General features: G+C 73.1%; 105 protein-coding genes and 2 pseudogenes (2 of these 107 only partly in view). 66 read left to right on the top strand and 41 right to left on the bottom strand.

Annotated elements, in window-relative coordinates; translation table 11 throughout:
* The 3 genes in view from AB0H83_RS16175 to AB0H83_RS16185 are tightly spaced (at most 2 nt apart) and all read right to left on the bottom strand, a layout consistent with a single transcriptional unit that may run on beyond the window.
* Positions 1-2,375, bottom strand: partial view of a DUF3488 and transglutaminase-like domain-containing protein gene (locus AB0H83_RS16175; protein WP_360093444.1) — the 5' portion only. Its footprint begins 124 nt before the window's first position; the window shows 2,375 of its 2,499 coding nt (coding positions 1-2,375); its start codon is at positions 2,373-2,375; its stop codon lies off the left edge, out of view.
* Positions 2,372-3,670 carry a DUF58 domain-containing protein gene (locus AB0H83_RS16180; RefSeq protein WP_360093447.1) on the bottom strand — a complete coding sequence of 433 codons (1,299 nt, stop codon included), beginning with the start codon at positions 3,668-3,670 and terminating at the stop codon, positions 2,372-2,374. Before AB0H83_RS16180 ends, AB0H83_RS16175 begins: the two co-directional genes overlap by 4 nt.
* A gap of 2 nt (positions 3,671-3,672) precedes the next feature.
* Positions 3,673-4,722 (bottom strand): MoxR family ATPase, encoded by a 1,050-nt coding sequence (locus AB0H83_RS16185; protein WP_360093450.1) that lies wholly within the window; start codon positions 4,720-4,722, stop codon positions 3,673-3,675.
* A 282-nt stretch (positions 4,723-5,004) separates the two neighbouring features.
* Between AB0H83_RS16185 and AB0H83_RS16190 the strand changes: the two genes are divergently transcribed.
* Together AB0H83_RS16190 and leuS are read left to right on the top strand one after the other, a co-directional pair.
* On the top strand, positions 5,005-6,735 hold the full coding sequence (locus AB0H83_RS16190; RefSeq protein ID WP_360093453.1) for a serine/threonine-protein kinase: 1,731 nt from the start codon (positions 5,005-5,007) through the stop codon (positions 6,733-6,735).
* Positions 6,736-6,942: 207 nt separating this feature from the next.
* Entirely contained in the window at positions 6,943-9,780 is a 2,838-nt protein-coding gene (gene leuS, locus AB0H83_RS16195) for a leucine--tRNA ligase (protein WP_360093456.1), read from the top strand.
* 282 nt (positions 9,781-10,062) lie between these two features.
* Here leuS and AB0H83_RS16200 read toward each other — a convergent pair whose 3' ends face one another.
* Both AB0H83_RS16200 and AB0H83_RS16205 read right to left on the bottom strand, forming a co-directional pair.
* On the bottom strand, positions 10,063-10,773 hold the full coding sequence (locus AB0H83_RS16200; protein ID WP_360093459.1) for a glutamine amidotransferase: 711 nt from the start codon (positions 10,771-10,773) through the stop codon (positions 10,063-10,065).
* On the bottom strand, positions 10,763-12,007 hold the full coding sequence (locus tag AB0H83_RS16205) for a MurT ligase domain-containing protein (RefSeq protein WP_360093462.1): 1,245 nt from the start codon (positions 12,005-12,007) through the stop codon (positions 10,763-10,765). Before AB0H83_RS16205 ends, AB0H83_RS16200 begins: the two co-directional genes overlap by 11 nt.
* A 417-nt stretch (positions 12,008-12,424) precedes the next feature.
* On the opposite strand from AB0H83_RS16205, the gene mraZ reads away from it, so the two are divergent.
* From mraZ to AB0H83_RS16330, 25 genes and pseudogenes are all read left to right on the top strand, one after another.
* Entirely contained in the window at positions 12,425-12,856 is a 432-nt protein-coding gene (gene mraZ / locus AB0H83_RS16210) for a division/cell wall cluster transcriptional repressor MraZ (RefSeq protein ID WP_360093769.1), read from the top strand.
* A 264-nt stretch (positions 12,857-13,120) separates the two neighbouring features.
* On the top strand, positions 13,121-14,113 hold the full coding sequence (gene rsmH / locus AB0H83_RS16215) for a 16S rRNA (cytosine(1402)-N(4))-methyltransferase RsmH (protein ID WP_360093465.1): 993 nt from the start codon (positions 13,121-13,123) through the stop codon (positions 14,111-14,113).
* Complete coding sequence (locus tag AB0H83_RS16220) at positions 14,110-14,676, top strand: hypothetical protein (protein WP_360093468.1); 567 nt, start codon at positions 14,110-14,112, stop codon at positions 14,674-14,676. Before rsmH ends, AB0H83_RS16220 begins: the two co-directional genes overlap by 4 nt.
* A gap of 219 nt (positions 14,677-14,895) precedes the next feature.
* A complete protein-coding gene (locus tag AB0H83_RS16225) occupies positions 14,896-17,241 on the top strand; it encodes a penicillin-binding transpeptidase domain-containing protein (RefSeq protein ID WP_360093471.1) in 2,346 nt (781 codons plus the stop codon).
* Positions 17,242-17,286: 45 nt separating this feature from the next.
* Positions 17,287-18,786 (top strand): UDP-N-acetylmuramoyl-L-alanyl-D-glutamate--2,6-diaminopimelate ligase, encoded by a 1,500-nt coding sequence (locus AB0H83_RS16230; protein WP_360093474.1) that lies wholly within the window; start codon positions 17,287-17,289, stop codon positions 18,784-18,786.
* Positions 18,783-20,183 (top strand): UDP-N-acetylmuramoyl-tripeptide--D-alanyl-D-alanine ligase, encoded by a 1,401-nt coding sequence (murF, locus tag AB0H83_RS16235; protein WP_360093477.1) that lies wholly within the window; start codon positions 18,783-18,785, stop codon positions 20,181-20,183. Before AB0H83_RS16230 ends, murF begins: the two co-directional genes overlap by 4 nt.
* A complete protein-coding gene (gene mraY / locus AB0H83_RS16240; protein ID WP_360093480.1) occupies positions 20,180-21,301 on the top strand; it encodes a phospho-N-acetylmuramoyl-pentapeptide-transferase in 1,122 nt (373 codons plus the stop codon). The genes murF and mraY overlap by 4 nt, the downstream gene beginning before the upstream one ends.
* A 73-nt stretch (positions 21,302-21,374) precedes the next feature.
* Positions 21,375-22,817, top strand: coding sequence for a putative peptidoglycan glycosyltransferase FtsW (locus tag AB0H83_RS16245; RefSeq protein WP_360093483.1), 1,443 nt, complete (start codon positions 21,375-21,377; stop codon positions 22,815-22,817).
* Positions 22,817-23,923, top strand: coding sequence for an undecaprenyldiphospho-muramoylpentapeptide beta-N-acetylglucosaminyltransferase (murG, locus tag AB0H83_RS16250; protein ID WP_360093486.1), 1,107 nt, complete (start codon positions 22,817-22,819; stop codon positions 23,921-23,923). The genes AB0H83_RS16245 and murG overlap by 1 nt, the downstream gene beginning before the upstream one ends.
* A 207-nt stretch (positions 23,924-24,130) precedes the next feature.
* Positions 24,131-25,570 (top strand): UDP-N-acetylmuramate--L-alanine ligase, encoded by a 1,440-nt coding sequence (murC, locus tag AB0H83_RS16255; RefSeq protein WP_360093489.1) that lies wholly within the window; start codon positions 24,131-24,133, stop codon positions 25,568-25,570.
* A gap of 6 nt (positions 25,571-25,576) precedes the next feature.
* Positions 25,577-26,341, top strand: a complete 765-nt coding sequence (locus AB0H83_RS16260) for an FtsQ-type POTRA domain-containing protein (RefSeq protein WP_360093492.1) — start codon at positions 25,577-25,579, stop codon at positions 26,339-26,341.
* Positions 26,338-26,838: a DinB family protein gene (locus tag AB0H83_RS16265; protein WP_360093495.1), complete on the top strand. Its 501-nt coding sequence runs from the start codon at positions 26,338-26,340 to the stop codon at positions 26,836-26,838. The genes AB0H83_RS16260 and AB0H83_RS16265 overlap by 4 nt, the downstream gene beginning before the upstream one ends.
* Positions 26,839-27,062: 224 nt before the next feature.
* Positions 27,063-28,160: a cell division protein FtsZ gene (gene ftsZ / locus AB0H83_RS16270; RefSeq protein ID WP_033356593.1), complete on the top strand. Its 1,098-nt coding sequence runs from the start codon at positions 27,063-27,065 to the stop codon at positions 28,158-28,160.
* Positions 28,161-28,344: 184 nt separating this feature from the next.
* A complete protein-coding gene (locus AB0H83_RS16275) occupies positions 28,345-29,046 on the top strand; it encodes a YggS family pyridoxal phosphate-dependent enzyme (RefSeq protein ID WP_360093499.1) in 702 nt (233 codons plus the stop codon).
* 126 nt (positions 29,047-29,172) lie between these two features.
* Positions 29,173-29,937 (top strand): cell division protein SepF, encoded by a 765-nt coding sequence (sepF, locus tag AB0H83_RS16280; protein WP_360093502.1) that lies wholly within the window; start codon positions 29,173-29,175, stop codon positions 29,935-29,937.
* 19 nt (positions 29,938-29,956) lie between these two features.
* Entirely contained in the window at positions 29,957-30,262 is a 306-nt protein-coding gene (locus AB0H83_RS16285) for a YggT family protein (RefSeq protein ID WP_033356596.1), read from the top strand.
* Positions 30,263-30,311: 49 nt separating this feature from the next.
* The gene (locus tag AB0H83_RS16290; RefSeq protein ID WP_360093506.1) at positions 30,312-31,103 is read left to right on the top strand and encodes a DivIVA domain-containing protein; all 792 of its coding nucleotides are present in this window, start codon (positions 30,312-30,314) and stop codon (positions 31,101-31,103) included.
* A 420-nt stretch (positions 31,104-31,523) separates the two neighbouring features.
* Entirely contained in the window at positions 31,524-32,069 is a 546-nt protein-coding gene (locus AB0H83_RS16295; protein ID WP_360093772.1) for a hypothetical protein, read from the top strand.
* A 53-nt stretch (positions 32,070-32,122) separates the two neighbouring features.
* Positions 32,123-32,419 (top strand): DUF167 domain-containing protein, encoded by a 297-nt coding sequence (locus AB0H83_RS16300; RefSeq protein WP_360093509.1) that lies wholly within the window; start codon positions 32,123-32,125, stop codon positions 32,417-32,419.
* Positions 32,416-33,918 (top strand): potassium/proton antiporter, encoded by a 1,503-nt coding sequence (locus AB0H83_RS16305; protein WP_360093512.1) that lies wholly within the window; start codon positions 32,416-32,418, stop codon positions 33,916-33,918. Before AB0H83_RS16300 ends, AB0H83_RS16305 begins: the two co-directional genes overlap by 4 nt.
* Before the next feature lie 385 nt (positions 33,919-34,303).
* Positions 34,304-34,720: a TraR/DksA family transcriptional regulator gene (locus tag AB0H83_RS16310; protein WP_360093515.1), complete on the top strand. Its 417-nt coding sequence runs from the start codon at positions 34,304-34,306 to the stop codon at positions 34,718-34,720.
* Positions 34,630-35,343, top strand: a complete 714-nt coding sequence (gene lspA / locus AB0H83_RS16315; protein ID WP_360093518.1) for a signal peptidase II — start codon at positions 34,630-34,632, stop codon at positions 35,341-35,343. Before AB0H83_RS16310 ends, lspA begins: the two co-directional genes overlap by 91 nt.
* A complete protein-coding gene (locus AB0H83_RS16320; protein WP_360093521.1) occupies positions 35,336-36,259 on the top strand; it encodes an RluA family pseudouridine synthase in 924 nt (307 codons plus the stop codon). The genes lspA and AB0H83_RS16320 overlap by 8 nt, the downstream gene beginning before the upstream one ends.
* Before the next feature lie 91 nt (positions 36,260-36,350).
* Entirely contained in the window at positions 36,351-37,139 is a 789-nt protein-coding gene (locus AB0H83_RS16325) for a hypothetical protein (RefSeq protein ID WP_360093524.1), read from the top strand.
* Positions 37,140-37,572: 433 nt separating this feature from the next.
* Positions 37,573-38,358, top strand: a pseudogene (locus AB0H83_RS16330) (AAA family ATPase); the annotation flags it as partial.
* On the opposite strand, the gene AB0H83_RS16335 reads toward AB0H83_RS16330, so the two are convergent.
* The gene (locus AB0H83_RS16335; protein WP_360093527.1) at positions 38,346-39,692 is read right to left on the bottom strand and encodes a transaminase; all 1,347 of its coding nucleotides are present in this window, start codon (positions 39,690-39,692) and stop codon (positions 38,346-38,348) included. The pseudogene AB0H83_RS16330 and the gene AB0H83_RS16335 overlap by 13 nt on opposite strands.
* A gap of 48 nt (positions 39,693-39,740) precedes the next feature.
* Between AB0H83_RS16335 and dnaE the strand changes: the two genes are divergently transcribed.
* Together dnaE and AB0H83_RS16345 are read left to right on the top strand one after the other, a co-directional pair.
* Complete coding sequence (gene dnaE / locus AB0H83_RS16340) at positions 39,741-43,607, top strand: DNA polymerase III subunit alpha (protein WP_360093530.1); 3,867 nt, start codon at positions 39,741-39,743, stop codon at positions 43,605-43,607.
* On the top strand, positions 43,604-44,575 hold the full coding sequence (locus tag AB0H83_RS16345) for a DUF2567 domain-containing protein (protein ID WP_360093533.1): 972 nt from the start codon (positions 43,604-43,606) through the stop codon (positions 44,573-44,575). The genes dnaE and AB0H83_RS16345 overlap by 4 nt, the downstream gene beginning before the upstream one ends.
* Positions 44,576-44,729: 154 nt before the next feature.
* Here AB0H83_RS16345 and AB0H83_RS16350 read toward each other — a convergent pair whose 3' ends face one another.
* Positions 44,730-45,470 carry an LON peptidase substrate-binding domain-containing protein gene (locus AB0H83_RS16350; RefSeq protein ID WP_360093536.1) on the bottom strand — a complete coding sequence of 247 codons (741 nt, stop codon included), beginning with the start codon at positions 45,468-45,470 and terminating at the stop codon, positions 44,730-44,732.
* A 109-nt stretch (positions 45,471-45,579) separates the two neighbouring features.
* On the opposite strand from AB0H83_RS16350, the gene AB0H83_RS16355 reads away from it, so the two are divergent.
* The 9 genes from AB0H83_RS16355 (at position 45,580) to hisF (ending at position 51,941) form a co-directional block, all read left to right on the top strand.
* The gene (locus AB0H83_RS16355) at positions 45,580-46,233 is read left to right on the top strand and encodes a helix-turn-helix domain-containing protein (RefSeq protein ID WP_360093539.1); all 654 of its coding nucleotides are present in this window, start codon (positions 45,580-45,582) and stop codon (positions 46,231-46,233) included.
* A 30-nt stretch (positions 46,234-46,263) separates the two neighbouring features.
* Entirely contained in the window at positions 46,264-47,556 is a 1,293-nt protein-coding gene (gene hisD / locus AB0H83_RS16360) for a histidinol dehydrogenase (protein WP_360093542.1), read from the top strand.
* A complete protein-coding gene (locus AB0H83_RS16365; RefSeq protein WP_360093545.1) occupies positions 47,553-48,629 on the top strand; it encodes a histidinol-phosphate transaminase in 1,077 nt (358 codons plus the stop codon). The genes hisD and AB0H83_RS16365 overlap by 4 nt, the downstream gene beginning before the upstream one ends.
* Positions 48,626-49,240, top strand: a complete 615-nt coding sequence (hisB, locus tag AB0H83_RS16370; protein ID WP_033356607.1) for an imidazoleglycerol-phosphate dehydratase HisB — start codon at positions 48,626-48,628, stop codon at positions 49,238-49,240. Before AB0H83_RS16365 ends, hisB begins: the two co-directional genes overlap by 4 nt.
* Positions 49,237-49,380, top strand: coding sequence for a hypothetical protein (locus AB0H83_RS16375; protein WP_360093549.1), 144 nt, complete (start codon positions 49,237-49,239; stop codon positions 49,378-49,380). Before hisB ends, AB0H83_RS16375 begins: the two co-directional genes overlap by 4 nt.
* A 10-nt stretch (positions 49,381-49,390) precedes the next feature.
* Entirely contained in the window at positions 49,391-50,014 is a 624-nt protein-coding gene (gene hisH / locus AB0H83_RS16380; protein ID WP_360093552.1) for an imidazole glycerol phosphate synthase subunit HisH, read from the top strand.
* Positions 50,007-50,321 (top strand): hypothetical protein, encoded by a 315-nt coding sequence (locus AB0H83_RS16385; RefSeq protein WP_360093555.1) that lies wholly within the window; start codon positions 50,007-50,009, stop codon positions 50,319-50,321. Before hisH ends, AB0H83_RS16385 begins: the two co-directional genes overlap by 8 nt.
* Positions 50,322-50,451: 130 nt before the next feature.
* Positions 50,452-51,183, top strand: a complete 732-nt coding sequence (priA, locus tag AB0H83_RS16390) for a bifunctional 1-(5-phosphoribosyl)-5-((5-phosphoribosylamino)methylideneamino)imidazole-4-carboxamide isomerase/phosphoribosylanthranilate isomerase PriA (RefSeq protein WP_360093558.1) — start codon at positions 50,452-50,454, stop codon at positions 51,181-51,183.
* A complete protein-coding gene (gene hisF / locus AB0H83_RS16395; protein ID WP_360093561.1) occupies positions 51,180-51,941 on the top strand; it encodes an imidazole glycerol phosphate synthase subunit HisF in 762 nt (253 codons plus the stop codon). The genes priA and hisF overlap by 4 nt, the downstream gene beginning before the upstream one ends.
* Before the next feature lie 204 nt (positions 51,942-52,145).
* Here hisF and AB0H83_RS16400 read toward each other — a convergent pair whose 3' ends face one another.
* Complete coding sequence (locus AB0H83_RS16400; RefSeq protein WP_360093564.1) at positions 52,146-52,634, bottom strand: hypothetical protein; 489 nt, start codon at positions 52,632-52,634, stop codon at positions 52,146-52,148.
* Positions 52,635-52,721: 87 nt separating this feature from the next.
* Positions 52,722-53,648, bottom strand: a complete 927-nt coding sequence (locus AB0H83_RS16405) for a LysR family transcriptional regulator (protein ID WP_360093567.1) — start codon at positions 53,646-53,648, stop codon at positions 52,722-52,724.
* Positions 53,649-53,720: 72 nt separating this feature from the next.
* Between AB0H83_RS16405 and AB0H83_RS16410 the strand changes: the two genes are divergently transcribed.
* The gene (locus tag AB0H83_RS16410) at positions 53,721-54,650 is read left to right on the top strand and encodes an EamA family transporter (RefSeq protein WP_360093570.1); all 930 of its coding nucleotides are present in this window, start codon (positions 53,721-53,723) and stop codon (positions 54,648-54,650) included.
* On the opposite strand, the gene AB0H83_RS16415 is transcribed toward AB0H83_RS16410, so the two are convergent.
* A complete protein-coding gene (locus AB0H83_RS16415) occupies positions 54,568-55,206 on the bottom strand; it encodes a hypothetical protein (protein ID WP_360093775.1) in 639 nt (212 codons plus the stop codon). The two genes, AB0H83_RS16410 and AB0H83_RS16415, sit on opposite strands and share 83 nt — an antisense overlap.
* An 85-nt stretch (positions 55,207-55,291) precedes the next feature.
* Between AB0H83_RS16415 and AB0H83_RS16420 the strand changes: the two genes are divergently transcribed.
* A complete protein-coding gene (locus tag AB0H83_RS16420; protein WP_360093573.1) occupies positions 55,292-56,755 on the top strand; it encodes a PLP-dependent aminotransferase family protein in 1,464 nt (487 codons plus the stop codon).
* A gap of 296 nt (positions 56,756-57,051) precedes the next feature.
* Here the strand turns inward: AB0H83_RS16420 and AB0H83_RS16425 are convergent, their stop codons facing one another.
* Both AB0H83_RS16425 and AB0H83_RS16430 read right to left on the bottom strand, forming a co-directional pair.
* On the bottom strand, positions 57,052-58,887 hold the full coding sequence (locus AB0H83_RS16425; protein ID WP_360093576.1) for a long-chain fatty acid--CoA ligase: 1,836 nt from the start codon (positions 58,885-58,887) through the stop codon (positions 57,052-57,054).
* Between the two features lie 162 nt (positions 58,888-59,049).
* Positions 59,050-59,673 carry a TIGR03085 family metal-binding protein gene (locus AB0H83_RS16430; protein WP_360093579.1) on the bottom strand — a complete coding sequence of 208 codons (624 nt, stop codon included), beginning with the start codon at positions 59,671-59,673 and terminating at the stop codon, positions 59,050-59,052.
* Between the two features lie 123 nt (positions 59,674-59,796).
* Here AB0H83_RS16430 and AB0H83_RS16435 point away from each other — a divergent pair, with 123 nt between their 5' ends.
* From AB0H83_RS16435 to AB0H83_RS16445, 3 genes are all read left to right on the top strand, one after another.
* Positions 59,797-61,632, top strand: a complete 1,836-nt coding sequence (locus tag AB0H83_RS16435) for an ABC transporter ATP-binding protein (protein WP_360093778.1) — start codon at positions 59,797-59,799, stop codon at positions 61,630-61,632.
* Positions 61,633-61,806: 174 nt separating this feature from the next.
* Positions 61,807-63,585, top strand: coding sequence for an ABC transporter ATP-binding protein (locus tag AB0H83_RS16440; RefSeq protein WP_360093582.1), 1,779 nt, complete (start codon positions 61,807-61,809; stop codon positions 63,583-63,585).
* 290 nt (positions 63,586-63,875) lie between these two features.
* A complete protein-coding gene (locus tag AB0H83_RS16445; protein WP_360093585.1) occupies positions 63,876-64,313 on the top strand; it encodes a hypothetical protein in 438 nt (145 codons plus the stop codon).
* 38 nt (positions 64,314-64,351) lie between these two features.
* On the opposite strand, the gene AB0H83_RS16450 is transcribed toward AB0H83_RS16445, so the two are convergent.
* From AB0H83_RS16450 to AB0H83_RS16465, 4 genes are all read right to left on the bottom strand, one after another.
* Complete coding sequence (locus AB0H83_RS16450; protein ID WP_360093588.1) at positions 64,352-64,957, bottom strand: TetR family transcriptional regulator; 606 nt, start codon at positions 64,955-64,957, stop codon at positions 64,352-64,354.
* 41 nt (positions 64,958-64,998) lie between these two features.
* Positions 64,999-65,736, bottom strand: a complete 738-nt coding sequence (locus AB0H83_RS16455; protein WP_360093591.1) for an ABC transporter permease — start codon at positions 65,734-65,736, stop codon at positions 64,999-65,001.
* Positions 65,737-65,739: 3 nt separating this feature from the next.
* Entirely contained in the window at positions 65,740-66,471 is a 732-nt protein-coding gene (locus tag AB0H83_RS16460; RefSeq protein WP_360093594.1) for an ABC transporter ATP-binding protein, read from the bottom strand.
* A 190-nt stretch (positions 66,472-66,661) separates the two neighbouring features.
* On the bottom strand, positions 66,662-69,538 hold the full coding sequence (locus AB0H83_RS16465; RefSeq protein ID WP_360093597.1) for a hypothetical protein: 2,877 nt from the start codon (positions 69,536-69,538) through the stop codon (positions 66,662-66,664).
* Positions 69,539-69,828: 290 nt separating this feature from the next.
* On the opposite strand from AB0H83_RS16465, the gene hisI reads away from it, so the two are divergent.
* The 9 genes from hisI to metG all read left to right on the top strand — a co-directional run bounded on the left by hisI (position 69,829) and on the right by metG (position 79,484).
* Positions 69,829-70,176, top strand: a complete 348-nt coding sequence (gene hisI / locus AB0H83_RS16470; RefSeq protein ID WP_360093600.1) for a phosphoribosyl-AMP cyclohydrolase — start codon at positions 69,829-69,831, stop codon at positions 70,174-70,176.
* Positions 70,173-71,708, top strand: coding sequence for an anthranilate synthase component I (locus AB0H83_RS16475; protein ID WP_360093603.1), 1,536 nt, complete (start codon positions 70,173-70,175; stop codon positions 71,706-71,708). The genes hisI and AB0H83_RS16475 overlap by 4 nt, the downstream gene beginning before the upstream one ends.
* Positions 71,705-72,232 (top strand): Trp biosynthesis-associated membrane protein, encoded by a 528-nt coding sequence (locus AB0H83_RS16480; RefSeq protein ID WP_360093606.1) that lies wholly within the window; start codon positions 71,705-71,707, stop codon positions 72,230-72,232. Before AB0H83_RS16475 ends, AB0H83_RS16480 begins: the two co-directional genes overlap by 4 nt.
* Before the next feature lie 9 nt (positions 72,233-72,241).
* A complete protein-coding gene (gene ligD, locus AB0H83_RS16485; protein WP_360093609.1) occupies positions 72,242-73,498 on the top strand; it encodes a non-homologous end-joining DNA ligase in 1,257 nt (418 codons plus the stop codon).
* A gap of 211 nt (positions 73,499-73,709) precedes the next feature.
* Positions 73,710-74,513: an indole-3-glycerol phosphate synthase TrpC gene (gene trpC, locus AB0H83_RS16490; protein ID WP_360093781.1), complete on the top strand. Its 804-nt coding sequence runs from the start codon at positions 73,710-73,712 to the stop codon at positions 74,511-74,513.
* Positions 74,510-75,727 carry a tryptophan synthase subunit beta gene (trpB, locus tag AB0H83_RS16495; protein ID WP_360093612.1) on the top strand — a complete coding sequence of 406 codons (1,218 nt, stop codon included), beginning with the start codon at positions 74,510-74,512 and terminating at the stop codon, positions 75,725-75,727. The genes trpC and trpB overlap by 4 nt, the downstream gene beginning before the upstream one ends.
* Before the next feature lie 5 nt (positions 75,728-75,732).
* Positions 75,733-76,530, top strand: a complete 798-nt coding sequence (gene trpA, locus AB0H83_RS16500; RefSeq protein ID WP_360093615.1) for a tryptophan synthase subunit alpha — start codon at positions 75,733-75,735, stop codon at positions 76,528-76,530.
* 155 nt (positions 76,531-76,685) lie between these two features.
* The gene (locus tag AB0H83_RS16505) at positions 76,686-77,876 is read left to right on the top strand and encodes a PQQ-binding-like beta-propeller repeat protein (RefSeq protein ID WP_360093618.1); all 1,191 of its coding nucleotides are present in this window, start codon (positions 76,686-76,688) and stop codon (positions 77,874-77,876) included.
* Positions 77,877-78,026: 150 nt separating this feature from the next.
* Positions 78,027-79,484 (top strand): methionine--tRNA ligase, encoded by a 1,458-nt coding sequence (gene metG, locus AB0H83_RS16510; RefSeq protein WP_360093621.1) that lies wholly within the window; start codon positions 78,027-78,029, stop codon positions 79,482-79,484.
* A gap of 25 nt (positions 79,485-79,509) precedes the next feature.
* On the opposite strand, the gene AB0H83_RS16515 is transcribed toward metG, so the two are convergent.
* Both AB0H83_RS16515 and AB0H83_RS16520 read right to left on the bottom strand, forming a co-directional pair.
* On the bottom strand, positions 79,510-80,169 hold the full coding sequence (locus tag AB0H83_RS16515) for a GDSL-type esterase/lipase family protein (RefSeq protein ID WP_360093624.1): 660 nt from the start codon (positions 80,167-80,169) through the stop codon (positions 79,510-79,512).
* 90 nt (positions 80,170-80,259) lie between these two features.
* Positions 80,260-80,748, bottom strand: coding sequence for an NUDIX hydrolase (locus AB0H83_RS16520; protein ID WP_360093627.1), 489 nt, complete (start codon positions 80,746-80,748; stop codon positions 80,260-80,262).
* Positions 80,749-80,900: 152 nt separating this feature from the next.
* On the opposite strand from AB0H83_RS16520, the gene lgt reads away from it, so the two are divergent.
* Both lgt and AB0H83_RS16530 read left to right on the top strand, forming a co-directional pair.
* Positions 80,901-81,989 (top strand): prolipoprotein diacylglyceryl transferase, encoded by a 1,089-nt coding sequence (lgt, locus tag AB0H83_RS16525; protein ID WP_360093630.1) that lies wholly within the window; start codon positions 80,901-80,903, stop codon positions 81,987-81,989.
* 12 nt (positions 81,990-82,001) lie between these two features.
* Positions 82,002-83,204, top strand: coding sequence for an NAD(P)/FAD-dependent oxidoreductase (locus AB0H83_RS16530; RefSeq protein WP_360093633.1), 1,203 nt, complete (start codon positions 82,002-82,004; stop codon positions 83,202-83,204).
* Positions 83,205-83,285: 81 nt separating this feature from the next.
* Here AB0H83_RS16530 and AB0H83_RS16535 read toward each other — a convergent pair whose 3' ends face one another.
* Both AB0H83_RS16535 and bioB read right to left on the bottom strand, forming a co-directional pair.
* Positions 83,286-83,465 (bottom strand): hypothetical protein, encoded by a 180-nt coding sequence (locus tag AB0H83_RS16535; protein WP_360093784.1) that lies wholly within the window; start codon positions 83,463-83,465, stop codon positions 83,286-83,288.
* Between the two features lie 77 nt (positions 83,466-83,542).
* Positions 83,543-84,526 (bottom strand): biotin synthase BioB, encoded by a 984-nt coding sequence (bioB, locus tag AB0H83_RS16540; RefSeq protein WP_360093636.1) that lies wholly within the window; start codon positions 84,524-84,526, stop codon positions 83,543-83,545.
* A gap of 117 nt (positions 84,527-84,643) precedes the next feature.
* On the opposite strand from bioB, the gene AB0H83_RS16545 reads away from it, so the two are divergent.
* From AB0H83_RS16545 to AB0H83_RS16560, 4 genes are all read left to right on the top strand, one after another.
* Positions 84,644-85,816 (top strand): 8-amino-7-oxononanoate synthase, encoded by a 1,173-nt coding sequence (locus AB0H83_RS16545; RefSeq protein WP_360093639.1) that lies wholly within the window; start codon positions 84,644-84,646, stop codon positions 85,814-85,816.
* 187 nt (positions 85,817-86,003) lie between these two features.
* A complete protein-coding gene (gene bioD, locus AB0H83_RS16550; RefSeq protein WP_360093642.1) occupies positions 86,004-86,789 on the top strand; it encodes a dethiobiotin synthase in 786 nt (261 codons plus the stop codon).
* A gap of 52 nt (positions 86,790-86,841) precedes the next feature.
* A complete protein-coding gene (locus AB0H83_RS16555; RefSeq protein ID WP_360093645.1) occupies positions 86,842-87,006 on the top strand; it encodes a hypothetical protein in 165 nt (54 codons plus the stop codon).
* Positions 87,003-87,401 carry a PIN domain-containing protein gene (locus AB0H83_RS16560; RefSeq protein WP_360093648.1) on the top strand — a complete coding sequence of 133 codons (399 nt, stop codon included), beginning with the start codon at positions 87,003-87,005 and terminating at the stop codon, positions 87,399-87,401. The genes AB0H83_RS16555 and AB0H83_RS16560 overlap by 4 nt, the downstream gene beginning before the upstream one ends.
* A 43-nt stretch (positions 87,402-87,444) precedes the next feature.
* Here AB0H83_RS16560 and AB0H83_RS16565 read toward each other — a convergent pair whose 3' ends face one another.
* From AB0H83_RS16565 to AB0H83_RS16580, 4 genes are all read right to left on the bottom strand, one after another.
* On the bottom strand, positions 87,445-88,128 hold the full coding sequence (locus AB0H83_RS16565) for a histidine kinase dimerization/phospho-acceptor domain-containing protein (RefSeq protein ID WP_360093650.1): 684 nt from the start codon (positions 88,126-88,128) through the stop codon (positions 87,445-87,447).
* Positions 88,129-88,214: 86 nt separating this feature from the next.
* Entirely contained in the window at positions 88,215-88,850 is a 636-nt protein-coding gene (locus AB0H83_RS16570) for a thymidylate kinase (protein ID WP_360093653.1), read from the bottom strand.
* A 107-nt stretch (positions 88,851-88,957) separates the two neighbouring features.
* On the bottom strand, positions 88,958-89,809 hold the full coding sequence (locus AB0H83_RS16575) for a L,D-transpeptidase (RefSeq protein WP_360093656.1): 852 nt from the start codon (positions 89,807-89,809) through the stop codon (positions 88,958-88,960).
* A gap of 34 nt (positions 89,810-89,843) precedes the next feature.
* On the bottom strand, positions 89,844-91,265 hold the full coding sequence (locus AB0H83_RS16580) for a PLP-dependent aminotransferase family protein (RefSeq protein ID WP_360093659.1): 1,422 nt from the start codon (positions 91,263-91,265) through the stop codon (positions 89,844-89,846).
* Positions 91,266-91,335: 70 nt separating this feature from the next.
* On the opposite strand from AB0H83_RS16580, the pseudogene AB0H83_RS16585 reads away from it, so the two are divergent.
* Positions 91,336-92,544, top strand: a pseudogene (locus AB0H83_RS16585) (amino acid permease); the annotation flags it as partial.
* A 29-nt stretch (positions 92,545-92,573) separates the two neighbouring features.
* On the opposite strand, the gene AB0H83_RS16590 reads toward AB0H83_RS16585, so the two are convergent.
* The 5 genes from AB0H83_RS16590 to AB0H83_RS16610 all read right to left on the bottom strand — a co-directional run bounded on the left by AB0H83_RS16590 (position 92,574) and on the right by AB0H83_RS16610 (position 97,694).
* The gene (locus AB0H83_RS16590; RefSeq protein WP_360093662.1) at positions 92,574-93,017 is read right to left on the bottom strand and encodes a DUF5709 domain-containing protein; all 444 of its coding nucleotides are present in this window, start codon (positions 93,015-93,017) and stop codon (positions 92,574-92,576) included.
* Positions 93,018-93,088: 71 nt separating this feature from the next.
* The gene (locus tag AB0H83_RS16595; protein WP_360093665.1) at positions 93,089-94,459 is read right to left on the bottom strand and encodes a GH1 family beta-glucosidase; all 1,371 of its coding nucleotides are present in this window, start codon (positions 94,457-94,459) and stop codon (positions 93,089-93,091) included.
* Positions 94,460-94,511: 52 nt separating this feature from the next.
* The gene (locus AB0H83_RS16600) at positions 94,512-95,351 is read right to left on the bottom strand and encodes a carbohydrate ABC transporter permease (protein WP_360093668.1); all 840 of its coding nucleotides are present in this window, start codon (positions 95,349-95,351) and stop codon (positions 94,512-94,514) included.
* Positions 95,344-96,435: a sugar ABC transporter permease gene (locus AB0H83_RS16605; RefSeq protein WP_360093671.1), complete on the bottom strand. Its 1,092-nt coding sequence runs from the start codon at positions 96,433-96,435 to the stop codon at positions 95,344-95,346. The genes AB0H83_RS16600 and AB0H83_RS16605 overlap by 8 nt, the downstream gene beginning before the upstream one ends.
* Positions 96,432-97,694: a sugar ABC transporter substrate-binding protein gene (locus tag AB0H83_RS16610; RefSeq protein WP_360093674.1), complete on the bottom strand. Its 1,263-nt coding sequence runs from the start codon at positions 97,692-97,694 to the stop codon at positions 96,432-96,434. Before AB0H83_RS16610 ends, AB0H83_RS16605 begins: the two co-directional genes overlap by 4 nt.
* A 505-nt stretch (positions 97,695-98,199) precedes the next feature.
* Between AB0H83_RS16610 and AB0H83_RS16615 the strand changes: the two genes are divergently transcribed.
* From AB0H83_RS16615 to AB0H83_RS16625, 3 genes are all read left to right on the top strand, one after another.
* Positions 98,200-98,871 carry a helix-turn-helix domain-containing protein gene (locus AB0H83_RS16615; RefSeq protein WP_360093677.1) on the top strand — a complete coding sequence of 224 codons (672 nt, stop codon included), beginning with the start codon at positions 98,200-98,202 and terminating at the stop codon, positions 98,869-98,871.
* A gap of 1 nt (position 98,872) precedes the next feature.
* Complete coding sequence (locus AB0H83_RS16620; RefSeq protein WP_360093680.1) at positions 98,873-99,610, top strand: SRPBCC domain-containing protein; 738 nt, start codon at positions 98,873-98,875, stop codon at positions 99,608-99,610.
* 325 nt (positions 99,611-99,935) lie between these two features.
* On the top strand, positions 99,936-100,379 hold the full coding sequence (locus AB0H83_RS16625; protein WP_360093683.1) for a hypothetical protein: 444 nt from the start codon (positions 99,936-99,938) through the stop codon (positions 100,377-100,379).
* 88 nt (positions 100,380-100,467) lie between these two features.
* Here the strand turns inward: AB0H83_RS16625 and AB0H83_RS16630 are convergent, their stop codons facing one another.
* The 3 genes from AB0H83_RS16630 to AB0H83_RS16640 form a co-directional block, all read right to left on the bottom strand.
* Complete coding sequence (locus AB0H83_RS16630; RefSeq protein ID WP_360093686.1) at positions 100,468-101,055, bottom strand: hypothetical protein; 588 nt, start codon at positions 101,053-101,055, stop codon at positions 100,468-100,470.
* Positions 101,056-101,223: 168 nt separating this feature from the next.
* The gene (locus AB0H83_RS16635) at positions 101,224-101,991 is read right to left on the bottom strand and encodes an SDR family oxidoreductase (RefSeq protein WP_360093689.1); all 768 of its coding nucleotides are present in this window, start codon (positions 101,989-101,991) and stop codon (positions 101,224-101,226) included.
* 5 nt (positions 101,992-101,996) lie between these two features.
* Complete coding sequence (locus AB0H83_RS16640; RefSeq protein WP_360093692.1) at positions 101,997-102,485, bottom strand: carbonic anhydrase; 489 nt, start codon at positions 102,483-102,485, stop codon at positions 101,997-101,999.
* Positions 102,486-102,579: 94 nt separating this feature from the next.
* Between AB0H83_RS16640 and AB0H83_RS16645 the strand changes: the two genes are divergently transcribed.
* Entirely contained in the window at positions 102,580-103,725 is a 1,146-nt protein-coding gene (locus AB0H83_RS16645) for a geranylgeranyl reductase family protein (RefSeq protein ID WP_360093696.1), read from the top strand.
* A 62-nt stretch (positions 103,726-103,787) separates the two neighbouring features.
* On the opposite strand, the gene AB0H83_RS16650 is transcribed toward AB0H83_RS16645, so the two are convergent.
* Together AB0H83_RS16650 and AB0H83_RS16655 are read right to left on the bottom strand one after the other, a co-directional pair.
* Positions 103,788-104,582 (bottom strand): isocitrate lyase/phosphoenolpyruvate mutase family protein, encoded by a 795-nt coding sequence (locus AB0H83_RS16650; protein WP_360093787.1) that lies wholly within the window; start codon positions 104,580-104,582, stop codon positions 103,788-103,790.
* A 254-nt stretch (positions 104,583-104,836) separates the two neighbouring features.
* Entirely contained in the window at positions 104,837-105,238 is a 402-nt protein-coding gene (locus tag AB0H83_RS16655; RefSeq protein ID WP_360093699.1) for a hypothetical protein, read from the bottom strand.
* A gap of 267 nt (positions 105,239-105,505) precedes the next feature.
* Here AB0H83_RS16655 and AB0H83_RS16660 point away from each other — a divergent pair, with 267 nt between their 5' ends.
* Positions 105,506-105,844, top strand: coding sequence for a hypothetical protein (locus AB0H83_RS16660; protein ID WP_360093702.1), 339 nt, complete (start codon positions 105,506-105,508; stop codon positions 105,842-105,844).
* Here AB0H83_RS16660 and AB0H83_RS16665 read toward each other — a convergent pair.
* Positions 105,841-106,251 carry a nitroreductase/quinone reductase family protein gene (locus AB0H83_RS16665; protein WP_360093705.1) on the bottom strand — a complete coding sequence of 137 codons (411 nt, stop codon included), beginning with the start codon at positions 106,249-106,251 and terminating at the stop codon, positions 105,841-105,843. The genes AB0H83_RS16660 and AB0H83_RS16665 overlap by 4 nt on opposite strands.
* A 38-nt stretch (positions 106,252-106,289) precedes the next feature.
* Positions 106,290-108,020: a RecQ family ATP-dependent DNA helicase gene (locus AB0H83_RS16670; RefSeq protein WP_360093708.1), complete on the bottom strand. Its 1,731-nt coding sequence runs from the start codon at positions 108,018-108,020 to the stop codon at positions 106,290-106,292.
* A gap of 201 nt (positions 108,021-108,221) precedes the next feature.
* Here AB0H83_RS16670 and AB0H83_RS16675 point away from each other — a divergent pair, with 201 nt between their 5' ends.
* Positions 108,222-109,109 (top strand): sigma-70 family RNA polymerase sigma factor, encoded by an 888-nt coding sequence (locus tag AB0H83_RS16675; RefSeq protein WP_360093711.1) that lies wholly within the window; start codon positions 108,222-108,224, stop codon positions 109,107-109,109.
* 21 nt (positions 109,110-109,130) lie between these two features.
* The gene (locus AB0H83_RS16680; protein ID WP_360093714.1) at positions 109,131-109,871 is read left to right on the top strand and encodes a peroxide stress protein YaaA; all 741 of its coding nucleotides are present in this window, start codon (positions 109,131-109,133) and stop codon (positions 109,869-109,871) included.
* A 20-nt stretch (positions 109,872-109,891) separates the two neighbouring features.
* On the opposite strand, the gene AB0H83_RS16685 is transcribed toward AB0H83_RS16680, so the two are convergent.
* The 5 genes from AB0H83_RS16685 to AB0H83_RS16705 form a co-directional block, all read right to left on the bottom strand.
* Positions 109,892-110,488, bottom strand: a complete 597-nt coding sequence (locus AB0H83_RS16685) for an HD domain-containing protein (protein ID WP_360093790.1) — start codon at positions 110,486-110,488, stop codon at positions 109,892-109,894.
* Between the two features lie 37 nt (positions 110,489-110,525).
* Complete coding sequence (locus tag AB0H83_RS16690) at positions 110,526-111,239, bottom strand: response regulator transcription factor (RefSeq protein ID WP_360093717.1); 714 nt, start codon at positions 111,237-111,239, stop codon at positions 110,526-110,528.
* The gene (locus AB0H83_RS16695) at positions 111,236-112,450 is read right to left on the bottom strand and encodes an ATP-binding protein (protein ID WP_360093720.1); all 1,215 of its coding nucleotides are present in this window, start codon (positions 112,448-112,450) and stop codon (positions 111,236-111,238) included. The genes AB0H83_RS16690 and AB0H83_RS16695 overlap by 4 nt, the downstream gene beginning before the upstream one ends.
* A gap of 110 nt (positions 112,451-112,560) precedes the next feature.
* Positions 112,561-113,160, bottom strand: a complete 600-nt coding sequence (locus AB0H83_RS16700) for a hypothetical protein (protein WP_360093724.1) — start codon at positions 113,158-113,160, stop codon at positions 112,561-112,563.
* Between the two features lie 200 nt (positions 113,161-113,360).
* A protein-coding gene (locus tag AB0H83_RS16705; RefSeq protein WP_360093727.1) for a DUF1996 domain-containing protein crosses the window boundary here: on the bottom strand, positions 113,361-114,706 show its 3' portion. The gene runs 193 nt beyond the window's last position; only the last 1,346 of its 1,539 coding nucleotides appear in the window; its start codon lies beyond the right edge, outside the window; the stop codon is at positions 113,361-113,363.

The following is a 114,706-nucleotide window of genomic DNA, read 5'->3' on the forward strand; positions in this document are numbered from 1 at the left end:
CGCAGGACCGACGGGGGCAGCAGGACCGCGAGGATGCGGGTCTTGCGGCTGGAGCGGGCGGCGAACGCCGACCTGACCTCGTCGACCGCGTTGAGCAGCTCGCCGCCGGTGAGGGGGTGGCGGGCGTACCTGGCGTGCTCCTCGACCGTGCTGAGCAGGCGGACGCCCTGCTCGGCGCGGTCGCGGAGGCGTTCCTTGGTGACCAGGCGGGTGACGGTGGCCCTGGGGGTCTCGGCGTCGTCGGTCGGCACGTGGTAGTCGACCATCGTGTCGATGAGCTCGTCCCAGGCATGGTGGGCGTGGGAGCGGGCGGTGCCGTCGTCGGCGAGGAGGACCATGACGCCCGGTGGGGCGCCGTCCGGGGCCGGGCCGGCGCCGAAGTCCGGGGCGGCGTTCGTGGCCAGGCCGGCGGCGGCCTGCAGGCGGTTACGGCGGGTCCGGCCGCGGGTGAGGGCCGGGGACAGCACCAGGCCGAGGACCAGCAGGACCGCGAGCGACCAGGCGGCGACCGAGGCGAGCAGGATGAGCGTCGTGCCGTCCTCGGTGGTGCCGCCGGTGCCGGCGGTGTCGCCGGGGTTGTTGCCGGGGTCGGTGACGGCGCCGGCCTGGGCGTTGTCGCTCGCGTTGGGGTCGGGGCGGTTGCGCAGGTTCTCGTCCACCGGGTCGGCCGTGTCGGTGGTCGCCGTCGGCAGGTACGACGTGGACACCGACCCGCCGATCGCCTGCGACGGGGTGGCGTCGAACGGCAGCCAGCCGTAGCCCGGGAAGTACACCTCGGTCCAGGCGTGCAGGTTGAAGTTCGTCAGCGTCATCGTCTGGTCCTTGCGGGTGCCGCCGCGGGCGAACCCGAACGCGACCCGCGACGGGATCTTGGCCTCGCGCAGCAGCCAGCCGAAGGCGGCCGCGTACTGGGCGCAGTACCCGCGCTTGTTGCGCAGGAAGTCGGCGATGCCGGTGCCGCTGGTGTCGGCGCCGGTGCTGGTGTCGTAGACGAAGCCGTTGGCCTGCGAGAAGTACTCGAAGATGGCCTTGACCTTGTCGTACTGGGTGGTCTTGCCCTTCGTCAGCTCGGCGACCTTGTCCTTGACGACGGTGTTCTGCGGCGCCGTCATCGTGCCGCGCAGCGCCGGGTCGCTCTCCTTCACCGGGGCGGCCTTGCGCAGTTCGTCGGGGGAGATCTCGGGCCGGGTGTACTCGACCGTGTACTTCTTCTTCGCCGTGGTCTGCTTGCTGGAGTACACGACGGCGGTGTTGCGGTCGAACGCCCAGCTGTTGTCGACCTTCTCCAGCTTCGTCGGCCAGGTGTAGATCGGCAGGAAGTAGATCGCCAGCTCGTTGGTGATCTCGATGCTGGCCTTGTGGGTGACGGTCTTGACCGACGGCTCCCAGACGGGGCCGGGCAGGCCGGAGCCGACAGACTGGCCGCCGCTGATCGGCTTGGCGTTGAAGCCGCGGCTGGTGAGCTCCTCCAGCACGTTGAAGCGCAGGTAGTACGGGTTCGGGTCGTTGCTGACGTTGGTCACCTTGACCATGTCGACCGCCTTGTCCCGGTTGAGCTGCCCGGACAGCAGGGCGAACATGCTGACCTGCTTGCCGTTGCGGCCGCCGGGGCCGATCCCGCCGCCACCGCCAGCCCCCGCGCCGATGGAGTCGATCACGCCGGCGGGCATCGCGAACGGGACGAGCGGCAGCAGTACCGCCGCGATCACCCCCACCGCACCCAGCCGCTGACCGGCCGCGGCCAGGGGCGACGGCTCCCACAGGTCGACGTCGCGGCCGTCGCCGGTGAACCGGCGGCCGAACCGGCGGACCCGGTCGACGTTGTCGGTGACGAGCAGCCACAGGAAGCCCACCGCGCCGAGTGCGAACGGGAACCAGTTGGTGCTCTCCGTGGTGACGGTGACCGGCACCGAGTAGATCGCGAGCATCGGCAGGCCCGCGAGGGCCGGCCGGCGCAGCACGACCGCGAACAGGTCGACGACGAGCGCGACGACCGCGACGCCGAGGGTCGCCAGGAACAAGAACCCGGGCCGGTCACTGACCGGCGTCGCGAACTCGCTCATCTCGGTCGACGCGGTGCTCAGCAGCGAGCCGAAGTGCTTGATCGTGCCGGGCGACGGGATGATCCCGATGAACTCCTTGGAGCTCGGGTACAGCCAGGTCAGCCCGAACAGGGCGGCCACGGCCATCGCGGCGCTCGGCGCCCACGTCGGCGCGCGCAGGCTGCGCACCACCAGCGCCGCCCCGCACATGGCAGCCACCACGAGAAACGCCCGGATCGCCCAGGTGATCTCCTCGAAGACGTTGATGAGCGGCAGCGCCGACAGGAACGCGGCGCCGGCGGCGATCAGGGTCAGGTGCTTGCGCTGGTTCACCGCACTCCTCCGGCGACGCTCTCCGCCGACGCGGCCCGCCAGGCGAAGCCCTGCGACCCCCGGCCGGCCTGTGGCCACAGTGCGGGCAGCTTCGCACCGTGCGGCACCTCCACCACCCGCCACCCGCTGCGCAGTAGCGCGAGCGAGGCGACGCCGTGGGCCTTGTCGGCCTCCTCGCGGGCCGCGGTCGGCAGGTTGAGCCACGTGGAGGAGTCGATGAACAGCGCGACGCAGGTCGCGTTGTTGGACCGGAACCCGGCCAGCAGCTCCGCCTCCGCCGAGGACAGCAGCCCGAAGATGCCGATGATCAGCCCGCCGTCGCTGCGGCGGCGGACCCGGTCGATGAGGGTGCCGATGTCGCCGCGCTGGGCCAGCCGCACGTCGGCGAGCTGGTCGAGCAGCGGGCCGTCACCGTCGATCTCGGTCGCGTCGACGTCGACGCCGCCGTCGGTGACCAGGCGCATCTTGTACCCGGCGTGCCGCAGGTGCACCGCGACGCTCGCGGCCGCCGACACCGCCCACTCGAAGCTGGCGGTCGGGCCCTCCCCGCGGTGCGCGGTCGAGCGGGTGTCCAGCACGACCGTGGCCCGGCTCTCCCACGGCTGCTCCTCGCGGCGCACCATGAGCTCGCCGGTGCGGGCGGTGGAGCGCCAGTGGACCCGGCGCAGGTCGTCGCCGTAGCGGTACTCGCGGGTCGCGGCGTCGTCCTCGCCGTGCACGGCCACCGACCGGGCCCGGCTCTCCCCGGATCCGGCGAACTCGCCGGCGAGCCGCACCGGCGGCAGCGGCACCACCTGCGGGATGACGGTGAGCCGGTCCACGGACGGGAACGCCCTGGTCAGCTCGCACAGCCCGAACGGGTCGGTGAGGCGCACGACGAGCGGGCCCACCTCGTACCGGCCGCGGACGTCGGCGCGGACCGTGTACGCCACGGAGCTCGCCTGGTGCGCGCCGAGCTTCTCCAGCACCAGCCGGGGGCGGCTGCCCAGCGCGTACGGCAGCCGGTCCTCCAGCAGCATCGTGCCGGTGGGCAGGCGGGACAGGTTCTGCAGGCGCAGGATCACCCTGGCGCTGGCGCCGACCTGGACCCGGTGCGGGTCGAGGGTGCGGCTGCACGACAGCCGGTAGCGGGTGCGCCCCACGTAGGCGGCCGACAGCAGCGGCAGCGCCGCGAGCAGCACCGCGACGCGCAGCAGGTCCCGCTCGCCGAGGATGAACGACGCGATGAGGGCCGCTGCGGCGGCGGCCAGGAAGCTACGGCCCCGGGTGGTGAGCCCCCGCAGCGCCTCGCGCATGCTCAGCGACCCCCGAACTGTTGCCCGCGGGGCGGCGCGGTGCGGGTGTCGTACGGCGAGCGCGGCTGGCGGTCCGACGGCAGCGGCAGCCGGTGGACCAGCTCGGCGATGATCGCGTCGGTGGTGCGCCGGGACAGCTGCGCCTCGGCGGTCGGGATGACCCGGTGCGCGAGCACCGGCACGGCCAGGGCCTGCAGGTCGTCCGGGAGCACGAACTCGCGGCCCTCGAGGGCGGCCACGGCCCGGGCGGTGCGCAGCAGCTGCAGCGTCGCGCGGGGCGAGGAGCCCAGGCGCAGCTCGCCGGACTCGCGGGTGGCGGTGACGATGTTGACCGCATACTGCTTCACCGCGTCGGCGACGTGCACGTCGCGCACGGTGGCGATCATGCGGCGGACCTGGGTGGCGTCGGAGACGGGCAGGATGTCGTCGAGCGCGTCGTGGCGGCCGTGCACGTCGAGCATCGCGAGCTCGGCACCCATGTCGGGGTAGCCCATCGCGATCCGGGCGGTGAACCGGTCGCGCTGCGCCTCCGGCAGCGGGTAGGTGCCTTCCATCTCGATCGGGTTCTGCGTGGCGATGACCATGAAGGGCACCTGCAGCGGGTAGGTCGCGCCGTCGACCGTGACCTGCCGCTCCTCCATGCTCTCCAGCAGCGCCGACTGCGTCTTGGGCGACGCCCGGTTGATCTCGTCGCCGACGACGATGTTGGCGAACACCGCGCCCGGCTTGAACTCGAAGTCGCGGGTCTCCTGGTTGTACACGCTGACGCCGGTGACATCGCTGGGCAGCAGGTCCGGGGTGAACTGGATGCGCCGCACCGAACAGTCGATCGACTTCGCGAGGGCCTTGGCGAGTTTGGTCTTGCCTACGCCGGGAACGTCTTCGATGAGGAGGTGGCCCTCAGCGAGCAGCACGGCGAGCGCGAGCCGCACGGTGGCGGTCTTGCCCTCGATGACCTGCTCGATGTTGGCGACGATCGCATCGGTCGCGGCTCGGAACTCCGGGCTGGGTAGTGGGGCCCCGAGCTCCTCGAACGTGCGGTGCCTGGTCAACTGGCCTCCTCGTGTCCTGCTGGCCACCGTTAGGTGTTAGACCCATAGGTGAACCGCCCGGTTGCACGGAAAGGTTGGCAAGCCGAGCCGTCGTGTATCCCCTCAGGCTAGCCGGGGAATTGACGCCGCGCCGCACCTGAAAGCGTCATTACGGACATCACGGTCGTGACTGTCCGCGACGTTTTTCCGGCGGGCCAGCGGCGAGCCGCACGTACCCCCGCAAATGTTCAACAAACGGATCTGTCGAGATGCGGGCCGCCCCGATTCCGGCAGACTGGGACCGTGGACGAGGGGCAGCTCATCAACGGCCGTTACCGCCTGGGCGCCCGCCTCGGCGAGGGCGGCATGTCGGTGGTGTGGCAGGCCCGCGACGAGGTCCTCGACCGGCCTGTCGCCCTCAAGGTCCTCGCCGGACCGTTCGCCGGCGACGCCGACTGGCACCGCAGGATCCGGGTCGAGGCCCGGGCCGCGGCAAGCCTTTCGCACCCGAACGTCACCAATGTCTACGACTACGGCGAAACCGCCGAGGGCGACCCATTCGTGGTCATGGAGCTGCTGCGCGGCCCGACCCTCGCCGAGCGGCTCACCGCCGGCGCGCTGCACCCCGCCGCCGCGATCCGGGTCTGCGCCGAGGTCGCCGCGGGCCTCGCCGCCGCGCACGCCGAGCGGCTCGTGCACCGCGACGTCAAACCGGCCAACGTCGTGCTCACCCCCGCCGCGGCGAAGCTCGTCGACTTCGGCATCGTCGGCATCCCCGGTGACCCCGGCAGCGGCCTCGACGCCGACGGCCTGGTCCTGGGCACCCCCGCCTATCTCGCCCCGGAGCGCCTCGTCGGCGACGACGCCGTGCCCGCCAGCGACGTCTACGCGTTCGGGCTGCTGCTGTACCGCTGCCTCACCGGCCGGCTGCCGTGGGACAGCGAGACCACCACCCAGATGCTGCGCTCCCACGTGACCGTCGCCCCGGAGCCGCTGCCGGAGCTGCCCGGGGTGCCGCCGCAGGTCCGGCAGCTGTGCATGCGCTGCCTGGTCAAGGCTCCCGCGGCCCGGCCGTCCGCGGAGGAGGCAGCGGCGGTGCTCGCCGAGGCCGCGGGCATCACGCCCCGTCCGGAACTGGCGCTGGAACGGCCATCGCCCAGCCCGGCCGCCGCGACCGGAGCCACCGGCGGGGCGGACGACGCGACCGCACCAGCGGACGCCACCGCCCTGGTCGTCGCCCTGTCGGGGCCGGCGGGCGCGACGACGGCGACCGGCGTGGTCGGTTCGATGGGCGCGGCCGGTTCGCTCGGCGCGGCCGGTTCGCTCGGCGCCGGTGGCGTGGGTGGTGCCCGGGATGACGCCGCCGCGGACTCGGCGACCGGCGCGGTGGGTGTGCCGCGCGGCGAGGGCGCGACGGACGCGATCGGTGACGACGCCGGGGACCGCCGGCGGGTGCTCGCCGGGCTCGCCGTGGTGGTCGCGGTCGCGGCGCTGCTGGTGACGTTCGTGCTCACCCGGCCGGCCGGCGGGCCGCAGGTCGTGGCCGGGGCCGCCCGGGGTGGCCCGGGCGCGGGTACGGGCGCCGCCACCGGTCAGACCGGTCAGACCGACCAGACCGGCACCCAGCCGGGCACGCCGACCCCGTCCGCCGACGGAGGCACCGCCGGCACCGCCGGTGGACCCGGCCCAGGAGGTCCCAGGGGAGCGGGCGGGCCGGGCGGCAACTCCGGCAACGGCCCTGGTGGCGGCACCGGCGGCCAGGGCGGCGGAGGTCCCGGCGGCGGGCCGGGCGGCGCGGCACCCCCGCCCGCGGCGAGCCCCGTCCGGATCGGCACACCCGGCGGGGTGATCGTCGCGGTGTGCAGCGGCGGCAAGGTCAACGTCATCGGTGCCGAGCCCGCCGCCGGCGCCACCCTGGTGTCCCTGCAGGCCGGGGCCCGCGACAAGTCGCGGGTGGAGTTCAACCTCGCCGGGGTACGGCTGCGCTACGAGGTCAGGTGCACCGGCGGCGTGCCCGTCGCCACCCCGGACTGAAACGCGCTGCGAGCGGCGCCGGGCACTGCGGTACACTGCGAGGCATGACACGGGCTGTCCGGCTTCTTAGCGAGCCGTGCTGACGCACTGACTGCGTCCGCACGGCGACCCCTCCTGCGTGAGGGGTTTTTTCATGCCCGGACAATGGCGCCGGGCGAGGCTGGGAATCTTTGTGACATTCCCCGAGACGAAGGCGGCGAGGAACCCATGAGCGAGGCAGTCACCGACGGAGCGGTCGACATCCCGCCCTACCGGTACACGGCGGCGATGGCGGCGGACATCGAGGCGTGCTGGCAGGACTACTGGTCCGAACACAGCACCTTCTACGCGCCGAACCCGGCGGGCCCGCTCAGCGACCCGAGCCACCCGCGCGCCGGCGCGCCGAAGCTGTACGTGATGGACATGTTCCCGTACCCGTCGGGCTCGGGGCTGCACGTCGGGCACCCGCTGGGCTACATCGGCACCGACTGCTACACCCGGTACTTCCGCATGGCCGGCTACAACGTGCTGCACCCGATGGGCTTCGACGCGTTCGGCCTGCCCGCCGAGCAGTACGCGGTGCAGACGGGCACCCACCCGCGGATCACGACCGAGGCCAACGTCGAGCGGTACCGTGGCCAGCTGCGCAGGCTGGGCCTGGCCTACGACGACCGGCGCAGCGTCGCGACCACCGACACCGAGTTCTACCGCTGGACCCAGTGGATCTTCCTGAAGATCTTCAACGCGTGGTTCGACGCGGACGCGCAGAAGGCCCGCCCGATCGAGGAGCTGATCGAGCAGTTCTCCTCCGGCGCGCGCCCGACCCCCGACGGCCGGCCCTGGGCCGAGCTGACGCCGGTCGAGCGCCGCGAGGTGATCGACGGGTACCGGCTGGCCTACATCTCCGAGGCGCCGGTCAACTGGTGCCCCGGCCTGGGCACGGTCCTGGCCAACGAGGAGGTCACCCCCGACGGGCGCAGCGAGCGGGGCAACTTCCCCGTGTTCAAGCGCAGCCTGCGGCAGTGGATGATGCGGATCACCACGTACGGTGACCGGCTGCTGGACGACCTGGACCGGCTGGACTGGCCGGAGAAGGTCAAGACCATGCAGCGCAACTGGATCGGCCGGTCCCGCGGCGCCCACGTCGACTTCGCCACCGACGCCGGCGAGCCGATCCGCGTCTTCACGACCCGCCCCGACACGCTGTTCGGCGCGACGTACATGGTGCTGGCCCCGGAGCACGAGCTGGTCTCCTCACTGGTCCCCGCCGCCTGGCCGGCCGGTATCCCCGAGGTCTGGACCGGCGGGCACGCCACCCCGGGTGAGGCGGTCGACGCCTACCGTGCGTTCGCGGCGGGGAAGTCCGACGTGGAGCGGCAGGCCGACGCGAAGGAGAAGACCGGCGTCTTCACCGGCGCGTACGCCACCAACCCGGTCAACGGCGTGCGCATCCCCGTCTTCATCGCCGACTACGTGCTGGCCGGCTACGGCACCGGCGCGATCATGGCGGTGCCCGGCCAGGACGAGCGGGACTGGGCGTTCGCCGAGGTCTTCGACCTGCCGATCATCCGCACCGTGCAGCCGTCCGAGGGTTTTGAGGGTGGCGCTTTCACCGGGGACGGCCCGGCGATCAACTCGTCCTTCCTGGACGGTCTGGGCGTCACCGAGGCCAAGGCGAAGATCATCGACTGGCTGGAGGCCGAGGGCCACGGCGTCGGCGCCATCACCTACCGGCTGCGGGACTGGCTGTTCAGCCGGCAGCGGTACTGGGGCGAGCCGTTCCCGATCGTCTACGACGAGACCGGACTGCCGGTCGCGCTGCCGGAGTCGATGCTGCCGGTCGAGCTGCCCGAGGTCGAGGACTTCTCGCCGCGCACGTTCGACGTCGACGACGCCGACAGCATGCCCGAGACGCCGCTGTCGCGCGCCAAGGAATGGGTCGAGGTCACGCTGGACCTGGGTGACGGCCCCAAGTCGTACACCCGCGAGACCAACGTCATGCCGCAGTGGGCCGGTTCATCCTGGTACGAGCTGCGCTACCTGGACCCGTCCAATAAGGACGAACTGGTCGCGGCCGACAACGAGCGCTACTGGATGGGCCCGCAGCGGCCCGGCGACGTCGGCGGCGTCGACCTGTACGTCGGCGGCGTCGAGCACGCGGTGCTGCACCTGCTGTACGCCCGGTTCTGGCACAAGGTCCTGTTCGACCTGGGCCACGTCAGCAGCGAGGAGCCGTTCCGGAAGCTGTTCAACCAGGGCTACATCCAGGCGTACGCGTACACCGACGACCGCGGCGTCTACGTGCCCGCCGAGGAGGTCGAGGAGCGCGCACCCGGACAGTTCTTCTACAACGACGCCGCCGTCAAGCGCGAGTACGGCAAGATGGGCAAGTCGCTGAAGAACGTCGTCACGCCCGACGAGATGTGCGAGCGGTACGGCGCCGACACCTTCCGTGTCTACGAGATGTCGATGGGCCCGCTGGACGTGTCCCGCCCGTGGGAGACCCGCGCGGTCGTCGGCGCGCAGCGCTTCCTGCAGCGCGTCTGGCGCCTGGTCGTCGACGAGCAGACCGACGCCACCCGCGTCGTGGACACTCCCGTCGACGACGAGACCCGCCGCCTGCTGCACCGCGTCGTCGCCGGCGTCCGCGTCGACATCGAGGAGATGCGGTTCAACACGGCGATCGCGAAGCTGATCGAGCTGACGAACCGGGTCACCCAGGTCTCCTCGGCCGGCGCACCCCGCGAGGTCGTCGACCCACTGGTGCGCATGGTGTCGCCGTTCGCGCCGCACCTGGCCGAGGAGCTGTGGCAGCGGCTGGGCAACGACACGTCGATCGCCTATGCCGACTTCCCCGTCGCCGACCCCGCGTTCCTGGTCGCCGAATCGGTGAAGTACCCGGTGCAGGTCAACGGCAAGGTCCGCGGCGCGTTCGAGATCGCCGCCGACGCCGCCGAGGACGCGGTCCGCGAGGCCGCCCTGGCCGAGGTCGCCACCCACCTGGCCGGCAAGACCCCGAAGAAGGTCATCGTCGTGCCGGGCCGCATGGTCTCGGTCGTCGTCTGACCCCGTTGCCCGCCGCTCACGCTGCCATGTTCGGAGCGTGAGCGGCAGGTAACGCGACCTGAGATCAATTAGGTGGCCGGGGGTAAGGTGCTGGAAGAGGCCAGCGGGCGCCGATCTGGCCCGCCTGTCGCTGGAGCGGTCTGCCGCTTCCGGTCTACCGCTTGACTGGTCTCTGCTCGCGTGACGGGTCTAGGCCACCGCCGTGGAGCAGGAAGCGAGGAACGGCGACGAGGCGCCTTGCCGCGAAGGAACAGCGGCGAGGCGCCTCGTTGTGCGGCGTGGTTACTTGAGGACCGCGGACAGGCGTTCGTCGCGCAGGCGGGTCGGCCAGCGGTCGTCGATCGGCTCCATGGTCATGCCGGTCGCCCAGCGCAGCAGCAGGTCCGCGATGCCGGGGTTGCGGGCGAGGGCCGGGCCGTGGGAGTACGTGCCGAGCAGGCGCCCGTGCCACGCGCCCTCGGAGCGGCCGTCGTTGCCGATGCCGGCGGTGACCCGGGCGAGAGGGCGCACGCCTGGGCCGAGGTGGGTGCGGCCGCCGTGGTTCTCGAAGCCGGTGAGGGCCGGCAGGCCCAGCGCGGGGTCGACCTCCCCGGCCAGCTCGCCGACGGCGCGGGTCTCGCCGCGGTCGGAGTCCAGGTCGAGCAGGCCCAGGCCGGCGCACTTGGCGCCCTTGGCGTAGAAGGAGTTGCCCAGCAGCTGGTATCCGGCGCAGACGGAGAAGACGGTGGCGCCGCGCTCCACGGCGCGGTGCAGGCCGCCGTCGGCGATGAGCCGCTGCGCGGCCAGGGCCTGGGGGCCGTCCTCGCCGCCGCCGATGAGGTAGATGTCGCCGTCGGAGGGCACGGCCTGGTCGGCGCGGACCTCGGCGCACTCGACCGGCAGGCCGCGCAGGTCGGCCCGGCGGGCGAGGATGAGCAGGTTGCCCCGGTCGCCGTAGGTGGACAGCAGGTCCGGGTACAGCCAGATCAGGCGCAGGCGCGACTCAGTTGACACGGTCCAGCTCCGCTCTGATGTCCTGGAATGCGGTGTAGTTGGCGATGACCTCGAGCCGGCCCGGCGGCACCAGGGTCAGCGCCTGCGCGAAGGATTTCACGTGCTCGAACGGCACCTCGTTGACCTCGAGGCGGACCGCGAGGTCCATGGCCCGGTCGCCGGTGACGAGGACCCGCCGCCCGCGCAGCGAGGAGAAGTCCACGTCGTAGAGCCACGAGGTGTCCAGCCCGTCGGGGTCGCGGGCGTTGATGGACAGCAGGGTCGGCACGTCGTCGGCCATGTCGAAGGCCTCCAGCCAGCCGGCCGGGTTCTTCGACAGCAGCAGCCGCACGACCCGGCCGTCGCGCTCCACGACCGCGTACCGGCCGGCGATCGACGCGACCTTCGCCAGCTCCGGCACCGCCTTGGCCGGCGGCACGCCGAAGTGGGCGGCCACGGCGAGCGCGGTCGCGGCGTTGGCGCGGTTGACCCGGCCGGGCAGCTGCAGCTCGATGTGGTGGTAGGTGCCGGTGTTGTCCACGACCCCGTCGCCGGAGACGGCCCAGTGCGGCACGGGCCGGCTGAGGTTGCCGGCCACGCAGGCCCACTGGTCGCCGTTGCGCTCGATCGAGGCGCCGCACTCGGGGCACACCCACGAGTCGTCGTGGAAGCGCTGGCCGGCGGCGACCCAGGTGACGCCGGTGCCGGTGGCGACGGCCTTGCTCGCCGCCCACACCACCATCGGGTCGTCGGCGTTGGCGACGAGGTGCAGGTCGCGGCCGGGCAGCGCGTCGCGCCACAGGGCCGCCATCATCGCGACCTCCTTGGCCCGGTCGAGCTGGTCGCGGCTGAGGTTGAGCAGCGCGACGACCTTCGGGTGGGTCGCGTCGAGGACCTGCTTGAGGTAGTGCTCGTCGACCTCCAGCACCGCGTACGGCGTGGCGCCGGCCTTGGCCAGGGCGGACGTGTGCCCGGTGGGCATGTTCGCACCGAGGCTGTTGGTGGCGACGTCGCCGAGGACGCCCATGGCGGCGGCGGTGAGCCGGGTCGTGGTCGTCTTGCCGTTGGTGCCGGAGATCAGCGCGATCGCCCGGCCGGCGGCGAGCTCGGCGAGGAGGTTGGGGTCGACCATCAGGGCGATGCGGCCGCCGATGACGGAGCCGTCACCCCGGCCGGTGGCACGGGACAGTGCGGCAGCGCCGCGCGACAACGATGTGGCGAGCTTCGCCCGCATCGGGAGCTTGTGGTCCGTCATCTCACTTCCACGGTCGTCCGGCGATGCGCCAGAGGTTACCTGCCGCCGTGGATCGCACCCAACGCCTCCATCCGGAACGCGTCACCCCGCTGGTCGTCCCAGAACGCTCCACTTCTCTCCACCATCGTCCGGCCGGACCTTAACGCAGCCATAAAGGGCCAGCGAAGACCGCCCTTATAGGCGATTTGTCCGCATTGTTCGCCCGGCCAAACGACCGTCCGGGTGGCCGGGGTGCCGAACGTCCTCCACCGCACCCCACCCCGTTTGACGTGGGATTTCTTCATGCTCGCCGATGTCACTTCCGGTGTTTTCTCGTTGACGGTGGAGGGAAGTGGAGTACAGTGGAGCGCGATGGCGGAGCCGGGGGGCTCGGCCGACCCCGGGGGGACCGTTCGCGGTGGGAAGGGGTGGATGTCGATGTTTCTCGGCACCCACACTCCTCGCCTGGACGACAAGGGTCGGTTGATCCTGCCGGCCAAGTTTCGGGACGAGCTGGCGGGAGGTGTCGTGATCACCAAGGGGCAGGAGCGCTGCCTGTACGTGTTTCCCGGCGCCGAGTTCGCCCGGATCGCCGAGCAGCTGCGCGCGACACCGATGACCCACAAGGCCGCCCGGGCCTACAGCCGGGTGTTCTTCGCCAGTGCGCACGACGAGGTTCCCGATCGTCAGGGTCGGGTCACCATCCCGCAGCATCTCCGCGAGTATGCCGGGTTGGACCGCGAGCTCGTCGTGATCGGCGCGAGCACCAGGGTCGAGATCTGGGACCGCCAGGCATGGGACACCTACCTCGCCGAAAGCGAAGACGACTTCGCCGGCATCGAGGAGGGGGTGCTGCCGGGCGGGCTGTGAGGTCCATCTGCAGACACCAGTCGACCGCCGTGCCGCGAGCTCTCCAGCCGCTCCAAGGTCCTGACGCCACTTCCCCGGCGCCAGGGCGGAGTGGGCGGATGGGGAGCTGGCGGTACGGCGCTCGTGCACTACCGCCCCGCCGGAAACACGCCCGACGACCCGTGCAGCAGGACGTGAATCACGTTTCAGCTCAGCGGCGCACAGGGAACAGCAACGTTCAGCACGACGGCGGGGCCGCGAACCCGCCGCGGTAGGGGGTCGACGATGGGGGAGCGGGACATTCACGTTCCCGTGCTGCTCGAGCGCTGCCTCGAGCTGCTCGCCCCGGCGTTGGACCGCCCCGGCGCGCTGCACGTGGACGCCACGCTCGGCCTCGGTGGTCACGCCGAAGCCGTGCTCCTGGCGCATCCGCGGGTGCGGCTGCTCGGACTGGACCGCGACACCCAGGCGCTGCGGCTGGCCGGAGATCGGCTGGCACCGTTCGCCGACCGGACCCGTCTCGTGCACGCCGTCTACGACGAGCTCGGCGACGTGCTGGACGGCGAGGGCATCGACGGCGCGCTGTTCGACCTGGGGGTGTCGTCGATGCAGCTCGACGACGCCGAGCGTGGGTTCGCCTACGCCCAGGACGCACCGCTGGACATGCGCATGGACCAGACCCGCGGCGCCACCGCGGCCGAGGTGGTCAACACCTACAGCCACGGTGACCTCGCCAGGGTCCTGCGCGTGTACGGGGAGGAGAAGTTCGCCTCCCGGATCGCGCAGGCGATCCTGCGGGAACGCGCCAAGGGTGAGCTCAACTCGTCGGCCAGGCTGGCCGAGCTGGTCCGGGACTCGATCCCGGCACCGGCCCGGCGTACCGGCGGTCACCCGGCCAAACGCACGTTCCAGGCGCTGCGGATCGAGGTCAACGGCGAGCTCGCCGTGCTCGAGCGGGCGCTGCCGGCGGCGCTGGACGCGCTCAAGCCGGGCGGGCGGATGGTCGTGCTGTCCTACCACTCGCTCGAGGACCGCCTGGTCAAACAGGCGATCGCCGGGCGGGCCCGCTCCAGCGTGCCGGTCGAGCTGCCGTTCGAACCGCCCGGCAGCGAGCCGGAGCTGAAGGTACTCACCAGGGGAGCCGAGCTCCCCGACGCGGCCGAGGTAGCGGCCAACCCGCGGGCGGCGTCCGTGCGGCTCAGAGCCGTGGAGCGCAGACCGTCCGCGGACCGCAAGCAGCAGCAACAAGGCACAACCTCTGGGGGAGGTGTGAGATGAACGTGACGACACTGCCGGCCGACCGGCCGCGCAGGGCTCAGCAGGGGGCATCGCGGTCGGGGGGCCGGACCACGGCGCACCTGGCTGAGCAGCAGCACGACGACGCCCCGACCATCGGCGCGACGGCGCTCCAGCCGGAGCGGGGGACCACCGAGCCGGCACCGCAGCGCAAGCCCGACGGCAGGCCGGACAGCAGACCGGACAGCAAGCCGGGGCGCGACGGGCAGCGGCCACGGCTGCGGGTGGCACCACCGGCGCCCGTCAGCGCACCCCGCGCGCCATTCGTGGCGCTGGTACTGGTGCTCGTGCTCCTCGGCGTGATCGGCATCCTCGTGCTCAACACGCGGATCGCCGAGAACGCGTTCAAGCTCGACGCGCTCAGGACGAAGCAGAGCACCCTCGACCGGGACGAGGAGCGGCTGCGCAGCGACCTGGCCAACAAGGAGTCCCCGGTGACGCTCGCGTCGCGGGCCAAGCAGCTGGGCCTCGTGCCGTCGCGCACGCCGGCCTTCCTGCTGCTGCCGGACGGGACCAAGCTCGAGATGCCGGGCCCGGGCAAGTAAGCACCGGCAGGCGCCAACTCAACAACGGGAAGTTGCAGGACGATGGCTGGCGACACTCCTGATCGGCGGGGCGGCACCGAACGGCGCGGGGGCGCCGGGCGGGAGGCTGGCTCCGGAGGTGACGCCGGCCGGCAGCGGACGGGGGGTCGCGCCGGCGCGGGGGGTGCCGGTGCGGCCGCCCGTTCCCGGGCCGGCGCCGACCCCGCCGCCGAGCCGCCGGTGCGCGGCACGATGTCCGAGGCGCGCCGGTACACGCCGCGGGGGCGCAGCGTCCGCGACGCGTCCGTCGAGCACGCCGGCACGGGACGGGGCGACCCGTTCCGGCCGGCCCTCGAAGTGCTGCAGGGCGGCCGCTCCGACACCGGCCGCCGCGCCGCGGGCCGCGCCGCCGACACCCCCCGCACGCCGAAGACCGATTCCCGCGACCCGCGCGGCAAGACAAGCAGCGACCCGCGCGCCGCGAGGACCGGCGCCGAGCCACGCCCCGCGAGAGCAGGCAGCGACCCGCGCGCCGCGAGGACCGGCGCCGAGCCACGCCCCGTAAAAGCAGGCAGCGACCCGCGCGCCCCGAAGACGGACCCCGCGGACCGGCCGCGTCTGCGCACCCAGGCCCGCACCCCGCAGCGCCCGCGCCGCGCCCTGTTCGACCTCGACGCCGAGCCGCGCACCGGCAGGACCCGCGCACCGTTGCAGCGGACCGCCGCCGTGCGCGGCTCAGGCCGTACACCGGCGAAACGGACGACACCGGTCCGCAAACCGCGCAAGCAGAGCCGGGTCCGGGTGCCCCGGCTGCCGCGCACCACCCGCGCGCCGAAGCTCGCCGAGCCGCGCCGCCGGCTGCGCCTGGCCACGGTGGTGGCGCTGCTGATGTTCGCCGCCATCGGCATCCGCCTGGTGCAGCTGCAGCTCACCGACGCCAGCGCCTACGCCGCCGAGGGGCTCGAGGACCGGCTCGTGCACGAGGTGCTGCCCGCGTCGCGGGGCGCGATCCTCGACCGCACCGGCAAGATCCTCGTCCACTCGGTGGAGACCCGGTACGTCGCCGCCGACCCGATGGTGATCAAGGACCCGGAGAAGACGGCCGACCAGCTGTTCGCGATCCTCGACCGCTACGGGGTGCTGCGCTCCGACCTGGTCCGGCTGCTGACCCCGCACAAGCGGGCCGACGGCAAGACCGACGCGCGGTTCGAGTACCTCGCGCACCAGATCGACGTCGAGGACGGCGACCGGATCACCGCGCTCGGCTACGGCGGCGCGATCAGGGTCGCCCGCGACGAGCGCCGCCACGTGCCCGGCTACGACCTCGCCTCCAACGTGATCGGCTACACCCGCAAGAGCGACCTGTCCGGCCAGCTCGGCATCGAGCGGGCCTACGACGCGCAGCTGCGCGGCGTGGACGGCGAGCACATCTATGTGCACGGCGAGGGCGACCTGGACAAGCCGCTGCCGCTGGGCGTGCAGGAGCTCACCCCGGCCCGCCCGGGCAGCTCCGTCGAGCTGACCATCGACGCCGACCTGCAGTATTCGGTGCAGAGCACCCTCGGCGCGAGGATGACGGCGCTCGGCGCCAGCTTCGGCACCGCGATCGTGCTCGACAGAAGGACCATGGAGGTCATGGCGATGGCGAGCTACCCGTCCTTCGCCGCCGCCGACCCCGGCAAGTCGCCGCCGGAGCAGCTCAAGGACCAGTGCACCGCCACCGTGTTCGACCCGGGCTCGATCCACAAGGCGATCGTCATGGCCGCCGCGCTGCAGGAGGGCCTCATCACGCCGTCCTCCACGATCACCGTCAACGCCAGGGTCAAGAAGGGCGACACGACCTACACCGACCACCCGCCGCAGAAGGACGGCACGGCGATGACCATTCCGGGCATCCTCGCGCTGTCGTCCAACGTCGGCACCATCGCCGTGGCGGACCTGCTCGGCAAGGACAAGCTGTACGAGTACCAGCGTAAGTTCGGCCTCGGCGAGCGCACCGGCGTCGGCCTGCCCAACGAGTCGCCCGGCCAGCTGCTGCCGCCGGGCAAGTGGAGCGGGTCCAGCCCCGGCTCGATCCCGATCGGCAACGGCGTGGCCACGACCGCGATCCAGATGGCCGCCGTCTATGGCGCCATCGCCAACGACGGCCTGTGGGTCCAGCCGACCCTGGTTCGCAAGATCATCGCGCCGGACGGTACGCAGACGAAGCCGGCCCCGCGGGTGACCCGGCGGGTGATGGACCCGGTGCACGCCCAGCAGCTGCGCACGATGCTGGAGGGCGTCACGACCCTCGACGCCGCGACCGGTCACCAGGCGGCGATCCCCGGCTACCGGATCGCGGGCAAGACCGGCACGTCGAAGCTGCCCCAGGACGGCGGGTACGCGCCCGGCGACGTGGTGTCGTTCATCGGCATGGCGCCGGCGGAGGCGCCGCGGTACGTGGTGGCGGTGACCGCCCACGTGCCCGGCGGTGGCGGCGGGTCCATCGCCGCGCCGTTGTTCAAGGAGATGATGGCGGTCACCCTGAGCAACTTCGGGGTGGTGCCGACGGGCACCGAGGCGCCGAAGCTGACGATCTACCCGTGACACCGACTCTGCTACTTCGCGGTGGGACGGGTAGGGTCTGACCCCGTGCCCGGCTATCCCCGCCCGAGGAGTGTCCGCCCCGTGCTCGCCGTCGAGCTGGCGGCCGTCGCAGGCGCGCCCATGACGGCCCAGGACGGCGAGGTCGCCGTCACCGGCGTGACGCACAGTAGTGCTTCGGTTCGTCCGGGTGACCTGTACGCGGCACTGCCCGGCTCGCGGGTGCACGGCGCGCAGTTCGCCGAGCAGGCCCGGGCCGCCGGCGCGGTCGCGGTGCTGACCGACCCGGCCGGCGCCGCGCGGATCACGGATCTGCCGGCGATCGTGGTCGACGACCCGCGCGCGGCCCTCGGCGACGTCGCCTCGCACGTGTACGGCGAGCCGAGCCGGCAGCTGACCACGATCGGCATCACCGGCACCGCCGGCAAGACCTCCACCGCGTACCTCATCGAGGCCGGCCTGCGGGCCGCCGGGCAGGTGACCGGGCTCATCGGCACCGTCGAGACCCGCCTCGGCGACCTCACGATCGACAGCGCCCGCACCACGCCCGAGGCGACCGACCTGCACGCGCTGTTCGCCGCCGGGCTCGAACGCGGCGTCGAGGCGGTCGTCATGGAGGTGTCCAGCCACGCCCTGGAGCTCGGCCGGGTCAACGGGGTCCGGTTCGCGGCCGCCGGATACACCAACTTCGGCATGGACCACCTCGACTTCCATCCCGACGTCGAGGCGTACTACGCGGCGAAGGCGCGCCTGTTCGACGGCCGCGCCGCGACCGAGATCCTGAACCTCGACGACGAGCGGGTGATGCGCCTGCGCAAGCCCGCCACGTGGACGTACTCCGCGGCCGGGGCGCCGGACGCGGACCTGCGCGCCACGGACATCACCCCCGACGGCTACGGGCAGCACTTCACCGTGACCCGGCGCGGTGTGTCCGTCGCCTCCGGCGTCGGCCTGCCCGGCCGGCACAACGTCGCCAACGCGCTGCTGGCGGTCGCCGCGCTCGTCGCCGTCGGCGTCGACCTCGCCGTCGCCGCGAAGGCGGTGGCCGCCGCGCCCGGCTCGCCCGGGCGGATGGAGCGCGTCGACGCGCCCGGCGAGGTGCTCGGCGTCGTGGACTACGCGCACAAGCCCGACGCGATGGTCGAGGTCCTCGCCGCGCTGCGGACCCTCGCCGCGTCCCGCGGCGGCCGGGTCATCTGCGTCGTCGGCGCCGGCGGCGACCGTGACCGCGGCAAGCGGCCGCTGATGGGGCGGGCCGCCGCGGCCGGCGCCGACCTTGTCGTCGTCACCGACGACAACCCGCGCACCGAGGACCCCGCCGCCATCCGGGCGGAGGTGCTCGCCGGTACCAGGGACGGCGCCGCCACCGTCGTGGAGGTCGACGGCCGCCGCGCCGCCATCGCCCACGCGGTCGCGCAGGCGCGCCCCGGCGACGTCGTCGCGCTGCTCGGCAAGGGCCACGAGCGCGGCCAGGAGGTCGACGGCGAGGTCCTGCCGTTCGACGACCGGGTCGAGCTGGCCGCGGCGCTGCGGGCGGCCGCCGCATGATCCCCTTCACCGTCGCCGAGATCACCGCCGCCGTCGGCGGCACCCTGCACGCCGCCGACGGCACGGTCGCAGCCGCGGTCGTGGACGGCCCGGTCGAGTACGACTCCCGCAAGGTCGCCCCGGGCGGGCTGTTCGTCGCGTTCGCCGGCGCGAAGGTCGACGCCCACGAGTTCGCCGCCAAGGCCGTCGCCGACGGCGCCGTCGCCGTCCTCGGCAGCCGCCCCGTCGACGGCGTGCCCATGATCGTCGTCGAGGACCCCAGGGCCGCCCTCGGGCTGCTCGCCCGGGCCGTGCTGGAGCGCCTCGACGGGCTGACGGTCGTCGCGGTCACCGGCTCGTCGGGCAAGACGAGCACCAAGGACCTCATCGCGGCGCTGCTGCGCACCACCGGGCCGACCGTGGCGACCACCGCCTCGGAGAACAACGAGCTCGGCACGCCGTACACCGTGCTCAAGGCCACCGCCGGCACCCGCTACCTGGTGCTGGAGATGGGCGCCCGCGGCGTCGGGCACCTGCGGTACCTGTGCGACATCGCGCCGCCGGACGTGTCCGTCGTGACCAACGTCGGCACGTCGCACATCGCCGAGTTCGGCTCCCTGGAGGGCACCACCCAGGCCAAGGGTGAGCTCGTCGAGGCGCTGCGGCCCTCCGGGCTCGCCGTGCTCAACGCCGACGACCCACGCGTCGCCGGCATGGCCGGGCGCACCGCGGCGAGGGTCGTGCTCGCCGGCGAGTCCGGCGCCGCCGCGGTCCGGGCGACCGGCGTGCGCGACCTCGGCCGCGGCCGGTTCGGCTTCACCCTGCACGTCCCCGGCGCCGACCCGGTCGAGGTGCGCCTCGACGTCGCCGGGCGGCACCAGGTCGGCAACGCGTTACTCGCCGCTGCCGTAGCGTCGCACGCCGGAGTGGAACCGGCCGCGATCGCCGCCGGACTCGGCGATCTAGAGGGCTTGTCGACCCGAAGGATGGATGTCTTCGACCGTGCCGACGATGTCACGGTCATCGACGACTCGTACAACGCCAATCCGGCGTCCATGGCGGCGGCACTGCGGGCGCTCGTCGCGGTGGCCGGCGGACGGCGGATGATCGCGGTGCTCGGCTACATGGCGGAGCTCGGCGAGTACGAGCGAACCGGACACGAGGAGGTCGGTCGCCTCGCCGCGGAACTCGGCGTCGACCGTCTCGTGGCCGTGGGCGAGCAGGCCGCGCCGATCCTGCACGGTGCGTCCGTCGTGGCGAGTTGGGGAGGAGACCCGGTGCTCGTGACCGATCAGGAGGCCGCCGTCGCGCTGCTGCGCGACGAGCTGCGCCCCCGCGACGTGGTCCTGGTCAAGGGATCCAGGTACCGGACGTGGGACATCGCCGACGCCCTGCGCGCTGAGGCGGCGGCCAAGTGAGGGCGGTCTTCGTCGCCGCGTTCGTGGCGTTTCTCATCTCGCTGTTCGGCACCCCGATCGCGATCAGGTACTTCACCCGGCTCAAGGCCGACCAGCCGATCCGCACCGACGGGCCGCAGGGGCACCTGGGCAAGAAGGGCACGCCCACGATGGGCGGCGTGGTCTTCATCTTCGCCACGCTCATCGCCTACACCGGCGGGCACATCGCGCTGACCACGCTGCCGGAGAAGCAGCTGCGCCCCAGCGGCCCGACCGCGACCGCGGTGGTCCTGCTGGGCCTGTTCGTCTTCACCGGCCTGCTCGGCTTCCTCGACGACTACCTCAAGGTCGCCAAGCGCAACAGCGACGGGCTCAACAAGCGCGGCAAGCTCATCGGCCAGGCGCTGATCGGTGCGATCTTCGGCGCGATCGCCCTGTACGTGCCGGCGGAGAAGACCGGCGACGCGGTCGTCACCACGGTGGCCAGCCCGAAGCTGTCGTGGGTCCACGACATCGACTGGCTCAACATCACCAAGGTCGGCGCGGTCGTCTTCTTCGTGTTCGTGGTCATGTCGATGTCCAACGCGGTCAACCTGACCGACGGCCTCGACGGCCTGGCCACCGGCACCTCGATCCTGGTGATCGGCAGCTACATGGCGATCGCGTTCTGGCAGTACCGGCACTGGTGCGCCGACCCGGAGTACACCGCCAACTACTGCTACGACGTGCGCGACCCCCTGGAGATGGCCCTGATCGCGGGCGCCGCCGTCGGCGCGCTGGTCGGCTTCCTGTGGTGGAACACGTCGCCGGCGCGGATCTTCATGGGCGACACCGGCTCCATGGCGCTGGGCTCGCTCATCGCCGGGCTCGCCGTGGCGACCAAGACCGTGCTGCTGCTGCCGCTGATGGGCCTGCTGTTCTTCATCATCGTCGTGACGTGGATCATGCAGATCGGCTCGTACCGCACGACCGGCAAGCGCATCTTCCGGATGGTGCCCCTGCAGCACCACTTCGAGCTGGCCGGCTGGAGCGAGGTCAACATCGTCGTCCGCTTCTGGATCATCGCCGGGCTGGGCATGGCCGCGTCGCTGGGCCTGTTCGCCGCCGACTTCCTGCGGGTGATGAGCGGCTCCGGCTGACCCGCGCCGGCGCCGACACGCCGGGATCCCGTGGTCGTCCGGCCGCGCGGGTCCCGGCTGCATGATGGTCCCCATGCGGGGCGACGGTGAGCAGGACACGGTTGCGGCGGCTGCGTCGGTACCGGCGGCGCCGCCCGGCAACGGCATCCTCGGCTGGTTCGACGCGCTGCGGGGACTGCTCGACCGACCACTCGCGTCCTACTATTTGCTGCTGTCCAGCGTCGGGCTGCTGGTCTTCATCGGCCTGACCATGGTGTTCTCCGTCACCGGCATCGAGAGCGTGGCGGACAACGGCAGCCCGTTCGGGCCCGTATTCAAGCAGACGATCTTCGCGGTGGTCGGCCTGGTCGCCTTCTGGGTCTGCCAGCGGCTGCCGGTGCGCACGTTCCGGGCGATCGCCGTGCCGCTGCTCATCGCCGCGTTCGTGCTCATGGGATTCGTCGACCTGATGGGCTGGCTCGCCGCGAGCCGCACCCCTCCCGGCGCGGAGGTGAACCCGATTCACCTGGGGCCGATCTGGGCCGAGGACCTGTGGCTGCACCTCGGCGGCGTCCAGGTGCAGCCGGCGGAGCTGGCCAAGGTCGCCCTCGTCGTCTGGGGCGCCGACCTGCTGGTGCGCAAGGGGCGCATGATCCTGTCATGGCGCGAGCTGTTCCTGCCGCTGCTGCCGGTCACCGTCGTGCTGCTGCTGCTCGTCGGGTACAACGACCTCGGCTCCATGATCTGCCTGGTGGTGCTGTTCACCGGGCTGCTGTGGGCGGCCGGGGCCAGGCTGCCGGTCTTCGGCTGGCTCGGCGGCCTCGTGGTGGCCGGCGTGCTGGCACTGATCCTCCTGCCGGCAGAGAAGGACTACCGGCTGGCCCGCATCAAGGTCTTCTTCGACCCGTCCATCGACGCCGACGCGACCGCCGGGCGGTACCAGTACCTGCGCGGTCTCTGGGCGATCGGCAACGGCGGCTGGTTCGGCGTCGGGCTTGGCGAGAGCCAGCTGAAATGGGGGCGGCTGCCCAACGCGCACAACGACTTCATCTTCGCCATCGTCGCCGAGGAGCTCGGCGTCGTCGGCTGCCTGGTCGTGCTGGTGCTCTTCGGCATGCTCACCTACACCGGCCTGCGCATCGCCCGCCGGGTCGAGGACCCCTTCCGCCGGCTCGTCGCCGCCGCGATCACCATCTGGTTCGTCGGGCAGGCGATCATCAACATCGGCGGTGTCGTCGGGCTCATGCCGATCACCGGCCTGCCGCTGCCGTTCATCTCCGACGGCGGCAGCGCCCTGGTCGTGGCACTCGGCGCGGCCGGGATGCTCAGCTCCGCGGCCCGCGCCGAGCCCGACTGTGCCAGAGCCATGCATGCCCGTCCGCCGCGAAAGTGGGTGCGACTACTCTGGGCGCCGTTGCCGCCGCTGCCGCGCGCACGCTCGGAGAGCGACGGTGACGTCCCCTCGACACGCGCGACGGGTCGTCCCCTGGTGCCCAACGGCAGCAGCCCCGGGCGGACCCGCGGAAGGAGCTCCTGATGGCAGCGCTGCGTTCCGTGGTGCTGGCCGGCGGAGGCACCGGCGGGCACATCTACCCGCTGCTCGCCTTCGCCGACTGCCTCCGCCGGCACGATCCCGGCCTGCGGATCACCTGTATCGGTTCGGAGCGCGGGATGGAGGGTGAGATCATCCCGCAGCGCGGCTACGACCTGCGCCACGTCCCCGCCTTCCAGCTGCCGCGCTCGGTGAACATGAACCTGGTCCGCACCCCGGACCGGATGTACAAGGCGGCGAAGGCGACCCGCGAGATCCTCGACGAGGTCGAGGCGGACGCGGTCGTCGGGTTCGGCGGGTACGTCTCGGTCCCGGCCTACATCGCCGCCTGGCGGCGCAAGACGCCGACGGTCATCCACGAGGTCAACGTGCCGGTCGGCGTGGCCAACAAGATGGGCATGCGCTTCACCAAGCACATCGTGCTCGGCTTCCCGCACCAGGCGCAGCAGATCCCGGCCGTGGCGCACGCCGAGGTGGTCGGGGTGCCGCTGCGGCAGAGCATCGCCACCCTGGACCGGGCGGCGCTGCGGGAGCGGGCCAGGGCCCACTTCGGCCTCGACCCGCACCTGCCGACGCTGTTCGTGTTCGGCGCGTCCGCCGGGGCCCGCTCGATCAACCTGGCGGTGTCCGGCGCGGCGAAGCAGATCACCGCCGCCGGGGTGCAGGTGCTGCACATCATCGGCGCGCGCAACGACGACGTCGAGGTGCCCAGCGGGCTGCCCGCGCCGTACGTGAAGGTCAAGTTCCTGTCGGAGATGGAGCTCGGCTACGCCGCCGGCGACCTGGCACTGTGCCGGGGCGGCGCGATGACCTGCGCCGAGACGGCCGCGGTCGGCATGCCGGCGATCTACGTGCCGCTGCCGTGGGGCAACGGCGAGCAGCGCCGCAACGCGCTGCCGGTCGTCGAGGCCGGCGGCGGGCTGATCGTGGAGGATGGCGACCTGTCGCCGCAGTGGGTCACCGACACGGTGGTGCCCTTGGTCCGCGACGGGGCGCGGCTCGCGGCCATGAGCCACGCCGCCGCCGGCTACGGCCGCCGCGACGGCGACGAGGCCCTGCGCCGGTACCTGCTGAAGGTGGTCGGGGCATGACCGGGCCGGAGCGTAGCGGAGGGCTGGTCATCATGGGCGCAGTCGTCGGGTCAGGACGGCGCTGGAGCGCAGCGGAGGTGACGGCATGACCGGGCCGGAGCGTAGCGGAGGGCTGGTCATCATGGGCGCAGTCGTCGGGTCAGGGCGGCGCCGGAGCGCAGCGGAGGTGACGACATGACCGGGCCGGGGCACAGCGGAGGTGACGGCATGACCGGGGCGCTGACGGCCGAGGATCTCGGGACCGTGCACCTGGTCGGGGTGGGCGGGGTCGGCATGAGCGGCCTGGCGAGGCTGCTGCTCACCCGCGGCATCCCCACCTCCGGCAGCGAGCTGCGGGAGTGGCCGCAGCTGGCGGCGCTCAAGGCGCTCGGCGGCACGATCTTCCGCACCCACCAGCCGTCCAACCTCGACGGGGTCGACACGGTCGTCTACTCGACCGCGATCCCGCAGGACCACGTCGAGCTGGTCACCGCCCGCGAGCGGGGGCTGCGCCTGATGCACCGCTCCGAGGCTCTCGCCGCGACCATGGTCGGCCGGCGCAGCGTTGCGGTCGCCGGTACCCACGGCAAGACCACCACCACGTCGATGATCACGCTGATGCTGCAGCACGCCGGGCTCGACCCGTCGTTCGTCATCGGCGGCGAGATCTCCGAGGTCGGCTCCAACGCCCATCACGGCAGCGGCGAGCTGTTCGTGGCCGAGGCCGACGAGAGCGACCGGTCGTTCCTGCTCTACAACCCGCACGTCGCGGTCGTCACCAACATCGACGCCGACCACCTCAACACCTACGGCGACCTGCAGGGCCTCGAGGACGCGTTCGTCGAGTTCTGCGCCCGGGTCGAGCCCGGCGGGTTCGTGGTGACCTGCGCCGACGACCCCGGCGCGCAGCGCATGACGGTGCGGGTCCGCGCCGCCGGCGGTGACGTCGTCACCTACGGCACCGCCCCCGACGCCGACCTGCGCCTGAGCGAGGTGCGCTCCTCGGCGCAGGGCGTGCGCTACGTGGCGCACCACGACGAGGTGCCGCTCGGTGAGGTGTACCTGCCGGTGCCCGGCGCCCACCTGGGCCTGAACTCGGCCGGGGCGCTGCTCACCGCGCTGCGGCTGGGCATCCCCGCGGAGTCGGCGATCGAGGCGCTGTCGACGTTCCCCGGGGTGCGGCGCCGGTTCGAGTTCAAGGGCGCCGAGGGCGGCGTGCGGATCTACGACGAGTACGCCTACCACCCGGTGCCGATCGCCGCGGCCATGCACACGCTGCGCGAGGTCGCCGCGGGCGGGCGGCTGGTGGTGGTGTTCCAGCCGTACCGGATGTACCGCACCCGCGACTTCCAGGCCGAGATCGCCGCCGCGCTGTCCCTGGCCGACGAGGCGATCGTCATGGAGGTCTTCGGCCCGGGCGAGGTCCGCGAGCCGGGGGAGGGCGGGGTCGCGCTGACCGCCGCCGTCGACCTTCCCGAGGAGCGCAAGGTGTTCGTGCCGTCGTGGGAGGACGTGCCCGGCGAGGTCATCGCCCGCGTCCGCGAGGGCGACGTCGTCGTCACCATGGGCGCGCCGCCGATCTCGCTGATGGGCGACGAGCTGCTCGCCGCGCTGAAGGACGCCGCCGGCGGCTACGTCGGCAGGCACAACCGGCCCGACGGGGGCTGAGCGCCCTTGACGTCCACGCGCGGCTGGCGGCTGGTCCTCGCACCTCGCAGCGCGCCCGCCGGCTCCTCCCAGCGGCGGTTCGCGAAGCGGGCCCGGCAGCACCGCCTGCGCGTGCTGCTGTCGTGGCTGGTGGGGCTCGGCGTCGTCGCGCTGCTCGGCGGGGTCGTCGCGGTCGTGTACGCCACACCGGCGCTCGGGGTGCACGGCATCCGGGTGACCGGCGTGGCGGCGCTCACCGCCCAGGAGGTCCGCGACGCGGCGGGGGTCGCCCCCGGCACGCCGCTGGCCCGGCTCGACCTCGGCGTCGTGGAGCGCCGGGTCCGGGAGCTCAAGCCGGTCCGGACCGTCAAGGCGTCGAAGGAGTACCCGCGCACGCTGGTGCTCGTGGTGCGGGAGCGGACCGCGATCGCGGTGGTGCCCCGGGCGCTCGGCTTCGTCCTGCTCGACGCCGACGGCGTGGCGTACCTGCCGGTCGGCTCGGCGCCGCCGGGCCTGCCGGTGCTGCGCCTGGCCGCGCCCGGCCCCGGCGACCCGGCGACGACGGCGGCGCTGACCGTGCTGGCGGCGCTGCCGCCGTGGCTGCGCGACCCGCTCGTGGCGCTGGCCGCCGACGCGCCCACCCGCATCCGGCTGGAGCTGACCGACCGCCGGACCGTCGTGTGGGGCGACGCGACCGAGAACGAGGCGAAGATCAGGGTGCTGCAGTTCACGAAGATCCCGCCGGACAGGACGCTCGATGTGAGCGCGCCCGGGGTGGTGCTGGAGCGGTGAGCCGGACCGACGTGGCCTTCACCGGTGACGAGCGGGCGCTGCTCACCGGCTGGCTGGATTGGCACCGGGAGACGGTGCACGTCAAATGCGAGGGCCTGGCCGAGGAGGACGCCTGGCGCACCCCGCTGCCGACGCCGTCGCTGACCAGTGCGGCGGGCCTGGTGTCGCATCTCACCGCGGTCGAGTCGTACTGGTTCGAGCGGGTCCTCGCCGGGCTGGACGTGCCGGTGCCCTGGACCGCGGAGGATCCGGACGCGGACTGGCGCCGGGTGCCGGGGGCGACCCTGGCCGGGAACCTGCGGCGGTACCGCAGCCAGTGCGAGGTGTCCCGGTCGCTGCTGGCCGGCGTGGACCTCGGCGGGACGTGCGCAGGCAGGCGGCACGGCGAGACCGTGTCGGTCCGCTGGGTGCTGCTGCACATGATCGAGGAGACCGCCCGTCACAACGGGCACCTCGACGCCGTTAGGGAATTGGTCGACGGCTTCGTCGGGGAATAGCCGACACGCCGGGCGGCGGTCCTTGGATCACGACAGTCGGGCCCTTACCTTGCGATAAGGCATTAGTTGACATAACTATAAGCCTCTAGTAAAGGGTGAGGGTTTGCGGGACCCGCATCCAGTGCGTCTGCATGGCGGACGCCGCCCGTCGCGGGGTCGGGTTTCCAGAACGACGGCTCCGGGAAGGATCGGCGCTCGCCAACCTCGAAAGGAAAGGCAGTCCGATGACACATCCGCACAACTATCTCGCGGTCATCAAGGTCGTCGGCATCGGCGGCGGCGGGGTCAACGCCGTCAATCGCATGATCGAGGTTGGCCTCAAGGGCGTCGAGTTCATCGCGATCAACACCGACGCCCAGGCCCTGCTGATGAGCGACGCCGACGTCAAGCTCGACGTCGGCCGGGAACTGACCCGGGGGCTCGGCGCCGGCGCCAACCCCGACGTGGGCAAGAACGCCGCCGAGGACCACCGCGACGAGATCGAGGAGGTGCTCAAGGGCGCCGACATGGTCTTCGTCACCTGCGGCGAGGGCGGCGGCACGGGCACCGGCGGCGCGCCGGTGGTGGCGAACATCGCGCGGAAGCTCGGCGCGCTGACGATCGGCGTGGTCACCCGGCCGTTCTCCTTCGAGGGCAAGCGCCGGCAGGTCCAGGCCGAGGCCGGGATCGAGGAGCTGCGCAACCAGTGCGACACGCTCATCGTCATCCCCAACGACCGGCTCCTGGCGCTCGGCGACCGGGGCATCTCGATGATGGACGCCTTCCGGCAGGCCGACCAGGTGCTGCTGTCCGGTGTCCAGGGCATCACCGACCTGATCACCACGCCGGGCCTGATCAACCTCGACTTCGCCGACGTGAAGAGCGTCATGAGCGGCGCCGGGAGCGCCCTCATGGGCATCGGCAGCGCGCGCGGCGACAACCGCGCCGTGGAGGCGGCCGAGTCGGCGATCTCCAGCCCGCTGCTGGAGCAGAGCATGGACGGCGCGCGTGGCGTGCTGCTGTCCATCGCCGGCGGCTCCGACCTCGGCCTGTTCGAGATCAACGACGCGGCGCAGCTGGTCACCGACGCCGCGCACCCCGACGCCAACATCATCTTCGGCGCGGTCATCGACGACGCGCTCGGCGACGAGGTCCGCGTCACGGTGATCGCGGCCGGCTTCGACGGCGGCGCGCCGGCGTACCGGCCGGTGGAGGCCCGCCCGCCGCGCTCGCACCACCAGCCGAAGGAGCCGGCGCCGGTGGAGCGCCAGGCCCCGCCGCCGCCCCGGCGGGTGCTCTTCGACGACGTCGACGTGCCGGACTTCCTCAAGAACGGCGCCTGAAAGACTTGGGTGGGTCCTGCGGGACCCACCCAGGTTTCTTTTCCGGCCCCGCGGGAGATCAAGAGGGCGGGCCGGAGCGCGGCAGAGGGGACGGCATGAGCGGTCCGCAGCGCAGCGGAGGAGCCGCGAATCATGGGCGCAGGTGTGGCTCAGGCCGGCGCCGGAGCGCAGCGGAGGGGACGGCATGAGCGACACGCGGACCGGGCAGATCGGGCGAAACCTGGCGGCGGTCCGGCAGCGGATCGCCGCCGCCTGCGCGGCCGCCGGGCGTGACCCCGCCGAGGTGACACTCGTCGCGGTCACCAAGACGCACCCGGCCGAGGACGTGACCCGGCTGGCGTCGCTGGGCGTGCTGGACGTGGGGGAGAACCGCGACCAGGAGGCCGCCCCCAAGGCCGCCGCGTGCCCGCCGCAGCTGCGCTGGCACTTCGTCGGTCAGCTGCAGCGCAACAAGGCCCGCTCGGTGGTCTCCTACGCCTCCGTGGTGCACTCCGTGGACAGCCTGCGCCTGGTGGACGCCCTCACGGACGCCGCGGTGCGGGCGGCGCGCGACACGCCGCTGGACGTGCTCGTCCAGGTGAGCCTCGACGACGACGCGCACCGTGGCGGTGCCGTCACCGGCGCGGTCGAACAGGTGGCCGAATCGGTCGCGGCGAGCCCGGCGCTGCGACTCAAAGGGGTGATGGCGGTCGCGCCACTGGACTGGGAACCGGACGCCGCATTCGGCCGGCTCGCCGACGTATCCGCGCGGTTGCGGGTCGCCTTTCCCGGCGCGGACTGGATTTCCGCGGGCATGAGCGAGGACCTCGAATCAGCGATTTCGCACGGCTCGACACATGTCCGTGTCGGTAGCGCATTGCTCGGAAATCGACCCCCGCTGGGGTAGCCTGGCCGCGGGAACGGAAAAATTACACGGGTGTGGTTCTGCGCCGGCGGGGCGGTGTCGCACCAGGTGATCGGTGGCACCGACAACGGGGGGAAGTGCCGCATGGCGGTGGACGGAGGAGCGCGTATGGGTGCTCTGCGCAGGGCGGGTGTCTGGCTCGGGCTCGTCGAGGACGAGGACGATCGGGGCTACGACGACCGTCACTACCGGGGTTACGGTGACGACTTCGCCGACGACGAGGACGACGTCGACGAGGTGCCGGCGCCGCGCGCCCGCACGACGTCCGACCGCCTCTCCGCCTCGGACCGGCTCTCCGAGCGGCTCTCGACCTCCGACCGGCTGTCGGACCGGCTGGCGGGCTCGGACCGGCTGGCGGACCGGCTGACCACCTCCGAGCGGCTGACCGCCTCGGAGCGCCTCGCGGCCTCGGAGCGGCTGACCACCTCCGAGCGGCTCTCGGCCGCCGAGCGGGACGCGGCCGCGAGCCGCAGCACCGTGCGCTCGATCACCCGGCCCACGACCGTCAGCTACCCGACACGGGACAACCTGGCACTCACGCCGCAGACGTCGACGAGGGAGCGGCCGGTGGTCGAGGAAGACGCAGACGACCGCCGCTACGCGATCACGACGCTGCACCCGACGACGTACAACGAGGCCCGCACCATTGGCGAGCACTTCCGCGACGGCCACCCGGTGATCATGAACCTCACCGAAATGGACGAGGCGGATGCGAAGCGTTTGGTCGACTTTGCGGCAGGGCTCGTTTTCGGCCTGCGTGGTAACTTCGAGCGGGTGACCAACCGAGTCTTCCTGCTCTCTCCGGCAAATGTCCAGGTCACCGCAGAGGACAAAGCTAAGATCGCCGAGGGCGGGTTCTTCAACCAGAGCTGATGCGAGGGACTCAACGGCCGTGGTGTCCATCACCCTGCAGATCGTGTATCTGCTGCTCTACCTCTTCCTGGTGGTGCTCCTCGCGCGCTTTGTCATGGGCTACGTGATGCAGTTCAGCCGCCGCTGGCAACCGGGCCGGGGTGCCGCGGCCGCCCTCGAAGTGGTGTGGAGCGTCACCGATCCGCCGCTCAAAGCGTTGAGGCGGGTGATCCGTCCGCTGCGTATTGGTACCGTGGCCGTGGACCTGTCTTCGCTTGTGCTGCTGGTTATCCTGTTCGTGCTGATGAACGTCGTGGTAAGGCAACTGATCGGGGTGTTCTCGTGACCCGCCCCGCTCGGCGGCCACGCGGCCGCAACTGACCCGAGGAGTTTCGATGCCGCTGACCCCGGCCGACGTCCACAACGTCGCCTTCAAGAAGCCCCCCATCGGTAAACGGGGGTATGACGAGGAGGAGGTCGACGCCTTCCTCGACGAGGTCGAGCGCGAGCTCGCCCGGCTGATTGAGGAGAACAACGAGCTGCGCGCGCAGCTCGAACGCGGTGGTGGCGGCCGTGCCCCTGCCGGCCCCGGCGGCGGTGACCCGCGCCTGGCGGCGGAGCTCGCCGACCTGAAGACGCAGTTCGAGCGCGTCCAGCGGGAGAAGCAGTCCGCCGAGCAGGCCGCCCGCGGCATGCAGCAGGAGCTCGACCAGATCCGCTCGCAGGGCGGCCCGGTCGGTGGCGACGGCGAGCAGCAGGCGCTGCGCGTGCTGATGATGGCCCAGCGCACCGCCGACGACCACGTGTCCGACGCCCGCCGCGAGGCCGACAAGCTGCTGTCCGACGCGCGCACCAAGGCCGAGGAGGTCACCCGCGACGCGCGGGCGAAGGCCGACGCGCTCGAGCGCGACGCCCGCCAGCGCCACCAGGAGGCCATGGGCGGCCTGGACGCCAAGCGGACCGCGCTGCAGAAGCACATCGAGGAGCTCAAGCAGTTTGAGCGGGAGTACCGGACCCGCCTGAAGGCCTACCTGGAGAGCCAGCTGCGCGACCTCACCGGCCGCGAGCAGAGCCTCGAGGCCGAGATGACCGCCCGCAACGAGGGCGCGACCCGTGCCGCCGCCGGCGGCGGCGCCGGCCTGGCCACGGCGGGCCTCGCCGGTGGCTACGAGGGCGCCGGGCGCTGACCTCGCCCAGCAGGTGACCAGCACAGAGCACTGATCCGACACGCCGGTCAATGCGACACGCGGCGCCCCAGCCGAAAATCGGCTGGGGCGCCGGTCGCTATCCGGGGTCTCGTTCGTTGTACGGGCGAGAGACACTCGCCCGGGTATGTGTGCAGCATGTGCCGGGTTCAGCTTGCGGAGGGGTAGGCCGTGATCGTCGGAAGTCTGCTGCTGATCGTCGTGGCCGTGGGCCTGCTCGTGGTGGGCCTGCTGCAAGGCGCTGACGCCCTGCTGGTGGCGTCGATCGGAGCGAGCCTCCTCGCGGCGGTGGCGCTCATCGTCGGTGGCCGCCAGGCCGCCGCGGCCCGCTCGGCGCGCACCGGCCGGCAGGTGCCCTCCGACGAGCGTTACGACCCGTTCGAGTCGCGCCTGGACGCCGACGTGGCGCGGGAGGCGCGCCAGCCCGTCGGCGCCGGCGCCCGCATCGGCGGCACCACCTACGGCCGCGGCGCCGGCGGCGCGACCGGCACGACCGGCGGAGCGACCCGCCTGGGCGGCGGCGGCCGTCCCGACACCAACCTTCCCCCGGCCGGCGAGACCGCGGTCACCGCGCCGGTGCGCGACGAGCCCCACGACGAGCGGGCGGTGCCGCAGCAGCAGGACGCGCCGCCGTTCGAGGAGTACCCGGCCGCCGCCTCCGGTGACTGGTCCGTCGACGGCGACGAGTACGACGACGAGTACGACGACGAGGACCCGCAGGACGAGCCGCCGATCCAGCCGTCGTCGGCCGCCGAGGTGGCCCGCGTCTCCACGATGACCGAGGAGGTGCTCGTCATCGACGGCCGTCCCCGCTACCACGTGCGCGGCTGCGTGCACCTGCTCGGCCGGGAGAGCGAGCCGCTGCCGGTCTGCGAGGCGGTCGAGCTCGGCTTCACGCCGTGCAGCATCTGTGCGCCCAACGACGCGATCCTGTCCGGTCGCGTCTGATGCTCACCGGACCCGGCTTTCGTCCACGATCGGGTGAACCTTCACAATGAGGCATGCCCACCATCGCGATCCGTGTGAAGCCGGGTGCCTCGCGCACCGCGGTCGGCGGTAGCCACGCCGGCCCCTACGGCCCCGCGCTGGTCGTAGCGGTCGGTGCCCGGCCGGTCGACGGCCAGGCCACCGACGCCGCGCTGAAGGCGCTCGCCGCGGCGCTGCGGGTGCGCCCGTCCGCGCTGCGGCTCAAGGCCGGCGCGGCCAGCCGGGACAAGCTCGTCGAGCTGCCCGACGGGTGCACCGACCGCGTGGCCGCGCTGATGGACCCGGATCCCGCGAAGCGGGGAGCGCATTGAGCCACGAGCTCAACCTGGCGCTGTTGGTCGGTGCGGCGGTGCTGCTGGTCTGCGTGGGCGCGGTGCGCCTGTCCGTGCGCCTCGGCCTGCCCAGCCTCCTGGTCTACCTGCTGCTCGGCGTGATCATCGGTGAGGCCGGTTTCGGCATCGACTTCAAGAACGCGGAGCTGACCCGTACCCTCGGCATCTGCGCTCTTGTGGTGATCATCGCCGAGGGCGGGCTGACGGCCCGCTGGTCGACGCTGCGCCCGGTGCTGGGCCCGGCCGTGGTGCTGTCGACGGTCGGCGTCGCGGTCAGCGTCGCCGTCGTCGGCGTGATCACGCACTACGCGCTCCACGTCGGCTGGCAGCAGGCGCTGCTGTACGGCGCGGTGCTGTCCTCGACCGACGCCGCCGCCGTGTTCTCCACGCTGCGCCGGATACCGGTGCGGCCGAGACTCGCCGCGATCCTGGAGGCGGAGTCCGGCATCAACGACGCGCCCGTGGTGATCCTGGTGGTGCTGCTGTCGCTGCCGGAGGGGGTCACCGCCCCGTGGTGGCACGAGCTGGCCCTGGTCGGTTACGAGCTGCTCGCCGGCGGTGTGATCGGCCTCGTCGTCGGGCTCGTCGGGACGTGGGCGCTGCGCCGGGCCGCGCTGCCGTCCGCCGGCCTGTATCCCCTCGCGGCCGTCGGGCTCACCGTGCTGGCGTACTCGGTGGGTTCGGTCGCGCACGCCTCGGGCTTCCTCGCCGTGTACGTCACCGGCGTCGTGCTCGGCAACGCGCACCTGCCGCACCGCCGGGCCATGCTGGGCTTCGCCGACGGGCTCGCGTGGCTCGCGCAGATCGGGCTGTTCGTGCTGCTCGGCCTGCTCGCCTCGCCCCGCCAGCTCGGCGCGGCGGTGCTGCCGGCCCTCGTCGTCGGGCTGGTCCTGATCCTGCTCGCCCGGCCGCTGTCGGTGGTGGTCAGCGTCACCCCGTTCCGGTACGGCTGGCGCGACCAGGCGTTCCTGTCCTGGGCAGGGCTGCGTGGCGCGGTGCCGGTCGTGCTGGCCACCATCCCGCTGTCGGCCGGCCTGCCCGGCGCCCAGACACTGTTCAACGTCGTGTTCGTGCTGGTCGTGGTGTACACCGCGGTGCAAGGGATGACGCTGCCACCGGTCGCGAAGCGCCTCGGCGTGGCGGCACCCGGCGAGACCACCGACCTGCAGGTCGAGTCGGCGCCGCTGGAGCGGATGGGCGCCGACCTGCTGCAGCTGGGCATCCCGGCCGGCTCGAAGCTCAACGGCGTGCACGTGGACGAGCTACGATTGCCAGTCGGCGCGGTCGTGACGCTGGTCCTGCGCGACGGCGGCGCGTTCGTGCCGGAGCCGCAGACCCGCCTCAAGACCCACGACAGCCTGCTGATCGTGGCCACGGAACAGGTGCGTGACTCGGCCGAGCGCAGGCTGCGCGCGGTCAGCAGGCGCGGAAGACTTGCCCGCTGGTTTGCCGAACATGGCGAGGATCGGCACCAATAACTGATCCAATTGGTCGGAATGCGTGTGGCATGTTTGTCGGACGCGTGTACATTCCGTATTCTTGCCAGCCACTGGAGTGCGCGACGGCGCGTCGCGCGCCCATTTTGCATCTGGGGGAGCCATGGCCGAGCGAGCGGGTGGCGTGCCGAAGGGCAGGTCCGCGAGCACCGCCGGGCAGCACGACGCCGCTGATGTGACGCGAGTGACCACTGTGACAACAGCACAGAAACGCGGCACACGGCAAGCGGCGGCTCGGGGGAGCAGCAGCACCACGTCGGCGCGAAGCAAGCGCGGCAACACTGGGGGGCTTGCGGACGACGCGAGCGGCTCAGGCATCACATCCAACACGTCGCCGATCGCCGCCCGTGCGGCCAAGGGAGCCACGATGGCCAAGACCGCCGAAACGAAGACCGCCGCGGCCAAGGCCGCCCGGGGCACGCGCACCGCGGCCGAGACGGAGAAGATCAGGGTCGCGCTGATCGAGCGGCGCGACGAGCTCAAGGCCGAGCACGACCAGACCCTGGCCGAGATCGCCGAGCTGCAGCAGCACCGCCTCACCGACTCCGCCGGCGACGACCAGGCCGACACCGGCACCAAGACGTTCGAGCGCGAGCAGGAGATCACGCTCGCCAACAACATCCTGGAGCGGGTCAACCAGGTCGAGCGCGCACTCGAGCGGCTCGACGAGGGCGGCTACGGCTGGTGTGAGAAGTGCGGCAACGCGATTCCGGTCGAGCGGCTGGCCGCGTTCCCATCCGCTACGCTCTGCGTCACCTGCAAGCAGTTGGAGGAGCGGCGCTGACCACCCAGGACGACATCACCACGACCACCCCTCGCGGCAGCCTGCGCAGAGCCTGGGGGCTCTTCGGCATCATCGCGGTCGTGGTGATCGGCATCGACCTCGCGGTGAAGGAGTGGACCACCTCCGTCATCGCGCACCGCGAGCCGTTGAAGGTGCTCGGCGGCCTGATCTACGTGGTCCACACGAGGAACAGCGGCGCCGCGTTCAGCATGTTCAGCGACCTGACGTGGGTCTTCCCGATCATCGCCACGGCGGTGATCGGGTGCCTGCTCTTCATCCTCCGCTCGACGTCGTCGGTGCCGTGGGCGGTCGCCCTCGGCTTCGTCTTCGGCGGCGCCGCGGGCAACCTCGGCGACCGGATCTTCCGGGCGCCGAAGCCGTTCCACGGCCACGTGGTGGACATGTTCAGCTTCCTCGACGACCACGCCGGGCACTTCCCGGTGTTCAACATCGCCGACTCGGCGCTCACCGTCGGCGTGGCGCTGATGATCCTGCTGGAGTTCACCGGCCGCCGCCGCGACGGCACGCGCGCCCCGAAGGGCCAGCCGGCCGGCGCCGACCCGCTCAAGGAGTGGGCCAAGGGTCCGAGTCCCAGCGGCGACCAGGAAGGACGCAATGCGTGAGGTCCGGTCGCTGCCGGTGCCCGACGGACTGGACGGCACCCGCCTCGACCAGGCCCTGACGCGGCTGTTCGGCTTCAGCCGGACCGTCGCCGCGGCCCTCGTCGAGGCCGGTGACGTCGCCGTCGACGGGCAGGTGCGCCCCAAGTCGGACAAGGTCGCCGCCGGTGCCTGGCTGGAGGTCACGCTGCCCGCACCGCCGTCCGCGGTCGCCGTCGAGGCGATCCCGGTCGACGGGCTGCGCGTCGTGCACAGCGACGACGACATCGTCGTGGTCGACAAGCCGGTCGGCGTGGCCGCCCACCCCAGCCCCGGCTGGACCGGCCCGACCGTCATCGGCGGGCTCGCCGCGATGGGGCTCACGATCGCCACCAGCGGCGCGGCCGAGCGCCAGGGGGTCGTGCACCGGCTCGACGTGGGCACCACCGGGCTCATGGTGGTCGCGAAGAGCGAGGCGGCGTACAGCATCCTCAAGCGGGCCTTCAAGGAGCGCGAGGTCGAGAAGCGGTACCACACGGTCGTCCAGGGGCACCCGGACCCGCTGCGCGGCACGATCGACGCGCCGATCGACCGGCACCCCGGCCACGACTACAAGTTCGCCGTCGTCTCCGGCGGCCGGCCGAGCATCACCCATTACGACACGATCGAGGCGTTCCCGTCGGCGAGCCTGCTCGACGTCAAGCTGGAGACCGGCCGCACCCACCAGATCCGGGTGCACTTCTCCGCGCTGCGGCACCCGTGCGTCGGCGACGTCACGTACGGCGCCGACCCGACGCTGTCGGCCCGGCTGAAGCTGAGCCGGCAGTGGCTGCACGCCCGTGAGCTGGGCTTCATCCATCCCCGCAGCGGCGAGTACGTGTCGTTCCTCAGCGACTACCCGCCGGACCTCGCAAAGGCGCTGGAGATCCTCGCCGCCTGATTCCGTGCCGGTCGCGGGCCGGTCGCGGGCCGGTCGCGCCTGCCGGGGTGGTCGCACCGGTGCAAGTTGCCTGTGCGACGCTCGGAGCGCGATGAACTTCCTTCAACGGCTCGACCAGCGGCTGCTGTCCGCCGCCGGTGACGTCCTCGCCCGGCTCTTCCGCGGCGCCGTGCGGCTGCGCGCCTTCACCGTCGCGGTCGCGGTGGTCGCGGTCACGGCGACCCTGCTGGTCGTGCACGGCGCGCAGGAGCACCAGCGCAGCGACCCGTCGCTGGGTGACGTGCTGCGCGTCGGCATCGACGAGGGCGGCTCCATTCCCGGGTACGTGCAGCGCGCCGCCGACGAGCTCGCCGCCCTGCAGGGCGAGCAGCCGGTGTACGCGCTGGTGTCGTTCACCGCGTACCTGGGCCCGGACCGGCTGCCCCCGGTCCTCGCCGGGGTGGCGCTGTCCAGCGTGTTCGCCCGGGTGCCGCTGCCGGGCACCCAGACCGAGCTGGTCCGCCTCGGCGCCTACGAGGTGCCCGCCGACGTGGTCGCCGGGATGGAAGCGACCGCCGCCCGCAAGGCCGAGGAGGCGGCGCACTACCGCCAGCTGCTCGACAAGGCCGCCGACCAGCCCGGCGACGTGCGCGCGGTGTACCTCGACGGGGCGATCATCGCGGACAAGGAGGCCACCGCGTACCGCGCGCACTGCTCGTGCGTCTACGCCGCCGTGATCTACGCCGCGCCGGCCGGGCTGCGGGCCGTCGCCGCCCGTCCGGAGACCCGCGCCGTGGACCCGATCACCGACCTGCGCCGCCTCGACCGGACGGTGTTCCTGCCACCGCTGCCGGAGCAGGCACAGGTCGCGGGCCCGATCGCGTCGTCCGCACCGTCCTGAGGCGATATCCCTTCGGCCTGTCGGGGAGTTGATGCAGGGGATGGGCGCGCAGGTGTGGTCCGAATAGTGTTCGGTCCGTAGCCTGGGGTACGGGTGGAACGCGGCGGTGTGAGGGAGGGCCAGCGTGGCTGAGCGGGCCGATGCCAGGTGGGACAGGTCCTCGGAGCCGCCCGCCCGTTGGCGCTCGCTGCTGGATCGGGCTCTGCTCGGCCGGTCAAGCCCAAGTGATCTGGATTACGACGGAAGGTTCCAGCGCCCCAGCGCCCCATATCCGCCCGCGCGGCCCTACGATGACGAGCCAATGCATCCAAACGGCGCCCGTCCACTCACCGACGCCCCACCACAGCGTCGGCCGGACCCCTATGACAGTCGTCGAGGCCCCCAGGTGGAATACCAGACCCGCCCGATGGACCCGACCGAGCAGATGGTGCAAATTTTGCGCCAGGAGATCCCTTCGCCGAAGGTCCTCGCCTTCGCCAATCCGAAGGGCGGGGTGCACAAGACCACCGCGACCGTGCTGACCGCCGCCACCATCGGCAGCGTCCGCGGCAAGGGCGTCATCGCCTGGGACGACAACGAGCTGCGCGGCACCCTCGGGCTGCGCGCCGGCAGCGCCCGGCACGCCCGCACCATCCGGCACCTCATCGCCGACCTCGTCCGGGTCGAGAACGCCTCCGGCTACGACCTGTACGACCAGCTCGACGACTACCTGCGGCACGCCTCCGACGGCTCGTACGACGTGCTCGCCGGCGAGGAGAACCCGCGTTTCGCGCAACGGCTCGACCCGCACACCGTGCGCCGCGTCCTGGAGCTGCTGCGCCGCACCCACGACGTGATCTGCGTCGACACCGGCAACAACGTGGAGAGCCCCAACTGGCAGACCGTCCTGCAGACCGCGGACCAGCTGGTCGTCACCAGCGTCCCGCGGGAGGACGCGGCGTTCACCGCCGACTGGATGCTCGACCTGCTCGACGAGGCCGGCATGGACGAGCTGGTCGCCAACGCGGTGACGCTGCTGTCCTGCCCGACGCCCAACCCGACGCCGCTCATCGACGACCTGGCCGGGCACTTCCGCACCCGGACCAGGGCCGTCGTCGTCGTGCCCTACGACCCGGCCCTCGAGAGCGGCTCCAACATCGAGTACACGATGCTGGCGCCGGCGACGAAGCGCGCCTGGCTGCGGGCGGCGGCCGTGATGATGGACCCCTACGCGCGCTGAAGTTCGCTGATCGCTGCTTCGAACACTGTCTCGTGCCGGTCCACCTGCTGCGCCGTGGTGTCCGGTGACATCAGGGCCATGTTGTGGAACGGTGTGAGCAGGATGCCCCGGTTCGCCAGGTAGACGTGCAGGTAGTCCTCCAGTTCCGGGTCGGCTTTCGCGGCGGACTCGGTGCCGTTGCGGGGAGCCGGGTCCGCGAAGCGGTACTCGACCCGGGCGCCGAGCCGGCTCACCGACCACGGCAGGGCGTAGGCGTCGACGACCCGCCGCACGCCGTCGGCGAAGCGGACCGCGAGGGCCTCCATCCGGGCGAACGCCTCGTCGGTCAGCACGTGCTCCAGGGTCGCTCGGGCCGCGGCGATCGACAGCGCGTTGCCGGCCAGGGTGCCGCCGACCCCGCCCATGTCGACCAGGTCCAGGTGCCGCATCCCGGCGATCTTCCCGGCGATCTCCTGGGAGATGCCGTACGCGGCGGCCGGGATGCCGCCGCCGATCGCCTTGCCGATCGTGACCACGTCCGGCCGCAGGCCCCACCGTTTCGTGGCGCCGCCCGGCCCTGCGGAGAACGTGTGTGTCTCATCGTTGACCAGGTACGTGCCGTGCCGCCGGGTCAGCTCCCGGACGCCCTCCAGGTAGCCGGGCTCGGGCAGCACGATGCCGATGTTGGTCAGCGCCGGCTCCATCACCACCGCGGCGACGTCACCGTGTGCGAGCTCCCGCGCCAGCCCTTCCAGGTCGTTGAACTCCGCGACCCGGCTGGTCAGCGTCACGTCGCAGGGGGCGCCGACGTTGCCCTCCCGGCTGCGCGGCCCGTCCTCGCCGGTCACGATCAGTGACTCGTCGACCGAGCCGTGGTAGCAGTAGCTGTTGAACAGGATCTTCGGCCGGCCCGTGACCGCCCGCAGCAGGCGGATCGCCCAGCGGTTGGCGTCGGTCGCGCTCAGCGCGAAGCTCCACTCGGTGACCCCGAACCGCCTGGTCAGCTCCTCGCCCACCCACGCCGCGTCGGGGGTCGGCAGCATCGCGCAGGCGCCGGCGCTGAAGCGCTCCTGCACCGCGGCGGCCACCGGCGCCGGCGCGTGCCCGGCCATCGCCGCGGTGTCGCCCAGGCAGAAGTCGGTGTACTCGTGGCCGTCGACGTCGGTCAGCGTCGCGCCCCGGGCGGTGGCCAGGTAGAGCGGGAAGCCGGCGGCGTTCTTGTTCATCCACGTCATCGGTACCCGGCCGAACAGGTGCCCGGCGCGGGCGTACTCGGCGGCGGAGCGGGGGTTGCGGTCGGCGAAGGTGGCACGCTCGCGGCGCAGCAGCGCGCCCAGACGGTCACGGTCGATCATGCCGTGGAGTCTCGCAAAGTGTCGTACCCCGGGGATAGGTTCTGCGACGTGGGGGAGTCGTTCGTACATCTGCACGTGCACACCGAGTATTCGATGCTCGACGGGGCCGCCAGGCTGGGCTCGCTGTTCGGTTCGGCGGCCGCGCTCGGCCAGCCCGCGCTCGCCATGACCGACCACGGCAACATGTTCGGCGCCTACGACTTCCACCGGCAGGCCGTCGCGGCGGGGGTCAAGCCGATCCTCGGCATCGAGGCCTACCTGACCCCGGGCACCCACCGCAGCGACCGCACCCGGGTCCGCTGGGCCGCCGGCGGTGAGGACGACGTCTCCGGCGGCGGCGCCTACACGCACCTGACCATGCTCGCGACCGACGCCGAAGGGCTGCGCAACCTGTTCCGCCTGTCGTCGCTGTCCAGCGTCGAGGGGTATTTCTACAAGCCGCGCGCCGACCGTGAGCTGCTGCAGCGCTACAGCCGGGGCGTCATCGCGACCACCGGCTGCCCCTCGGGCGAGGTGCAGACGTGGCTGCGCATCGGCGACTTCGAGCGGGCCTGCGCCGCCGCGGGCGAGCTGCGCGACATCTTCGGCCCCGGCAACCTGTATCTGGAGCTGATGGACCACGGCCTCGGCATCGAGACCCGGGTCCGCGGTGACCTGCTGCGGCTCGGCAAGCGGCTCGGGCTGACCCCCGTGGCCACCAACGACCTGCACTACACGCACCCCGGCGACGCCGACGCCCACGAGGTGCTGCTGTGCGTGCAGTCCGCGACGACCCTCGCCGACCCGAAGCGGTTCAAGTTCGACGCCCGCGACTTCTACCTCAAGTCCGCCGAGGAGATGCGCGCGCTGTGGGACGCCGAGGTGCCCGGCGCGTGCGACGCCACGCTCGCCGTCGCCGAGCGGGTCGGGTCCTACGACGCCGTCTTCGCGCACCGGGACCTGATGCCCCGGTTCCCGGTGCCCGACGGCGAGACCGAGGACTCGTGGCTGCGCACCGAGGTCATGCGGGGCCTGGCCCGCCGGTTCCCGGCCGGGGTGCCGGCGCAGCACGCCCGGCAGGCCGACTACGAGCTGTCCGTGATCAGCAGCATGGGCTATCCGGGCTACTTCCTCGTCGTCGCCGACCTGGTCGCCTATGCCCGCCGGTCCGGGATCCGGGTCGGCCCCGGCCGCGGCTCCGCCGCCGGCGCCCTCATCGCCTATGCCCTCGACATCACCCAGCTCGACCCGCTGCGGCACGGGCTGCTCTTCGAGCGGTTCCTCAACCCCGAGCGGGTCAGCATGCCCGACATCGACATGGACTTCGACGAGCGCCGCCGCGGCGAGGTCATCCGCTACGCCACCGAGCGCTACGGCGACGACCGCGTCTCGCAGATCATCACGTTCGGCACGATCAAGGCCAAGGCCGCGATCAAGGACTCGGCCCGGGTGCTCGGCCTGCCGTTCTCCGTCGGCGAGCGGATCACGAAGGTGGTGCCGCCGCCGGTGCTGGGCCGCGACATGCCGCTCAGCGGCGCCTTCGACCCCGCCCATCCGCGCTACCCGGAGGCCGCCGAGCTGCGCCGGCTGTATGAGGCCGAGCCCGAGGTGCGCACCGTCGTGGACACCGCCCGCGGCCTGGAAGGCCTCAAACGGCAGTGGGGCGTGCACGCCGCCGGGGTCATCCTGTCCCGCGAGCCGCTGCTGGACGTGCTGCCGATCCAGCGCCGCGAGCAGGACGGCGCGATCATCACCCAGTGGGACATGGGCGCCTGCGAGGACATCGGGCTGCTCAAGATGGACCTGCTCGGCCTGCGCAACCTGACCATTCTCGACGACGCGCTCGAGGCGATCCGGCAGAACCGGGGCGTCGACCTCGCCGTCGAGGACGTGCCGCTGGACGACCCGGCCACCTATGCGCTGCTGTCGCGCGGCGACACGATCGGCGTCTTCCAGTTCGACGGCGGACCGGTCCGCGCGCTGCTGCGCTCGATGGCCCCCGACACGTTCGCCGACATCTCCGCCGTCGGCGCGCTCTACCGGCCCGGCCCGATGGGCGCCAACGCGCACAACGAATACGCCGACCGCAAGAACGGCCGGCGCCCGGTCACCCCGATCCACCCCGAGCTGGCCGAGCCCCTGGCCGACATCCTCGGCGACACCTACGGGCTGATCGTCTACCAGGAGCAGGTCATGGCGATCGCGCAGCGCGTCGCCGGCTACTCCCTCGGCGCCGCCGACCTGCTGCGCCGCGCCATGGGCAAGAAGAAGAAGGAGATCCTCGACCGGGAGTTCGCGCCGTTCTCCGCGGGGATGCGCGAGCGCGGCTACTCCGCCGACGCGATCCGCACCCTGTGGGACCTGCTCGTGCCCTTCTCCGACTACGCGTTCAACAAGGCGCACAGCGCGGCCTACGGGCTCGTCGCCTACTGGACGGCCTACCTGAAGGCCAACTACCCGGCCGAGTACATGAGCGGCCTGCTCACCTCGACCGGCGGCGACAAGGACCGCTCCGCGTTCTACCTCGCCGAGTGCCGGCGGATGGGCATCCGGGTCCTGCCGCCCGACGTCAACGCCTCCCAGGGCCGCTTCTCCGCGGTCGGCGCCGACATCCGCTTCGGGCTCAACGCCGTGCGCAACGTCGGGCCGGCCGTCGTCGCGGCGATCGTGCGGGCCCGGCCGTATCGCGACTTCTACGACTTCCTCGCCAAGGTCGACCAGGTCGTGTGCAACAAGAAGACGATCGAGTCGCTGATCAAGGCCGGCGCGTTCGACTCGCTCGGCCACACCCGCCGCGGCCTGCTCGCCGTGCACGCCGACGCGGTCGAGGCGGTCATGACCACCAAGCGCAACGAGGCGATCGGCCAGTTCGACCTCTTCGGCGGGCACGCCGCGATCGACGCGTCCCCGCCGATCCCCGCGATCGAGTGGGGCAAGGCGGAGCGGCTCGCCTTCGAGCGCGAGATGCTCGGCCTCTACGTCTCCGACCACCCGCTGCGCGGCCTGGAGCCGGTGCTGCGCCGGGCGGCCGACCGGTCCGTGGCCACCCTCGCCGACGAGGACGCCGTCCCCGACGGCGCGACCGTGACGCTCGCCGGCATCCTGTCCGGCGTGCAGCGGCGCGTCACCCGGCAGGGCCGGCCGTGGGCGTCGGCGATCCTGGAGGACCTGGACGGCTCGATCGAGGTCATGTTCTTCCCCAACACGTATGAGCTGGTCGGGGAGCACGTCACCGAGGACGCGGTGGTGGCGGTGCGGGGGCGGGTCGACCGCCGCGAGGAGGCACCCCGCCTGATGGCGAGCGACCTGGGGTTGCCCGACCTGACGGCGGTGCCGCCGTCGCCGGATGCGTCGTCTTCGCCTTCATCGGACGCGCCGGGTGCGTCGTCTTCGCCTTCATCGGACGCGCCGGGGCCGGCGGATGTGTCGTCGCCGGGTTCTTCGCCGGGTTCTGCGCCGCCGGGTTGGTCGCCGGGTGTGGGGACGGGCGGGCCGCTGGTGCTCTCGCTGGAGCCGGAGCGGTGCACCACGCCGCTGGTGCGGCGGCTGCGCGAGGTCGTCGCCCGGCACCCCGGCGACACGGAGGTGCAGGTCCAGCTGGTCAACGGTCAGCGGCGGACCCTCCTGCAGATCGGCCCCGAGTGCGTGACGGTGTCGGCCGGGCTCCTCGCGGAGCTCGCGGCGCTGCTCGGCCCGGCGGCCGTGCCCCTGCCGGCCGGCGGGGTCGCGGCGCTGCCCGGACGGCCGCCGGTGCCACCGTTGCCGACTCCATCAGGCGTTCTGCGCGCCCAGCCGGCGACACCGTTGGCCCCATCGATCCCACCGGCACCCCTGACGGCACCACCGGGTGCGGGAGACGGCGGGCGGCCGCTGCCCGCGGTGGGCGGTGGCACGGGGCGGGGCACGGGCGCGGCGCCTGGCAGGATGGGATGGTGAGCATCGCCCCGATCGAGCCGATCGACCAGCCGGAGCTGCCCGAGCCGTCCCCGCCACGGCGGCGGTCACCGGGCCTGGAGGTGCTCTTCGGCCTGGTCGTCGCGGTGGTCGTGGCCGCGCTCGGGGCGCCCATCGGGCTGCTCTGGTCGTGGGTCGCGCCGGAGGTCGAGCTGGTGCAGACGCAGTACGGCCCCTACCCGGTCGAGGGTGAGCCCGAGGGCTACTTCGCCGACGACGGCTGGTTCATGATCATCGGTGCGCTGGCCGGTGTCGTCCTGGCGGTCGCCGCCTGGATCGTGCTGCGCCGCTACCGGGGCCCGATCGTCCTGGCCGGCCTGGTCATCGGCTCGGCGGCCGGCGCGGCCCTAGCTGCCTGGCTCGGCAACAAGATCGGCTACGCGCACTACCTCGACCTGGTCGAGCACGCCCCGGCCGGCACCCACATCTTCCGCCCGGCGAAGGTCCGCGCCGGTGAGGCGGGCCTCCTGTACGGCGTCATCCCCTGGGTGCAGGGCTCCCTGCTCATCCAGGCGATCGCCGCCGCGGTCGTCTACACGGGCCTGGCCGGCTTCCACGCCTCGCCCACGCTGACCTACGACCCAGACCCGATGCTGCCGTTCGACCCCGCGTACCAGCCTGTGTACGCCGGCTACCCGTACGGCGACCCGTCCCAGCAGCCGGCCTACGGCCCCGCTGCGGGCCCGTGGCCGGCGGAGGGCCAGCCCGGCGCCGGTCCGTGGCCGGGGTCCGGGTCGTGGCCCGAGGCCGGGCCGGCGGGAGGCGGGCCGGTGAACGGTCAGCGGTTCGAGCAGCCGGGGCCCGGGCTCGTCGACCTCAGCAAGCCGGGATCGAGTCCGTCCGCGGAGGCCGGGCCCGTCACGCACGAGGCCGGCGCCGCTCCGGAGGGTTCCGGCCCGGCCCGGCCCGCGCCGCCGCCGCCCGCGCCCGAGGAGTGGCGGGCACCCTGACGACCAGGCGTCCCGCTCGGGCGCCCTGACGACCCGGCGCGGCGACCGCTCGGATCGCCGTGACGACCCGGGCACGGCGTCTGCCCGGATCGCCGTGACGACCACGGCGCGGTGGCCCGTTCGGGTGCCGTGACGGCCTGGCAGGCGTCCGGAGTCAGTTGGGGCTGGACGGCACGGCGAGGTCGGACAGGGTGACCGGCACCGCCCGCACCTGGCCGAGCAGGGCGGCCTCGCGGCGCAGCAGGGCGCGCTCGGCCTTGAGGCGGCTGACCGTGTCGGGCTCGGCGAGCAGCGACTGCCGGTCCTCCAGGGTCAGCGACGCGGTCGCCGCGACCAGGTGCGACAGCACCGTCGGGTCGTCAGGCAGCTGCTCGCCGTCGCCGTCGTCGTCGCTGCGGACCGCCTTCAGGTAGTGCTGGAACGCCGCGAGCACGCCCGCCGCCAGCTCCTCCTCACGATCGGGTTCGCCCTTCGGCTCGGGGAGCCACTCGATCTCGCCGGTCAGGTACGGGGCGTCGTTGCGGGCGAGGCCCAGCAGCCGGAAGCGGCGGCGGCCGACGGTCATCAGGTCGAACCGGCCGTCGGGCAGCTCCGTGAGCTGGCGGATCTCGGCGGCGCAGCCGATCTCGTACAGCGACAGGGACTCGCCGGCGGTAATCGACGCGTCGGTGGTCTCGCCCTGCTCGCCGTCGACACGGCCGACCTCCCAGCCGCGGCGGATCGCGATCACGCCGAACTCGCGCGGGAGGCTGGCGGGCAGCTCGGCGAGGTGCTGCACGAGCGTGCGGTAGCGGGGCTCGAACACGTGCAGGGGCAGCACCAGCCCCGGGAACAGCACGGTGCCGAGGGGGAACAGCGGTAGGAGGGTCCGCTCGGGTCCGTTCGCTTCCTCCACGGGGCGAAGCCTACCGAGCCAGCCGCAATTCCGGCACGTCGCCGTTCGCAGTACACCCGGTGCAAGGCAGAGCGGAACGGTCCGTTCCGGATGCCGGTACAGTGGCCGCATGACGAACCTGTCCGGCCGGCGGGTGCAGGCGGCCCGCAACGACGGCACCATCCTGGCCGCCGCGCGCGACGTGTTCCTGGAGGACCCGAAGGCGCCGATCGCCGCCGTCGCGGAGCGGGCCGGGGTCGGGATCAGCGCGCTGTACCGGCGGTACAAGGGCAAGGACGACCTGCTGCGCACGCTGTGCCACGACGGGCTGCGCACGTACATCGCCGAGGCCGAAGGCGCCGCCGCGGAGGCCGACGGGTGGTCCGCCCTCGTCAGGTTCCTGCGCGGGGTGGTCGACGCGGACGTGCACTCGCTCACCGTGCACCTGGCGGGCACGTTCACCCCGACCCCGCAGATGCGCGCCGACGCCGTGCGCGCCGGTGACCTCGCCGGCGACCTCGTCGCCAGGGCGCACGAGGACGGGACGCTGCGCCCGGACGTCGTGGTGGCGGACGTCACGCTGATCCTCGAGGCGTGCGCCGCGATCCGCGTGCCGGGCCGTGAGCGCACCGCCGAGCTGCGCCGCCGCCACCTGGCCCTGATGCTGGACGGGATGCGGCGTGCAGACGGGGCCGCGCTGCCCGGACCGCCGCCCGGCGCGGCCGAGCTGAACTGGCGCTGGGCACAATCCCGACAGCCCGCACAGCGGGACGCGACGGAATAATTGTCAGTGCTTCCGCCTAGACTCCCAAGGGTGCTGAACCGGATCGACCTGCGCGGCTCCACCACGGATCCGCGCCGTCTGCTGCCCCGTGCCGCCCTTGATGTCTCCGTCGCCACCGAGCAGGTGCGCCCGATCGTCGAGGCGGTCCGCGAGCATGGGGCGAGCGCGGTCCGTGACGCCACCCGCCGGCTCGACGGGGTGGAGCTGACCGGCCTGCGGGTGCCCGCCGAGGCGATCGCCGCGGCCGAGGCCGGCCTGGACCCCGCGGTCCGCGCCGCGCTGCTCGAGTCGATCAAGCGGGCCCGCAAGGTCCACGGCGACCAGCGCCGCACCGAGGTCACGACGCTGCTGAGCACCAGCGGCACCGTCACCCAGCGGTGGATCCCGGTCCGCCGGGTGGGGCTCTACGTGCCCGGCGGTCTCGCCGTGTACCCGTCCAGTGTGATCATGAATGTGGTGCCGGCCCAGGTCGCGGGCGTGCCGTCGATCGCGGTCACCAGCCCGCCGCAGAAGGACACCGGCCTGCCCAACGTCAACATCCTGGCCGCGTGCGCGCTGCTGGGCGTCGACGAGGTCTATGCGGTCGGCGGCGCCCAGGCGGTCGCCATGTTCGGCTACGGCGACCAGGAGGCCTGCGAGCCGGTCGACATGATCACCGGCCCGGGCAACATCTGGGTGACCGCCGCGAAGCGCCTGCTGCGCGGCGTGGTCGGCATCGACGCCGAGGCCGGGCCGACCGAGATCGCGATCCTCGCCGACGACACCGCCGACCCGCGGCACGTCGCCGCCGACCTGATCAGCCAGGCCGAGCACGACCCCCTCGCGGCGAGCGTGCTCGTCACGCCGTCGCTGGAGCTCGTCGAGGCGGTCGAGCAGGAGGTCGCCCGGCAGGTCGCGGCCACCAAGCACCTGCAGCGGGTCACCGAGGCGCTCACCGGCACCCAGTCCGCGACGGTCATCGTCGACGACCTGGAGCAGGGCCTGCGGGTCGTCGACGCGTACGGTGCCGAGCACCTGGAGATCCAGACCCGCGACGCGCGGGCCGTCGCCGAACGCGTGTGGCATGCGGGCGCCATCTTCGTCGGTGCCTGGTCGCCGGTGTCGCTCGGCGACTACTGCGCCGGCTCCAACCACGTGCTGCCCACCGGCGGCTGCGCCCGGCACTCCTCGGGGCTGTCGACGCAGACGTTCCTGCGCGGCGTGCAGCTCATCGAATACGGTCGCGACGCCCTCGCCGAGGTCGCCGACCACGTGGTCGCCCTGTCCGAGGCCGAGGACCTGCCGGCGCACGGCGCCGCCGTGAAGGTGAGGTTCGCCCAGTGACGTCCCTGTCCGATCTCCCGCTGCGCGACGAGCTGCGCGGCCTCACGCCGTATGGTGCGCCGCAGCTCGACGTGGCCGTGCGGCTCAACACCAACGAAAACTCCTACCCGCTGCCCGACGAGGCCGTCGCGGAGATGGAGAAGGCGCTCGGTGCGGTCCTGCGCGACCTCAACCGCTACCCGGACCGCGACGCCGTCGCGCTGCGCACCGACCTCGCCGCCTACCTGGGGCACGGGCTGACCTGGCGCAACGTGTGGGCGGCCAACGGCTCCAACGAGATCCAGCAGCAGCTGCTGCAGACGTTCGGCGGGCCCGGCCGCACCGCGCTCGGGTTCACCCCGTCGTATTCGATGCACCCGCTGCTCGCCGCCGGCACCGGCACCGCCTGGATCGACGGGCGGCGCGGCGACGACTTCACGCTGAGCGCCGAGCACGCCGTGGCGAAGGTCCGCGAGCACCGGCCCGACGTGGTCATCCTCTGCTCGCCCAACAACCCGACCGGCACGGCCCTGCCGCTCGACGTGGTGCGGGCCGTCGCGGCCGCCGCCGACGGGATGGTGCTCGTCGACGAGGCGTATGCGGAGTTCGCCCGGCCGGGCACGCCGTTCGCGCTGTCGCTGATCGAGCAGTTCCCGCGGCTCGTGGTCACCCGCACGATGAGCAAGGCGTTCGCGCTCGCCGGCGGGCGGGTCGGCTACCTCGCCGCCGATCCCGCGGTCGTCGACGCGGTGCAGCTGGTGCGGCTGCCGTACCACCTCTCGGCGCTGACCCAGGCCGCCGCGCGGGCCGCGCTCGCACACACCGCCGCGCTGCTGTCGACCGTCGACGCGGTGAAGGCCCAGCGCGACCGGATCGTCGCCACGCTGCGCGGCTGGGGCCTGCGGGTCGCCGACAGCGACGCCAACTTCGTGCTGTTCGCCGCGCCCCGCGACGACAGCAAGGGGGTCTGGCAGGCGCTGCTCGACCGCGGTGTGCTGATCCGCGACGTCGGCGTCCCCGGCTGGCTGCGGGTCACCGCCGGCACGCCCGAGGAGACCGACGCGTTCCTGAATGCACTGGAGGAGTTGCTGTGAGTCGCACCGCCAAGATCGAGCGGGTCACCAAGGAGACCAAGGTCTCCGTGGAGCTCGACCTCGACGGCACCGGGGTCGGTGAGATCTCCACCGGCGTGGGCTTCTACGACCACATGCTCAACCAGATCGCCAAGCACGGCGGGTTCGACCTGCGCGTGCACACCGTCGGCGACCTCGAGATCGACGCGCACCACACGGTCGAGGACACCGCGCTCGCGCTCGGCGCCGCGTTCGCCGAGGCGCTGGGCGACAAGGCCGGCGTCACCCGGTACGGCAACGCCCAGGTCCCGCTCGACGAGGTGCTCGCCTCGGCCGTCGTCGACCTGTCCGGCCGGCCGTACATGGTCCACGACGAGCCGGCCAACATCGCCCCGCACATCGGCGGCAACTACCCGACCAGCCTGACCCGGCACATCTGGGAGTCCTTCGCGCACTCCGCCAAGGTGACGCTGCACGTCAGCATCCTGCGCGCGGGCCGCCACGGCGCCCAGCCCGACGCGCACCACATCGTCGAGGCACAGTTCAAGGCGGTCGCCCGGGCCCTGCGCCAGGCGTGCGCGCTCGACCCCCGCAACGCGGGTGTCGTGCCGAGCACCAAGGGTGCCCTGTGAGCATCCTCCTGCTCGGCCTCGCCGGGCTGCTGCTCGGCGGCGCGCTGTCGCTGCGGCAGCAGAGCACGTCCAAGACGCCGTTCGTGATCACGCTGCTGCTCGCCGCGGTCGCCGCGGCCGGCGGCCTGCTCTGGCTGTGAGGGGGACGACATGAAGAAGGTGGTCATCCTCGACTACGGCTCCGGCAACCTGCGCTCCGCCGAGCGGGCCCTCGCCAGGGTCGGCGCCGACGTCGAGGTCACGTCCGACCTGGACAAGGCGGCCCGCGCCGATGGCCTCGTCGTGCCGGGCGTCGGCGCGTATGCGGCCTGCATGGCCGGCATCGACGAGCTCGGCGCCGGCCCGACGATCGTCGAGCGGGTCCGCACCGGCGCGCCGGTCCTCGGCATCTGCGTCGGCATGCAGGTCCTCTTCGACGAGGGCGAGGAGCACGGCGTCGTCACCAAGGGCCTCGGCCTGGCACCGGGCGCGGTCACCATCCTGCACGCCCCGGTCGTGCCGCACATGGGCTGGAACACGGTGGACTGGCCCGTGGACACCGTCCTCGGCGCCGGGCTGCCCGCCGACACCCGGTTCTACTTCGTGCACTCCTACGCGCCGACCCCCGTCGACGCCCAGCGGGCCGCGGGCATCAGCGTCGCGACCACGGTGCACGGCGAGCCGTTCGTCGCGGCGTTCGAGTCCGAGGTGCTGCGCGCCACCCAGTTCCACCCGGAGAAGTCCGGCGACGCGGGCGCGACGCTGCTGGCCAACTGGCTCGGCAGCCTTGTCTAAGGAGCGTGCCCGGCGGCGGGCGGTGCTGGAGGCCGAGCGGGCGCAACGCCTGCGCAAGGCCGAGCAGCGCCGCCAGCGCCGGGCCGCGCTGCGCCGGCTGGTGCCGAAGGTCAAGGTCGGCCGCACCGGTAAGCTCTTCGCACGCCGCTCCCGGGGCCAGCGCTCCGTCATCGTCCTGCTCGTCCTGCTGGCACTCATGCTCATCTGGCTGCTCGTCGAATCCGTCGCGGCACGGATCGGGCTGAGCGCCCTCGTCATCGTCGCCACTCCGGCGCTCACCGTGCTCGTCCTGGACCGGCGCATCTGACCAGGCGATCTTTGCTCCTGCCCCCGACGCGTTGCCCTCGACTTCGACTTTGACCTCCGATCTCCGACCCTTGACCTTTGACCTTTGACCTTTGACTCGACCGCCGCACCTGACCGAAGGAACTGGAACCATGGCCCTGCAGCTTCTGCCCGCCGTCGACGTCGCCGACGGCCAGGCGGTCCGTCTCGTCCAGGGCGCCGCCGGCAGCGAGACCACGTACGGTGACCCGCTGGAGGCCGCCCTGGCCTGGCAGCGGCAGGGCGCCGAGTGGATCCACCTCGTCGACCTCGACGCCGCGTTCGGGCGGGGCTCCAACGCGGAGCTGCTCGCCGACGTGGTGCGCCGGCTCGACGTGCAGGTGGAGCTGTCCGGTGGCATCCGCGACGAGGCGTCGCTGCTGGCGGCCCTGTCCACCGGCGCGACCCGGGTCAACCTCGGCACCGCCGCCCTGGAGAACCCCGAATGGTGCGACCACGTCTGCGCCACCTACGGCGACCAGGTCGCGGTCGGGCTCGACGTGCGCGGCCACCAGCTCGCCGCGCGCGGCTGGACCAAGGAGGGCGGCGACCTGTTCGAGGTGCTCGACCGGCTGGAGAAGGCCGGTTGCGCCCGGTACGTGGTCACCGACGTCATGCGCGACGGCACCCTCACCGGCCCGAACCTGACCCTGCTGCTGGAGGTCACCGGCCGCACCAAGAAGCCGGTCATCGCCAGCGGCGGCGTGTCGAAGCTCGACGACCTGCGCCAGCTCGCCGCCCTGGAGCCGGCCGGCGTCGAGGGCGTCATCGTCGGCAAGGCGCTGTACGCGGGCGCGTTCGACGTGACCGAGGCCCTGCAGGTCCTGGAGGAGTCGGCGTCATGAGCGTGGCGGTGCGGGTGATCCCGTGTCTGGACGTCGACGCGGGCCGGGTCGTCAAGGGGGTCAACTTCGTCAACCTCCGCGACGCCGGTGACCCCGTCGAGCTCGGCGCCGCGTACGACGCCGCCGGCGCCGACGAGCTGGTCTTCCTCGACGTGACCGCCTCGTCCGACGGCCGGGCCACCATGCTCGACGTGGTGCGCCGCACCGCGGAGACGGTGTTCATCCCGCTGACCGTCGGCGGTGGCGTGCGCGCCGTGTCCGATGTGGACACGCTGCTGCGCGCCGGTGCGGACAAGGTCGGCGTCAACACGGCGGCGATCGCCCGGCCGGAGCTGATCGCCGAGATCGCCGAGCGGTTCGGCAACCAGGTGCTGACCCTGTCCCTCGACGTGCGCCGGGCGGCCGGCCAGCCGAGCGGCTTCGAGGTCACCACCCACGGCGGCCGCCGCGGCGCGGGCCTCGACGCGGTCGAGTGGGCGGCCCGGGTCGCCGAGCTCGGCGCCGGCGAGATCCTGCTCAACTCGATGGACGCCGACGGCACCAAGGACGGGTTCGACCTGGAGCTCATCAAGGCCGTCCGCGCGGTCGTGACGATCCCGGTCATCGCCAGCGGCGGCGCCGGGGCGGTCGAGCACTTCGCTCCTGCGATCGCGTCGGGCGCAGACGCGGTCCTCGCCGCCAGCGTGTTCCACTTCGGCGACCTGTCGATCGGTGACGTGAAGACCTCACTGCGCGAGGCCGGCCACCCGGTCCGCTGACCTGCCCGCCGTGCAGCGACGCCGGCAACGCGCCGGCGGCCGACGCGGCCGTCGGTTGTTTCGGCCGATGGCTGACGCGCCGATGGCTGACGCGGCCGGCGGCGCTGATACGCGCCCGGGCGCCCGAAACGGCGAGCGGGGCGCCGATTCAGGCTGGTCTGCACCGGTGTGTGGAAAGCGTGCGCCGGCAGCGAAAGGGGCGGATCAGTCGCCGCGCTTGCCGGTGGTGACGGCGATCCCGACCAGCCAGCCGACGAACAGGCCGTAGCCGGCGGCGGCCGCGGCTGCGGCGAACGCGCTGAGCAGGGTGGGGTCGGCGATGAGGAAGTCGGTGGCGAAGGCGGCGAGCGCGGCGCCGAAGATGAGCGACGCCCAGCCCACGATGAACGCGCCGCCGCCGGTGACGATGGAGCGGCCGGCGATCGCGAGGATCAGGGCGGTGAAGAGGACCAGCAGGAGGGCCTTGAGGTCGTTGGCGAGCAGCTCCCGGGCGGCCTTGCCCGAGTCGTCGTGGGGGACGAGCCACCAGCGTGGCCAGGTGAGCAGGTTGAGGAACCAGCCCCACACGGTCTTCGTGTCGGCGTGGCGGTCGGCCCATTCCGAGAAGATCTGGTTGCCGAAGATCAGTACGAGGAGCAGCGTCGCCAGGACGCCTGCGCCGGTGGCTGTGCGGGTGCGTCCGAAGATGGCCATGACATCAATGTAAGGGGCGCCGGTGAAACTCGCAGAAATGAATGAGTGAGTGAGCGTTTAACTCGCAAAACATGCTCTGAGCTGCAGTTATACGACATGAACGGACATGTCGCCGGCCCAGTGGTCGCGGTGGGACCAGGCTTCGCGCAGGGCGGTGACGGTGGCGGCGACGGCTGGGCGGCCGCTGGCGGCGGCGCGCCAGACGACGCTGACCCGGCGGGCCGCCTCCGGGGTGATCGGGCGGGCCACGACGCCAGGCGGGAGGGTGCTGCGGGCCAGCCGCGGGATGAACGCGACGCCGAGCCGTTCGGCGACGAACGTCAGCTGGGTCTCGAACTCGTTGACGAGGATTGTCGGGCGGGCGCCGGGCAGCATCCGCTGCAGCCAGTCGTGGCAGACGGTGCCGGGCTTCGAGGCGATCCACCGTTCGCCGCGCAGGTCGTCGATGTGGACCGGCCCGGAGCGGCCGGCGAGGGGGTGGTCGACGGGCAGGATCAGGTCGCCGACGTCGAGGCCCAGCTCGAGGCTGGCCAGCCCGGCCGGGTAGTCGGCCGGCAGGTCGAGCCACTCGTCGATGACGGCGACGTCGACGGTGCCGCGCAGGACGCCGCCGAACGAGTCCTGCCGGTCGCCCTCCTGCAGGGTCGGCTCCAGCCGCGGGTGGTCGACGGCGAGGCTGCGCAGGGCGTGCGGCAGCAGGCCGCGGCACGCGGTCGGGAACGAGGCGATGCTCAGGTGCCCCGACACCGTCTCCTGGTGCGCGGCGAGCGCGGCCTCGGCCTCCTCGACGCCGGCGAGGATCCGTCCGGCGTGTTCGGCGAGGATCCGGCCGGCCCCGGTGAGCCGCAGCCGGCGGCCGTCCTTCTCCACGAGCGTGCTCCTGGTCTCACGTTCGAGCTTCGCGAGGTGCTGGGAGATCGCCGAGGGGGTGCAGTGCAGAGCTCCCGCGGCGGCCGTGACCGTGCCGAACACGGCGACGGCCCGCAGCGCCTGCAGGCGGGGGAGGTCGAGCATGAAGCGATGCTACAACGATGATGTAGAACCTTTCGATGGTGCTTCACGGTCGTACCGGCACAAGATCGGGGCATGAAGCATCGTGACGTCGCCCTGGCGATCCTGGTCTCGGCCGTCTGGGGCGTGAACTTCGTGGTCATCCACGTCGGCCTGGACAGCATGTCCCCGCTGCTGTTCTGCGCGCTGCGCTTCGGGGTGGCCGCGTTGCCGGCGGTGCTGCTGGTCGGGCGGCCGAAGGTGCCGTGGCGGTGGGTGATCGCGACCGGGGTCGCGCTCGGCGTGGTGAAGTTCTCGCTGCTCTTCGCCGGGATGGCGGCCGGGCTGCCGTCCGGGCTGTCGGCGCTGGTCCTGCAGAGCCAGGTGGTCTTCACGCTCGTGTTCGCGGTGGTACTGCTGCGCGACCGGCCGGGGCCGCGCCGCCTCGCCGGGGTGGCCCTGTCCGGCGCCGGGATCGTGCTGATCGCCTCGCAGCTCGGCCTGGACCGGCCGGTCGGCGCGTTCCTGCTGGTCATCGCGGCCGGCGCGGCCTGGGGCCTGGCGAACATCGCGATGCGCAAGGCCCAGGCCACCGACATGCTCAACTTCATGGTGTGGGTGAGTGCCGTGGCGACCCCGCCGCTGCTCGTGCTGAGCCTCGCCGTCGACGGGCCGGCCGAGGTGTGGCACACCCTGCGCGGCCTGGACCTGACCGCGGTCGGCGCGATCGCGTACATCGCCTATCTCAGCACCCTGTTCGGCTTCGGCGTGTGGGGGCGGCTGATCGCCCGCTACGACGCGGCGACGGTGGCCCCGTTCGCGGCCCTGGCGCCGGTGTTCGCCATCGTGTCCTCGGCGCTCCTGCTCGGTGAGCGGATCCACTGGTACGACGCCGCCGGCGGGGCCGCGATCCTCGGCGGGGTGCTGCTCGGTGCGGCGCGGGTCAGGCCAGCGCAGGTGCCGCCGGAGCCGGCGGTGCCGGTCGAGGGGCCCGCACCTCGAACCACGGCAGGAACAGCTGCGTGAGGGGGCCGATGCCGAACGCGTACAGCACCGTCGCGACGCCGACCGAGCCGCCGAGCAGGAATCCGGCGGCGAGCACGGTCACCTCGATCGAGGTCCGGGCGGCCCGGATGGACAGCCAGGCGAAGCGCTCCGACAGGCCGGTCATCAGCCCGTCACGCGGGCCGGGCCCCAGCCGCGCGCCGATGTACATGCCGGTCGCGACGGCGTTGAGCATCACGCCGGCGACCATGAACGCGCCGCGGAGCCACCACGCCTGCGCGTCCGGCACGACGTGCAGCGCGAGGTCGGCGACGGCGCCGACGACCAGGACGTTGCTGACCGTGCCCAGCCCCGGCCGCTGGCGCAGCGGGATCCACAGGAGCAGTACGAGCGCGCCGACCGCGGCGACCACGGTGCCGAAGCTCAGCCCGGTCCGCAGGGAGATGCCCTGCTGGAACACGTCCCACGGGTCGAGGCCCAGGCGCGCCCGGACGAGCAGGGCGAGGCTCGCGCCGTACAGGATCAGACCCGCCTGCAGCTGGACGAAGCGGCGCCCGAAACGGTGGCGCAGTGGCATGGTATTGGTCTTGCCTGCGGGGGTCACGCATGCCACCCTAAGGCCAATCAATCCCGCAGAAAGAGCCAATTTAAGGGGACTGGCCTTGTCCGCGATCGTCCGCGGGGCACAACTGGCCCGCATGCTCAACGCCTGGCAGGTCGCCGTCGGCGTGCGCGGCCCCGCCGGGCGCCGCCCGGAGTACGTGGTGCTCGCCAGCGCCGTGCGTGGCCTGCTCATCGACGGCCGGCTGGCCCTCGGGGTGCGGCTGCCCGCGGAGCGGGAGCTCGCCGCCGCGCTCGGCATCAGCCGCACGACCGTCACCGCCGCCTACCGTGAGCTGCGCGACAGCGGCCACCTCAGCAGCCGCCGCGGCGCCGGCAGCTGGACCGCGCTGCCCGCGGGCCACCGCGTCGGTACGTCGGGGTTGTGGACACCGAGCGACGACGCCGATCTCATCGACCTCGGCTGCGCCGCGATGCCCGCCCCGGCGGAGCTCGCCGAGGCCGCCACCGACGCCGTCGCCGATCTCGCCCCGTACACGCTCGGCGCCGGCTACCAGCCGATGGGCCTGCCGGTGCTGCGCGAGGCGATCGCCGACCTGTACACCGAGCGGGGGCTGCCGACCGACCCGGACCAGGTCATGGTCACCGGCGGCGTCCAGCAGGCCCTGGATCTGTTGCTGCGGCTGCTCGTCGCGCCCGGGCAGCGGGCCCTCGTCGAGACGCCGACGTACCCGAACGCGCTGAGCGCCTTCACCGCCAGCCGGGCCCGCGTCAGTGCGTACGCGATCGGCCCCGACGGCTGGGATGAGGACCTGCTGCTGTCCACGGTCCGGGCCGCGCAGGCGCGGGTCGCCTACCTCATCCCGGATTTCCACAACCCGACCGGCCACCTCATGCAGACGGCGCTGCGGGAGCGGCTGCCCTCCGCCGCGCACGCCGCCGGCACCGACCTGATCATCGACGAGTCGTTCGTCGACCTCGCCCTCGACGACGTCGCGATGCCGCCGTCGGTGGCCACCTTCGACCGCAGCGCCCGCGTGCTCACGATCGGCGGCATGAGCAAGCCGTACTGGGGCGGCCTGCGCATCGGCTGGGTGCGCGGCGCGGCACCGCTGATCGCGCGGCTCGCCGCGGCCCGGGTCGGCGTCGACATGGCGTCGCCGGTGCTCGACCAGCTCGTCGCCGTGCAGCTGCTACGCCGCCGCGACGCGATCGTCACCGCCCGCCGCCGCCAGCTGCTCGCCCGCCGCGACACCCTCGCCGCCGCGCTGCGCGCCGAGGTGCCGGACTGGCGCTTCGTCCTGCCGGGCGGCGGCATGGTGCTGTGGGTCGAGCTCGACGCGCCCGTGTCCAGCGCCCTGGCCAGGTCGGCGGAGGAGCTCGGCGTGCGGGTCGCGCCGGGGCCCCGCTTCGGCGCGGACGGGACCATGGAGCGGTTCATGCGGCTGCCGTACACGCTGCCGGAGGCCGACCTGGTCGAGGCGGTCCGCCGGCTCGCGGCGGCGCGCGCCGACCTGGACCGCCCGCGCCGGCACGCCTGGTCCTCCCCGGTCGTGGTGGCCTGAGCCGGACGCGTTGACCTTGTCCAGCCCGCGACAAGCCTAGCCGCGGGGCTTGTTCGCGGCCGGCAGGCCGCGTCGCGGCCGTCCATGGCCGCGTTTGTCGCGGCCGGCAGGTCGCGTCCGGGGTGACTGCACGCGGGCCTGGCAGGGAGGGCCGCCAGGGCCCGACCGGTGGCTGACGGGAGCGACGGCCGTGCCCACGACGGACCTGAGCAGGAAACATGACGGGTCTGAGCCCGGAAAAGCGTCATGGCCCCCGGGGTGGCGGTTCCCGGGGGCCATGACACTGTGGGGTGTGATCAGAGTTCGGCGAGCGACCCTGCGTACATGCGGTCGATGTCCGAGGCGAAGGACTTCTCGACCACGCGGCGCTTGACCTTGAGCGACGGCGTGAGCTCGCCGTCCTCGATGGAGAGGTCGCGGCTGAGGATGGTGAACTTCTTCACCGTCTCCCAGCGGTTGAGCTTGGTGTTGAGCTCCTTGACGTAACCCTCGACGAGGGCGTTCGCCTCGGGCGACGAGGCGATCTCGTCGTAGGACTTCCCGGCGAGCGGGGTGCCTTCGGCCCAGCCCTTGATGGCGTCCGGGTCGAGGGTGACGAGCATCGTGACGTAGTTGCGGGCCTGGCCCACGACGACGCACTGCGAGGTGTACGGGCACACCGACTTGAACAGGCCCTCGATGTGGCTCGGCGCGACGTACTTGCCGCCGGACGTCTTGATCAGGTCCTTCTTGCGGTCGGTGATGCGCAGGTAGCCGTCGGCGTCGAGCTCGCCGATGTCGCCGGTGCGGAACCAGCCGTCCTCGGTGAACGCGGCGGCGGTCTCGTCGGGCAGGTTGTGGTAGCCGCGCATGATCGGCGTGCCCTTGAGCAGGACCTCGCCGTCGGTGTCGAGCTTGGCCTCCAGGTCGCCGAGGGCCTGGCCGACGGTGCCGATGCGGGGGGCGGCCTCGCGGTTGACGAACGAGCCGGCGGACGTCTCGGTCAGGCCGTAGCCCTCCAGGATCGGCAGGCCGGCGGCGAAGAAGAACTCGCCGATCTCCTTCGACAGCGGTGCGGAGCCGGACACCATGGCGCGCATCCGGCCGCCGAGGCGGGCGCGCAGCTTGCTGAAGACCAGCTTGTCGGCGATGCCGGCCTGGAACTTGAGCAGGCCGCCGGGCTGCCGGCCGGCGAGACGCTCGGCCGATGCCTGCTTGCCGACCTTGAGCGCCCAGGTGAAGATCTTCAGCTTGGCGCCGCCGTCGGCCTGGGCGCCGGTGACGACCCGGTTGTAGACCTTCTCGAAGACGCGGGGCGCGGCGCACATGAGCGTCGGCTGGATCTTGCCGAGGTTGTCGATGAGCTTGTCGACGCGGCCGTCGACGTACGTGGGGAGCCCGACGTACAGGATGCCGCACAGCAGGGTCTTGCCGAACGAGTGCGACAGCGGCAGCCACAGGTACTGCAGGTCGTCGGCGTTGAGCAGGCCCGTTTCGAGCTGGGTGTGGCCCTGCCAGACCCAGCCGAGGTGCATCAGCTCGACGCCCTTCGGGCGGCCGGTCGTGCCGGACGTGTAGATCAGGGTGGCGAGCTGGTCGCCGGTGATGCCGGCGACGATCCGCTCGATGAGCTCGGGATCGGCGGCGAGCGCCTCGCGCCCGGCCGCCTCCAGCTGGGCGAGCGACAGGGTCTTCGTGTGCTCGGCGCCAGTGGGCTCGCCGTCGATGAGCACGATCGCGACGAGGTCGGGCAGGGCGGCGCCGTCGAGCTTGGCGGCCTGGGCCGCGTTCTCGGCGAAGAGCACCTTCGAGCCGGAGTCCGCGACGATGTAGACGGCGTCCTCGGGCTCGGTCGTCGGGTAGACCGTGGTGGTGGCTGCCCCGGCGAGCATGATGCCGAGGTCGGCGAGGATCCAGTCGAGCCGCGTGTTGGCCAGGATGCCGACGCGGTCCTCGGGGCGCACGCCGAGGCTGGTGAGTCCGGCGCCGATCGCGCGGGCGTGCTCGTCGACCTCGCGCCAGGTCAGCCAGACCGGGTCGCCGGCGTCGTCGGCGGCGGGCTTGCCGAACGCCCGCTTGTCCGGGGTCTCGGCCACGCGGTGCAGGAACATGTCCGGGATCGAGCGGTAAGGCAGTTCGAGCCGCTTGGTCATGGGGGAGGCCCTCCGAGGCTGGCGTGGACGTCACGGTGACTGGCATCACGTCCCGTCGGTTACTGGAGGGTAGAGGGTCGGTCGTGTTACCGGCTAGACCCGAAATCGAAACGTAGTTCTCCTTGACTGGAACCAGATTCGAGACTCAGCGCGTCGATGCCGTCACAGACCGAGCCGCGCCGTGCGGAGCCGGTCGGCGAGCGCTTCCGGACCGGTCACGGTGACGTCCGCGACGGCCTGCCGGCCCGTGAAGAACAGCAGGAGTTCCGAGGGTTTCCCGTGTACGGCCAGTGCCTCGCCGCCCGCGCCGACCGTGAACGGGGTGCCCTGCTCCGGCTCGACCGTGATCGCGGCCGGGAAGCGGCGGACCGCCAGCCGGGCCGACTGCTTGATCCGGCCGGCGACGGCCCGCTCGTAGGCCGGGTCGAGGGTCCGCGGTGTCCAGCCGGGCGCGGCGCGGCGCACGTCCTCGTGATGGACGAGGAACTCGGTGAGGTTGACCGCCTCCTCGGCGAAGCCGGGGCCGAACCAGAACGGCGGCCTGCGGACCTTGCCGACGAGGGCCGCGTAGTCGCCGGCGGCCAGGCCCGCCTGGACCTTCGCGGTGTGCCCGGCGGCCGCCTTGAGCAGGATGCCGGCCGCCGCGTCGGGCCGGCGCTCCCGCAGCACCAGGTGCGCGGCGAGGTCGCGGGTCGCCCACCCGGCGCAGAGCGTCGGCGCGTCCGGACCGGCCGCCAGGAGGGTGTCGGCGAGCGCCAGGCGCTCGGCCCGCGCGAAGGAAGTCATGCACGTAACGCTAGCGGGGTCCCGTCAGGACCGCTTTCTGTCGTACCGCGTCGGTAAGGTTGCACACGGCTGGGGCGACTTACCGGCCAGACGCGACGGAGGGCGGATGTGACCAGCGGCAAGGTGCTCCTCAAGGGGCTGTGGGTGCTCGGCCGGGCCGTCCGTGACGAGCCTCACATGTTCGCCATTTCGGTCGTCGGCAGCGTGGTCTTCAGCCTGCTCACGATCGCCACCGCGTTCGTCTCCGGTTGGGTCGTCGGCGAGATCGCCCTGCCCGCCATCGACGACCGCCACGTCACCACCGGCACGCTACTGCTCGGCGGCGCCGCGATCCTGGCGGTCAGCCTCGGCAAGATCCTCGGCATCTTCGGCCGGCGGCTCGGCGCCGGCGCCATGCAGTTCCGCCTGCAGGCGCGCTACCGGCAGGCCGTGACCCGCCGCTACCTGCGGCTGCCCCTGGAATGGCACCAGCGCCACGCGACCGGCACGCTGCTGTCCAACGCCAACGCCGACGTGGAGTCGGCGTGGTATCCGATCGCGCCGTTCCCGATGGCCGTCGGCACCGTCGTCATGCTGGTCGCCGCGATCGCCTCGCTCTTCGCCACCGACTGGGCGCTCGCGCTGGTCGGTGTCGCCGTCTTCCCCACCCTGCTCACGGTCAACGTCGCCTATTCGCGCCGGATGGCGCCCCGGGTGGCGAAGTCCCAGCAGCTGCGGGCCGAGGTGAGCGCGGTCGCGCACGAGAGCTTCGACGGCGCGCTCGTGGTCAAGACGATGGGCCGGGAGGCCGCCGAGACCGAGCGGTTCTCCGCCAAGACCGTCGAGCTGCGCGACGCCACGATCCAGGTCGGGCGGGTCCGGGCCATGTTCGACCCGGTGCTCGACGCGCTGCCCAGCATCGGCACCCTCGCCGTGCTCGTCGTCGGCGGCCTGCGCTTCGGGCAGGGCGCGGTCGAGGTGTCCGAGGTGGTCAGCGCCGCGTTCCTGTTCACGGTCCTCGCGTTCCCCGTCCGGGCGATCGGCTGGGTCCTCGCCGAGCTGCCGCGCAGCGTCGTGGGCTGGGAGCGGATCCGGCACGTGCTGGACGCCGAGGGCGACATGGCCTACGGCTCGACCACGCTGCCCGAGGTGCACAAGCCGGCGGCGCTGCGCTTCGACGACGTCCACTTCGCATACACCGACACCGACACCGACGGCCGGCGCGGCGGCGACGTGCTCAGCGGGGTCACGTTCGACGTGCCGGCCGGGCGCACCGTCGCGCTCGTCGGCTCCACCGGCTCCGGCAAGTCGACGGTCGCCGCCCTCGCCGCCCGGCTGGTCGACCCGCACGCCGGCGCCGTGCGCCTCGACGGCGTCGACGCCCGCGAGCTCACCCAGGAGGCGCTCGCCGGCACGGTCGCCCTGGTCGCGCAGGTGCCGTTCGTCTTCGACGACACCGTGCGGGGCAACGTGACCCTCGACCGGCGCACCGCCGCCGGCCACCCCGTCGACGACGAGGCCGCCTGGTCCGCGCTGCGGCTCGCGCAGGCCGACGGGTTCGTCAAGCAGCTCGCCGACGGGCTCGACACGACGGTGGGGGAGCGCGGCACGTCGCTGTCCGGCGGGCAGCGGCAGCGGCTCACCATCGCGCGGGCCCTCGCCGGCGCGCCGCGGCTGCTGGTGCTCGACGACGCCACCAGCGCCGTCGACCCGCGCGTGGAGGCGGCGATCCTCGCCGCGCTGCGCCGCGACGACGACCGGCAGGCCTCGATCCTCGTCGTGGCCTACCGGCGGGCCACGATCGCCCTCGCCGACGAGGTCGTCTACCTGGAGCGGGGCAGGGTCGCCGCCCGCGGCACCCACGCCGACCTGCTCGCCACCGTCCCCGGCTACGCCGACCTCGTCACCGCCTACGAGAAGGCCGAGGCGGAGAAGGAGCGCGAGCACGTGTTCGACGACGAGGAGAGCGTGACCGCATGAGCGGCTCGGAGCGTAGCGGAGGGGTGCGAATCAGCAGCTCAGGGTGGGGCTCAGGCCGGCGCCGGAGCGTAGCGGAGGTGGCGGCATGAGCGGCTCGGAGCGTAGCGGAGGGCTGCGAATCATTGGCTCAGGGTGGGGCTCAGGCCGGCGCCGGAGCGTAGCGGAGGTGGCGGCGTGAGCGCGGTCGATGTCGCCGCTGAGCCCGCGAAGGCGGGGGTGCTGCGGCGCGGGCTGCGCCTGTCGCCGGAGCTGTTCACCGGGCTCGCCGGCACCCTCGGGCTCGCCGTGCTCGCCACCGCCGGCCGGGTCGCCGTGCCGGTCGCCATCCAGCAGGGCATCGACAAGGGGCTGCGCGCGCCCGGCGGCCCCGACGTCGGCGTGCTCACCACCATCGTGGCGATCACCGCCGGCGTGCTGTTCCTGACGATGTTCAGCGCCGCCCTGATGAACGTGCGGCTGTTCACGGTCAGCGAGACCGCCCTGGCCGGCGTGCGCACCCGCACGTTCCGGCACATCCACGATCTGTCGATGCTGCACCAGCAGGCCGAGCGGCGCGGTGCGCTTGTCTCCCGGGTCACCGGCGACGTCGACCAGATCAGCCAGTTCCTGCAGTTCGGCGGCCTCATCTTCCTGGTCAGCCTCGGGCAGCTGGTGGTCACCACCGCCGTCATGTGCTTCTACTCGTGGCAGCTGACGCTGGTCGTGATCGCCGCGTTCGCGCCGCTGGTCTTCGTCGTGCGGCACTTCCAGCGCCGGCTCAGCGTGCTGTATCTCGACGTGCGCGAGAGCATCGGCGTGATGCTCGGCGCGATCGCCGAGAGCGTCGTCGGCGCCCCCGTCGTGCGGGCCTACGGCGTGCAGCGGCGCACCGCTGAGCGGCTCGACACCGCCATCGAGCGCAGCCGCCGCGCCCAGTTCCGCGCCCAGACCAACAACGTCGTGAGCATGAGCTTCGGCGAGCTCGCGGCCGGCCTCGCGCTCGGCAGCGTGATCGTCGTCGGCACCCTGCTCGGCGTCGGTGGCCACCTGAGCATCGGCCAGCTCATCGCGTTCCTGTTCCTCGCCACGCTGTTCGTCCAGCCGGTGCAGGTCGCCACCGAGGTGCTCAACGAGGCGCAGAACGCGATCGCCGGCTGGCGCCGCGTGCTGGACGTCATCGAGACCGAGCCCGACGTCGCCGACCCCGGCGCCGCCGGCCGTGACCTGCCCGAGGGCGCTGTCGACGTCCGGTTCGACCACGTGCACTTCGCCTATCCGGGCGGCCCCGAGGTCCTCACCGATGTCGACCTGACCGTGACCGCCCGCACGCGCGTCGCCGTCGTCGGCGAGACCGGCAGCGGCAAGACCACGTTCGCCAAGCTGCTGACCCGCCTCATGGACCCGACCACCGGCAGCGTGCTGCTGTCCGGGGTGCCGCTCACCGAGGTCCGCTTCGACTCGCTGCGCAGCCGGGTCGTCATGGTCCCGCAGGACGGGTTCCTCTTCGACGCGACCGTCGCCGACAACGTCCGCTTCGCCCGGCCCGACCTCAGCGACGTCGACCTGGAGCTGGCGTTCACCGAGCTCGGCCTGATCGACTGGGTCGACGGCCTCAGCGACGGCCTGCAGACCGAGGTCGGCGAGCGCGGCGAGGCCCTGTCGGTGGGCGAGCGGCAGCTGGTCGCCCTGGCCCGCGCGTATGTCGCCGACCCCGACCTGCTGGTCCTCGACGAGGCCACCAGCGCCGTCGACCCCGCCACCGAGGTCCGGCTCCAGCGCACCCTGGACGCGGTCACCCGCGGTCGCACGACCATCGCGATCGCGCACCGGCTGTCGACCGCCCAGAGCGCCGACGAGGTCATCGTCGTCGACAAGGGGCATGTGGTGCAGCGCGGCCCGCATGCCGCCCTGGTCGCCGACCCGGACTCCGTCTACGGCCGGCTGTACGCATCCTGGCTCGAACAGACCCGCTGAGCGTCGGCGCCAGCCGGCCGTTCGTTCTCGGCCGGCCGTTGCTGGCGGCTCTTGCTGGCGGCCGGTGGTCGTGGTGGTGGCGGTGGCGGTCAGGCAGTGCTGCCCGGGGGTGCTGCTGGTGGGGCGGCGCTGCGAGGTGTCGTCTGTTGGGTGCTGCGGGCGGCTCATGGTGGCCCGGCGGCGCCTGAGAGAAGCTGTTCGCCGGGGCACTCGTTGATGTCGGTCAGCGACGGTCACGGCGCCGCGCGTCGGGTGTGTTGATGTGGGGTGCGGGGCCTACAGTGGCTGATGTGCCAGCCGGGGGGCGTCGATACGTGCCGATGCAGGTCCGGGTCGCGGTGACGGGGTTCAACGCGATCGGCGGGGTCATGTTGACTCTTGTGCTCACCGCGTTCGGGGTGTTGCTGTCCGGGATGCAGGTCGACCCGGCGAACCAGGGTGGCACCGGCTATCTGGACTTCGTGCTGTTCTTCAATGCCGTGCTGTTCCTGTTTCCGCTCGCGGTGGTGCTGGTCTTCCTCGGCACGCGCATCAAGCGCGGCGAGCACTGGGCGTGGCTGGCCAGCCTGGTGTTCTGGGGGTTCGTGGGCACGATGGCGCCGCTGCTGACGTGGCTGTTGCCGGCGCCGTTGCCGTTCGCGGTGGTGCCGGTGTGCTGCGCCGCGGGGCTGGTCGGGCTGCTGCTGACGCCGCAGGCCAGGACGCACTGCGCCGATGTCGACGACTGAGGCCGCCGGGCTCGCCGCGGTCGGTCGGCGTGCCGCGGTCAGTCGGCGGGCGGCGGCAGCAGCGGCTCGGTCAGGTACCGCTGGATCGTCGGCGCCACGCTGTGCACGATCTCGTCCTGGGACATCGACGCCATCGGTTCGATCTTCAGGATGTACCGGACCATGACGATGCCGGCCATCTGCGAGGCGACCAGCGCGGCGCGGCGCGGGGCCTCGGCGGGGTCGAGCTTCAGGTGGCCGGTCGCGCGGCGCAGGATCTGCGTGACCAGGAACTCGCGCAGCATCCGCGCGGACCATTCGTGCTGCATCGCGCTGCGGAACAGGGCGGCGGCCGGGGAGCCGGCTGGGGAGTCCCACACGCCGAGGAAGGTGCGCACGAGCCGCTCGCCGACGCCGTCGACGCCGGCCTCGAAGATCTTCGGCAGCAGCTCGCCGGGGTCGACCGGGGCGTCCATCGTGGCGAGGAACAGCTTGTCCTTCGCCCCGAAGTAGTGATGGACCAGCGCCGGGTCGACTCCGGCGCTGGTGGCGATCTGGCGGATGGACGTGCCGTCGAATCCGCGTTCGGCGAACGCCTCGCGGGCGGCGGTCAGGATCGCCTGGCGGGTGTCCTGATTGCCGGGGCGCCGTCCCGTGCGTGCCATGAGCCTCTTCCCGATGTTCCGGCGTGCCGCCGTCGCGACGTTCAGGCGGTACGGCGGCGCAGTGTGGCCGCTCCGAGCAAGAGTGCCACGATCACGCACCCGACGATGATGCCGAGGTCCCGCCACATGACGCCGGTCGGTTCGGGGTGGGAGCCGAGCTCGGTGAGGGCCTCCACCGCGTACGACATCGGCAGCACGTCACTGATCGCCTGCAGCCAGCCCGCCATCTGGTCGCGTGGCTGCAGCAGGCCGCAGAGCAGGAACTGCGGCAGGACCACCGCCGGCATGAACTGCACCGCCTGGAACTCACTGTTGGCGAACGCGCTGACCAGCAACCCGAGCGCCATGCCGAGCACCGAGTTGCCGACCGCGATCACCCCGACGAGCCACGCCGGCCCGAGGGTGTCGAGGCCGAGGAGGACGAACGCGAGCGTCGAGGCGATCAGCGCCTGCACCGCGGCGGCGACGGTGAACGCGATGCCGTAGCCGAGCAGGATGTCGACCTTGCCGATCGGGGCGGTGAGCAGCCGCTCCAGCGTGCCGCTGGTCCGCTCCCGGAGCATGGCGACGCTGGTCAGCAGGAACATGATGACCAGCGGGAACACGCCCAGCATGATCAAGCCGATGCGGTCGAAGAGCTGGGGGCTCGCGTCGTACAGGTAGCGCAGGAGGGTCAGCAGCACGGTCGGCACCACGAGGATCAGGGCGATCGTGCGCCGGTCGTGCCGCAGCTGGCGCAGGATGCGGCCGGCGGTCGCGAACGTCAAACGGGCGGACATGGCTCAGGCCACCTTCTCCTTGTCGGACTCCTGTGCCTGTACGAGTCGCAGGAACGCCTCTTCCAGGTTGTCGGTGCCGGCACGTTCCCGTACGGCGGCGGGTGACTCGTCGGCGATGAGCAGCCCTTCGCGGATGAGCAGGAGCCGGTCGCAGCGCCCGGCCTCGTCCATCACGTGGCTGGACACGAGCAGCGTCGAGCCGGCCCGGGCCAGGTCGTGGAAGCGTTGCCAGAGTTCGTTGCGCAGCACCGGGTCCTGCCCGACGGTGGGTTCGTCCAGTACGAGCAGCTGCGGCTTGCTCACAATCGCGCAGGCGAGCGAGGCGCGGGCCCGCTGACCGCCGGACAGGGTGCCGACGAGCTGGTCCTTCGCCTGGCTGAGCCCCACGTCGGACACGGCCGCGTCGGCGTCGGCGGCACCCAGCCCGTACAGGGAGGCGAAGTACCGTGCGTTCTCCTTGACCGTGAGATCCGCGTAGACGCTCGGCGCCTGGGTCAGGTAGCCCACCTTGTCCCGCAGCGGCTTCGACCCCGCGGGGTGCCCGAGCACGGTGACCGTGCCGCTGACGATCTTCTGCACGCCGACCACGGCGCGCATGAACGTGGTCTTGCCGCTGCCGCTCGGACCGAGCAGCCCTGTCACGCTCCCGCGGGGCACCGTACAGGTGAGGTCGTGCAGCACCGGCCGCCTGCCGCGCGCGATGACGAGGTGCTCCACCTCGATCGCGTTGGTCATCTTCGGTTCCTCCGGTCCTCCGGTCCCACCGGCCCAGGAAACTCAACGGTTGATGAACTCAACGGTAGATGAAATCTTGGACATGCGTCAATCGCGAAAGCGGGGCGGGCCGATGACTCCGGCCCGCCCCGCTCTTGCTGTTCCGCTGGTCGCTTGCTGTTCCGTTGGTCGCTTGCTGTTTCGTGGTCGCTCAGAGTGCGAGCACGCGCTCCAGGAACTCCTTGTACTGCCGCAGCGCCACCCGCATCGCCTCGGTGTCGGGGTGCTTCGCCGTGCGGTGCGGGTCGATCGCCAGCTGCTGCTCCTGCAGCTTCTCGGCCAGCGTCTCGATGGCGTCACTCACCACCGCCGACGCCTTCGTCAACGCCTTCACCGGGTCGTCGACGAACTTGGACTCCGCCTTCACCAGCCGCGACCGGAACTTCTCCGCCCGCTTCGGCTTCCACAGCACGATCCGCTCCTCGGCCACGTCACCGGGGCGCAGGGGGAGGGCCGCCGCGGCGGCGTACTCGAGCTCCTCGTCGACCTCGTCCACCTCGTCCACCTCGTCGCCGTCGTCGGTGTCGGCCGCCGCGACGGGCTCGTCGTCCTCGTCGTCCTCGTCTTCGTCGTCGGTGTCGGCTTCCGCGACGGGCTCGTCCTCGTCGTCGTCCTCGTCGTCGGTGTCGGCCGCCGCGGTGGGCTCGTCGTCCTCGTCCTCGGCATCATCGTCGGTCTCGGCGACGGGCTCGGCGTCGGCTTCCGCGTCGGCCTCGGCTTCGGTGTCCTCTGCCTCGGCTTCGGGGGCCGGCGCTGCGTCCTCGTCGTCGTCCTCTTCGTCGGTGTCGGTGTCGGCCTCTGAGGTCGGCTCGGCCTCGACGTCGTCGCTGGCTTCGGCTTCGTCGCCGGCCTCGGCTTCGGCGTCGGCGCTGGCCTCGGCCTCGGGTTCGGCGGTCGGCTCGTCGATGTCGGCGACCAGATTGACGTCGTCAGCGGAGGTGTCGCTGGAGTTGTCGACCCCGGCGTCGACGGCCTCGACCAGGACATCGGCGGGGGACTCCGCCTCTGCGACCGGCTCGGCGCTGTCCGCCTCGTCCTCGGCGTCGGCCTCGTCGCCGCTTTCCGCCACGGCGTCCTCTGCGACGTCAGCCTCCGCGTCCTCGGCTGCTTCAGCTTCCGGCTCGGCTGCTTCAGCTTCCGGCTCGGCCGCCTCGGCTTCCGGCTCGGCCGCTGCTTCGGCCTCCGGCTCCTCGTCACCGTCCGCTTCGGCGTCGACGTCTGCCTCGGCGACGTCCTCGCCGGCCTCGGCCGCCGGCTCTTCATCGGCAACCGCATCGTCGACGGCTGCCTCAGCCTCGGGCTCGGCACCCTCCTCCTCGGCGACGACGTCCGCGGCCTCCTCGTCGGCGGCAGCGGCCTCTTCCTCAGCGACGGCCACTTCGTCGGCAACAGCCTCGGCGGCGGTTTCGGCGGCGCTTTCGGCCTCGGGCTCGTCGGCCGGTGCCTCGTCCACGGGGACCGCTTCGGCGGCGGGCTCCTCCTCGGCAGCCTCCTCTTCCACGGCGGGCTCCTCTTCGGCGACCGCTTCCGGCTCGTCGGCCTCAGCCTCGGGCGCTTCGCCGACTTCAGACTCGGCCGCCGGCTCTTCGGCGGCGGCTTCCTCCTCGGCCTCGACCTCCGCGGTCGGCTCGTCCTCAGCGGCGGCTTCCTCGGCGGCTTCCGGCTCCTCGACGGTGTCGGAGTCGTCGCTGTCGGCTTCGGCGGCCGGCTCCTCCTCGGCGGCTTCCTCGGCTGCGACCTCTTCGACGGCCTCGGGCTCGTCCGCGGTCTCGGGCTCCTCGGCGTCAGCCTCCGCGGCCGGCTCGTCCTCGGCGGCAGCCTCCTCCGCAGCCTCGGGCTCGGCGGCGGTCTCCTCCGCGTCAACTTCGGCGGCGGGTTCTTCTGCCTCGGCGGTCGGCTCCTCGTCCGCGGCGACCTCTTCGGCGTCGGCTTCGGCGGCGGGCTCTTCTGCCCCTGCGGCCGGTTCCTCTTCCGCGGTGGCTTCCTCGGCCTCGGCGGTCGGCTCCTCGTCCGCGACGGCCTCTTCGGCGACGGTCTCTTCGGCGACGGCCTCTTCGGCGGCGGCCTCTTCGGCCTCCGCGGCCGGCTCCTCGTCGGCAGCGACCTCTTCGGCTTCGGCGGCCGGGTCCTCTTCCGCAGCGGCGTCCTCGGTGTCGGCCTCCGCGGCGGGCTCCTCGTCCGCGACGGCCTCTTCGGCGGCGGCCTCTTCGGCCTCCGCGGTCGGCTCCTCGTCGGCAGCGACCTCTTCGGTTTCGGCGGCCGGGTCCTCTTCCGCAGCGGCGTCCTCGGTGTCGGCCTCCGCGGCGGGCTCCTCGTCCGCGACGGCCTCTTCGGCGACAGCCTCTTCGGCCTCCGCGGTCGGCTCCTCGTCTCCGGCAGCATCCTCCGCAACCACGTCCTCCGCGACCGCGTCCTCGGCCGACACCTCCTCCGTGACGACGTCCTCCACGGCCTCCGTGTCAGCCGCGGCGGCGGGCTCGTCGGTGGCCTCTTCCGTGGCCACGGCCTCTGGCTCCGGGTCGGCGGTTGGCTCGGCGTCGGTGGTGAGGGGGTCGGTCGCTTGGAGGTCGGCGGTCGAAGTGGACTCGGCGGCGTCTGCGTCGACCCCAGCGGCCGGCTCCTCGTCCGTGGAGGCGGAACCATCCTCGCCGGCCGGGCCGACGATGTCCGAGATGTCGTCGGGCACGGCGACCGTGATCGCGGCGGTGTCCGCCAGCGACGGCGCGGACGCCGGAGCCGGGTCGTCAACAGCCGAGGCCGCAGACGAGGCAACGGACGAGGCAACGGACGAGGCAACGGACGAGGCAACGGACGAGGCTTCGGGTGAGGCTTCAGCCGACGATTCAGACGAGACCTCAGACGAGACCTCAGACGGGACTTCGGACGAGGCTTCGGGCTCCGAGGCGGAGGCCTCGACGGGTGGGGTGATGTCCTCGACGGGCTGGCGCTGCTCGGGGATGCCCGGTGGGGTCGTCACTTCCGGGGAGGGGTTGGTCTGGTCGTCCGGCGGGGTGAAGTTGGGATGCATGGCGGGTCCTCCGTCCGCTCGGTCTGAACGGGCGGAGGGTGCCACCCGCTCAGACTGCTGTGGGCTCAGCGCTGGGGTCGCGGACGCCGGGAGGCCGAACGGCGCCCGGCCCGACGCCACCGGGCCGACGGCAGGCGGGACCCCCGGCGAGGAGGGTCGGCCGACGGCAGGCGGGGAGGGATGAGCGACCGCCCAGACTTCCGTGCGGCGCACCGTCAAGGTACTCCGCAAACACGACCAGCCATAGACCCCAAACCGAAGAGAGAGGGCCGTGCGGGAGAATTAGGGCTGTGTCGTCGAACCTTGATCCAGAAGTCGCTGACCGTCTGCGTCGCAACGAGGCCGGGTTGGTGCCCGCGGTCGTGCAGGAGCACGGGACCGGGCAGGTGTTGATGTTGGCGTGGATGGACGACGAGGCGTTGCACCGGACGTTGACGACGGGTCGGGCGACGTACTGGTCGCGCAGCCGCGGCGAGTACTGGGTGAAGGGCGAGACCTCCGGCCACGTCCAGCACGTGAGGTCGGTGGCGGTCGACTGCGACGGCGACACGCTGCTGGTGACGGTCGAGCAGACCGGCGCGGCCTGCCACACCGGCAACCACACGTGCTTCTACACGGACCTGAAGGTGGGACAGTGACGACCGGTGCCGTGGCGCCCGACGAGGCGACCTTCCGTGAGCTGGCCCGCACCCGCCGGGTCGTGCCGGTGACGCGGCGCCTGCTCGCCGACGGCGAGACGCCCGTCGGGGTGTACCGCAAGCTCGCCGGCGGGCCCGGCACGTTCCTGCTGGAGTCCGCCGAGCAGGGCGCCGGCGCGGCGGGCGCGGTCTGGTCGCGGTACAGCTTCATCGGCGTGCGCAGCGTGGCGACCCTGGTGGAGCGCGACGGCGCCGCGCACTGGCTCGGCGAGCCGCCCGCGAACCTGCCGGCGGAGGGCGGCCCGACCGAGGTCCTGCGGGCGACCATCGCCGCGCTGACCGCCGACGACGCCGACCTCAAGGGGCTCGACCTGCCGCCGCTGTCCGGCGGGCTGGTGGGGTTCCTGTCGTACGACGCGGTCCGCCGCTTCGAGCGCCTGCCCGATCTCGCCGTCGACGACCTGCGCCACCCCGAGCTCGGCATGATGCTGGCCACGGACCTGGTGGCACTGGACCACTTCGAGGGCACCGCGCTGCTGATCGCCAACGCGGTGCTGCCGGAGGCGGGCGCGGACGGGGCGGTGGTGACGGCGGCGTACCACCAGGCGATCGGGCGGCTCGACGCGATGACGACGGCGCTGTCCCGGCCGACCCCGCCGATGGTGTCCACCGTGGAAAAAATACAAAAACAGGACGTGGTCAGCCGCACCCCGGCCGGCGGCTACCCGAAGGCGGTCGAGGTCGCGAAGGAGGCGATCCGGGCCGGCGAGTGCTTCCAGATCGTGGTCGCGCAGCGCTTCGAGCGGGCCACCGACGCCGACCCGTTCGACGTGTACCGGGTGCTGCGCTCCACCAACCCGAGCCCGTACATGTACCTGCTGCGCTTCGACGGCTTCGACGTGGTCGGCTCGTCACCGGAGGTGCACGTCAAGGTCGACGGGCGGCGGGCGCTACTGCACCCGATCGCGGGGACCCGGTGGCGGGGCGCGACGCCCGAGGAGGACAACGCCCTGGCCGCGGACCTGCTCGCGGACCCGAAGGAGCGCGCCGAGCACGTGATGCTGGTCGACCTGGCCCGCAATGACCTGGGCCGGGTCTGCCGGCCGGGGACCGTCGAGGTGCCCGAGTTCATGACCGTGGAGCGGTACAGCCACGTCATGCACATCGTCTCGACCGTGGTCGGCGAGCTCGACGACGATCGGACCGCGTTCGACACGCTGGCCGCGACGTTCCCGGCGGGCACGCTGTCCGGGGCGCCGAAGGTGAGGGCCATGGAGATCATCGAGGAGCTCGAGCCGACCCGGCGCGGCCTGTACGGCGGTGTCGTCGGCTACTTCGGCTTCGGCGGCGACATGGACACGGCCATCGCGATCCGCACCGCGCTCATGCGGGACCGGATGGCGTACGTGCAGGCCGGCGCGGGCATCGTCGCGGACTCCGACCCCCTCGCGGAGGAGACGGAGACGCGCAACAAGGCCGCCGCCGTGCTCGCCGCGATCGCCACGGCCGAGACGCTGCGACCGGCCCGATGACGGCGGCCCTGGCCGGCCGCAGGGGGCTGACCGTCACGACCCTCGCCACCGCGCTGGCGTCGGCGGTCGTGCTGTTCGCCGCGACCCGGCACTGGGACGTGGTCATGACGCACCAGGTGTCGCCGCTGCCGCCGACGACCGAGTACCGCACCGGCACCGACATGTCGCCGTGGCTGCCGGCGCTCGGCGCGGTCGGCCTGGCCGGCGCCGGGGCCCTGCTGGCCACCCGCGGCCGGCTCAGGACGATCGTCGGCGGGCTGCTCGCGCTCGCCGGCATCGGGGTCACCGGCGCGGTGATCGAGACGCTGCAGCACCGCATCGGCGCGGGCTGGCCGGTGCTGACGATCGTCGCGGCGCTCGTCGTCGTGGCCGCGGGCGGCGTCACCATCCGGTACAGCGACACCTGGCCGGAGATGGGCGCCCGCTACGAGCGGCCGCAGGCCGGGGCGACCAGCGCGAAAGCGCCGCAGACACAGCTGTGGGACGCGCTCGACCGGGGCGAGGATCCGACCAAGGACCAGTAGGGTTCGCCTATGGCGAGCAGCAGCAAGGAAGTCATCGAGGTCGCCGGTCGTGAGGTGACCGTCACCAACCCCGGCAAGGTGTACTTCCCGAGGTCCGGCCGCACCAAGCTCGACGTCGTGCGCTACTACGTCGCCGTCGCCGAGGGCGCCCTGCGTGGCGCGGGCGGTCGGCCGATGGCGTTGAAACGCTACGTCAACGGCATCGACGGCGAGGCGTTCTTCCAGAAACGGGCGCCGGAGAAGCGCCCCGAGTGGATCGAGACGGCGCAGCTGCGGTACCCGTCGGGCCGCACCGCCGAGGAGGTCGTCCTGCGCGACGCGGCCCAGCTGGCCTGGGTCGTCAACCTCGGCTGCCTGGAGCTGCACACCCACTCCGTCCTCGCCGAGGACGTGGAGCACCCCGACGAGCTGCGCATCGACCTGGACCCGGTGCCGGGGGTGCCGTGGTCGCAGGTGCTGGAGGTCGCGCTCGTCGCCCGCGACGTCCTCGCCGACCACGGGCTCGTCGGATGGCCGAAGACCTCCGGTTCCCGCGGGTTTCACGTGTACGCCCGGATCCACCCGAACTGGACCTTCGCCGAGGTCCGGCGGGCCGCGGAGGGCTTCGCCCGGGAGGTGGCCCGGCGAGCCCCGGACCTCGCGACCGGCGCCTGGTGGAAGGAGGAGCGGCACGGCGTTTTTGTCGACTACAACCAGAACGCGAAGGACCACACCACCGCCTCCGGCTACTCGGTGCGCCCGTCCGAGGAGGCCCGCGTGTCCACCCCGCTCACCTGGGACGAGGTGCCGGGCTGCGACCCCGCCGCGTACACGATGGAGACCGTGCCGGGCCGCCCCGACGCGTGGGCCGGCATCGAGGACAGTCGCGGCGACCTGACCGCGCTGCTGGAGCTGGCCGCCACCTTCAAGAAGCAGGCGCCGGCGAAGAAGGGCACCGGCCGCCGCGCGCCGAGCATGCCGCTGATCGAGATCGCCCGCGCCGCCACGAAGGAGGAGGCCCTGGAGGGCCTGGAGCGGTGGAAGGCCCGCCACCCGGCGGTGTGGCCGATGCTGGAGCCCGCCGACGTCCTCGTCGACTCGATGCGCGGCATCAACAGCCTGTGGACCCGCATCCGGCTCAACCTCGTGCATGTGCCGGAGGCCGACCGCCCGCCGCAGGAGCCCCTGGAGGTCGACTACGACCCGTTCGCGAAATGGAAGGAGCTGCAAGCCCGCGGCGAGACCCCGGCCCGCTGGCGCCGCCCCGCGGCCGCCGACGAGTCCTGAGGCGGTGAAAGGGGCCGCCCAGCGCGAGGTCAGCGCGTTGGCGCGGGCCACCGTCTTGCGGCAAACCATGCGAACGGCTAGGCATTATGCCCTAGTCCATCAGGTGACGTCGGCCATACCCCCACGGCCATCCACTGACCGGGGGGCTCCTAGCATCGGACGCATGACCACCGGAGAGGGGAGCTCCTTGATCAACGCGGAATCTGGCCGTGTGCTCGACGAGATCCTCGCCGGCGTGCGCGAAGACTTGGCCATCCGCGAGGCACAGGTGCCCCTGGACGAGATCAAGCTGGCAGCGGCGCAGGCGGCACCGCCCCAGGATGCCTACGCCAAACTGAGGGCCCCCGGCGTGGGGGTGATCGCCGAGGTCAAGCGCGCGTCGCCGTCGAAGGGGCAGCTCGCGGAGATTCCCGACCCGGCGGAGCTGGCGAAGGAGTACGCCGCCGGTGGTGCCCGCGCCGTCAGTGTCCTCACCGAGGGCCGCTGGTTCGGCGGCAGCCTCGACGACTTCGCCGCGGTGCGCGCCGCCGTCGACGTGCCGTTGCTGCGCAAGGACTTCGTCGTGTCCTCCTACCAGGTGCACGAGGCCCGGGCGTTCGGTGCCGACCTGGTGCTGCTCATCGTGGCCGCCCTGGACCAGAACACCCTGTCGGGGCTGCTCGACCGCATCGAGAGCCTCGGCATGACGGCCCTGGTCGAGGTCCACGACGAGGAGGAGACCGACCGCGCGCTGGAGGCCGGCGCCCGCGTGATCGGCATCAACGCGCGCAACCTGCGCACCCTCGAGGTCGACCGGACGGTGTTCGAGCGCATCGCGCCGGGCCTGCCCAACGAGATCGTGAAGATCGCCGAATCGGGTGTCCGCGGCCCGCACGACCTGATCCGGTACGCGTCCGCCGGCGCCGACGCGGTCCTCGTCGGTGAGGGCCTCGTCACCCAGAAGAGTCCGCGTGACGCGGTCGCCGAGCTCGTCACGGCCGGCAGCCACCCCGCGACGCCGAGGCCGGCCCGGTGAACGCGTTCCTGGCCGCCGCCGGGCTCCTGCCGGACCAGTCGGGGCACTTCGGCGAGTTCGGCGGCCGGTTCGTCCCCGAGGCGCTGATCGCGGCCCTCGACGGCCTCGACGCCGCGTACCGGCACGCGCAGGCCGACGAGGCGTTCCAGGCCGAGTTCGGCCGGCTGCTGCGCGACTACGCCAACACGCCGTCGCCGCTGTACCGGGCCGACCGGCTCTCCGCGCACGCCGGCGCCCGGGTGTTCCTCAAGCGCGAGGACCTCAACCACACCGGCGCGCACAAGGTCCGCAACGTGCTCGGCCAGGCGCTGCTCACCAAGCGGATGGGCAAGCAGCGGGTCATCGCGGAGACCGGCGCCGGGCAGCACGGCGTGGCCAGCGCCACCGCCTGCGCCCTGCTCGACCTCGAGTGCGTCGTCTACATGGGTGAGGAGGACACCCGCCGGCAGGCGCTCAATGTCGCCCGCATGCGGATGCTCGGCGCCACCGTCGTGCCCGTCACGACCGGGTCGAAGACGCTGAAGGACGCGATCAACGAGGCGCTGCGGGACTGGGTCACCAACGTCGACACCACCCACTACCTGCTCGGCACCGCCGCGGGCCCGCACCCGTTCCCGGCGATGGTCCGCGACTTCGTCAGCGGCATCAGCGTCGAGGCGCGCCGGCAGATCCTGGAGCAGACCGGGCGGCTGCCCGACGCGGTCGCCGCGTGCGTCGGCGGCGGCTCCAACGCCATCGGCGCGTTCCATGCCTTCGTGCCCGACGAGAGCGTGCGGCTGTACGGCTTCGAGGCGGGCGGTGACGGCGTCGACACCGGCCGGCACGCCGCCAGCATCACCGGCGGCTCCACGGGCGTGCTGCACGGCGCCCGCACGTACCTGCTGCAGGACGAGGACGGCCAGACGATCGAGTCGCACTCCATCTCCGCCGGCCTGGACTACCCGGCCGTCGGCCCGGAGCACGCGTACCTGCACGACACCGGCCGCGCCACGTACGAGCCGGTCACCGACGCCGAGGCGATGGCCGCGTTCAAGCTGCTGTGCCGGGTCGAGGGCATCATCCCGGCGATCGAGAGCGCCCACGCGGTCGCCGGCGCGCTGCGGGTCGTGCCGAAGCTCGCCGCCGAGCTCGGCCGCGAGCCGGTCGTGGTGATCTGCCTGTCCGGCCGGGGCGACAAGGACATGGACACCGCGCGCGACTTCTTCGGAGTGTGACCGTCATGAGCGTTGCTGTCGCCTTCGACAAGGCCCGCGCCGAGGGCCGCAGCGTCCTCATCGGCTACCTGCCGGCCGGGTTCCCGACGGTGCCCGGCGCGATCGACGCGATCAAGGCGATGATCGACAACGGGGTCGACGTGGTCGAGGTCGGCCTGCCGTACTCGGATCCGGTCATGGACGGCCCGGTCATCCAGCGCGCCACCGAGGCCGCCCTCGCCGGCGGGTTCCGGGTCGCGGACGGGCTGCGCACCGTCGAGGCGGTCGCCTCGGCCGGCGCGCCGATCCTCGTCATGACCTACTGGAACCTGGTGGAGCGCTACGGGGTGGACCGCTTCGCCGCGGACCTCGCCGGCGCCGGCGGTGCCGGGCTCATCACGCCCGACCTGATCCCCGACGAGTCCGGCCCGTGGCTGGAGGCGTCCGACGCGCACGGCCTGGACCGGGTGTTCCTGGTGTCGCCGTCCTCGACGGACGCCCGGATCGCGATGACCGCCGGCCGCTGCCGCGGCTTCGTCTACGCGACCAGCGTCATGGGCGTCACCGGCGCCCGCAGCAGCACCAGCACTGCCGCGCCCGCCCTCGTCGAGCGGGTCCGCAAGGCCGACCCGTCGATGCCGGTCGCGGTCGGGCTCGGCGTCTCCAACGGCGATCAGGCCGCGGAGGTCGGCGCGTTCGCCGACGGGGTCATCGTCGGCAGCGCCCTGGTGCGGTGCCTCCAGGACGCCGCCACGCCCGCCGAAGGGGTCGCTGCGGTCGCCGCTCTCAGCGCCGACCTCGCCGAGGGCGTCCGCCGCCGCTAGCGCACACCCGCCAGTCACCGGGCCCGGCGGGAGTCGTTGAGCCCGGCGTGCGGCGATTTTTCCGTTTGGTACCTGTAGCGCTCCTGCTCTCCGTGGCCCCGGCCGGCCTGGCTCTCGCCTTCCCCGGCGCGGACCGGCAGACGGCGGTGACGGCGGTGCCAGCGGCACCGGAGGCCGACGCGAGCTGGCGGCAGGACGGCAACGGGCCCGGCCGCGCCGGGTACCAGCCGGTCGCCCCGTACCTGCGGGCGGGGTCCGCCGCCCGGCTCGACACGCTGTGGACCGCGCCCGCGTCCCGGCCCGATGAGCAGGTCGGCGGCGCGATCGTCGTGGACGGCAACCTGCTGCGCTCCTCCGGCGGCCCCACCGGCGAGATCCGCCGCTACGACGCGGTCACCGGCGCCGACCTCGGCGTGGTCCTGGAGGTGCCGGCCCGCCGTCTCGGCCAGCTCGCCGCGGCGCCCGACGGCCGGTCGCCCGCCCTGCTGGTGGAGTCCCAGGCCGTCGCCTCCGGCACGGACGAGCCGCCGGCGCGGTACCTCGGCTCGTACACCCTCCGCGGCGGCCAGCAGTGGCAGGTGACGCTGCCCGACGAGGTGTCCGGCGGCTTCACCGTCGCCGGCGAGCTGCTGCTGCGCGCCGCCGGCAGCACCCTGACCGCGCTGCGGCTCGCCGACGGCACCACCGCGTGGACGGCACCCCTGGCCGGCGAGGCCGGCCTGCACCCGCCGGTCGCCGACGGCGGCCTCGCCCTGCAGACGTTCGCGGCCGGCGCCGGCACCGGGCTGGCCGCGTTCGACCTGCGTACCGGCGCGCGGCTGTGGCGGCAGGACGTCAGCGGCCCGCGGCTCATCGCGGCCGGCGGCATCGCCTACCTGACCGGCACCGGCGGCGTCTGCGCGCACACCGTCGCCGACGGCGCCCGCCGCTGGTGCGACACCACGACGCTGCGCGACCCGCGCGCGGCGACCACCGACGGGCAGACGCTCATGGTCTTCGACGCGCACGGCCGGGCCGCCGGGTTCGGCACCGGCGACGGCGCGGTCCGCTGGACCCGCGACTGGGGCATGCCCGGCACGGAGGTCGCCACCTCGTACTGGTCCCCGGTCAACGGCGGCGGCGTGCTGTACGGGGTCGGGTACCAGTTCGCGATCCGCGACGGCGCCCCCGTGCACCGCGTGGAGCTGCTCGCCCTCGACGCCGCGACCGGCACCCTCCTGGCCCGGCGCGACCTCGCGTTCGACGCCCTGCACGGCGCCGAGCCGCTGCTGATCAGCGGCGACCACGTCTACTTCGCGGCGCTGGAAAAGCTGATCGCGCTGGGGGAGCGGCCGGCGGTACGCTGACCGTCATGCACACCGGCCGGATGATGCGCCCCGCCACGGGGCCCGCCGGCGTGCGCTGAAAATCCGCTCACCACTCGCCCCCGCACGCAGGGGCGAGCCGGATCGGGTCCGTCCCCGCCGTCGCGGGGCACCGCAGACCGGAGATCCGCGATGAGCTTCTACGTCACCACCGCCATCCCGTACGTCAACGCCGCCCCGCACCTCGGCCACGCCCTCGAACTCGTCCAGGCCGACGTCCTCGCCCGGCACCGCAGGCTGCGCGGGCAGCCGGTCAGGTTCCTCACCGGTACCGACGAGAACGCACTCAAGAACGTCACCGCGGCCACCGCCGCGGGCGTCGCGGTGACGGACTTCGTCGCCGCGAACGCCGACCGGTTCGCGGCGCTGCGCCCGGTGCTGGACCTGTCGTTCGACGACTTCATCCGCACCTCCCGGGACCCGCGGCACGCCGCCGGCGTCGAGGCGCTGTGGCGGCGCACCGCCGAGGCCGGCGACTTCTACCGCCGCGACTACGAAGGCCGGTACTGCCAGGGCTGCGAGCAGTTCTACGAACCCGCCGAGCTGGCCGCCGGGCGGTGCCCGGAGCACGGCACCGAGCCGGAGACCGTGACCGAGTCCAACTGGTTCTTCCGGCTGTCCCGGTACACCGGCCGGCTCCTCACCGCCCTGGAGTCCGGCGAGGTACGGGTCGAACCCCCGGCCCGGCGCAACGAGGTCCTCGCCTTCGTGCGGGCGGGCCTGCGCGACATCAGCGTCTCCCGGCCCGCCGCCCGCGCCGGCGGGTGGGGCATCCCGGTCCCCGGCGACCCGTCGCAGGTCGTCTACGTCTGGTGGGACGCCCTCGCCAACTACGTCACCGCGCTCGGCGACGGCGAGCTGTACCGGCAGTGGTGGCTGGACGCCGCCGAACGGGTCCACGTGATCGGCAAGGGGATCGTGCGGTTCCACGCCGTCTACTGGCCGGCGCTGCTGCTGTCCGCCGGGCGGCCGCTGCCCACCACGATCTTCGTGCACGAGTACCTGACCGTGGACGGCGCGAAACTGTCCAAGAGCGCCGGCAACGCGGTCGACCCGGCGGCCCTCGCCGGCCGGTTCGGCACCGACGCGCTGCGCTGGTGGCTGCTGCGGGAGGTCGCCCCGCTCGGCGACACCGACTTCACCGAGGAGCGGCTGTCGCAGCGGTACCACCAGGACCTGGCCAACGGGATCGGCAACCTGGTCAACCGCACGATCGGGCTCGTGCACCGCCACCGCGACGGCCGGGTGCCGGAGGCCGCCGGCACGGACGGGGCGCTCGGGGAGGCCGTCGACCGGGCTCTCGCGGTGTTCGACCTGCGGGCCGCGACCGGCGCGATCTGGGCCGCGGTCGCCGCCGGCAACCGGCAGGTCGAGGCCACCCGGCCGTGGGAGCTGGCGAAACGGGAGGCGGCGGGGGACGCCGCGGCCGGCGGCGAGCTCGACGCGGTGCTGGGCGGGCTGGTCGCGTCGTGCCGGGAGATCGCCCGCGAGCTGTCGCCGTTCCTGCCGTCGGGCGCCGCCCGGCTCGCCGCCCAGCTCGGCGATGGTGACCGGGTCGGCACCGCGGAGCCGGTGTTCCCGCGCCTGTGACGCGCGGCACCGCGCTGCGGCGCGGTCAGTCGCGCAGGGCGGCCCGCCACGTGTTGCGGACCGCCTCGGCGCCCCACGCGTTGGGCTCGATGTGGCCGCACAGCCACAGGTCGCGGTTGCCGGGGCGGGGATCGGTGCCGGTGATGTCGCCGGCCGCGGCGCCGTGGCCGAGAAACGCGGCGTGCAGGTCGGCGACCACCGCCCCGTGCCGGTCGGCCGCGTCGCGGATCGCGTCGTTGAGCGCGGCGAGCACGGCCAGGCCACCCTGCCAGGCTGGCAGCCCGACGCGGGACAGGTCGCCGGTGCCGTCGGTCGGGTCGTACACGGTGCTGACCACGACCCGCGCGCCGGTCGCGGTGAGGGCCGGCAGGGCGACCGCGTAGTTGGCGGCGACCCGCGCCACGGTGCGCTCCGCCGCGTCGCGGTCCGGCGGCAGGCCCGCGCCGGCGGGCGTGAACAGCGTCGTGAGCAGGTCGTTGCCGCCCATGGTCAGGGTGATCAGGGCGGGCCTGCCCTCGACCTTGTCCAGTTGGAACCGCACGACGTCGTCGCTGGTCGCGCCGTCGCGGGCGAGCAGCGTCAGGTCGATGCCGAAGTCGTCGGCGAGCAGCGAGGCGGCACCCAGGCCGGGGCCGCCGGCGTAGTCGTCGATCGAGATGGAGTCGCCGAGCGCGTAGTAGGCCACGGGACCAGTAGATCATCCGGCGGCGGGTGCATCGTTCACGCGCCGCGCCGCGCGCCGGATCATACGCCGGGCGCTGGGTCGGGCGCCGGGTCAGGCGTCGACGGCCTCGCGGGTGACCTCGCGCAGGACGTCGCGTTTGACCTGGCGGATCACCCCGCTGCGGCCCGCGCCGGCGTCGGCGATGGCGGTGCGGGTGGTGGCGGTCAGCGGCTCCGGCAGCGACGCCGGGTCGTGCCAGGCCAGGCGGCTGATGCGGCCGGGCGCGTTCAGCGCCGGCCCGCCACCTTCCAGGCGGCCCTCGAGGCGGCCGCGGAACACGTGGACGAACAGGTCGGGGACCGCCTCGCCGCAGCCGTCGCCGGTCACCTCGTACAGGCCGACGAGCTCGACCATCTCGGCCTGCAGGCCGGTCTCCTCGAAGATGTCGCGGACCGCGGCGTGCACCGGGCTCTCCGCCGCGCGGACCCGGCCGCCGGGCAGGCCCCACAGCTGGTGGCCGCCGGCCTGCTGGCACAGCAGCACACGGCCGGCGGCATCCTCGATGATCGCGGCGACGGCAGACGTGACTTCGTAGCTCATATTCGCACTCTAGGCGCCATAGCGGACCGTTGCGATACCTTCGCTGGTGGTGATCTTTGCCGGTCGGAGTGGGGTTTCGTGCGGCGTGGGGTGGCGAATTGGGTGAACCCAGGGCATCGCGTTTCGGCGGATCGGCGGTAGCGTGTGCACCCGTGGATGCTGCCCTTACCCCGCTGGCCGAGATCCCCAGCCCCACGCAAGGTGTCTGGGACCTCGGGCCGTTGCCGCTGCGCGCCTATGCGCTGTGCATCGTGCTCGGCATCGTCGCCGCGTGCTTCATCGCCGACCGGCGGCTGCGTCAGCGCGGCGCCCCGCCGTGGGTGATCCTCGACATCGCCGTGTGGGCGGTGCCGGCCGGCATCATCGGTGCCCGGATCTACCACGTGATCACCTCGCCCGAGGCGTACTTCGGCGACAACGGTGACCTCGTCAAGGCGTTCAAGATCTGGGAGGGCGGCCTCGGCATCTGGGGCGGCATCGCGGGCGGCGCCGTCGGCGCCTACATCGCCTGCCGCCGGCTCGGCCTGCCCTTCGCGATGGCCGCGGACACCCTGGCCGTCGGCCTGCCGGTCGCGCAGGCGCTCGGCCGCTGGGGCAACTGGTTCAACAACGAGCTCTACGGCAAGGAGACCAGCCTGCCCTGGGGTCTCAAGGTGTACCAGTGGGACGCGAGCGCCGGGCACGCCCAGACCGTCAACGGCGAGCCGATGGCCCTCGACGGCCTCTACCACCCGACGTTCCTCTACGAGTTCCTGTGGTGCCTCGGTGTCGCCGCCGCCGTCTGGTACGCCGACAAGCGCTGGTCCCTCGGCCGTGGCCGGGCGTTCGCGCTGTACGTGGCGCTGTACTGCGTCGGGCGGTTCTGGATCGAGGCGCTGCGCATCGACGATGCCCAGCACTTCCTGGGCATGCGGCTCAACAACTGGACCTCGATCATCGTCTTCGCCGCCGCACTGGCCTACTTCCTGCGGGTGCGCGGGCCGCAGGAGCGCGTCACGTACGACGAGAACGGCCGCATCTCCGTCGTCACCGGCGACGAAGCCCCGGCGGTCCCCGCGACCGGCGCCGACCCCGACGCCGCAGCCGACGCCGCCTCGGACGAGCCGGCCGGCGAGGTGTCCGTCGAGAAGCCCGTCGAGAAGCCCGTCGAGCAGCCCGATGCCGATGCCGATGCCGGGGACGGTGAGCCACAGTCCGACGACGCGTCCAGCAGCTCCGGCAGCACGTCCGCGAAGGGCTGAGGGACCGCACGGATGCGCACCGCTGTCGTGGTGGGCGCCGGCATCGGCGGGATCGCCGCGGCCGGCGCGCTCGCCCGGACCGGCTGGCAGGTCACCCTCCTGGAGCGCGAGGACCGGCTCCGGCCGGGCCGTGGCGCGCTCGTACTGTGGCCCAACGGGGTCCGGGCGCTGCGCGGGCTCGGGCTCGCCGGCGGCCTGGACGGCATCGCGACCCCGGTCCCGCCGGTCGGCATCCGCCGCCCCGACGGGCAGTGGCTGGTCCGCCCCGCCGCCGAGGTCGACGACGTCGAGGCGCCGCCGGTGGTCGTGCACCGCGAAGACCTGCACGACGCGTTCATCGCCGGGCTGAGCGACCAGGTCGACATCCGCAACGCCATCGACGTGCAGCCGGCCAGGGTCCGCCGCGAGCGCCCCGCCGTCGGCGACGGCCGCAGCACCTTCGAGGCGGACCTGGTCGTCGCCGCAGACGGGGTGCAGAGCGCCGTGCGCCGCCGGCTCGCCCCGGCGACCACGTTCACCAGTGCCGGGTTCGCCGCGTGGCGGGCGGTCATTCCCTGGTACCGCGTCCCCGACCTCCCGCCGGGGCTGCCACCGCACGGCGAGACGCTCGACGGGGCGCACCGCTTCGCCTTCGCCTCGCTCGGCGAGCGCGGCTCCTCCGGCGGCTCGACCCGCGGCGGCATCTCCTGGGTCGCGACCGTGCCCGGCGCGCTGCGCCCCGAGCCGCCCGCCGGCCAGCTGGCGCTGCTGCGGCGCTGGTTCGCCGGGTGGCACGCGCCGATCTCGCAGCTGCTGGACGCCACCGAGCCCGATGACCTGGTCCAGGAGCCGATCGGCGAGCTGGCGCCGCCGCCGGAGACGTTCGGGGTGCGGGCCGGCGCCGGCGGGTACGCCCTGGTCGGCGACGCCGCCCACGCCATGCCGCACCACCTCGCGCAGGGCGCCTGCCTGGCCCTGGAGGACGTGGCGACGCTGCAGGCGGTGCTGACGAACGTGCCGGGGCCGCTCGGGCCGGCCCTGGACGAGTACAGCCGCCTGCGCCGTCCGAGGGTGGCCAGGGTGCTGCAGCAGACCCGCAAGGCGTCCGCGGTCCTGCAGCCCCGGGGCGGCCTCACCAGCCGGGCGATGGGGGCCGCACTCGGCCGGGCCAACCCGCGCGTGCTGGACCGGGCGGCCGCCGCGGCGGCCGAGTGGGCGGGTCCCGCCTCGTCCTGACGCCTGTCCCCGCCTGCCGCTGATCGTGTCGACCCGCGGCCGACCGCAGCCGGGCCGCGGATGAACGCGGCCGGCCACCGGTCAGGACGTCAGGACGCCGTGCTCGACGCAGGCGGCGGACCAGCCCTGCGGCAGCACCTGGACCTTCATCCGGCGCCGGCACCGCGGGCAGAAGCGCGGCGGCTCCAGGTCCCGCGCCGCCGCGCAGGCCGGGTGTGGCGCGCCGCCGGTGACGGCCTCGCCGCACCGGTCGCACCACACCGCGCCGCCTGTGCCGCCCGCCGCACCGGCATCGCCGGCCGCTCCCGCGTCGCCGGCCGGGCCGGTGTCCGTGGTGCTCACAGCGTTGCCGAGAGCGCCTTGACCGGCATGCTGAGCTCGTCGAGCAGGGCCAGATCCTGCTCGGGGGAGCGGCCCAGCGTGGTCAGGTAGTTGCCGACGATCACCGCGTTGACGCCGCCGAGGAGGCCGTCACGCGTGCCGAGGTCGCCGAGCGTGATCTCGCGGCCGCCGGCGTACCGCAGCAGGGTCCTCGGCAGGGCCAGCCGGAACGCGGCGACGGCCCGCAGGGCGTCCTTCGGGTCGAGCACCGGCTGGTCGCTCAGCGGCGTGCCCGGGCGCGGGTTGAGGAAGTTGAGCGGGACCTCGTGCGGGTCGAGCTCCTGCAGCTGGATCGCGAACTCGGCCCGCTGCTCGACGGTCTCGCCCAGGCCGAGGATGCCGCCGCAGCAGACCTCCATGCCGGCGTCGCGGACCATCCGCAGCGTGTCCCAGCGCTCCTGCCAGGTGTGCGTGGTCACCACCTGCGGGAAGTGCGACCTCGCGGTCTCCAGGTTGTGGTTGTACCGGTGGATGCCCAGCGCCGACAGCTGGTCGACCTGCTCCTGGGTGAGCATGCCCAGCGACGCGGCGATGTTGATGTCGACCGCGTCGCGGATCGCGGCGACCCCGTCGGCCAGCTGCGCCATGATCCGCTGGTCGGGGCCGCGCACGGCGGCGACGATGCAGAACTCGGTGGCCCCGGTCGCCGCGGTCTGCTTCGCCGCCTCGACCAGCGACGGGATGTCGAGCCAGACGGCGCGCACCGGCGAGGTGAACAGCCCCGACTGCGAGCAGAAGTGGCAGTCCTCAGGGCAGCCGCCGGTCTTGAGCGAGACGATGCCCTCGACCTCGACCTCCGGTCCGCACCACGTCATCCGCACCTCGTGCGCGATCGCGAGATATTCGGGCAGCTCCTCGTCGGAGCAGCGCAGCACCGCGAGCACACCGTCCAGGTCGAGCCCGACCCCGGTGTCCACGACGGCCTTGGCAGCAGCAAGCATGCACGTACCTTACAAAACGTTAGGGCCGGGCGGGTGAGCCGAAGTTGTTCAGTTACTTTGTCCACATCGCACAAATGGCATCGTGGATGTTCCACAAGACTGAGGGAGGGCGCCGCCGTGGAAGACGGAACCTGGCTGTCCACGCTGGACGGTGAGGCCGCCGCCCGGCAGGCCGCCGGGCTGCGCCGGGAGCTGCGGCCGCGCGCCGCCGACGACGACGTCGTCGACCTCGCCGGCAACGACTACCTCGGCCTGTCCCGGCACCCGGACGTGCTCGCCGCCGCCGCGCGGGCCCTCGCCGACTACGGGCTCGGCGCGACCGGGTCGCGGCTGGTGCGCGGCTCCACCGAGGCGCACCACGCCCTGGAGGACGGCCTCGCCGGGCTCCTCGGCGCGCAGGCCGCCCTCGTCTACTCCTCCGGGTACCTGGCCAACGTCGGCGCGATCCGGGCCCTGGTGCGGCCGGGGACCCTCGTGGTGTCCGACGCGCACAACCACGCGTCGATCGTCGACGGCTGCCGGCTCGCCTGCGCCGGGCGCGCCGCCCGGGAGGGCGCGGGCACCGTCGTCGCGCCGCACGCCGACCCCGGGGCCGTCCGCGCGCTGCTCGCCGCGCACCCGGGCCGGCCCGCGGTGGTCGTCACCGAGAGCGTGTTCTCCGTCGACGGCGACCTCGCGCCCCTCGCCGAGCTGTACGCCGCCTGCCAGGCCCACCCGGGCGGCGCGCTGCTGCTCGTCGACGACGCCCACGCCCTCGGCGTCATCGGCCACCGCGGCGCCGGTGGGGTCGCCGCCGCCGGCCTGTCCGGGCGGCCCGGCGTGATCGTCACCGCGACGCTGTCGAAGTCCCTCGGCGCGGCCGGCGGGGTCGTGGCGGGCCCCCGCCAGCTGCGCCGCCAGCTCGTCGACACCGGCCGCACGTTCATCTACGACACCGCCCTGCCGCCCGCCGTCGCCGCCGGCGCGCTCGCCGCGCTGGACCTGCTGACCGGCGGCGACCACCTGCGCGCCGAGCTTGCCGCCCGGGCCGCCACGGCCGTCGCCCGGCTGCGCGCCGAGGGCCTCGACGTGCCCACCCCGGACGGCGGCGTCATCTCCGTGGCCGCGCCGAGCGCCGACGAGGCGTTCGCCTGGGCGGCCGCCTGCCGGGAGCGGGGGGTCGCGGTAGGCTGCTTCCGCCCACCGTCCACACCGGACGGCCGGTCGCGCCTTCGCCTCACCGTCAACGTCGGCGTGCCGGCGGCGGCGTTCGAGCACGCGCTCGACATCGTCGTCAAGGAACGCCCCTGACCGCCGTCGCCGAGCGCCCTGAAGGACCACCGTGACCGACCCGCGCCGCCCCGGCGACCCTGGCACCGCCGACCCCCGCAGCGGCGGTGATCCTCGTGGGGGCGGCCCCCGCGACGTCGACCCACATGACGGTGGCGATTCCCGTGTCGGTGCCGATTCCCGTGGCGGTGGTGACCCCCGGGACGGGATGGCGGCGGAGGCCCTGCTCGCCGAGGCGCTGCGGTCCGAGGCGCTGCTGTCGGAGGCGGCGACCCCGGCGGCGACCGAGCCGATCGCCGGCGCCGTCGTCATCACCGGCACCGACACCGGCGTCGGCAAGACCATCGTCACGGCCGCCATCGCCGCCGCCGCGACCGCCGCGGGACGCCGGGTCGCCGTGGTCAAACCCGCGCAGACCGGCACCGCCGAGGGCGACGAGCCCGACGCCGCGACCGTCGCGCGCCTCGCCGAGCCGGTCACGGCGCGGACCCTCGCCAGCTTCCCCGATCCGCTGGCGCCGCTCGCCGCCGCCCGGGTCGCCGGGGACGACCCGCTGACCGCGGTCATGGCGCAGCTCGCCCTGCGCACCATCGTCGAGGAGCACGACATCACGCTCATCGAGGGCGCCGGCGGGCTGCTCGTGCCGATGGGGGAGGGCGGCTGGACGGTCCTGGACCTCGCCGCCGCGCTCGGCGCCACCGTCGTCGTCGTGGCCCGCGCCGGGCTCGGCACGCTCAACCACACGGCGCTGACCCTCCAGGCGCTCGCCCACCGCGACGTCCCTGCCGCCGTGGTCATCGGCGCGTGGCCGGCGGAGCCGGAGCTCGTGCACCGCACCAACCTGCACGACCTCGCCGGTGACCTGGCCGGCGCCGTGCCCGAGGGGGCGGGCGCGCTCGCCCCTGCCCTGTTCCGCCGGGAGGCGCCGCACTGGCTGGCGCCGCTGCTGCACGGCCGGTTCGACCCCGTCGCGTTCCGGTCCCACAGCCGCTGAAGGTCGGCGTTTCAGGACGGCGTCGGTCGATGTGACGCGGTACGGTCACGCCATGACCGAGATCGACCCCGCAGCCGGTGCCGCCCCGCCGCCCGCACCCGACGGCGAGCGCGCCGCCCGCGCCCGCCGTCGGCTCGACGACGCCGGCGCCCGGGTCACCGCCGAGGCCCGCGCCGAGTCCCGCGAGCAGGTCCGCGAGCTCATGGGCTGGTCATGAGCGACCGGCCCGCCGCCACCGGCCTCGTGCTCGACCCGTCCGCGGTCCTGGCGTACACCCAGGGCAACAGCGGCGTCGACGACCTCGTCGGCACCGTCCTCGCCGACGGCGGCACCGTCGTCGTGCCGGCCGTGGCGCTCGCCGAGACCCGCAGCGAGCTCGCCTACGCCGAGGAGCTGGCCCGCCTCGACACCCTGCTCGGCGCCGTCACCGTGGCGCCGCTCGGCGGCGGCGACGCGGTCGGCCTCGGGCGGCTCGCGTCGCGGCTCAACGGCACGCTCGGCCTCGCCCACGCCGTCGCCGAGGCCCACCGCCACGAGGCCCGCCTGCTCACCGCCCACGGCCCCGCCGTCCGGCGCACCATCGGCGAGCTCGACGGCATCGTCGACCTCTGATCCGGACCAGCCGGCCGCCGCCATGTGAGCGGGCGGGGGCCGCTCAGGGCGTGCGGCGGCCGGCGGTGGCCAGGGCGCTCGCGGGCAGGGTCAGCCGGAACGACGTCTCGTCGATGCGGACCTCGCCGCCGCAGAGGTTCGCCACGGCGCTGGCGACCCGGAGGTCAGCGGGGCGCTGCGGGTTGCTCGGCCGCGGCTGCGGCGCGGTCAGCTCGCCGTGCGCCACGATCCTCGCGTCGATCGCCGGCACCGGGTCGGCCCGCAGCGCGATCTCGATGTGCGCCCGGCCCGGCGCGGCCGTCGCCAGCCACAGCACGAGCTGCCCCACCAGGTGCCGGCAGACGAGGTCGTCGACGGCGACCAGGACCGTCGCCGGCGCGTCCGCGTGGATGCTCACCGCGCCGGCGACCGCGACCCGCCGCGCCAGGTCCACGGCGTCGCGCAGCACCCCGACGAGGTCCGTCGCGCCCGGCCGGAGCGAGCCGTCCTCGGCGCCGGCCGGGCCGGTGGCGGCGAGCGGGAGGACGACGCTGTCGACGTACCGCTGCAGCCGCACGGCGTTGCGGTCGATCGCGTCGAGACACGCCGCGCCCTCGCTCAGTGCCTCCGCCGCGGGTACGCCGGCCAGGTCGTCGCGCAGGAGACGGGTGCAGGCGAGGATCGACGTCAGCGGGGTGTGCAGCTCGTGCCGCAGCCGCGCCGCGGGGTCGTCGCCGGTGGAGAACACGCGCGTTCCTTTCGCCAACCCGGGAAGGCCCGAGACATCGACGCTAACCGGCGTCCGGGCCGCCGGGTCGCCGGCCGGCGATCAGGTCACCCGATCGGGAGCAGGTGCTGCGCGCCCCGCGACGGGCGCCGCTGCGCCTGGTCGGACAGGTGGTCGCGCTGCAGCGCCTCGCGCAGCTGGGTCTGCACCGCCGACGGGTCCACGCCGGCATCGACGACGGTGAACCGGGCCGCCTCCGGCAGTCCCCGGTACGCCGCGTCCGACGCCGTCAGGTAGTCGAGCTCCTCGTGGTCCTTGCCCCGCGCCTCGACCCTGGCCTGCGCCACCGGCGGCGGCACCGCCAGGTAGAACACCAGCTCGGGCTGCGGCAGCAGGCGGAACAGCAGCCGGGCCAGCCGGGGGCTGCCGCCACGCACGGTGATGCTCGTGTACTGGCAGTAGGTGTACCGGTCCATGACGGCCACCGTGCCGGTCAGCCGCGACAGCAGCAGCGCCCGGGTGATGACCAGCCCCCGCAGCAGGGTCTCGATGAACAGGAACAGCCGGACCCCGAGCAGGTGCTCGGCGTCGCGCCGGCCGAGCCGCTGCGCCACCCGGCCGAAGAAGACCCGTCCGGCGGCGTTGCGGTGGTAGCGGGCGGGGGTGCCGCTCGCGTCGAGCCAGTCGGCGAGCCACCGCGCCTGGGTGGACTTGCCGGCTCCGTCGATACCAATCAGTGCCACTGTACGGATCACCCTCCCAACAGTAAGCCGTCGGAGGTGAACTGCCGGTGAAGCTGCATCTATCCGACTGATCGCCGCGCAGGGCGGTACGACGACTGACCGTCCACTTAGGGCAGTACGACGACGCTGGTCCCGCTGGGGACCTCGTCGAGCAGGACCTTCTGCGCGGCGGGCGGCATCCGCACGCACCCGTTGGACCGGCGGTAGCCGAACTCGTCGCGGTACCAGGCGTGGATGCCGGTGTGCGCGTCCTGCAGGCCGTCCGCGACCGCCTCCTTGTCGTCGGGGACGGCGCCGAGGGCGAGGACGTCGAGGCCCGCGTACACCTTGTCGGACAGCCTGGAGCGGCCGAGGACGAACGTGCGGCCCAGCGGGGTCGGGGTGGCGGCCGCGCCGATCGTGACCGTCCAGGTCTGCTGGACGACCCCGTCGCGCAGCCAGGTGAGCGTGAACGCGCCGCGGCGCACCACGAGCTGGTCGCGCAGCCGCACGGTGCTCCAGCCGCCCTCGGGGAGCCAGCCGACGCTGCGGTTCAGCGTCGGCAGCAGCACCGCGACCCAGCCGGCCTGCCGCGCCACGATCGGCATCACCAGCTGCACGCCGCTGATGTCGGGCGTGAGGTACGCGAGGGCGGTGCCGCCGGGCGCGTCGTAGGCGGCGATCTTCGTGGTCGGGTGCAGCGCCTCGGTCAGCAGCGTCGTGGAGGACTGGTCGGGGTCGGCGGGGAAGCCGGACGCGGCCCGCGTGTAGGTGATCGTCGGGGTGCCGGCCGGGGGCGGGGCGGCCGGCGGGGTGGTCACGGCGGACGGTGACGGCGCCGCCGATGACGGCGCGGCGGAGGCGGCGGCCGCGGAGGGGGCCGGCTCGGCCCGGGGCTTGGGCGACCTGCCGCAGGCGGTGACCCCGCCGGTGAGGCAGAGCGCGAGCGCGGTGAGGGCGGCGGCGCGGCGCACGAGCATCCGTACACGGTAGCGGGGCGCCCGGGCCCGGCTGTCATCCCGTCCGGCGGGACACCCGGTCCAGCAGGTCGAGGGCGGCCGGCAGGTCGGCGGCGGTGACGGTGCCGTAGCCGACGACCAGCCCGTCGGCGGCGTCCGGCACGGGCGCGGCGTGGAAGCCGGCGAGCCGCTCGACCGCGACCCCGGCGTCGCGCAGCCGCGCCACCACGCCCGGCACGTCGACGTGCGCCGCGGCGAGCAGCGTCACGTGCAGCCCGGCCGAGGACGGCACGAGCGTGAACCGGTCGGCGAGGACCCCGCAGGCGGCGGCGGTGACCAGGTCGTGGCGGTGCGCGTACACCCGCGTCACCGTGCGCACGTGCCGCCGCAGCAGCCCTTCGTCGATGAACGCGGCCAGCGCCGCCTGCGCGGCCGGCTCGACGTGCCAGTCGACCAGGCGCTTCGCCGCCAGCAACGCCGGGCGCAGCGACGCCGGGGCGACCAGGAAACCCAGGCGCAGCGCCGGCAGCAGCGTCTTGGCGAACGACCCGACATAGACGACCCGGCCCGCCCGGTCGAGGCTCTGCAGCGGCTCCAGGGGCCGGTCGGAGTAGCGGAACTCGCTGTCGTAGTCGTCCTCAACGATCGCGGCGCCGTGCCGCTGCGCCCAGCCGAGCAGCGCGGTGCGCCGCGGCATCGTCATGGGCACGCCGAGCGGGTACTGGTGCGACGGGGTCACGTACACCAGCCGCGCCGAGCGGGGCAGCGCGTCCACGACCAGGCCGGACCCGTCGACGGGGACCGGCACGACGTGCGCGCCGAGCGCCTCGAACGCCAGCCGCGCCGGCCGGTACCCGGGCTCCTCCACGGCCACGACCGTCCCCGGCTCCACGAGGACCCGGCCGATGAGGTCGAGGCCCTGCTGGGCGCCGTGGGTGACGATCACGTCGGCCGGGGAGGCCCGCACCGACCGGGACAGCCCCACCGACCGGGCGACCGCCGCCCGCAGCGCCGGCAGGCCGGCCGGGCCGCCGTAGTCGGAGGAGGCCCGCAGCGACCGCGCCAGCAGCCGCCGCCAGGTGGCGAGGGGGAACAGCGTGCCGTCCGGGTGCCCGGGCCGCAGGTCGTAGCGGGCGGGCGGCACCGGCGGCACCCGCCGCAGGGCCTCGGTCACCGCCGCCCAGCGCGGCGAGGGGCGCAGCGCGCCCACCGGCGCCCGCCGGGGCCCGGTCGCCGGGGCCGGCATCGCCACGAACGTGCCGGCGCCGGCCCGCCCCTGCAGGAACCCGTCGCCGACGAGCCGGTCGTAGGCGGCGGCGACGGTGTTGCGGGACACGGCGAGGCTGCGGGCCAGCTCCCGGCTCGGCGGCACCCGCTCGCCGGCCCGCAGCCGGCCGTCCAGGATCGCGTCGCGGACCTGCCGGTAGATGCGGTCGGTGCGGTCACCGCGGCCGTCGAGGCTGATGTGCAGATCCAAACTTGGCCCAACACAATCTGGAATCTATTGGCACTTCTACCATGCCAAGCCCGAGCCTAGCGTCGAGGACGTGCTCACCGTCAAGCAAGGCGCCGCCCTGTCCGTCGGCGCGGTCCTCGGTACCGGCGTCATCGCGCTGCCGGCCCTCGCCGCGCAGGTCGCCGGCCCGGCCTCGCTCGTGGCCTGGCTCGCGCTGATCGTGCTGTCCGCGCCGCTCGCGGCCACCTTCGCCGCCCTCGGCGCCCGCTACCCCGACGCCGGCGGCGTCTCCACGTACGTCGCCGAGGCGTTCGGCCCGCGCGCCGCCGCGGTCGTCGGCTGGACGTTCTACCTCGCGGTCCCGGTCGGGGTGCTGCCCGCCGCCACGTTCGGTGGCGCCTACGTCACGGCCGCGGTCGGCGGTGGCCACCGCACCACGATGCTGACCGCCGGCGCCCTCGTCGTGCTGGTCGCCGCGATGAACTTCGGCGGGGTGCGGCTGTCCGGCAAGGTGCAGCTCGGCCTGGCCGCCGTCCTGGCCGGGCTGCTGCTCGTGGCGACGCTCACCGCGCTGCCGCACGCGAGCCTGGCGAACCTGCGGCCGTTCGCCCCGCACGGCTGGCTCGCGATCGGGCCCGCGATGGCGGTGCTGGTGTGGGGGTTCGCCGGCTGGGAGGCGCTCACCTCACTGGCCGCCGACTACCGCGACCCGCGCCGCGACGTGCCCCGCGCCACCTGGATCGCGGTCGTCGTGGTGGGCGTGCTGTACCTGCTCGTCGCCGCCACCAGCCAGCTCGTCCTCGGTCCCGCCGCCGGCACGGTGGAGGCGCCGCTCGCCGAGCTGCTCACCATCGGCCTCGGCCGCGACGTGAAGATCCTCACCGCGGTCGTGGCGCTGCTGCTCACCGCCGGCGCGATGAACGCCTACTTCGCCGGCGCGGCCAAGCTCGGCGCCGCCCTGGGCCGCGACGGCGCGATGCCGGCGTGGCTGGCGAAGGGGGCCGGCGCCGGGCAGGTGCCGCGGCGGTCCCTCGCGGTGGTCTCCGGGCTGGCCGGGACCTGCCTGGCCGTCGCCGGGCCGCTCGGCGTGGGGGCGCGGCCGCTGCTGCTGGCCACGACGGGGTCGTTCGTCGTGGTGTACGTGCTGGGCACCGCCGCCGCCGTCCGGCTCCTGCCGCCCCGCAGCTGGCCGCGGCGCACCGCGACGGTGGCGTTGCTGTGCGTGACCGGACTGCTCGCCCTCACTGGGTGGTACGTGCTGTGGTCGGCGGTCGTGGCGGTGCTCGCCCTCGGCTATCAGGCTGTCACCGCCCGTCACGCCCGGCGGGTTCAGTCCCCGTTGGGGTCGATGATGTGCATGGCGGCCTCCTCGGCTGACGCGGCGCCGCCGTCGATGCCGACGTCGGAGCCGATCTCGTCCTTCTCCCGGTCCTCGCCCCAGCCCTCGTCGGGGGCGACGAGCCGGCCCGCCCGGCGGTCGCCGACCTCCTCGGCGTCGAAGAACTCGCCGGACTCGGTGGTCGTGCCGTAGTCGTCGAGGTCGAGGCGGGCCGCCGGGTCCGGCTCCTCCTGCCGCAGCCGCCGCTCCCAGGAGTCGCCGCGCTGCGCCTCGGCCTGGGTGACGCCGAACGCGTTGAGCCCCAGGGGCTTCTCCGGCGGCGAGTAGCCCTCGTCGAGCGCGTCGGCGAGGCCCCGGTCGGACAGGGTGTCCTCGGCGGACAGCTGACCCTCGTCGTCCGGCGCCGGGTCCCAGCTCGCGGTGTCAGAGCTCATGATCACGTCTCCTCGGTGGCAGGTCCTGTGGTGCCGCCGGGGGTGCATACCCGGCGGCACCATCCTCGACCCTAGATCACAGCGTCGTGGGTCACCGGGTGAGCGGCGCGATGGGCCCGGATCAGCTCCGCGTACCGGTGGCCGCTGGCCTTGATCGTGCGCTGCTGCGTGTCGTAGTCGACCCGGACCAGGCCGAAGCGCTTGTCGTAGCCGTAGGACCACTCGAAGTTGTCCAGCAGTGACCAGGCGAAGTAGCCGTCGACGGGGGCGCCGCGCACGATCGCGTCGCGCACCGCCTCCAGGTGCTGCTCCAGGTAGTCGACGCGCTCCTTGTCCTGGATCTCACCGTTCGGCTCGACCGTGTCGGCCCACGCCGAGCCGTTCTCGGTCACCAGGATGCTGCGCGGCCCGTACTCCTGCGTGACCGACACCAGGATGTCCTCCAGGCCCTTCGCGTACACCTCCCACGGCATCGCGGTCTCGACGGACCCCGGCACCGGGATCTGCCTGATGAACGGCGCGTGCCCGCCGGGGTCCTCGACGATCACCTGCCGGAAGTAGTAGTTGATGCCGAGGAACTCCGTCGGCGCCGCGATCAGCTCCAGGTCGCCGTCGCGGACCGGCAGGTCCACCTGGTACGTGTCGAGCATGTCGGCCGGGTAGCCGCGCCCGTACAGGGGATCCAGCCACCAGCGGTTGATGTGCCCGTCGGCGCGCCGGGCCGCGGCCACGTCCTGTGGCCGGTCGGTGCCGGGCTCCGTCGGGCTCAGGTTGAGCACGATCCCGACCGCCGGCGGCAGCTGCGCGGCGGCGCGGATCGCCTGGTTCACCAGGCCGTGGCCGAGCAGCACGTGGTGCGAGGCGTGCACGGCGCGGGTGAGGTCGCGCTCGCCGGGCGCCATGCGGCCCTCGAGGTGGCCGATCCAGCACACGCACAGCGGCTCGTTGACGGTGTTCCAGTCCGCGACCCGGTCGCCGAGCCGGCCGGCGACGACCGCCGCGTAGTCCGCGAACGCCTCCGCCGTCGCCCGGTGCGGCCAGCCGCCCGCGTCCTGCAGCGCCTGCGGCAGGTCCCAGTGGTACAGCGTCGCGAACGGCCGGATGCCCGCCGCGAGCAGCCCGTCGACGAGCCGGTCGTAGAAGTCCAGGCCGGCCGCGTTGACCGGGCCCGTGCCGGCGGGCATCACCCGCGGCCATGCCACCGAGAAGCGGTACGCCTCCAGGTTGAGCCGGCGCATCAGCGCCACGTCCTCCGGCCAGCGGTGGTAGTGGTCGCAGGCCACGTCGCCGGTGTCACCGTTGTCGACCATCCCCGGTAGGTGACTGAAGGTGTCCCAGATGGACGGTCCACGGCCGTCTTCCGTGACGGCGCCCTCGATCTGGTACGCCGCGGTCGCGGACCCCCAGATGAAGTTCGGTGGGAGGTTGGACAGATCCAGCACGGGACGGTTCTCCTCTGCGTGCTTGCTTGAGGACGGGTTCTCGGGGGCGGGTTCATTTGACCGCGCCGGCCGTCAGGCCGGCGACGAAGTACCGCTGCAGCGCCAGGAACCCGGCCACGACCGGGACGCTGACGACCAGGGACGCGGCCATCACCTGGTTCCAGTACACCTGGAACTGCGTGGAGTAGGCCTGCAGGCCGACCGCGAGGGTGCGGCTGTCCTGGTCGGTCATGATCGACGCGAACAGCACCTCACCCCACGCGGTCATGAACGCGTACACGGTGACCGCGACGATGCCGGGCACCGCCGTGGGCAGGATGACCTTGAACAGTGTGCGCATCGCGCCGGCGCCGTCGACCTGCGCCGCCTCGTCCAGTCCCCGCGGGATCGAGTCGAAGTAGCCGACCAGCATCCAGATCGAGAACGGCAGCGAGAACGTCAGGTACGTGATGACCAGCCCGAGGCGCGTCTGGTACAGCTCGAGCCCGGTCGCCGTGCCGAGGTTCACGTAGATCAGGAACAGCGGCAGCAGGAACAGGATGCCGGGGAACATCTGCGTCGACAGCACCGCCACCGAGAACACGCCCCGCCCGCGGAAGCGGTACCGGCTGATCGCGAACGCGGCGAACACCGCGATCGACACGGAGAACACCGCCGCGACCGACGCCACGACCACGCTGTTGCGCAGGTAGTTGCCGAGCGGGACGGTGCTCCACATGTCCACGAACGCCTGGAAGGTCAGCGTCGAGGGCAGCCACGTGAAGGAGTCCTGCACGTCCTGCAGCGGCTTCAACGCCGAGCTCACCATCACGAACAGCGGCGTGAGCACGAACAGCGCGAGGAAGCTCAGCACGATCCAGCGGGCGATCCGCTCGCCCCTGCCCTCACGCATGGATCCTCCTGCGGTTCGTGACGATCAGGTACACGGCCGTCACCAGCAGCAGGAACAGCAGCAGGACCACGGACATCGCCGAGCCCATGCCGAAGTCCCAGGTGCTGAACGAGCTGTTGTAGATGTGGATCGAGATGAGGTCCGCCTCCGGTGGGGCGGACCCGCCGAACAGCACGTACGGGGTGTTGAAGTCGTTGAACGTCCACAGGAACAGCACCAGCAGCAGCACCTGGTTGATCGGGCGCAGCGACGGCAGCGTCACCGAGCTCAGCCGCCGCCAGAAGCCGGCGCCGTCGATCGCGGCCGCCTCGTACATCTCCGCCGGCACGTTCTGCAGCCCCGCGGTGATGCACAGCAGCGCGAACGGCCAGGTCCGCCACACCGAGACCACCAGCAGCGCCCAGAAGCTGTTCTCGCCGATGAGCCAGAACGGCCGCTCCCCGTCGACCAGGCCGAGCTGGTCGACCAGGACGTGGTTGACCAGGCCCGTGTCCCGCTGGAACAGGAACCCCCAGGTGATGACGGCGGCGTACACCGGCAGCGCGTAGGGGGTCAGGAACAGCGTGCGCAGCAGGGCCCGGCCCCGGAACGGCCGTTGCAGGAACACCGCCGCGGACAGGCCGAACAGCCACGACACGAACACCGACAGCGACGTGTACAGCACGGTGATGCCGAACGACTTCGCCAGGGCCCGACCGGTCTCGCTGCTGAAGTCGACGGTCGCGCCGTAGTTGTCCAGCCCGACGAACGGCGCCGTCGACCAGTCCTGGATGTGGAACTGGGTCAGCTCCAGCAGGCTCATCCACACGCCGGTGAGCATCGGCACGACGTGGATCGCGACCTCCAGCACGACCGCCGGCGCGACCAGCAGGTACGGCAGGTACTTCGTGCGCCACAGCCGCCGGCGGCGGCGCTGCCCCTCGCTGAGGCGGCGCGGGGGCGGTGCGCCGACGGCCCGGGCGTGGTGCTGGCGCACGTCGGGCGCGGCGTGCGTCGGGCGGCGCGCCGGCACCGTGGCGGACCCGCGCGGGCGCGCGGCCGCCGGCACGGGCGTGTGCCCCCGTCCGGGACGGGGGGCGTTCATCCCTTCATCCGTTGCTCGACGGCCCGCAGCTTCGCCCGGATGGCGGCCTCGGTGATCGGCTTGTTGTTCGCCGCGTTGGCGAACTGCTCCTTCATCACCGCGCCGACCAGGGTCTCGAACTGGCTCTCGGTGGTGACCTGCGGCAGCGGCGCGGCGGTGGAGCCGAGCACCTCGGCGAGGATCTTCTGCTCCGGCGCCTGGAACGCCGGGTCGGTCAGGGCGGCCTTCACCGACGGCAGCGAGCCGTACACCTTGTTGAGGGCGACCTGCTCGGCGTCGCTGGTCATGAACTTCACGAACTCCATCGCCCCCTCCAGGTTCCTGCTGTGCCGGAAGACGGCGATGTTGATCCCGGCGACCATGCTGTTGACCCGCTTGCCGCCCGGCGGCGGGTTCGCCGGGAACGGCACCTGGGCGATGCCGTACTCCTCGGGGCTCATGCCCTGTGCCTGGAACGCCGACCCGGCCGCCTGCCACAGCAGCATCGCCGCCTTGCGGTTGGCGAAGTCCGACAGCGACTCGTTCTTGGCGTACTCGGCGTTGCTCGGGTTGACGATCTTGTCGACCGCCATGAGGTCGATGTACCGCTTGACCGCCTTGACGTTCTGGTCGGTGTCGAACGTCGGCTTGCCGCCGGCGTCGAACCACGCACCGCCGTACTGCTGGCTGAACGTGAACGCGTGGTGGGCGTTCTCCGACGGGTTCGCGCCCTCGATCGCCAGTCCCCACTGCTTGCCGTTGGTGAGGCGCTTGCCGACCTCGACGAGCTCCTCCCAGGTCGCCGGGGGCCTGCTGATGCCCGCGTCGGCGAACATCTGCTTGTTGTAGTAGAGCGCGTACGACAGCGAGTACAGCGGCACGGCCGCCGGGGCCTTGCCCGGGGCGCCCGCCGCGGCGAGCGCGGCCGGCACGAACCGGTCCCGGCCGCCGATGCGCTCGAACGCCTGCGGGTCGAACGCGATGAGCGCGTTGGTCGCCTGCAGCGACGCCGACCAGGTGTTGCCGATGTTGACCACGTCGGGGCCGCGCCCGGACGTGGCGGCGGCGAGGAGCCGGTTGAGCAGGTCCGACCACGGCACGACCTCGACCTTGACGTGGATGCCGGTCTTCTGCTCGAAGCGCTCGAGGACCGGCGCGAGGGTCTGCTTGTCGAACTCGAGACTGCTGCCCTGGTTGCTCGCCCAGTACGTCAGGGTCTTGGCGTCCGCCACGGGCTCGCCGCACGCCGCGAGCGAGCCGGTCAGCAGGGCGGCCGCCATGAGTGACGCCGCGATCCTGTGTCGTCCCGACACGGTGTCTGCCCTTTCGGTGGGTGCCGACCGGCGTGCCGAAGCGACCGCAGGGGTCGGGGCTGCGGTGTGACGGTCGCGCGCTCGACAGGTCGGGGTGGTGCTGGTCCCAGCCGAACGGGTGTGTTGCCGCGACCAGTTTCTATCGAGACTTAAATAATGTCGTCATTAAAGTGGGGGCCCGTACCGGAGTCAAGGTCGGTGGGGCGCCCGGGGTGCCTTGCGGATGCGATATTTGTGGATTTTTTACGTCGCGATAGAAGTGTGTCTTGACGGCACGGCAACCGCGGCGTAACACTCGTGGTCTCTTGAGAGAGCGCTCTCTCACCCCGCTTCAGGGGGCGCGACCTTGCTCAGGAACAGTCGAGCCGGAAGACCTACCCGCCCAGGTCTTCCGGCTCGACGCATGTGCGCCTACGGGCCGACAATTTTTCTTGTCTTGACAGGAGAAGTTGTCGGCCGTTACGGTGTCTGCATGTTGGAAGTCGGAGTCATCGAGGAGTCAGGCGCCGCAGAGGTGGCGCTGGACCCGATCCGGGCGCGGCTGCTGGCGCTGCTGGCGGAGCCGCACTCGGCGACCAGCCTCGCGGCGCTCCTCGGCCTGCCCCGCCAGAAGGTGAATTACCACCTGAAGACCCTCGAGGCGCACGGTCTCGTCGAGCTGGTCGAGGAGCGGCGCAAAGGCAACGTCACCGAGCGCGTGCTGCGGGCCACCGCGGCGTCGTTCGTGATCTCGCCGGCCGCGCTCGCCCCTGTCGCACCCGACCCCGACCGGTCGCCCGACAAGCTGTCCGCGCGGTGGCTGCTCGCGGTCGCCGCCCGCCTCGTCAAGGAGGTCGGCGCGCTCATCACCGGCGCCGCCCGGGCGGGCAAGCCGGTCGCCACGTTCGCGCTCGACGGCACGGTGCGGTTCGCCTCCGCGGCGGACCGGGCCGCGTTCGTCCAGGAGCTGACCGCGGCCGTCGCCGGGCTCGTCAGTCGCTACCACGACGAGCAGGCCGAAGGCGGCCGCGACCACCGCGTCATCGTCGCGGTCCACCCGAGCCTGCGTCCCGACGCCACGCACCGGGTGGACGCGGCGGCCGTCGACGCCGACATCGACGTCCAGATCCAGCACCAGCACCGGCCCGAGACCAAGGAGTCCTGACATGTCGCACGAGTTCGAGCTCACCCACGACATCGACATCGCCGCCACGCCCGAGCAGGTCTGGGACGCCATCGCCACCGGCCCCGGCATCGACTCCTGGTTCATGGGCAGGAGCGAGGTCGAGCCCGGGGTCGGCGGCCGTGGCTCCCTGACCATGCCCGGCTACACCGCCGAGTCGACGGTCACCGCCTGGGAGCCGCCGCACCACTTCGCCTACCGCGGCGACCCCGACGACAGCGGCGCGTTCATGGCGTTCGAGTATCTGGTCGAAGGCCGTGACGGCGGCAGCACCGCCCTGCGCCTGGTGCACAGCGGCATCCTGACCGGCGACTGGGAGGAGCAGTATGACGCGCTGCGCAAGGGCAACCCGCTCTACCTGCGCACCCTCCAGCAGTATCTGGTGCACTTCCCGGGACGCACCGCGGTGCCGGTGACCGCGTTCGGGCCGCAGCAGTCCGACCAGGAGCAGGCGTGGGCCCGCATCCTCACCGCCGTCGGCCTGACCGGCCCGGTCAGCGAGGGCGACAAGGCGCAGTTCACGTTCGACGGCGAGGACGTCACCGGCGTCGTCGACGTGCTGGCAGAGCCCGGCTTCCTGGGCGTGCGCACCGACGACGCGCTGCTGCGGTTCGTCGGTGGCGGCGGCATGATCTTCACCAGTCACCACGTGTTCGCCGACGTCGAGCAGGAGGCCGCGGAGCGGACCTGGTCGGAGTGGCTGGCCGCCGCCTACGCCTGATCGGCGCTGCCGGTCTCGCGTAACCGGCCGCAGTCTCGCGACCGGGCGCCGTCTCGCCTGAGCGGCCGTCCGGGAGCGCCGGAGGAGTCGGTGACCGTGCCGGCTCCTCCGCCGGGGTGAGGAGCGCACCGTGCACACCGCCGGGTATTCGATCACCCGCAAGCTCGCCGCCCCCGCCGGCGCGGGAGACATGCCCGCTGGCCTCGCGCGGGAGACAAGCCGGCTGGGCCTGCCTGGCCCGGTTACCGCGGCCAGCTGTCCGGACGAGGAGCAGCGGTCGGGTGAGGGGCTCCCGCGCGCGGTGGGGAGGCGTCACAATGCTCACGTGACGTTGCCCATGCCTTACAGCGGTGGTGGCGGTGAGCTGCCTGCGTACAACGGGCCTGACGTGCAGATCGGTGACGTGCGGGTCGACGGCCGCGCCATCTACACCCCGGTCGGGGTGTGGCCGATCCATGGGAGCCGGTGGATGGTGATCTCGCAGCCGGTGCCGATGGCGACGACGGCCGGCTGGGGGATCGGGCTGGGTGTGACGAGCGCGATCCTTGCCGTGATCCTGGCGCCGTTCACGTGCGGGCTGAGCCTGCTCCTGCTGTTCGGGCTGCTGTTCCTGACCGCGAAGACGCACACCATGTCGGGGCCGCTGATCGTGTCGGTGCAGGCGGGGCAGTACCACTACATGGCGCGGGAGGTCGTGTACTCGCCGCAGCACGCGGCCGAGGCGCTGCAACGGGTCAACTTCGCGCAGGCGCTGGCGTCGCGGTACTGACGGGGGTGAGCGCGTCCGCCGTGCTGACCCAGGGCGTCGCCCCGGCGGATGGCGTCGCCCCCGGCGGATAGCGGCGGCCGGTGCCGGGTCAGGCGTCCGGGTCCTCGTCGTAGCCGGCGAGGAGCTGGGTCCTCGTGCCCGCCAGGTGGGGCTCCAGGTCGCCGACCCTCGCCAGCTTGATGTCGGCCGGTGCCAGCTCCGACACGCGCAGCAGCAGGCCGGGCACCTCGTCGAGGGCGGCCAGCCAGCCCTTCTGCGCCGGCGTGACCTGCTGGTCGGGCCAGCGCTGGAAGGGTTTCGGGACGCCGTCGACCGTGATGCCGACCCGGTGGGGGGCGGGGGTGGAGGCGGCGCGGAGGTTGCGTTCGTAGGTCTTGCGGTCCTCCGGCGGCTGCGGCATGACGGCGGCGACCCGCATGTCGATGAGCAGCGGCAGCGGAGGGCCGGCGGTGGTGACGACCTCGACCCAGCCGCCGCCGGCCGCCGGGTCGCCGTAGGTGAGGCCGGCGTGCACGAGCCGGTCGTCGTCCCAGGCCCAGCCGCCGATGCGGCACGGACCGGACCAGCCGGCCATCCCGTACAACGGCAGCGCGGCGGCACTCGCACGGATCCGGTTCGCCCGCTGGTCGATCAGCGCGGTGAACTCGATGCGGTTCAGCCGTCCCCCGTATCGCATGGGATCGATCGTGCAGCATCGTCGGCGTTTGTGGCGGTCCGTCACCCCTCGCGGGAACCCCCGCAGTTTGCCCTCAACGCACGGAAACCCGGCGGAACCGGCGATCAGCGGATGGAGGCGCCGCCGGGACCGGCCGCGGGAGCGGGCCGGTGAACAGGGAAAAGGTCCTCAGCGGGCCTCCGGGTCGGCGCCCCTCGCGGCGCGGCCGCCGTCGACCGGCAGGACGGCGCCGGAGATGAAGGACGACGCCGGGGAGAGCAGGAACGCGACCGCCTCGGCGACCTCGGTGGCGTCGCCGGGCCGGCCGAGCGGGTGCAGGACGGCGAGCTCGTCCAGAATGTGGGCGGCTTCGTCCGGTGGGCGGGCGGCGAGGTACGCGTCCGAACGTTCGGTGCCGATCGAGCCGAGGGCGACGGCGTTGACGCGGATGCCGTGCAGGCCGTGGTCGACGGCGAGGGCGCGGGTGAGGCCCTCGATGGCGGCCTTCGCCGTCGTGTACGGCAGCGCCCCCCGCACCGGGCGTTGCGCCTGGTGCGAGGAGACGTTGACGATGGCGCCGCCGTGGCCCGCCGCGCGGAAGCGGCGCACGGCGGTGGCGCTGCCGGCCACGGCCGGTGCCAGGTTCGCCACGATGTGTGCGAGGACCTCGGAGGGCGGTACCGTGTCGATCCACGCGTCGCGGAACACGGCGGCGTTGTTGACCCAGCCGGCGAGCGGGCCCCGGGCCTCGGCGAGGTCGGCCGCATGATCGGTGACGAGACCGTCAGCGGCGTCGCCGCTGAGCCCCACGAGACGCGCCCCGGCCGACGGGAGCCACGCCAGCGCCGACGGGTCGCGTTCGAGCACGACGACGGCGGTGTCGTCGTCGCGCAGCAGCCGCATGACGACGGCACGGCCGACGCCGCGGCCGCCGCCCGTCACGACGAAGGAGCGCACCGCGCTCAGCGCACCTCTTCGATCTTTGCGGTGGCCACGTCGAAGATGAACCCGCGCACGTCCTCGCGGTGCGGGAGCCACTCGCACGCATGGACCGCCTCGATGGAGGCGCGCATCGTGTCGTGCAGGTCGCTGAAGCCGGGCACGTCCCAGCTCGGCGCCCGGCCCGTCTCGGCGGTGAGCGTCGCGCGGAACTTGTCGTCTTCGAAGCCCTGCATGCCGCACTCGGTGTGGTGGATCAGCACGACCTCACGGGTGCCGAGCAGCCGCTGGCTGATCGCCAGGGAGCGCAGCACCTCCTCCGTCGGCAGGCCGCCGGCGTTACGGATCAGGTGCGCGTCGCCGATTTCGAGGCCCAGCGCGCCGAACAGGTCCAGGCGGGAGTCCATGCACGCGATGACGGCCAGCCGCAGCTTGGGCCGCAACGGGCGGGGCCCGGGAAACGTGGTGGTGTACTGCTCATTGGCATGGATGAGATGGTCGATCGCCGACATTCCGCCAGTGAAACAGATCGGTCACTCATTCGGATGACGTCTGCATCACACGAGGCCAATCTCACCTGTGAGAGCGGACCTCTACGCTGCTCGGGTGGATGCGAACGGGAGCGGCGACGCGGGTCGGCCGGACTGGGACGTCGTGGTCGTCGGCGGCGGGCCCTCCGGGCTGTCCGCGGCGCACGCGGCGGCGACCGGCGGGGCGAGGACGCTCGTGCTGGAGAAGGCGGTGCACCCGCGGTACAAGACCTGCGGCGGCGGACTGATCGGTTTCACCGTGCGGGAGGTCACCGACCGCATCGAGATCCCGGCCGACGACCACATCGTGCGGGCCGACTTCACACACGACGGCCGCCGCCCGTTCAGCCGGTCCGCCCGCCGCGGGCCGCTGCTGCAGATGGTGCGCAGGCCGCAGTTCGACGACGCGTTGCGCCTCGCCGCGGAGAAGGCCGGCGCGGTCGTGCGGCAGTCGGCGACGGTACGGGCACTGGAACAGTCCGCCGGCGCCGTCACCGTCCGGCTCGCCGACGGCTCGGCGGTCACCGGCACGACCGTGATCGGCGCCGACGGCTCGTCCGGGATCACTGCCCGGCACGCCGGCGTCGAGTACGGCCAGGTCGACCTCGGCCTGGAGGTCGAGCTGCCGGTGCCGGCCGGCGTGGCGGCGCGGTGGAAGGGGCGGGTGCTCATCGACTGGGGTCCGCTGCCCGGCTCGTACGCGTGGGTGTTCCCGAAGGACGACGTGCTCACCGTCGGCGTGATCGCGGCCCGCGGGCAGGGCGAGCGGACGAAACGGTACCTGCGCGACTTCGTCACCCGCCTCGGCCTGGACGGCATCGAACCCGTGCACGACTCAGGCCACCTGACCCGCTGCCGGACCCCCGCGTCGCCGCTGCGCACCGGCCGGGTCCTGGTCGCCGGCGACGCGGCGGGCCTGCTGGAGCCGTGGACCCGGGAGGGGATCAGCTTCGCGGTGCGCTCGGGCGCCCTCGCCGGCGCGGCCGCCGCGACCGGCGACCTGGATGGGTACGTCACCGCCGTCGAGCGGACCCTCGTGCCGGCGATGACGGCGGGGCGGCGGCTGCTGGACACGTTCAGCCGGCGGCCCGGGCTGTTCCATGCGATGCTGCGGACCCCGCCGGGGTGGCGCATGTTCGAGCGGTTCTGCCTGGGGGAGACGTCGTTCGAACGCACCGTCGAACGGCTGCCGATCAGGACCGCGCTGCGGCTGCTGCGGTAACCCCGCCGGCGGCGCTACGGTGGCCCCGCGGCGGCGCTGCGGGAGGGCGGGCGGTGCCCGGGTCAGGGCGACATCAGCGCCTGCAGGTCGCCGTACTCGATGGCGCCGGCGAGGCTCGTGTACGTGCCCGCGCCGAACGCCTCCTGCGCGGCGCGACGGGCGACCCCGTACGCCGCCTCCGCCACCCACGAGCCGAGACTGACCCGGGCCACGCCCAGCTTGCCGAGCTCGGCGACCGGCGGCGCGCCCGGCCCGACGAGGATGTTCAGCGGCGCCGGGATCGCCGCGGCCAGCGCGCCGACGGTGTCCGCGTCCACCACGCCGGGCACGAAGATCCCGCTCGCGCCGGCGTCCAGGTAGGCGAGCGCCCGCGCCACCGTACCGTCGAAATCCTTTGCGCCGCGCAGGTACGTGTCGATCCGCGCGTTGATGTAGACCTCGGGCGCGGCGGCGCGGGCGGCGGCGAGCCTGGCCACCTGGTCGGCGACCGGGCGCAGGCCGGGGGCGGCCCCGCGGACCGAGTCCTCGAGGTTGACGCCGACGGCACCGGCCGCGGCGACCCCGCGCAGCGTGTCGGCGACGTCGTCCGGCGGCGCGCCGAACCCCGACTCGACGTCCGCGGTCACCGGCACGTCCACCGCGGCGACGACCCGCGCCAGGTGCGCGAGCATCGCCTCCCGGCTCAACGCGTCACCGTCGGGCACGCCGAGCGTCCACGCCACCCCGGCGGAGGTGGTGGCGACCGCCCGGGCCCCGGCGGCGGCGACGATCCGCGCGGAGGCGGCGTCCCACGCGTTGACGAGGACGAGCGGGTCGGCGGGGTCGTGCAGGGAGCGGAACAGGGCAGCGCCGGTCATGCCCACCATCTTCCCGGCGGCCGCGGTGCCGCTCCAACGTTTCAGCCTGGACTGCATGGTCGCCATCGGACTGTCCGCCGGCGGGGTCGCGCGGGTGCGGTTCGCGATCTCGCCGCTGCGGGAGACGGTCGCCGCCAGCATCCGCGTGCTGCGGGACCCCGGGCGGGCGGTGGCTCGAAAAGCGCGGCGCGCCGGGCCGTGGCAAGAATACCCACGGACCGGCGCGCCGGGTGCATGTGTGGCAGATGCGGAGATCAGCCGGCGGCGATCGACGGCGGGGTGTCGGTGTCGATGACGGTGGCCTCGGAGAAGGCGGAGTTCAGCTGCGCCCGCAGGGCGTCGAGCTGCGAGAACTCGGCCTGGTGCGAGGACTCGCTGCCCTCGGCGGCGAAGATGTGGTCCGACTCGGCGGCCGAGTGGTCGTACGACGTGAAGTTCGACTCCTCGTAGTGCGAGCCGTCCGCGCCGGTGAACTCGACGTGGCGGCCCTGGTCGAACGAGGTGGACTCGGCCGCGGCGTGGTCCTGCTCGTAGACGTTGAACTGGTTGTTGTAGTCGGACTCGCTGGCGTTGACCTGGTGCAGCTGGTCCAGCGACTCGTGCTCCTGGCCGGCCTCGACGTGACCGTAGTCCATGCCGCCGTCGTACTCGCTCATGGTGAAGTCCTCTCGGTATTGCGGGGGTGTGGAGTTTGCGATTCAGGTGGTGTTTCTGGCGCTGGTGTTGACACTACGAGCGCCGTGATGGCGTCGAATCACGCAAACGTGCCAGCCGTTCAACTGCCGTGGCGGGAGCGTATACCGTGCTCAGGGGCCTGGACTATCCCCGAAACGACAGTTGTCCCAGAGCCGGACACCTGACAGGTGCGCCGGTCGGCCCCGCCCGGCATACTGCGTGCCGTGCGGAAACACTGCTGCGACGGTATGCGTGCGCAACTGGCCCGGTCCGAGTCGGAGGCCGGCGAGGACGACCCGGACGTGGTCGTCGTGTACGACGCGAAGTTCGACGAGTACGGGCTGCCGGTCCGCGACGGCGGCACGTCCGTGGTCGTGATCGGGTACTGCCCGTGGTGCGGCGGGCGCCTGCCGGCGTCGCGGCGTGACGCGTGGTTCGACGCGATCGAAGGGCTCCAGCTGGACCCGTGGGAGGACGAGCTGCCCGAGCAGTACCGCGACGGCACCTGGTGGGCGCGGGACGCCGGCGACCTGGAGGGCACCAGCCGCGACTACGTCGAACCGGACAAGGTGATCAGCCCCGTCTAGCGGATCAGCTCGACCACGGGGATCCTGCGCTCGACGTCGTTCTGGTGGTCGGTGAAGAAGGGGTACCGCTCCACGATCCGGGTCCACAGCACGGGCCGGTCCTCGCCGGCGACGGGGCGGGCCGTGGCGCGGTACTCCTCGCCTTCCGCCTCGACGGTGACGGCCGGCTCGGCGACCAGGTTGCGGTACCAGTCGGGGTCGCGGACGGCGCCCGCGTTGGAGGCGATGACGTACATCCTGCCGTCGACGCGGATGTACATCATCGGCGCGGTGTGCGGCCGGCCGGTCCTGCGGCCCGTGGTGGTGAGCAGCAGCAACGGCCGGTCCTCGAGCCGCCGGCCGTTGCCGCGGAACTCGGCGATCAGCTTGCGGTTGTACTCGCGCTGGTCGACGGGGAGCTCGCTCATGCCAGCAGCCTACGGCGAGCGGCGGTGGTGCGCCTGGGTCACACGGGCTCCAGCAGCTTCGACTTCTGCACGATCGGCACCGACAGCGTCTTGTACCCGACCTCCTCGAACAGGACCACGACCCGGTCCTGCTCGTACGCCATGACGGTGCCGGTGCCCCACGCGGTGTGCCGGACCTCGCTGGAGACCGGGAACGGCCGGGCCGCGTCGGCGGCGACGGGGATCTCGCCGGCGTCCACCGCGGTCGTGACGGGGCGGCGCAGCAGCGGCAGCCGCCGGTACCAGGGGACCTTCGGCACGACCGGGTCGACGACGACGGTGCCGGCGGCGCAGTTGTCGCAGTGCCCGCACGCCCGCACGGCCTGCTCGCCGAAGTAGGCGAGCAGCGCGTTGCCCCGGCAGCCGGCGCTTTCGGCGTACTGGCGCATCATGTCGATCCGGGAGCGCCGCAGCGTCTGGTGCCGCTCGAACTGGGCGAGGGCGAGCCGGGACGCGTCCGCCGGGGACGGCGCGTAGCGGGCGGTGCTGAGCTTGTTGCCGGACTGCACCTCGACGGCGCCGACCTGCTCGAGCAGGCTCAGCAGCGACGTGACCTTCCGCGGCGGCAGGCCGCTGCGGGTGGCGAGGGCGGTGCGGCTCACCGGGCCCTCGCGCAGCGCGGCGGCCAGCTGCGTGAGCTCCTTGCCGTCGGGGGCGCCGGCGGCGAAGAACCGTTGCAGCGACACGTCCTCGGGGCGGAAGAACAGCACGGTGCGGGCGGGGGCGCCGTCGCGGCCGGCCCGGCCGATCTCCTGCAGGTAGCTGTCGGGGGAGTCGGGCAGCGCCACGTGGTGCACCCAGCGGATGTTGGGCTTGTCGACGCCCATGCCGAAGGCGCTGGTCGCGACCATGACCGGGATCTTGTCGGCCATGAAGTCGGTGTACCGGCGGGTGCGCTCACCGGCGGCGAGCCCGGCGTGGAACGCGACGGCCTCGACGCCGTGCTCGGTGAGCCGGGCCGCGTACTGCTCGGCGATCGCGCGGGTCGGCGCGTAGACGATGCCCGGTGCGGGCTCCTGTCGGACCTGGGCGAGGAGCCGCTGCCAGCGCTGCTCGTCGCTGGTGCAGTGCACCGCGGCGAGCTCCAGGTTGCCCCGGTCGAGGCCGGCGACGTGGGTGAACGGGTCGCGCAGCCCGAGGGACTCGGTGATGTCGGCGCGCACCGGTGGGGACGCGGTCGCGGTCAGCGCGACGATCACCGGGCGGCGGGTGCCGTCGCCGAGCTCGCGGATGAGGTGGCCGAGCTGCAGGTAGTCGGGGCGGAAGTCGTACCCCCATGCGGAGACGCAGTGTGCCTCGTCGACGGCGACCAGGCTCGGGCGCAGCCCGCGGACCTCGGCGAGGCGCTCCGGGTTGCCCAGCTGCTCGGGCGTGATGAACAGGAACCTGGCGGTGCCGGCGCGCAGCGCCTCCAGGGCGGCCTTCTGCTGGTTCGGCGTCTCGGCGGAGCTGATCCGGACCGCCTGGCCGTCGCGGCGGCGGTTGAGTCCGGCGATCTGGTCCTGCTGCAACGCGAGGAGTGGTGAGATGACGACAGTGGGTCCGGGCAGCAGCATCGCCGGAACCTGGTAGATCGCGGACTTCCCACCGCCGGTGGGTAACACCACGAGGGCGTCGCGCCGCTTGAGCAGGGCGCGCATCGGCGGCAGCTGTCCTGCGCGCAACTGGTCCCAGCCGAAGTGCTGGCGGGCGGCGCGGCGGAGGCGGGGTGCGAGCGGCACAAGATTCATCGCGGGCGACTGTACCGGTGTTCGAACGCGTCGGCGCGCTGAGCGGACAGGTGCGACACGCCGAATCTTGAGCACTCTCACCGGCTCGCAACCAAACAGCACCCGAAAGTGACGGCGACAGCACCCTTAGTAGCCGAAAGTTCTTCGTGTCAGCAGGTGGACCGCCTGCACGGGGTTCACCACAGACACGAGGGGGAACCGATGACAGCGACCCTTGAGGGTGCCACGCTCAAGGTCCAGTTGGAAGGCCGCGAGCTCGAGGACCTGATCCGCGAGCACCTGCCACTCGTCGGGCATCTGGTCCGCCAGACGCTCGGACGCCTGCCCGCCCATGTCAGCCGCGAGGACCTGGTGTCCGCAGGCATGGCGGCCCTGGCCGGCGCCGCGAAGGCGTTCGACCCGAGCCGGGGCATCCCGTTCGGCAGCTTCGCCACGACCCGCATCCGCGGCGCCATCCTCGACGAGCTGCGCGGGCTGGACTGGGCGAGCCGTTCGGTGCGGGCCAGAGCCAGGCAGGCCGACGCGATGCAACAGGAGCTGACCGCGGCGCTCGGACGCACCCCGACCAACCACGAGCTGGCCGAGGCGCTCGGCGTCAGCGTCGACGAGCTGCAGGCGATCGACGACGACGTGCAGCGGGCCGCCGTGCTGTCCCTGCAGGGGTTCGCGGCCGGCAGCGCAGAGGACATGGTCCCGGAACGGGCCGCCGGCCCCGAGGACCTGATCCTGCACCGGGAACGGATCGGCTACCTGCACAACGCCGTCGAGGCGCTGCCCGAACGGCTCGGCAAGGTCGTCAAGGGGTACTTCTTCCAGGAACGGCCGATGATGGAGATCGCCCACGACCTCGGCGTCACCGAGTCGCGGGTCTCGCAGCTGCGCGCCGAGGCGCTCATGCTGCTGCGCGACGGGCTCAACACGCACCTCGACCCGGACCTCGTCTCGGCCAGCGACAAGCCGACCGGGTGCGTCGCCCGGCGGCGCGAGGCGTACCACGACAAGATCGCCAACGCGGGCAACCTCAACAGCCGCCTGGCGCAGACGAACCACCACGGCATGCCGTTCGTGCAGTCCGGCCGGCACGCCTGACGCGGCTTGTACCCTCGGGCGGTGCTGATCCTGCTGCCACCGTCCGAGGGCAAGGCCGCGGCCCCGCGCCGCGGCGCGCCCCTGGACCTCGACCGGCTCTGCCTGCCCGAGCTGACCGGCGCCCGCACCACGGTCATCGACGACCTGGTGAAGCTCGCCGGCGACCCGCCGCTCGCCCTGGCCACCCTCGGGCTGACCCCGGGCCTGGCCGGCGAGGCCGCGCGCAACGCCGACCTGCGCACCGCCCCGGCGGTGCCGGCCGCCGCGCTGTACACCGGCGTCCTCTACGACGCGCTCGGCCTCGCGGCCCTCGCCGGGCCCGTCCTCGCCCGCGCCCGGCGGCAGCTGCTGATCTTCTCCGGCCTGTGGGGTGTGCTGCGCCCCACCGACCGGGTCCCGCCCTACCGCTGCTCGATCGGCGTGCGCCTGCCCACCGCCGGCGCGCTCACCGCGCACTGGCGCGCCGCGCTGCCGCCGGTCCTCGACGCGCTCGCCGGCGACACGCTCGTGCTGGACCTGCGCTCCTCGGCGTACACACCGATGTGGGCCCCGCGCAACGCCGTCACCGTCCGGGTCCTGCACGACGGCAAGGTCGTCAGCCACTTCAACAAGGCCACCAAGGGCCGCCTCGTGCGGGCCCTGCTGACCGCCGGAGCCCGGCCGAGGACCCCGGCGGCGCTCGCCGGCGCGATCCGCGACGCCGGGTACACCGTCACCGCCCGCAAACCCCACGAGCTGGACATCGTCGTCGACACCCTGTGACGGCGCCGGACCGGCCGGGGCTAGCCGATGCGGTGGCGGTACTCGGCGGCGAGGGCCGCGAGGTCGGGCTCGCCGTACCGGCGCACCATCGCGGCGAAGAGCTCCGCCTTGTCGTCGCCGAACCGGCGCACCGCCCGCTCGTACGCGCCGGCCGGCACGAACCGCGGCGGGCTGCTCTTGCTGTGGAACTTGTCGGCGTACATGACCAGCCGCTCCTCCTCGCTCACCGCGACGTAGTCGCCCGGCGGGATCGGCAGCCGCTGCCGGGCCACGTCGTCGCGGGTGATCCCGACCCCGGTGTGGCAGGAGCAGAACCGGCACACGACCTCCGGCAGCCCCGCCTCGCGCAGCAGCTCGTGCCCGAGCAGCCCGTGCCGCACGTAGCCGGCGTGGTCGAGGGTGCCGGTCGCGTCGTACAGCCGGTACACGCCGATGTCGTGCAGCAGGCAGCCCGCCCGCACCAGCGCCGCGTCGACCGGTGTGCCGGCCCGCGGCAGGAGCTGCTCGGCGATGCGCCATACGATCCGGCAGTGCGTCCACACCAGGTCGAACACCGCCTCGCTCGGCGCGTGCCGCTCGTGCAGCGCACGGATCTCGTCGTCGGAGGGCACCCACATGCCGCCTGATGCTGCCACGCCACCGTGCCGGCGGCGGTTACTCGGCCTCGCTCCAGCGCACCACGGCCTCGGTGCGGCTGCGCACGTGCAGCTTCGCGAACACGTGGTTCAGGTGGTTCTTCACCGTCTTCTCCGTCAGCAGCAGCTGCCGGGCGATCTGCGCGTTCGTCAGCCCCCGGCACAGCAGGTGCATGACGTCCTCCTCCCGGTCGGTGAGCCCGAACCGGGACCGGGCCAGGCGGCGGCGCTCGGCGTGCCGGTGCGCGACCCGCTCCCGGTCGACCTGGTCGCGCACCACGGACGCGGCCACCGACGCGGCGACCGGCGACAGCCAGCCGCGGCCCCGCGCCACCTCGTGCACCGCGCGCAGCAGCTCCACCGGGTCGAACTCGCCGTGCACGAGGTAGCCGCGGGCGCCGTGGTGCAGCATCGCGCGGATCAGCTCCGGATGGTCGTCGCTGGTCAGCACGAGCACCGTCGAGTACTGCGCGAGCGTGCCGATCACCGACAGCCCGTCGGCGACCGGCATGCGGTGGTCGAGGAGGGTGACCTCGGGCCGCAGCCGCCGGGCCGCGTCGAGGGCCTCCCGGCCGTTGGCCGCCTCGGCGAGGACCCGCAGCCGGTCGTCGCCGTCGAGGATGCCGCGGATCGCCGCCCGCACGATCGGGTTGTCGTCGACGACGAGGACGCCGATCACCGCGCCGGCGTCGCCGGCCGCGGCGTCGCCGTCGGGGCTGCCGGTGCCGGTCACGGTGCTCCTACGAAGCGCGGGTGGGCCGGGGCCTCCAGTGGCACGTGCACGGCGACGGTGCTGCCCGCGCCGGGTGCCGAGTCCAGGTACAGCCGGCCGCCGGCGATGCGGGCCCGCTCCGCCATGCCGACGATGCCGAAGTGGCTCGCCGACTGCAGCCGCGACAGGTCGTCCGGCACCGTGAAGCCGGTCCCGTCGTCGGTCACCTCCAGCACCACGCCCCGCCGCGACGGCGCCAGCCGCACCACGACCTGCCGGGCGTGCGCGTGCCTCGCCACGTTCGCCAGGGCCTCCCGCAGGATCCGGGTCATCTCGTACCCGACCTCGATCGGAGGGTCGACGTCGTGCAGCTCGGTGCGCACCGGGATGCCGGACGCCGCGCTCCACGCCGCGCAGATCCCGGCGACGCCGGTGGTGAGGTCCCGGTCCGGCACGTCGAGGCGCATCTCCTGCAGCAGCTCCCGGGCCTGCCGGGCGGCCGCGGTCGCGCCGGCCGCGACGGTGCCGGCCAGGTGCTCGGCCAGCGCCGGCTGCCGGCGCAGCGACGACGGCAGCGCCAGCGCCGCCAGCGACACCCCGCGCAGCGTCTTGCTCACCGAGTCGTGCAGCTCCCGGGCGAGCCGGGCCCGCTCCGACGCGGCCGCGGAGCGCTGCGCGGCCACCAGCAGGCTCGTGGACAGCTCCAGGTGCCGGGCCAGGGCCGTGGTCGCGACCACCGCGCCGAGCCCCGCCAGGGCGCCGGCCATGGGCAACGCGACGACGAACGCCGCGATGTCCGCCGGCGGGGCGCTGCGGTGCAGCACCTCGGCCGCCACGGCGAAGCTCACCGCGGCGTGCGTGACCCACACCGGCAGCGCCCGCAGGCCGAGCACGACCCCGGCGAGCGCGCCGGCGCCGGCGGCGTAGCAGAAGTAGGCGATCCCGCCGCGGCTCACCGCGAGGACCGCCAGGACCAACGCGAAGTCCGCGGCGAGCACGACCACGGGCCGGCCGGTCAGGCCCGGCCACCGGGCGAGGGCACCCAGCTGGCCGGCGGTGAGGACGGCGACAAGGGCGAGCACGGCGACGACCCGGGCCCGGTCCTCGACCAGCAGCAGCCCGGCGGCGGCCGCGCTCATCGTCGCCGCCGCACGGGCGATGAGCACCGCACGGGCCAGCGCCGCGGCCGCGACCGCACGGCCCGGCGACGGCCCGGACCCGCCCGACCGCATCACTGCCCACCCCGCCCGCGCCTGGAACTGCTTGCGGAGCGCAACGCTACTGGCCGGCGGGCCCGGCGCGACAGCCTTAAGCGGAATTTGATACGGACCTGCATCGCGGCTCAGCTGATCGTGACGACGTCGATGTCGGGCGCCGGGGTGGCGTCGTTGAAGAACGTCAGCCGCAGCGGGCCGGCGGGCAGGTCCGCGGTGAACTGGAACGACCTCGGCACCGTCCAGTCCGGGCCGGTCACCTGGAACGTGCGGGCCGGCGCCCCGTTGACGCTCACCTTCACCGAGCGGGGGCCGTCGACCTCGTACCCGACCGTCACCGTGCGCGACCCGGCGACCGGCAGCACCGTGCGGACCACGAGCGTGCAGGTGAAGCACAGGTAGCGGACCCGGTGCCCGCCGTGGCAGGTGCCGCAGGCGGTGACGGCGGCCCCACCGGTGAGCTCGTTGCCGGGGTCCTCAGCCTCGATCACGACCGGCGTGAACGGCGCCGGCGCGCTGCCGACCGCGATCGAGGCCTGTCTCGTCGCCGGGGCCGCCGGTGTCGCCGCCGGTGTCGCCGTCGGTCTCGCTGCCGGGTCCGCCGGTGCGGGGTCCCGCTCGGGGGCGATCAGCGGCGGCACGAGCACCGTCGCGGCGGCCATCCCGGCGGCCACCACCGCCACACCGAGCCACTGACCGCGCCGGCCGGACAGGCTGCGGTCGGTCACTGGCGCTCCTCGTCTGTCCCCGCGGGCCCTTCCCGGTGGCCACCTCGGCGGTCCTTCCGGTGGCCTTAGCCGGCGGCCGCCTCCGCGGCCTCGATGACCCTACGTCACCGCGCGGCCCGTACGACAGCAGCGCCGCCCGGCGCTACCCGGAGTGACCGGGCGGCGTCGGGCGGCGCGGGTACCGCTGGCCCTGTGGAGGGTCAGGGCAGCAGGTACTGCTCGTTCAGCACGTACGGGGCGGGCTGCTGGTCGTCGCGGCCGTCGTGGCCCCGCGGGTCGCACTGCCGCGCCGCGACGATGCACCCCTCGATCATCGCGGCCAGGGTCCGCTCGTCCCAGGCGTTGATGAAGTCGTAGTGGAACGTCGGGCCGGCGCCGCTGGTGAACCGGACCTTCGACATGTCACCGTTCACCGGCCACGCCATCTTGAACTCCAGCTTCGGCACCGCGACCGGGTGGCTGTCGGGGCAGACCCAGCCCGACGCGGTGTGGCTGTCCACCGGGTACACGATGTGGCTCTGGTGGTCCGGCGAGTCCAGGTGCAGCCCGTCCCAGCAGCTCGGCGCCTGGTACCGGATGTTGAGCTGCACGCTGCGGTCGGAGGGACAGGTCAGCGGGATGTTCTTGTTCTTGTAGCTGTTGCCGCACTCGAAGCCCTCCTCGGTGGCGGCGAGGAACTTGTCCGCGTCGGTGTTCTTGGCGTTGCCGACCACGAACCGCAGGCCCTTCGGGAACGGCCGCACCGTGCGGTAGTCGGTGACCCCGGCCTTGTAGTAGATGACCTGCAGGCCCACCGGGTTGACCGGGGTGTCGCCGTTGAGCAGGGTCGGCATCCAGTACGCGGACAGGTCACCCTTGGCCTTGCAGGTCGTCTGCCCCTTCGTCAGCGACTCGACGGTCGTGGCCGCGTTCGTGGTCGTGTTGCCCATGAACGTGTGCAGGTGCGACGCCCCCGGCAGGCCCGGGAAGACGATCGGGTCGTCGGCGAGGTTCGAGCGGCTGACCGAGCAGTTCGCCTGGAACTCGTGGAACCCGCCCTTGTTCGGCGGCACCTCGTGCGACGGCTTCACGTTCGTGACCGGGTTCGGCGCCATGACCCATCCGGTGCCGCCGGTGCCGCCGGTGGCGCCGCCGGTACCGGTGCTGCTGCCGCCACCGCTGGTCGGCTGGGTGGTGGTCGGGCTGGCCGGCGGGTTCACGGTGGCCGTCGCCGGGCCGGACGACGAACCGAACACCTGCAGCTCCCACAGCGAGAAGCCGTAGCCGGTGGACCGTTTGGTGCCGTACATCCGCACGTAGCGCCCGAGGCCGCTCACGGTCAGGCTCTGGGTGCCGCCGGTGCCGCTCGTCGTGGTGTACGCCGTGCGCCAGTTCGTCCCGTCGACCGACAGCTGCACCTCGAACGCGGTGGCGTACGCGCGCTCCCACTGCAGCACGACCCGCCCCACGGCGACCGGCGCGCCCAGGTCGACCTGGATCCACTGCGGGTCGCTGAACGCGCTGGACCACCGGGTCTTCGGGTCGCCGTCGACCGCGGCCTTCGCCG

Source organism: Dactylosporangium sp. NPDC050688, assembly GCF_040654515.1.
Classification (GTDB): Bacteria; Actinomycetota; Actinomycetes; order Mycobacteriales; family Micromonosporaceae; genus Dactylosporangium.

Coding starts and splice junctions, on each gene's coding strand:
- AB0H83_RS16180 (WP_360093447.1), bottom strand. CDS start 3,670: ATGCGCGAGGCGCTGCGGGGGCTCACCACCCGGGGCCGTAGCTTCCTG.
- leuS (WP_360093456.1), top strand. CDS start 6,943: ATGAGCGAGGCAGTCACCGACGGAGCGGTCGACATCCCGCCCTACCGG.
- AB0H83_RS16205 (WP_360093462.1), bottom strand. CDS start 12,007: ATGACGGACCACAAGCTCCCGATGCGGGCGAAGCTCGCCACATCGTTG.
- mraZ (WP_360093769.1), top strand. CDS start 12,425: ATGTTTCTCGGCACCCACACTCCTCGCCTGGACGACAAGGGTCGGTTG.
- rsmH (WP_360093465.1), top strand. CDS start 13,121: ATGGGGGAGCGGGACATTCACGTTCCCGTGCTGCTCGAGCGCTGCCTC.
- AB0H83_RS16220 (WP_360093468.1), top strand. CDS start 14,110: ATGAACGTGACGACACTGCCGGCCGACCGGCCGCGCAGGGCTCAGCAG.
- murF (WP_360093477.1), top strand. CDS start 18,783: ATGATCCCCTTCACCGTCGCCGAGATCACCGCCGCCGTCGGCGGCACC.
- AB0H83_RS16245 (WP_360093483.1), top strand. CDS start 21,375: ATGCGGGGCGACGGTGAGCAGGACACGGTTGCGGCGGCTGCGTCGGTA.
- murG (WP_360093486.1), top strand. CDS start 22,817: ATGGCAGCGCTGCGTTCCGTGGTGCTGGCCGGCGGAGGCACCGGCGGG.
- murC (WP_360093489.1), top strand. CDS start 24,131: ATGACCGGGGCGCTGACGGCCGAGGATCTCGGGACCGTGCACCTGGTC.
- ftsZ (WP_033356593.1), top strand. CDS start 27,063: ATGACACATCCGCACAACTATCTCGCGGTCATCAAGGTCGTCGGCATC.
- AB0H83_RS16275 (WP_360093499.1), top strand. CDS start 28,345: ATGAGCGACACGCGGACCGGGCAGATCGGGCGAAACCTGGCGGCGGTC.
- sepF (WP_360093502.1), top strand. CDS start 29,173: ATGGGTGCTCTGCGCAGGGCGGGTGTCTGGCTCGGGCTCGTCGAGGAC.
- AB0H83_RS16290 (WP_360093506.1), top strand. CDS start 30,312: ATGCCGCTGACCCCGGCCGACGTCCACAACGTCGCCTTCAAGAAGCCC.
- AB0H83_RS16300 (WP_360093509.1), top strand. CDS start 32,123: ATGCCCACCATCGCGATCCGTGTGAAGCCGGGTGCCTCGCGCACCGCG.
- AB0H83_RS16310 (WP_360093515.1), top strand. CDS start 34,304: ATGGCCAAGACCGCCGAAACGAAGACCGCCGCGGCCAAGGCCGCCCGG.
- AB0H83_RS16320 (WP_360093521.1), top strand. CDS start 35,336: ATGCGTGAGGTCCGGTCGCTGCCGGTGCCCGACGGACTGGACGGCACC.
- AB0H83_RS16325 (WP_360093524.1), top strand. CDS start 36,351: ATGAACTTCCTTCAACGGCTCGACCAGCGGCTGCTGTCCGCCGCCGGT.
- AB0H83_RS16335 (WP_360093527.1), bottom strand. CDS start 39,692: ATGATCGACCGTGACCGTCTGGGCGCGCTGCTGCGCCGCGAGCGTGCC.
- AB0H83_RS16355 (WP_360093539.1), top strand. CDS start 45,580: ATGACGAACCTGTCCGGCCGGCGGGTGCAGGCGGCCCGCAACGACGGC.
- hisH (WP_360093552.1), top strand. CDS start 49,391: ATGAAGAAGGTGGTCATCCTCGACTACGGCTCCGGCAACCTGCGCTCC.
- priA (WP_360093558.1), top strand. CDS start 50,452: ATGGCCCTGCAGCTTCTGCCCGCCGTCGACGTCGCCGACGGCCAGGCG.
- hisF (WP_360093561.1), top strand. CDS start 51,180: ATGAGCGTGGCGGTGCGGGTGATCCCGTGTCTGGACGTCGACGCGGGC.
- AB0H83_RS16400 (WP_360093564.1), bottom strand. CDS start 52,634: ATGGCCATCTTCGGACGCACCCGCACAGCCACCGGCGCAGGCGTCCTG.
- AB0H83_RS16405 (WP_360093567.1), bottom strand. CDS start 53,648: ATGCTCGACCTCCCCCGCCTGCAGGCGCTGCGGGCCGTCGCCGTGTTC.
- AB0H83_RS16410 (WP_360093570.1), top strand. CDS start 53,721: ATGAAGCATCGTGACGTCGCCCTGGCGATCCTGGTCTCGGCCGTCTGG.
- AB0H83_RS16415 (WP_360093775.1), bottom strand. CDS start 55,206: ATGCCACTGCGCCACCGTTTCGGGCGCCGCTTCGTCCAGCTGCAGGCG.
- AB0H83_RS16425 (WP_360093576.1), bottom strand. CDS start 58,887: ATGACCAAGCGGCTCGAACTGCCTTACCGCTCGATCCCGGACATGTTC.
- AB0H83_RS16430 (WP_360093579.1), bottom strand. CDS start 59,673: ATGACTTCCTTCGCGCGGGCCGAGCGCCTGGCGCTCGCCGACACCCTC.
- AB0H83_RS16450 (WP_360093588.1), bottom strand. CDS start 64,957: ATGGCACGCACGGGACGGCGCCCCGGCAATCAGGACACCCGCCAGGCG.
- AB0H83_RS16455 (WP_360093591.1), bottom strand. CDS start 65,736: ATGTCCGCCCGTTTGACGTTCGCGACCGCCGGCCGCATCCTGCGCCAG.
- AB0H83_RS16460 (WP_360093594.1), bottom strand. CDS start 66,471: ATGACCAACGCGATCGAGGTGGAGCACCTCGTCATCGCGCGCGGCAGG.
- AB0H83_RS16465 (WP_360093597.1), bottom strand. CDS start 69,538: ATGCATCCCAACTTCACCCCGCCGGACGACCAGACCAACCCCTCCCCG.
- AB0H83_RS16480 (WP_360093606.1), top strand. CDS start 71,705: ATGACGGCGGCCCTGGCCGGCCGCAGGGGGCTGACCGTCACGACCCTC.
- ligD (WP_360093609.1), top strand. CDS start 72,242: ATGGCGAGCAGCAGCAAGGAAGTCATCGAGGTCGCCGGTCGTGAGGTG.
- trpA (WP_360093615.1), top strand. CDS start 75,733: ATGAGCGTTGCTGTCGCCTTCGACAAGGCCCGCGCCGAGGGCCGCAGC.
- metG (WP_360093621.1), top strand. CDS start 78,027: ATGAGCTTCTACGTCACCACCGCCATCCCGTACGTCAACGCCGCCCCG.
- AB0H83_RS16520 (WP_360093627.1), bottom strand. CDS start 80,748: ATGAGCTACGAAGTCACGTCTGCCGTCGCCGCGATCATCGAGGATGCC.
- AB0H83_RS16530 (WP_360093633.1), top strand. CDS start 82,002: ATGCGCACCGCTGTCGTGGTGGGCGCCGGCATCGGCGGGATCGCCGCG.
- bioB (WP_360093636.1), bottom strand. CDS start 84,526: ATGCTTGCTGCTGCCAAGGCCGTCGTGGACACCGGGGTCGGGCTCGAC.
- bioD (WP_360093642.1), top strand. CDS start 86,004: ATGGCGGCGGAGGCCCTGCTCGCCGAGGCGCTGCGGTCCGAGGCGCTG.
- AB0H83_RS16555 (WP_360093645.1), top strand. CDS start 86,842: ATGACCGAGATCGACCCCGCAGCCGGTGCCGCCCCGCCGCCCGCACCC.
- AB0H83_RS16560 (WP_360093648.1), top strand. CDS start 87,003: ATGAGCGACCGGCCCGCCGCCACCGGCCTCGTGCTCGACCCGTCCGCG.
- AB0H83_RS16575 (WP_360093656.1), bottom strand. CDS start 89,809: ATGCTCGTGCGCCGCGCCGCCGCCCTCACCGCGCTCGCGCTCTGCCTC.
- AB0H83_RS16590 (WP_360093662.1), bottom strand. CDS start 93,017: ATGAGCTCTGACACCGCGAGCTGGGACCCGGCGCCGGACGACGAGGGT.
- AB0H83_RS16600 (WP_360093668.1), bottom strand. CDS start 95,351: ATGCGTGAGGGCAGGGGCGAGCGGATCGCCCGCTGGATCGTGCTGAGC.
- AB0H83_RS16605 (WP_360093671.1), bottom strand. CDS start 96,435: ATGAACGCCCCCCGTCCCGGACGGGGGCACACGCCCGTGCCGGCGGCC.
- AB0H83_RS16610 (WP_360093674.1), bottom strand. CDS start 97,694: ATGGCGGCCGCCCTGCTGACCGGCTCGCTCGCGGCGTGCGGCGAGCCC.
- AB0H83_RS16615 (WP_360093677.1), top strand. CDS start 98,200: ATGTTGGAAGTCGGAGTCATCGAGGAGTCAGGCGCCGCAGAGGTGGCG.
- AB0H83_RS16620 (WP_360093680.1), top strand. CDS start 98,873: ATGTCGCACGAGTTCGAGCTCACCCACGACATCGACATCGCCGCCACG.
- AB0H83_RS16630 (WP_360093686.1), bottom strand. CDS start 101,055: ATGCGATACGGGGGACGGCTGAACCGCATCGAGTTCACCGCGCTGATC.
- AB0H83_RS16640 (WP_360093692.1), bottom strand. CDS start 102,485: ATGTCGGCGATCGACCATCTCATCCATGCCAATGAGCAGTACACCACC.
- AB0H83_RS16650 (WP_360093787.1), bottom strand. CDS start 104,582: ATGACCGGCGCTGCCCTGTTCCGCTCCCTGCACGACCCCGCCGACCCG.
- AB0H83_RS16655 (WP_360093699.1), bottom strand. CDS start 105,238: ATGAGCGAGTACGACGGCGGCATGGACTACGGTCACGTCGAGGCCGGC.
- AB0H83_RS16660 (WP_360093702.1), top strand. CDS start 105,506: ATGCGTGCGCAACTGGCCCGGTCCGAGTCGGAGGCCGGCGAGGACGAC.
- AB0H83_RS16665 (WP_360093705.1), bottom strand. CDS start 106,251: ATGAGCGAGCTCCCCGTCGACCAGCGCGAGTACAACCGCAAGCTGATC.
- AB0H83_RS16670 (WP_360093708.1), bottom strand. CDS start 108,020: ATGAATCTTGTGCCGCTCGCACCCCGCCTCCGCCGCGCCGCCCGCCAG.
- AB0H83_RS16675 (WP_360093711.1), top strand. CDS start 108,222: ATGACAGCGACCCTTGAGGGTGCCACGCTCAAGGTCCAGTTGGAAGGC.
- AB0H83_RS16685 (WP_360093790.1), bottom strand. CDS start 110,488: ATGTGGGTGCCCTCCGACGACGAGATCCGTGCGCTGCACGAGCGGCAC.
- AB0H83_RS16695 (WP_360093720.1), bottom strand. CDS start 112,450: ATGCGGTCGGGCGGGTCCGGGCCGTCGCCGGGCCGTGCGGTCGCGGCC.